General features: G+C 38.9%; 104 protein-coding genes, 1 tRNA gene and 2 pseudogenes (2 of these 107 only partly in view). 47 read left to right on the top strand and 60 right to left on the bottom strand.

The annotated features are described in order from the left end of the window. The 4 genes in view from EHQ16_RS03865 to EHQ16_RS03850 are tightly spaced (at most 35 nt apart) and all read right to left on the bottom strand, a layout consistent with a single transcriptional unit that may run on beyond the window. On the bottom strand, window positions 1-1,744 hold the 5' portion of the coding sequence (locus tag EHQ16_RS03865) for a serine hydrolase domain-containing protein (RefSeq protein WP_135636189.1). It extends 305 nt beyond the left edge of the window; the window shows 1,744 of its 2,049 coding nt (coding positions 1-1,744); the start codon lies at window positions 1,742-1,744; its stop codon lies beyond the left edge, outside the window. A gap of 7 nt (window positions 1,745-1,751) precedes the next feature. Further along, window positions 1,752-3,404, bottom strand: coding sequence for a 2,3-bisphosphoglycerate-independent phosphoglycerate mutase (gene gpmI, locus EHQ16_RS03860; RefSeq protein WP_135636191.1), 1,653 nt, complete (start codon window positions 3,402-3,404; stop codon window positions 1,752-1,754). A gap of 35 nt (window positions 3,405-3,439) precedes the next feature. After that, entirely contained in the window at window positions 3,440-4,720 is a 1,281-nt protein-coding gene (locus EHQ16_RS03855; RefSeq protein ID WP_244241919.1) for a hypothetical protein, read from the bottom strand. Continuing rightward, complete coding sequence (locus tag EHQ16_RS03850; protein WP_135637289.1) at window positions 4,720-6,789, bottom strand: TonB-dependent receptor; 2,070 nt, start codon at window positions 6,787-6,789, stop codon at window positions 4,720-4,722. Before EHQ16_RS03850 ends, EHQ16_RS03855 begins: the two co-directional genes overlap by 1 nt. Window positions 6,790-6,871: 82 nt before the next feature. On the opposite strand from EHQ16_RS03850, the gene EHQ16_RS03845 reads away from it, so the two are divergent. Next, on the top strand, window positions 6,872-7,873 hold the full coding sequence (locus EHQ16_RS03845) for an adenosine kinase (protein WP_167482629.1): 1,002 nt from the start codon (window positions 6,872-6,874) through the stop codon (window positions 7,871-7,873). Between the two features lie 17 nt (window positions 7,874-7,890). Here EHQ16_RS03845 and EHQ16_RS03840 read toward each other — a convergent pair whose 3' ends face one another. Continuing rightward, window positions 7,891-8,286, bottom strand: coding sequence for a response regulator (locus EHQ16_RS03840; protein WP_135636193.1), 396 nt, complete (start codon window positions 8,284-8,286; stop codon window positions 7,891-7,893). Continuing rightward, window positions 8,283-9,797, bottom strand: coding sequence for a PAS domain-containing sensor histidine kinase (locus tag EHQ16_RS03835; protein ID WP_135636195.1), 1,515 nt, complete (start codon window positions 9,795-9,797; stop codon window positions 8,283-8,285). Before EHQ16_RS03835 ends, EHQ16_RS03840 begins: the two co-directional genes overlap by 4 nt. 32 nt (window positions 9,798-9,829) lie before the next feature. On the opposite strand from EHQ16_RS03835, the gene EHQ16_RS03830 reads away from it, so the two are divergent. The 7 genes from EHQ16_RS03830 to pheS are packed head-to-tail and all read left to right on the top strand — an operon-like array spanning window position 9,830 to window position 17,461. Next, a complete protein-coding gene (locus EHQ16_RS03830) occupies window positions 9,830-10,759 on the top strand; it encodes an ABC transporter ATP-binding protein (RefSeq protein WP_135636197.1) in 930 nt (309 codons plus the stop codon). Then, window positions 10,756-11,487, top strand: coding sequence for an ABC transporter permease (locus tag EHQ16_RS03825; RefSeq protein WP_135586232.1), 732 nt, complete (start codon window positions 10,756-10,758; stop codon window positions 11,485-11,487). Before EHQ16_RS03830 ends, EHQ16_RS03825 begins: the two co-directional genes overlap by 4 nt. Window positions 11,488-11,490: 3 nt before the next feature. Further along, complete coding sequence (locus EHQ16_RS03820) at window positions 11,491-13,362, top strand: motility-associated ABC transporter substrate-binding family protein (protein ID WP_135636199.1); 1,872 nt, start codon at window positions 11,491-11,493, stop codon at window positions 13,360-13,362. Further along, window positions 13,359-14,432 (top strand): hypothetical protein, encoded by a 1,074-nt coding sequence (locus tag EHQ16_RS03815; protein ID WP_135636201.1) that lies wholly within the window; start codon window positions 13,359-13,361, stop codon window positions 14,430-14,432. The genes EHQ16_RS03820 and EHQ16_RS03815 overlap by 4 nt, the downstream gene beginning before the upstream one ends. A gap of 1 nt (window position 14,433) precedes the next feature. Then, entirely contained in the window at window positions 14,434-15,048 is a 615-nt protein-coding gene (locus tag EHQ16_RS03810; RefSeq protein WP_135636203.1) for a hypothetical protein, read from the top strand. After that, entirely contained in the window at window positions 15,045-16,439 is a 1,395-nt protein-coding gene (locus EHQ16_RS03805) for a UDP-N-acetylmuramate--L-alanine ligase (protein ID WP_135636205.1), read from the top strand. The genes EHQ16_RS03810 and EHQ16_RS03805 overlap by 4 nt, the downstream gene beginning before the upstream one ends. Then, entirely contained in the window at window positions 16,436-17,461 is a 1,026-nt protein-coding gene (pheS, locus tag EHQ16_RS03800) for a phenylalanine--tRNA ligase subunit alpha (RefSeq protein WP_135636207.1), read from the top strand. The genes EHQ16_RS03805 and pheS overlap by 4 nt, the downstream gene beginning before the upstream one ends. Window positions 17,462-17,527: 66 nt before the next feature. Here pheS and EHQ16_RS03795 read toward each other — a convergent pair whose 3' ends face one another. Genes EHQ16_RS03795 through EHQ16_RS03780 form a run of 4 tightly spaced genes read right to left on the bottom strand, consistent with a single transcriptional unit; the run spans window position 17,528 to window position 21,293 of the window. Then, complete coding sequence (locus EHQ16_RS03795; RefSeq protein ID WP_135636209.1) at window positions 17,528-19,057, bottom strand: thiolase C-terminal domain-containing protein; 1,530 nt, start codon at window positions 19,055-19,057, stop codon at window positions 17,528-17,530. A 15-nt stretch (window positions 19,058-19,072) separates the two neighbouring features. Beyond that, complete coding sequence (locus EHQ16_RS03790) at window positions 19,073-19,867, bottom strand: hypothetical protein (RefSeq protein WP_135636211.1); 795 nt, start codon at window positions 19,865-19,867, stop codon at window positions 19,073-19,075. Then, complete coding sequence (locus EHQ16_RS03785) at window positions 19,864-21,012, bottom strand: LIC_10450 family protein (protein WP_135636213.1); 1,149 nt, start codon at window positions 21,010-21,012, stop codon at window positions 19,864-19,866. Before EHQ16_RS03785 ends, EHQ16_RS03790 begins: the two co-directional genes overlap by 4 nt. Continuing rightward, window positions 21,009-21,293, bottom strand: a complete 285-nt coding sequence (locus EHQ16_RS03780; RefSeq protein ID WP_135636215.1) for a hypothetical protein — start codon at window positions 21,291-21,293, stop codon at window positions 21,009-21,011. The genes EHQ16_RS03785 and EHQ16_RS03780 overlap by 4 nt, the downstream gene beginning before the upstream one ends. Window positions 21,294-21,413: 120 nt before the next feature. Here EHQ16_RS03780 and rpsT point away from each other — a divergent pair, with 120 nt between their 5' ends. The 8 genes from rpsT (at window position 21,414) to EHQ16_RS03740 (ending at window position 29,113) form a co-directional block, all read left to right on the top strand. Further along, window positions 21,414-21,689, top strand: a complete 276-nt coding sequence (gene rpsT, locus EHQ16_RS03775; protein WP_135636217.1) for a 30S ribosomal protein S20 — start codon at window positions 21,414-21,416, stop codon at window positions 21,687-21,689. Between the two features lie 103 nt (window positions 21,690-21,792). Then, window positions 21,793-21,865: transfer RNA gene (locus EHQ16_RS03770), tRNA-Val, on the top strand. Between the two features lie 105 nt (window positions 21,866-21,970). Continuing rightward, on the top strand, window positions 21,971-23,347 hold the full coding sequence (gene glmM / locus EHQ16_RS03765) for a phosphoglucosamine mutase (protein ID WP_167482628.1): 1,377 nt from the start codon (window positions 21,971-21,973) through the stop codon (window positions 23,345-23,347). After that, the gene (gene glmS, locus EHQ16_RS03760) at window positions 23,332-25,167 is read left to right on the top strand and encodes a glutamine--fructose-6-phosphate transaminase (isomerizing) (RefSeq protein ID WP_135636219.1); all 1,836 of its coding nucleotides are present in this window, start codon (window positions 23,332-23,334) and stop codon (window positions 25,165-25,167) included. Before glmM ends, glmS begins: the two co-directional genes overlap by 16 nt. 3 nt (window positions 25,168-25,170) lie before the next feature. Further along, complete coding sequence (locus EHQ16_RS03755; protein ID WP_135636221.1) at window positions 25,171-26,202, top strand: GlmU family protein; 1,032 nt, start codon at window positions 25,171-25,173, stop codon at window positions 26,200-26,202. A 2-nt stretch (window positions 26,203-26,204) separates the two neighbouring features. Next, window positions 26,205-27,110, top strand: a complete 906-nt coding sequence (locus EHQ16_RS03750; RefSeq protein ID WP_135636224.1) for an alpha/beta fold hydrolase — start codon at window positions 26,205-26,207, stop codon at window positions 27,108-27,110. Between the two features lies 1 nt (window position 27,111). Then, complete coding sequence (locus EHQ16_RS03745; protein WP_135636226.1) at window positions 27,112-28,713, top strand: carboxyl transferase domain-containing protein; 1,602 nt, start codon at window positions 27,112-27,114, stop codon at window positions 28,711-28,713. A 43-nt stretch (window positions 28,714-28,756) separates the two neighbouring features. Beyond that, window positions 28,757-29,113 (top strand): STAS domain-containing protein, encoded by a 357-nt coding sequence (locus EHQ16_RS03740; RefSeq protein ID WP_135636228.1) that lies wholly within the window; start codon window positions 28,757-28,759, stop codon window positions 29,111-29,113. A 43-nt stretch (window positions 29,114-29,156) separates the two neighbouring features. Here the strand turns inward: EHQ16_RS03740 and EHQ16_RS03735 are convergent, their stop codons facing one another. Next, complete coding sequence (locus EHQ16_RS03735; protein WP_135636230.1) at window positions 29,157-29,717, bottom strand: DJ-1 family glyoxalase III; 561 nt, start codon at window positions 29,715-29,717, stop codon at window positions 29,157-29,159. 123 nt (window positions 29,718-29,840) lie between these two features. Here EHQ16_RS03735 and EHQ16_RS03730 point away from each other — a divergent pair, with 123 nt between their 5' ends. The 3 genes from EHQ16_RS03730 to EHQ16_RS03720 are packed head-to-tail and all read left to right on the top strand — an operon-like array spanning window position 29,841 to window position 32,935. Beyond that, window positions 29,841-31,010: a trypsin-like peptidase domain-containing protein gene (locus tag EHQ16_RS03730; RefSeq protein WP_208742224.1), complete on the top strand. Its 1,170-nt coding sequence runs from the start codon at window positions 29,841-29,843 to the stop codon at window positions 31,008-31,010. 1 nt (window position 31,011) lies between these two features. After that, the gene (gene ruvB / locus EHQ16_RS03725) at window positions 31,012-32,037 is read left to right on the top strand and encodes a Holliday junction branch migration DNA helicase RuvB (RefSeq protein ID WP_135636233.1); all 1,026 of its coding nucleotides are present in this window, start codon (window positions 31,012-31,014) and stop codon (window positions 32,035-32,037) included. After that, the gene (locus EHQ16_RS03720; protein ID WP_135602168.1) at window positions 32,018-32,935 is read left to right on the top strand and encodes a TonB family protein; all 918 of its coding nucleotides are present in this window, start codon (window positions 32,018-32,020) and stop codon (window positions 32,933-32,935) included. The genes ruvB and EHQ16_RS03720 overlap by 20 nt, the downstream gene beginning before the upstream one ends. A gap of 9 nt (window positions 32,936-32,944) precedes the next feature. Here EHQ16_RS03720 and EHQ16_RS03715 read toward each other — a convergent pair whose 3' ends face one another. The 5 genes from EHQ16_RS03715 to EHQ16_RS03695 form a co-directional block, all read right to left on the bottom strand. Continuing rightward, window positions 32,945-33,256, bottom strand: a complete 312-nt coding sequence (locus EHQ16_RS03715) for a hypothetical protein (protein ID WP_135636235.1) — start codon at window positions 33,254-33,256, stop codon at window positions 32,945-32,947. Window positions 33,257-33,260: 4 nt separating this feature from the next. Next, window positions 33,261-34,442: a serine hydrolase domain-containing protein gene (locus EHQ16_RS03710; protein ID WP_135636237.1), complete on the bottom strand. Its 1,182-nt coding sequence runs from the start codon at window positions 34,440-34,442 to the stop codon at window positions 33,261-33,263. Between the two features lie 74 nt (window positions 34,443-34,516). Then, window positions 34,517-34,930, bottom strand: coding sequence for a SufE family protein (locus EHQ16_RS03705; protein WP_135636240.1), 414 nt, complete (start codon window positions 34,928-34,930; stop codon window positions 34,517-34,519). After that, window positions 34,923-35,282, bottom strand: coding sequence for a hypothetical protein (locus EHQ16_RS03700; RefSeq protein ID WP_135637294.1), 360 nt, complete (start codon window positions 35,280-35,282; stop codon window positions 34,923-34,925). The genes EHQ16_RS03705 and EHQ16_RS03700 overlap by 8 nt, the downstream gene beginning before the upstream one ends. 62 nt (window positions 35,283-35,344) lie before the next feature. Next, entirely contained in the window at window positions 35,345-36,274 is a 930-nt protein-coding gene (locus tag EHQ16_RS03695; protein ID WP_135636242.1) for a hypothetical protein, read from the bottom strand. 157 nt (window positions 36,275-36,431) lie between these two features. Here EHQ16_RS03695 and EHQ16_RS03690 point away from each other — a divergent pair, with 157 nt between their 5' ends. Genes EHQ16_RS03690 through EHQ16_RS03660 form a run of 7 tightly spaced genes read left to right on the top strand, consistent with a single transcriptional unit; the run spans window position 36,432 to window position 42,698 of the window. Beyond that, a complete protein-coding gene (locus EHQ16_RS03690; RefSeq protein WP_004787310.1) occupies window positions 36,432-36,611 on the top strand; it encodes a hypothetical protein in 180 nt (59 codons plus the stop codon). A gap of 1 nt (window position 36,612) precedes the next feature. Next, window positions 36,613-37,140 carry a tetratricopeptide repeat protein gene (locus EHQ16_RS03685; RefSeq protein ID WP_135636244.1) on the top strand — a complete coding sequence of 176 codons (528 nt, stop codon included), beginning with the start codon at window positions 36,613-36,615 and terminating at the stop codon, window positions 37,138-37,140. Continuing rightward, window positions 37,141-37,755, top strand: a complete 615-nt coding sequence (locus tag EHQ16_RS03680; RefSeq protein ID WP_135636246.1) for an RsmD family RNA methyltransferase — start codon at window positions 37,141-37,143, stop codon at window positions 37,753-37,755. Beyond that, window positions 37,733-39,853 carry a penicillin-binding protein 1C gene (gene pbpC / locus EHQ16_RS03675; RefSeq protein ID WP_135637296.1) on the top strand — a complete coding sequence of 707 codons (2,121 nt, stop codon included), beginning with the start codon at window positions 37,733-37,735 and terminating at the stop codon, window positions 39,851-39,853. Before EHQ16_RS03680 ends, pbpC begins: the two co-directional genes overlap by 23 nt. 6 nt (window positions 39,854-39,859) lie before the next feature. Further along, window positions 39,860-40,285 (top strand): acyl-CoA thioesterase, encoded by a 426-nt coding sequence (locus EHQ16_RS03670; protein WP_135636248.1) that lies wholly within the window; start codon window positions 39,860-39,862, stop codon window positions 40,283-40,285. After that, window positions 40,282-41,565 carry a PP2C family protein-serine/threonine phosphatase gene (locus EHQ16_RS03665; protein ID WP_135636250.1) on the top strand — a complete coding sequence of 428 codons (1,284 nt, stop codon included), beginning with the start codon at window positions 40,282-40,284 and terminating at the stop codon, window positions 41,563-41,565. Before EHQ16_RS03670 ends, EHQ16_RS03665 begins: the two co-directional genes overlap by 4 nt. Then, entirely contained in the window at window positions 41,562-42,698 is a 1,137-nt protein-coding gene (locus tag EHQ16_RS03660) for an LptF/LptG family permease (RefSeq protein ID WP_135636252.1), read from the top strand. The genes EHQ16_RS03665 and EHQ16_RS03660 overlap by 4 nt, the downstream gene beginning before the upstream one ends. 114 nt (window positions 42,699-42,812) lie before the next feature. Here the strand turns inward: EHQ16_RS03660 and EHQ16_RS03655 are convergent, their stop codons facing one another. Both EHQ16_RS03655 and EHQ16_RS03650 read right to left on the bottom strand, forming a co-directional pair. Further along, window positions 42,813-44,258 (bottom strand): FAD-binding oxidoreductase, encoded by a 1,446-nt coding sequence (locus EHQ16_RS03655; protein WP_135636254.1) that lies wholly within the window; start codon window positions 44,256-44,258, stop codon window positions 42,813-42,815. A 1-nt stretch (window position 44,259) separates the two neighbouring features. After that, a complete protein-coding gene (locus EHQ16_RS03650; protein ID WP_135636256.1) occupies window positions 44,260-45,012 on the bottom strand; it encodes an SDR family NAD(P)-dependent oxidoreductase in 753 nt (250 codons plus the stop codon). A gap of 51 nt (window positions 45,013-45,063) precedes the next feature. Between EHQ16_RS03650 and EHQ16_RS03645 the strand changes: the two genes are divergently transcribed. From EHQ16_RS03645 to EHQ16_RS03635, 3 genes are read left to right on the top strand one after another with little or no spacing between them, the layout of a single operon-like run. Next, window positions 45,064-45,564 (top strand): NYN domain-containing protein, encoded by a 501-nt coding sequence (locus tag EHQ16_RS03645; protein ID WP_265391193.1) that lies wholly within the window; start codon window positions 45,064-45,066, stop codon window positions 45,562-45,564. A gap of 1 nt (window position 45,565) precedes the next feature. After that, a complete protein-coding gene (locus tag EHQ16_RS03640; protein ID WP_135636260.1) occupies window positions 45,566-47,044 on the top strand; it encodes an MBOAT family O-acyltransferase in 1,479 nt (492 codons plus the stop codon). 8 nt (window positions 47,045-47,052) lie between these two features. Then, on the top strand, window positions 47,053-48,150 hold the full coding sequence (locus EHQ16_RS03635) for a DUF1574 domain-containing protein (RefSeq protein WP_135636262.1): 1,098 nt from the start codon (window positions 47,053-47,055) through the stop codon (window positions 48,148-48,150). Here EHQ16_RS03635 and EHQ16_RS03630 read toward each other — a convergent pair. From EHQ16_RS03630 to EHQ16_RS03595, 8 genes are all read right to left on the bottom strand, one after another. Further along, window positions 48,123-48,719, bottom strand: coding sequence for a hypothetical protein (locus EHQ16_RS03630; protein ID WP_244241911.1), 597 nt, complete (start codon window positions 48,717-48,719; stop codon window positions 48,123-48,125). The genes EHQ16_RS03635 and EHQ16_RS03630 overlap by 28 nt on opposite strands. Before the next feature lie 52 nt (window positions 48,720-48,771). Then, complete coding sequence (locus EHQ16_RS03625; protein ID WP_135636264.1) at window positions 48,772-49,836, bottom strand: hypothetical protein; 1,065 nt, start codon at window positions 49,834-49,836, stop codon at window positions 48,772-48,774. After that, window positions 49,833-51,725 (bottom strand): FecR domain-containing protein, encoded by a 1,893-nt coding sequence (locus tag EHQ16_RS03620; protein WP_135636266.1) that lies wholly within the window; start codon window positions 51,723-51,725, stop codon window positions 49,833-49,835. Before EHQ16_RS03620 ends, EHQ16_RS03625 begins: the two co-directional genes overlap by 4 nt. Beyond that, window positions 51,722-53,572, bottom strand: a complete 1,851-nt coding sequence (locus EHQ16_RS03615; RefSeq protein ID WP_135636268.1) for an adenylate/guanylate cyclase domain-containing protein — start codon at window positions 53,570-53,572, stop codon at window positions 51,722-51,724. The genes EHQ16_RS03620 and EHQ16_RS03615 overlap by 4 nt, the downstream gene beginning before the upstream one ends. A 78-nt stretch (window positions 53,573-53,650) precedes the next feature. After that, window positions 53,651-54,949, bottom strand: coding sequence for an LIC11270 family surface protein (locus tag EHQ16_RS03610; protein ID WP_135636270.1), 1,299 nt, complete (start codon window positions 54,947-54,949; stop codon window positions 53,651-53,653). A 1-nt stretch (window position 54,950) separates the two neighbouring features. Next, window positions 54,951-55,589, bottom strand: a complete 639-nt coding sequence (locus tag EHQ16_RS03605; protein ID WP_135636272.1) for a hypothetical protein — start codon at window positions 55,587-55,589, stop codon at window positions 54,951-54,953. Then, a complete protein-coding gene (truA, locus tag EHQ16_RS03600; protein WP_135636274.1) occupies window positions 55,561-56,355 on the bottom strand; it encodes a tRNA pseudouridine(38-40) synthase TruA in 795 nt (264 codons plus the stop codon). The genes EHQ16_RS03605 and truA overlap by 29 nt, the downstream gene beginning before the upstream one ends. A gap of 4 nt (window positions 56,356-56,359) precedes the next feature. After that, window positions 56,360-57,238: a DUF2225 domain-containing protein gene (locus EHQ16_RS03595; RefSeq protein WP_135636276.1), complete on the bottom strand. Its 879-nt coding sequence runs from the start codon at window positions 57,236-57,238 to the stop codon at window positions 56,360-56,362. A 136-nt stretch (window positions 57,239-57,374) separates the two neighbouring features. Here EHQ16_RS03595 and EHQ16_RS03590 point away from each other — a divergent pair, with 136 nt between their 5' ends. Then, window positions 57,375-58,493, top strand: a complete 1,119-nt coding sequence (locus EHQ16_RS03590; protein ID WP_135636278.1) for an LIC11274 family protein — start codon at window positions 57,375-57,377, stop codon at window positions 58,491-58,493. Window positions 58,494-58,667: 174 nt separating this feature from the next. After that, the gene (locus EHQ16_RS03585; RefSeq protein ID WP_244241981.1) at window positions 58,668-59,393 is read left to right on the top strand and encodes a lysophospholipid acyltransferase family protein; all 726 of its coding nucleotides are present in this window, start codon (window positions 58,668-58,670) and stop codon (window positions 59,391-59,393) included. 8 nt (window positions 59,394-59,401) lie between these two features. On the opposite strand, the gene EHQ16_RS03580 is transcribed toward EHQ16_RS03585, so the two are convergent. Next, entirely contained in the window at window positions 59,402-61,753 is a 2,352-nt protein-coding gene (locus EHQ16_RS03580) for a dual specificity protein phosphatase family protein (protein ID WP_135636282.1), read from the bottom strand. Window positions 61,754-61,817: 64 nt separating this feature from the next. Between EHQ16_RS03580 and EHQ16_RS03575 the strand changes: the two genes are divergently transcribed. After that, window positions 61,818-62,132 (top strand): 7(1) septoil knot domain-containing protein, encoded by a 315-nt coding sequence (locus tag EHQ16_RS03575; protein ID WP_135636284.1) that lies wholly within the window; start codon window positions 61,818-61,820, stop codon window positions 62,130-62,132. Here EHQ16_RS03575 and EHQ16_RS03570 read toward each other — a convergent pair. Beyond that, entirely contained in the window at window positions 62,112-64,112 is a 2,001-nt protein-coding gene (locus EHQ16_RS03570; RefSeq protein ID WP_135636286.1) for an LTA synthase family protein, read from the bottom strand. The two genes, EHQ16_RS03575 and EHQ16_RS03570, sit on opposite strands and share 21 nt — an antisense overlap. A 94-nt stretch (window positions 64,113-64,206) precedes the next feature. On the opposite strand from EHQ16_RS03570, the gene EHQ16_RS03565 reads away from it, so the two are divergent. The 5 genes from EHQ16_RS03565 to EHQ16_RS03545 all read left to right on the top strand — a co-directional run bounded on the left by EHQ16_RS03565 (window position 64,207) and on the right by EHQ16_RS03545 (window position 69,271). After that, window positions 64,207-65,652, top strand: coding sequence for an acetyl-CoA carboxylase biotin carboxylase subunit (locus tag EHQ16_RS03565; RefSeq protein ID WP_135637300.1), 1,446 nt, complete (start codon window positions 64,207-64,209; stop codon window positions 65,650-65,652). Between the two features lies 1 nt (window position 65,653). Continuing rightward, window positions 65,654-66,169, top strand: a complete 516-nt coding sequence (locus EHQ16_RS03560; RefSeq protein WP_135636288.1) for an acyl-CoA carboxylase biotin carboxyl carrier protein subunit — start codon at window positions 65,654-65,656, stop codon at window positions 66,167-66,169. Between the two features lie 72 nt (window positions 66,170-66,241). Next, the gene (gene omp85, locus EHQ16_RS03555; RefSeq protein WP_135636290.1) at window positions 66,242-67,729 is read left to right on the top strand and encodes an Omp85 family outer membrane protein; all 1,488 of its coding nucleotides are present in this window, start codon (window positions 66,242-66,244) and stop codon (window positions 67,727-67,729) included. Window positions 67,730-67,742: 13 nt separating this feature from the next. Then, window positions 67,743-68,426, top strand: a complete 684-nt coding sequence (lsa25, locus tag EHQ16_RS03550) for a surface adhesin Lsa25 (protein ID WP_135636292.1) — start codon at window positions 67,743-67,745, stop codon at window positions 68,424-68,426. A gap of 131 nt (window positions 68,427-68,557) precedes the next feature. Beyond that, complete coding sequence (locus EHQ16_RS03545) at window positions 68,558-69,271, top strand: hypothetical protein (RefSeq protein ID WP_135636294.1); 714 nt, start codon at window positions 68,558-68,560, stop codon at window positions 69,269-69,271. Here EHQ16_RS03545 and yihA read toward each other — a convergent pair. The 4 genes from yihA to EHQ16_RS03525 are packed head-to-tail and all read right to left on the bottom strand — an operon-like array spanning window position 69,250 to window position 73,098. Continuing rightward, entirely contained in the window at window positions 69,250-69,882 is a 633-nt protein-coding gene (gene yihA / locus EHQ16_RS03540) for a ribosome biogenesis GTP-binding protein YihA/YsxC (protein ID WP_135636296.1), read from the bottom strand. The genes EHQ16_RS03545 and yihA overlap by 22 nt on opposite strands. Before the next feature lie 5 nt (window positions 69,883-69,887). Then, window positions 69,888-70,874, bottom strand: a complete 987-nt coding sequence (locus EHQ16_RS03535) for a tRNA lysidine(34) synthetase (protein ID WP_135636298.1) — start codon at window positions 70,872-70,874, stop codon at window positions 69,888-69,890. Continuing rightward, on the bottom strand, window positions 70,871-71,188 hold the full coding sequence (locus EHQ16_RS19630) for a tRNA lysidine(34) synthetase (RefSeq protein ID WP_135636300.1): 318 nt from the start codon (window positions 71,186-71,188) through the stop codon (window positions 70,871-70,873). The genes EHQ16_RS03535 and EHQ16_RS19630 overlap by 4 nt, the downstream gene beginning before the upstream one ends. Continuing rightward, window positions 71,185-73,098 (bottom strand): GAF domain-containing SpoIIE family protein phosphatase, encoded by a 1,914-nt coding sequence (locus tag EHQ16_RS03525; RefSeq protein ID WP_244241908.1) that lies wholly within the window; start codon window positions 73,096-73,098, stop codon window positions 71,185-71,187. The genes EHQ16_RS19630 and EHQ16_RS03525 overlap by 4 nt, the downstream gene beginning before the upstream one ends. A gap of 262 nt (window positions 73,099-73,360) precedes the next feature. Here EHQ16_RS03525 and EHQ16_RS03520 point away from each other — a divergent pair, with 262 nt between their 5' ends. Then, the gene (locus tag EHQ16_RS03520; RefSeq protein WP_409035591.1) at window positions 73,361-75,478 is read left to right on the top strand and encodes a sigma-54-dependent Fis family transcriptional regulator; all 2,118 of its coding nucleotides are present in this window, start codon (window positions 73,361-73,363) and stop codon (window positions 75,476-75,478) included. A gap of 7 nt (window positions 75,479-75,485) precedes the next feature. On the opposite strand, the gene thiD is transcribed toward EHQ16_RS03520, so the two are convergent. Beyond that, window positions 75,486-76,286, bottom strand: a complete 801-nt coding sequence (gene thiD, locus EHQ16_RS03515) for a bifunctional hydroxymethylpyrimidine kinase/phosphomethylpyrimidine kinase (protein ID WP_135636304.1) — start codon at window positions 76,284-76,286, stop codon at window positions 75,486-75,488. 1 nt (window position 76,287) lies between these two features. Further along, the gene (locus EHQ16_RS03510) at window positions 76,288-76,626 is read right to left on the bottom strand and encodes an MGMT family protein (protein ID WP_135636306.1); all 339 of its coding nucleotides are present in this window, start codon (window positions 76,624-76,626) and stop codon (window positions 76,288-76,290) included. Window positions 76,627-76,693: 67 nt separating this feature from the next. On the opposite strand from EHQ16_RS03510, the gene EHQ16_RS03505 reads away from it, so the two are divergent. Genes EHQ16_RS03505 through EHQ16_RS03495 form a run of 3 tightly spaced genes read left to right on the top strand, consistent with a single transcriptional unit; the run spans window position 76,694 to window position 79,262 of the window. Continuing rightward, on the top strand, window positions 76,694-77,572 hold the full coding sequence (locus tag EHQ16_RS03505) for a DUF455 family protein (RefSeq protein WP_135636308.1): 879 nt from the start codon (window positions 76,694-76,696) through the stop codon (window positions 77,570-77,572). A gap of 21 nt (window positions 77,573-77,593) precedes the next feature. After that, entirely contained in the window at window positions 77,594-77,995 is a 402-nt protein-coding gene (locus EHQ16_RS03500) for a hypothetical protein (protein WP_135636310.1), read from the top strand. Between the two features lie 34 nt (window positions 77,996-78,029). Beyond that, entirely contained in the window at window positions 78,030-79,262 is a 1,233-nt protein-coding gene (locus tag EHQ16_RS03495) for a porin (protein ID WP_135636312.1), read from the top strand. Window positions 79,263-79,357: 95 nt separating this feature from the next. Here EHQ16_RS03495 and EHQ16_RS03490 read toward each other — a convergent pair whose 3' ends face one another. The 8 genes and pseudogenes from EHQ16_RS03490 to ppk1 all read right to left on the bottom strand — a co-directional run bounded on the left by EHQ16_RS03490 (window position 79,358) and on the right by ppk1 (window position 90,604). After that, a complete protein-coding gene (locus EHQ16_RS03490; RefSeq protein ID WP_135636314.1) occupies window positions 79,358-82,666 on the bottom strand; it encodes an efflux RND transporter permease subunit in 3,309 nt (1,102 codons plus the stop codon). Further along, a complete protein-coding gene (locus EHQ16_RS03485; RefSeq protein ID WP_135636316.1) occupies window positions 82,659-83,411 on the bottom strand; it encodes a hypothetical protein in 753 nt (250 codons plus the stop codon). The genes EHQ16_RS03490 and EHQ16_RS03485 overlap by 8 nt, the downstream gene beginning before the upstream one ends. 1 nt (window position 83,412) lies before the next feature. After that, complete coding sequence (locus tag EHQ16_RS03480) at window positions 83,413-84,420, bottom strand: efflux RND transporter periplasmic adaptor subunit (RefSeq protein ID WP_135636318.1); 1,008 nt, start codon at window positions 84,418-84,420, stop codon at window positions 83,413-83,415. A 1-nt stretch (window position 84,421) separates the two neighbouring features. After that, window positions 84,422-85,666, bottom strand: a pseudogene (locus EHQ16_RS03475) (TolC family protein); the annotation flags it as partial. A gap of 279 nt (window positions 85,667-85,945) precedes the next feature. Then, the gene (locus EHQ16_RS03470; RefSeq protein ID WP_135636321.1) at window positions 85,946-86,323 is read right to left on the bottom strand and encodes a hypothetical protein; all 378 of its coding nucleotides are present in this window, start codon (window positions 86,321-86,323) and stop codon (window positions 85,946-85,948) included. A gap of 262 nt (window positions 86,324-86,585) precedes the next feature. Beyond that, the gene (locus EHQ16_RS03465) at window positions 86,586-86,915 is read right to left on the bottom strand and encodes a hypothetical protein (protein WP_135636323.1); all 330 of its coding nucleotides are present in this window, start codon (window positions 86,913-86,915) and stop codon (window positions 86,586-86,588) included. Window positions 86,916-87,037: 122 nt separating this feature from the next. Beyond that, complete coding sequence (locus EHQ16_RS03460) at window positions 87,038-88,450, bottom strand: FAD-binding oxidoreductase (protein ID WP_135636325.1); 1,413 nt, start codon at window positions 88,448-88,450, stop codon at window positions 87,038-87,040. Window positions 88,451-88,459: 9 nt separating this feature from the next. Next, window positions 88,460-90,604: a polyphosphate kinase 1 gene (gene ppk1 / locus EHQ16_RS03455; protein WP_135636327.1), complete on the bottom strand. Its 2,145-nt coding sequence runs from the start codon at window positions 90,602-90,604 to the stop codon at window positions 88,460-88,462. 25 nt (window positions 90,605-90,629) lie between these two features. Between ppk1 and fliD the strand changes: the two genes are divergently transcribed. Together fliD and EHQ16_RS03445 are read left to right on the top strand one after the other, a co-directional pair. Beyond that, entirely contained in the window at window positions 90,630-92,552 is a 1,923-nt protein-coding gene (gene fliD / locus EHQ16_RS03450; RefSeq protein ID WP_135636329.1) for a flagellar filament capping protein FliD, read from the top strand. Beyond that, window positions 92,549-93,511, top strand: coding sequence for a hypothetical protein (locus EHQ16_RS03445; RefSeq protein ID WP_135636331.1), 963 nt, complete (start codon window positions 92,549-92,551; stop codon window positions 93,509-93,511). The genes fliD and EHQ16_RS03445 overlap by 4 nt, the downstream gene beginning before the upstream one ends. On the opposite strand, the gene EHQ16_RS03440 is transcribed toward EHQ16_RS03445, so the two are convergent. Next, the gene (locus EHQ16_RS03440) at window positions 93,508-93,723 is read right to left on the bottom strand and encodes a hypothetical protein (protein ID WP_135636334.1); all 216 of its coding nucleotides are present in this window, start codon (window positions 93,721-93,723) and stop codon (window positions 93,508-93,510) included. The genes EHQ16_RS03445 and EHQ16_RS03440 overlap by 4 nt on opposite strands. A gap of 94 nt (window positions 93,724-93,817) precedes the next feature. Here EHQ16_RS03440 and EHQ16_RS03435 point away from each other — a divergent pair, with 94 nt between their 5' ends. Next, on the top strand, window positions 93,818-94,621 hold the full coding sequence (locus EHQ16_RS03435; RefSeq protein ID WP_135637304.1) for an HAD family hydrolase: 804 nt from the start codon (window positions 93,818-93,820) through the stop codon (window positions 94,619-94,621). On the opposite strand, the gene EHQ16_RS03430 is transcribed toward EHQ16_RS03435, so the two are convergent. After that, window positions 94,595-95,446: a class I SAM-dependent methyltransferase gene (locus tag EHQ16_RS03430; protein WP_135636336.1), complete on the bottom strand. Its 852-nt coding sequence runs from the start codon at window positions 95,444-95,446 to the stop codon at window positions 94,595-94,597. The two genes, EHQ16_RS03435 and EHQ16_RS03430, sit on opposite strands and share 27 nt — an antisense overlap. 112 nt (window positions 95,447-95,558) lie before the next feature. Here EHQ16_RS03430 and dapF point away from each other — a divergent pair, with 112 nt between their 5' ends. After that, window positions 95,559-96,401: a diaminopimelate epimerase gene (dapF, locus tag EHQ16_RS03425; protein WP_135636338.1), complete on the top strand. Its 843-nt coding sequence runs from the start codon at window positions 95,559-95,561 to the stop codon at window positions 96,399-96,401. Between the two features lie 58 nt (window positions 96,402-96,459). On the opposite strand, the pseudogene EHQ16_RS19680 reads toward dapF, so the two are convergent. The 4 genes and pseudogenes from EHQ16_RS19680 to EHQ16_RS03410 all read right to left on the bottom strand — a co-directional run. Next, window positions 96,460-96,567, bottom strand: a pseudogene (locus EHQ16_RS19680) (DUF86 domain-containing protein); the annotation flags it as partial. Between the two features lie 33 nt (window positions 96,568-96,600). Beyond that, window positions 96,601-96,915, bottom strand: a complete 315-nt coding sequence (locus EHQ16_RS03420) for a nucleotidyltransferase family protein (RefSeq protein WP_135636340.1) — start codon at window positions 96,913-96,915, stop codon at window positions 96,601-96,603. 176 nt (window positions 96,916-97,091) lie between these two features. Next, window positions 97,092-97,793 carry a lysophospholipid acyltransferase family protein gene (locus EHQ16_RS03415; protein ID WP_208729552.1) on the bottom strand — a complete coding sequence of 234 codons (702 nt, stop codon included), beginning with the start codon at window positions 97,791-97,793 and terminating at the stop codon, window positions 97,092-97,094. Window positions 97,794-97,815: 22 nt separating this feature from the next. Further along, on the bottom strand, window positions 97,816-98,106 hold the full coding sequence (locus tag EHQ16_RS03410) for a hypothetical protein (protein WP_135637306.1): 291 nt from the start codon (window positions 98,104-98,106) through the stop codon (window positions 97,816-97,818). Between the two features lie 261 nt (window positions 98,107-98,367). Between EHQ16_RS03410 and EHQ16_RS03405 the strand changes: the two genes are divergently transcribed. Then, a complete protein-coding gene (locus tag EHQ16_RS03405; RefSeq protein WP_135636342.1) occupies window positions 98,368-98,853 on the top strand; it encodes a DUF4468 domain-containing protein in 486 nt (161 codons plus the stop codon). Between the two features lie 19 nt (window positions 98,854-98,872). Here the strand turns inward: EHQ16_RS03405 and EHQ16_RS03400 are convergent, their stop codons facing one another. The 4 genes from EHQ16_RS03400 to EHQ16_RS03385 form a co-directional block, all read right to left on the bottom strand. Then, window positions 98,873-99,148 (bottom strand): hypothetical protein, encoded by a 276-nt coding sequence (locus EHQ16_RS03400; RefSeq protein ID WP_135636344.1) that lies wholly within the window; start codon window positions 99,146-99,148, stop codon window positions 98,873-98,875. A gap of 42 nt (window positions 99,149-99,190) precedes the next feature. Further along, window positions 99,191-100,759, bottom strand: coding sequence for an adenylate/guanylate cyclase domain-containing protein (locus EHQ16_RS03395; protein WP_135636346.1), 1,569 nt, complete (start codon window positions 100,757-100,759; stop codon window positions 99,191-99,193). A gap of 5 nt (window positions 100,760-100,764) precedes the next feature. After that, on the bottom strand, window positions 100,765-102,159 hold the full coding sequence (locus EHQ16_RS03390; protein WP_135636348.1) for an MFS transporter: 1,395 nt from the start codon (window positions 102,157-102,159) through the stop codon (window positions 100,765-100,767). Between the two features lie 74 nt (window positions 102,160-102,233). Then, a complete protein-coding gene (locus EHQ16_RS03385) occupies window positions 102,234-104,042 on the bottom strand; it encodes a SpoIIE family protein phosphatase (protein WP_135636350.1) in 1,809 nt (602 codons plus the stop codon). Between the two features lie 195 nt (window positions 104,043-104,237). Here EHQ16_RS03385 and EHQ16_RS03380 point away from each other — a divergent pair, with 195 nt between their 5' ends. Then, window positions 104,238-105,926: a methyl-accepting chemotaxis protein gene (locus EHQ16_RS03380; RefSeq protein ID WP_135636352.1), complete on the top strand. Its 1,689-nt coding sequence runs from the start codon at window positions 104,238-104,240 to the stop codon at window positions 105,924-105,926. Window positions 105,927-106,035: 109 nt separating this feature from the next. On the opposite strand, the gene EHQ16_RS03375 is transcribed toward EHQ16_RS03380, so the two are convergent. The 8 genes from EHQ16_RS03375 to EHQ16_RS03330 all read right to left on the bottom strand — a co-directional run. Next, window positions 106,036-106,473: a hypothetical protein gene (locus tag EHQ16_RS03375; RefSeq protein ID WP_135636354.1), complete on the bottom strand. Its 438-nt coding sequence runs from the start codon at window positions 106,471-106,473 to the stop codon at window positions 106,036-106,038. A 3-nt stretch (window positions 106,474-106,476) separates the two neighbouring features. Beyond that, window positions 106,477-107,742: an acetyl-CoA acetyltransferase gene (locus tag EHQ16_RS03370; protein ID WP_135602231.1), complete on the bottom strand. Its 1,266-nt coding sequence runs from the start codon at window positions 107,740-107,742 to the stop codon at window positions 106,477-106,479. 13 nt (window positions 107,743-107,755) lie between these two features. After that, on the bottom strand, window positions 107,756-109,066 hold the full coding sequence (locus EHQ16_RS03365) for a 3-hydroxyacyl-CoA dehydrogenase family protein (RefSeq protein WP_135636356.1): 1,311 nt from the start codon (window positions 109,064-109,066) through the stop codon (window positions 107,756-107,758). Between the two features lie 595 nt (window positions 109,067-109,661). Continuing rightward, window positions 109,662-110,150, bottom strand: coding sequence for a DUF2721 domain-containing protein (locus EHQ16_RS03360; protein ID WP_135636358.1), 489 nt, complete (start codon window positions 110,148-110,150; stop codon window positions 109,662-109,664). Between the two features lie 332 nt (window positions 110,151-110,482). Then, window positions 110,483-111,079 (bottom strand): LBF_2127 family putative lipoprotein, encoded by a 597-nt coding sequence (locus EHQ16_RS03355; protein WP_135636359.1) that lies wholly within the window; start codon window positions 111,077-111,079, stop codon window positions 110,483-110,485. Between the two features lie 673 nt (window positions 111,080-111,752). Next, a complete protein-coding gene (locus tag EHQ16_RS03340) occupies window positions 111,753-112,688 on the bottom strand; it encodes a tRNA dihydrouridine synthase (protein WP_135636363.1) in 936 nt (311 codons plus the stop codon). Between the two features lie 18 nt (window positions 112,689-112,706). Continuing rightward, entirely contained in the window at window positions 112,707-114,476 is a 1,770-nt protein-coding gene (locus EHQ16_RS03335) for a thiamine pyrophosphate-binding protein (protein ID WP_135636365.1), read from the bottom strand. A gap of 22 nt (window positions 114,477-114,498) precedes the next feature. Beyond that, a protein-coding gene (locus EHQ16_RS03330) for an FAD-binding dehydrogenase (RefSeq protein ID WP_135636367.1) crosses the window boundary here: on the bottom strand, window positions 114,499-115,343 show its 3' portion. Its footprint extends 781 nt past the window's final position; 845 of the gene's 1,626 nt are visible here — the last part of the coding sequence; its start codon lies beyond the right edge, outside the window; the stop codon is at window positions 114,499-114,501.

Genomic DNA, 115,343 nt, shown 5'->3' with positions numbered 1-115,343 from the left:
TTGCTTTTGCTACTTCATAGAATAATAATCCCACTTCTTCCGGAGTTGTCCAAAGCCCACCGGAAGAAAGTTCAGGAGTGACAAAGGATTTTTGTGGGAGTAATTTTCCCTGTTCATCGTAACCATCACAACGATCGTCTTCTGCTGTTAGATTCTGTCTAAATGTACTTCTTGTCATTTGTAAAGGTTGAAAAACAACTTCGGACATTAGGTTTTGAAATGATTTTCCGGTTCGTTCGGCTAAGATCTCTTGTACAATGCTATACCCACCACCGGAGTAACGAGATTTACTTCCCGGTTTATAATACAATTTCAAACCATTTCCTTTTGTGGTATTTGTATCCTTTAACTCTCGTAAATGTTTTTTTCCTGAATTGATCGGATCATCCCAGTTTCCTTTTTCAGTGAGTCCACTTGTGTGAGATAATAACAAATCAAGATTTACAAGTGATCGTCTTTTTCCTTTGGGAACGGACACTTTGTACTGTTTTAGTTTCCCAATCCAATTCGAATATAAATCAAGTTGGCCAGATTCAACTAATCGAAGTGTTGCGGTTGCTGTCATCGTTTTGGACAATGAACCAGCCCGAAAAAGTGTATGTTGTGTTTTTGTCCCATACATTTTTTTCCAACTCAATCCCTGGTTTCGAAAAACGGCTATCCCAAGTGAAGGAACTTTTTCCTCTTTCATTAAGTCTTCTATATATATTTCGTTAGGAAGATTGGTTCTTTTTCTAAGATTTAATTTTTTAGCATCAAAAATGATTTCGGTTAAGATTGATTTTATTGAAGATAAATCACCTTTGCTATTTCCATAGGGACTTACAATAGTGATAAAAATTCTACTTTTTAAGTCATGGTAGATAAAGTTTGAAATTCCCTTTTCTTTACCATAAGTCCAATAAAAATAATCTCCAACAAAAACACCTTCACCAAAAGCAATTGGATCTTCAGATATTGAATCCGATAAAACAGTTTTTTTGAGTAAATTGTCTCTGGATGTTTTTGAGATTAATTTTGGTTTTTTTAATTCCAAACTAAATAGAGATAAATCTTCTGGTGTCGAGTATATTCCACTATTTCCTATTAACGCTTCATTGGAATCAACGTTTGTATTTTGGAACTCGAGTGGATCAAAAACTTTTTCTTTTAAAAATTTGGAGTAGGTTGATCCAGAAACCTTTTCGATGATATAAGATAAAAAAAGATAATCAAGACGACTATATTTCCAATACTCACCTGCTGGAAAGGCTGGTTTTAACTTAGATTCTAAAAATATCCTTTTAACATCCTCTCGTTTTAAGTGATTTTTTTCTGAATCAAAATTCGGGAGAAATTCTATAATTTTTGGTAAACCAGATGTGTGATGTAATAAATGCCCAATCGTTATTTTAGGATAAGGAAACCATTTGAGATGTTTAGAGACAGGGTCAGCTAAAGAAATTTTTTTTTCTTCTTCCAACATATGAATGACAAAGGAAGTGAAAGTTTTTGTTGATTCACCTAACGGAAAATTATGTTTTTTGTATAGTTGTGAATTTTTTCTTTTTTTGCCAGGATAAATGGATTCTCTGAACAGGATATTGTCATCTTGGGAAATGAGGACTACACCTTGAAATCCTTCTTGTTTGATTCTCTTTCGAATTTTTTCTTTGGTTTCTTCTGAAAAAGAGCCAATTTCGGATTCTCCACAGTTGGTAAAAAATAAACTGAAAAGAAAAAAGATGAGAATCCGAAAGTGCATCTTTAAATTAGTCTCTGGAAATTAGACTTGGATGGTATCCTTCTGGTGCTTCAAATCCTAAAAGATCCATCATCGTTGCTGCAACATTGGCGAGACCTTTTTCTTTAATGTTTTGGTTGAGTTGGATTTTTCCAGAAGGGTCATAAAGTACAAATTGTACGGGATTGAGTGTGTGGCTCGTTTTCGGAACCGGTTTCCCTTCTTTTGAAATTTCAGCAGTACCTTTTTTGGAAAGTTGATACATTTCATCTGCATTTCCATGGTCAGCGGTGATACATAAAACAGTGTCAGTTTCATCGCAGATTTTTTTGATACGATCCAAACAAAGATCAAGATATTCTAAACTTCGAACAGTCGCATCCATATTCCCGGTATGACCTACCATATCACCGTTTGCATAATTAACTCTTAAAAAAGGAAATTTGTGGGAAGTGAGGGCAAGCACAAGATTATCAGTGATTTCTTTTGCTTTCATTTCTGGTTTCTGGTCAAAAGGAATGATGTCGGATTTTACCTCTTCGTAGGTCTCTAAAGTTTGGTTGAAGTATCCTGATCTATTTCCATTCCAAAAAAATGTGACGTGGCCATACTTTTGAGTTTCCGAGAGAGCATATTGGGCGATCCCAACATTGGCAAAATATTCGCCCATAGTGCGATCAATCGCTGGAGGAGCAACTAAGTATTGTTTGGGGATAAATAAATCTCCATCGTACTGCATCATTCCTGCAAATTCAATTTTTGGAAAACGTTTACGATTGAAGTTTGTTAAAGATTCTTCTGTAAATGCCCTAGAGATTTCAATGGCACGATCACCGCGAAAATTAAAAAACACAACGGAGTCGCCATCTTCTACTTTACCAACAGGTTTTCCATTGGAATCACCAATCACAAATCCTGGAAGGTATTGGTCTATGACAGATGGGTTTTCTGTTCGAAAAGTTTCGATGGCTTCTTTTGCAGTAGAAAAAACGCGACCTTCTCCTTCAACATGATGATTCCAGCCTTTTTCCACCATAGACCAATCAGCATCATAACGATCCATTGTGAGTTCCATTCTACCGCCACCAGAGGCAATCAAAATATCGATTCCTTTTTTTCTATAGGAATCTAAGTATTCTTCAAAAGGGTTTAAATAGTCTAACGCAGATTTTTCGGGAACATCTCTTCCATCTAACAAAATATGGAGACGGATTTTTTTAATATCTTCCTTAATTGCATGATCGATAAGTGCTTTTAAATGGTCGATATGGCTATGAACATTTCCATCGGAAAACAATCCGAGGAAATGAAAAGTGGATTGATTTGATTTACAATTGGAAACAGTTTTTTTCCAAATAGGTCCAGTAAACAAACTTCCATTCTCAATGGATTGAGATACTAATTTGGCACCTTGATCAAAAATTCTTCCCGAACCTAAAACATTATGGCCGACTTCAGAGTTGCCCATATCTTCATCACTGGGCATTCCGACAGCGGTTCCATGTGCTTTTAATAGAACTGTAGGTTGTGTTTTCCAAAGCCCTTTTAATACAGGCATTTCAGCTTTAGCAACGGCGTTTCCGTTTTCGTATCCTTTTTCTGTAAACCCAACTCCATCTAAGATGATGAGTAAAACTTGTTTGGCCAACGGGCCCTTTGGCTGTTTTTTTAGAGTTAACATAGATTAGATTCCCCTGTCTTTTTCCACTTTGAGATTTATTGAAGATTTTGCAACTGGAAGATATCGAAAGGTGTTAGTTCTACGGAACTTGGTACGGGATTCAAAAGTATATTTCCCAAATTGGAGTCGTATACATAGATTCCCGGTCGATTGAAATCGGTAGAGCCAACGAGAAGTTTTCCTTCATTTGTAAGTAATAAACCGGAAAGGCTAATGCCAACATTTCCTGGTATTTGCAAAAGGGTTCCAATTCGTTCGCCGGTTCTTGGTCGAAAGGCCTGGACAGTTTTTGTAAATCCAGAATCAAGAACAGCTGCAAAGCCCAATTCGTCATTTTTAATTTGGAAGGCGAGGATATCACCGCCTGCGGTTTCTTCTGCAAATAGACGATTGGGATGAAATTGGCGAGTGCTCAAACGAAACGCTATGATCCCCGCATCAATTTGAGAAATAAAACCAACACGTCCAACACAAGAAATTACCAAATGAGGTTCACCGAACAAATTAATTTTTTGGATTTTGGAACTTGGATTTCTGTAAGGTAGAGTGTAGACAGCTTTGATCGAATTTAGATCCATATCAATTTCTACAAGATATGAATCCGAGTTAGGTGGCAAATAACCTGATACATCATTACGATCCAATCTTTGTAACAATACGAATAAACTTGGACCATCTTGAAGCATATAGGAAGATTCAACAGAACTATCTGGAATTCCTGAGGTAGAAAAAGTTTCTCGAAGTGAAGTAAAAGAAACACCCCCTATCTTTGTTCCATTAGATCTCGAATAAATAACCAATTCATCAGAATTATACAAACTGATAAAGTATTTGTCGTTCCAAACAGAAATGTCCTGTGGATTTTTACCTTGTCCAACACTAAACTCTTGTTCGGTGATAAATCCGAGCTGAGGGTTCAAAACTTGGATACTATCACGATTCAATCGATTGACTATAAAAACTCTATCGTTTGTATATCGACCAACGGCATCTGAATGGATGGGGATGGATGTGGGAAACGTAGTAAACGAGTTTGGTTCGAATGTTTTAAACCTTCCTCCACTAGCAAAGTCAGATGTAACTACACCCACAGAAGTGGGAGAAGCCGATAAAAAAAGAAACTGAAAGAAATTGGGTTTTTCAATTTCCAATTGAGCACAATGGAAATGAATGAAAAGGATGGGAAATATACGTAATGCGTATATCCCGCGTCGGAGGTTGTATTTGTAGTTCAGATATCGTGCGGTGAATACTCGTAATGCGTATATCTCGCGTCGGAGGTTGTATTTAGCATGAAAGCTATCAGTGATGGCCATTAGAATCGGTAGCTCCCTGTAAAATAGTAACTGCGGCCAGGAAGTGGGTATCCTACCAAGTCCTCAACCCGTTTGTCTGATAGATTACGAACTTCAAACCCTAAAATCAATTCGTTTCCTGTTTCTAAGTTTTTGTAAGGTATATATTGGATGTAGAGGTTCCAAAACTGTCTGGCGGGTAAATACCCCAGATATTCATTGGTTCTGTCTCTAAAATTGGCACCTATGTATTGGTATTCCAGTCCAATTTCTCCATATTCTTTGAAGAATGCAAGCAGGGCGCTGCCTTGACTTTTGGATCGAAGTGGGAGATACTTTCCGTTTAATGCGGGAGATTCAGAATAGTTTTTTGCATCTTGGTAGGTATAATTGAAGTTAAATTTGATCCCTTTGTTCCAAATTAGGTTGTGACTTGTTTCTAAACCCCGAATGAGAGCTTGGTCTACGTTTTCAGGCCTCAAAGTAAATTGTGAATTTGGCAAAAACAAAATCATATCATAAATTCTTTTTTGGAAAATGGAAATATCAGATTGTATTTTCCAATTGTTGTTTGGTTTTGAATGGAGATAAAATCCAAAATCACCGTTTCGGCTTTGTTCTGGTTTTAATTTAGTGTTCCCAACGATACTTCCACGTTCACCAAATAACTCTAAGAAGGTGGGAATTCTGAAGTCTTTACTAATATTTGCCAGTGTTCCAAATTCTAAACTTTCTTTTTTAATCCAAACGATTTTAATTCCAAAACTTGGATTGGTGAATGCTTGTTTGACATAAAAAACATCAGTGAGTGGATCTAAAAGTTGGTTACGGACACTTGTCTCATCTTTTCCAAATCTGTCGGTGAACCGTTCAAAACGTACTTGAGGTACTAAAAAAAGTCGGTTGGAAAAAAGTCTGATTTCGTCTTGAAATGTAGCACTTAAAGTATCTCTACGTTTTTTCGGTTCTTTCCTTTCTGTTTCGTGATTGTATCTTTTTTCGTACCGAGTGAAAAATTCTTGCTCCGTTTGGAAAGAGGTTCGGAGCACTTGGTTGTATTCTAATAAATATAATGTGGGTGTGAGTTGAAATCCATATTGGTTTGTTTTTGTATATGAGTTGGGAGTTCCATAACTAAATTCAGATTTAGGATCGAAAAAATCATCCTTTGAAAAATTGCCGTAAGTCTTTGTTTCAAGAGTTAGGTTTTGTAAAAGAAATTCATTTGTTTCTGTTGTGATTGCCGAAGAGAGTTTACTAAATACTCTTTCTACGGCAACAGTTTGTCTATTTCCTGGCCCAGGTAATCCTTGTTTTCTGTGAATGTAATCATTCAAAAAATTGATTTTTGTTTTTCCATATTCAATGGAAATATTTCCGGTAAATCCTGTTTTTCTAAATTGAGCATTCCTACGTGTGTCAATAATATCATCATAAGTATTAAATAATACAGTTCCTTTGTTATTGAGATAACTAAAGTTTTGGTCTGAAGTTTCTTGGAGGGCCTGCACAAAATAAGAACCACCGGCAAATTGATCCATATGAGTAACACTGGCTTTCGCCGTTTTAAAACTTCCTCCCATCAAATTGATTCGTGTAATCGGTTTATCAATTTTTGATTTTGAAATTAGATTGATAGAACCTCCAATCGCAGAACCTGAAAATCCAGCAGGAGTCCCTGATTTATAAATTTCAATTTTTTCTAAATTATCAAATGGTAGGTCGGCTAAATTGATTTCCCCTCCCATGGAATTATTGATAGGAACACCATTCCAATAGATTTTAGTTTGGTTGGGATTGGTTCCCCGTAAAGAAAGAGTGGAGTAAGAACCAAGTCCACCATATTGCCGAACCCGAACTCCTGCTTCTCGGTTTAATACATCGGGCAAACTCGTATATCGAGTGTTTGTTGATGTTAAGTCGATTTCTTTTTGAAACCCTGTTGGGTTCTTGGAAAAATTGGAATTTTTTGACTGGTTTTCTACATTGGCTCTAATCTCAACTTCTTTTGTTTCTTTGTTTTGAGCAAGTAACGTAAGGGATGAGAAACTTAAAAAAAGTAAAATTGATAATCGGAAATAGGAAACCATGGAGCCGTATTTTCTCGGTACTTGCCAACCTGGAACAGGAAAATTGAGTGTCAATTCCCTAAAGGAAAAAAGCATTGTCCCCATGAAGCATTACGACGTATTCGGCGTGGGGAACGCCCTGGTAGATATCATTGCCTTTATTGATCCCAATTTTTTACAAAAACAAAATATCACCAAAGGTGTGATGACTCTTGTAGACGAATCCAGACAAGGGCAGATTCTTGCAGACCTTCATGATGAAAAAAAAGAACTTCGCTCTGGTGGCAGTGCTGCCAACACCATGATTGCCATTGCAAACTCAGGTGGAACATGTTGTTATACGGGTAAAGTTACCCATGATACTTACGGCGAATTTTATAAAAAAGATATGGAAGATGCAGGTGTACTTTTTGAAACCACTCCTGATAAAAATGGCCATACGGGAACTTGTGTTGTTTTGACAACTCCAGATGCTGAAAGAACCATGTTAACCAATCTTGCCATTTCTACTTCACTTGGCCCGGATGATATAGATGTAGAAAATCTTAAAAAAAGTAAATTTGTATATGTAGAAGGTTATTTGTGGGATGGAGATTCTACAAAAAAAGCAAGCGAACTTTCTATGAAAGTTGCAAAGGAAAACAATGTAAAAGTTTCTTTTACTTATAGTGATCCTTTTTGTGTGAATCGTTCTAGAGATGAATTCATCCATCTAACAAAAGAATATGTTGATGTGGTTTTTTGTAATTCTGAAGAAGGATTAGCCCTGAGTGGAGCAAAAACTGCGGAAGAAGCTGTCGAGTTTATTTCTAAACTTTGTCCTTTAGTATTTATGACTGCGGGAAAAGAGGGAGCTTATGTTTCTGAAAACGGAAAGATCACACTCGTTCCCGGTTTTCCAGTAAAACCAATTGATACAACGGGTGCAGGGGATGCTTTTGCTGCGGGAGTATTATACGGACTGACCCAAGGATATTCCGCACAAAAGTCAGCTCGTTGGGGAAACTATGTAGCTTCTCGTATTGTTTGTGAAGTGGGCCCGCGTTTGTCAGTGCGCCTTATGGGAAGACAAGACGAAATTTTGACTGGGTTTAAAGACGTTTAATAGATAAGATTAAAGTCTTAGTTTTTTTTCCAATCTTCCCAAAGGGTTTGAATTTTATCAGCAATTTCAAGAGGGGCAAAGGGTTTTTCAATCACACCAATGCCCCCTCTTTTTTGGTATTCCAAAATTTCATTTTTTAAAACCCTCGATGTGATAAAAGCAACAGGAATCTCTTTAGTTTCTGGAAAAATTTTTAATTCTTCGATGAGTTCCATTCCATTCATACCTGGCATCAGAACATCTAACAAGATTAAGTCGGGTTGAAGAATGATAGCTTTTTGTAAACCTTCTGGCCCTGTTTTTGCAAAACTCACCTGATAATTCGAATTAAACTCCAGTGCAATGCGAAGGATCTCCACAATATCTTCTTCATCCTCAACAATTAACACGTGATTTAAGGTGGATTCTGTCATTGGTCGTATCCTGAAGGAATCATTCCCGGTTTTATGATTGGAAATTCAATCGTAAAAACAGTCCCTTGGTCATCAGAAGTAAAAAATATTTTTCCTTTCATCGCTTCAACAAAACCCTTGGTGATAGAAAGTCCAAGTCCTGAACCACCAACTAATTTATCTTTCGGTGGTGCTCCTTGTGCAAATCTATGAAATAATCTTGGAGCAAAATTCGGATCAATTCCTGGGCCATTGTCTTTGATTAATATTTGTGCATGAGTGTCTGAAGGAACTACTGTAATGTACACTTCCGAAAACTTGGGAGTGTACTTCACTGCATTGGAAATTAGATTTGTAATACAATGATTTAACCTATCTTCATCTACAAAAACAGAAGTGGATGGAAAATTTTGATCATAATTTAGTAAAACATGGTATTGTTCGGCAAAGGTTCTCATTCCATCGACAGAACTTTGAAGGATTTCTTCTAAACGATAGGTTCGAAATTTGAAATTAATATTTCCTGAATCTAAAGCTTCTATATCCAATAAGTCTGTTACAAAACGTACAAGTCTTTGAGTATTTTTTCGACAGATATTCAGAAGAGATTTGGTTTGGTTGGAGAGTTCCCCCGCAACACCAGCAAGTAATAAATCGATAGATCCTTTAATGGATGTTAGTGGAGTCCGCAATTCATGGCTTACTAAACTTATAAATTCGTTTTTTAATGCTTCAGCTTTTTTTCGTTCAGTTATATTCCGAACTATCGTTAGAACATCATCTTCGCCAGTTTTTGTAAATCGGGCTTCAAAATATTTTTTTCCATCGTAATCTTCAATGGAATATTCATAAGTTTTGGTTCCACCAGTTTCTAATACTTGTTCTAAGATGGATTCAATTTCCATGAGTTTTTTGGTTGGAAATAGATTTTCAATTCTTGTGACCCGAACTTCTTTACCTTCGTGAAGGGAATCCCAACCTTTAAAATCAGGAAACTCCTTGTGATCAATCACAGATCCATCCTTACGAATTCCATATAATTTGTCGGGGAGAGAACTTAAGATTGCTTTGTTTTTGCTGAGAACTTGGCTGTAATTATCCTTGGCGTTTTTTTCGGAGGTGATTTCGGTCGCAATGAGGATGGTAAAATTTTCCTGAGGAAAAACTTGAGTCGCAAACCATCCTTTTGATTCCAAAAAGAATTCATCTGAACGAAATGGTTCTCTATTTTTAATCGCACGCGATAATTGTTTCCCAAAATCGGTTTCGTCCAGGTTCGGAAACAGATCCCAAATGTTTTGCCCTAACATCTGACTGGCGGATTTCTCCACCATACGTTCTGCCGAAGAGTTCACATAGGTATAATTTAGATCCTGATCTAAGACAAAGACGGCATTTGCACGAGTTTCCAGGATTTTGTCGAAGTATTGGGGGACAAATTTGTGCCAATTCTGTTGCAGAAGTTGCTTTGCATCAAAAAAGCTGTCTTCATCCTTGAAAAAGCTTTTGATTTTTTCCAGAAATTCATTCATAGGTGCAGGTATACGAAAACTAAACCAGAGTTATGATTCAAGTCAGCAATTTATCAAAATTTTACGGTGAAAAACGAGCCATCTCAGGGCTTAATTTCAAATTAGAAAAAGGCGAAATTGTGGGTCTTTTGGGCCTCAACGGCGCCGGAAAAACCACTACCATCCGAATCCTGACAGGGTATTTGATTCCTAGTGCGGGTGATGCTTCAATTGATGGAAAGTCTATCTTTGACTTTCCTTTGGAAGCAAAACAGAAAATCGGATACCTTCCTGAAACTCCTCCTCTCTACGAAGATATGACCATTACAGAGTATCTCCAATTTGTAGGTCGGATCAAAAAAATTGAGGGAACTAAACTTGATTCGGAAATAGAAAAGGTTCTTTCTAAAACAAACATTACGGCTGTTAAAGATAAGTTGATTGGAACTTTATCATTGGGATACCGGAAACGTGTGGGAATCGCCCAAGCCATTTTGGGAGATCCTGAAATTGTGATTATGGACGAACCAATTTCAGGACTTGATCCAAAACAAATTGTAGAAATCCGAAATCTGATTAGGAGTCTTGCGGGTGATCATACCGTTTTGATTTCCAGTCATATCTTAACTGAGATTTATAAAACTTGTGATAAGTTTTTATTTTTACACAAAGGAAGTTTGAAACAAGAACTTTCACTGGGTCGTTTGGAAGAAGAAATGAATCGACTTGCAGGATGGGAAGTTGGCCTTTCTGGAAAGGGCGCAGATGAACTTCTTAATTTTATGAAATCGGCGATAGGTGATGGTGATAGTTTGTCTGAACTAGGAACCAATAAAGAGGAAATTCAATTTTTAGTGCGAACAACAAATCCAAAACGATTCAAAGAATCTTTGTTTTCAAAAGCATTGGCTAGTGGAATTCAAATTGAATCTTTGAAAAAACAAGAAGTGTCTTTAGAACAAATTTTTATGGAGAAAATATGAACTGGCAAACGGCTGTTTGGATCTATAAAAAAGAATTACGATTATTTTTTGGAACTTATATGGGGCCTTTGGTTCTCGGGGGAACTGCGTTTCTAAATGCACTTTTCGTAATGATCCTAAACTTTAATGGAACTGCAAACTATGAAATTGCAACGTACATCACTTTCATTTCCTTTATGACAACCATTCTCATTGCTATGGTAATCATCTCTATGGGATCGATTGTAGAGGAAAGAAACAAAGGCACTTTGGAATTACTTTTTACTTCGCCCATTACCGATTTGGAAATTGTATTTGGTAAATTTTTGTTTGGTGTCACAGTTTGTGGGATCATTACGGTTTTTATCAATGGGCTTTTTCCATTGTTGTTATACTCATTTTGGAAAGCTCCGTTTTATATGGTGGCTTCTGGTAGTGTCGGCGTGTTTTTGTTAGGTGTTTTTACCTTCACGATTGGAATGTTTGGATCAAGCCTCGGTAAAAACCAAATGATTTCACTTTTGATTTCGGTTTTGATTATTTTGACACTTTGGGTGGTGGGATATTTTTCACATCTTTTCCAAGCAACAACGAGAAAGGTTCTTTTCCATTTACATATTTTTTCGCACTTTGCAGCTTTTGCTAAAGGTGTGGTTCCTTTAACAGGGATTGTATTTTTCTTAAGTGGAACTTTTTTGTTTTTATATCTTACCGTAAAGGTTCTGGAATCCAGGAGATGGAGGGGGTAGGCCATGTTTTTAACTGCAGATCGAATTTTACCGTTTATTAGTTTACTTTCACTTTTCGCCTATTTCTTGTTCGATGGGATGGTTGTAGATCCTAAAAGAAGAATTATTTTTCTAGGTGTAATTTTTTTATTTTTAGCTTCAGATACCATCCTCCGTGCTTTTTCTAAAGGATTACGTAAAGAAGACCAAAACAGATACATTGCTGCCGGATTTGGAATTGGTGCCTTTTTATTATCTGTTTTACGTGATTTTTTGGATTTAAAACCTGTAGCTGGATTTAATGAGGAAGTCAGTGCCATTCCGAAAGTAAGAGAATTTCTTTTACTTTGTGTGGTTCTTTTATCAATTGTATTCCTTCTTCAAATCATTTTACTTGAAATAGGAAAGTCATCGTTAGAAGCGCAGAGTAACCTTGCAAAATCCAAAAATTCATTATTACAAAATGCGGTTCTTGGATTTTTGTTTGTTCTTCCGATTGTTGTTGCTGTTAACTATTTTGCAATCAAACGAAACTATAATTTTGATTTGAGTAGCCAGGGGAAATTTTCTCTTTCTCAAATTTCAAGAAATCTCATCAAACCAATCACAAAAGATGTTACAATCACTGCATTTTATCCTCGTCCTTTGGAAGCGGATGGGCCAGCCAACGGTGATAAGTTGGCTGCGTTTGCTCTCACTCGAGTTCGTCCCGATATCGAAATCCTTTTAGACCAAATCAAAGCGGAAAATTCACATATCACCGTTCAATTCATTAATGCGGATGTAGAAGTGGATTTATTAAAAGAATTTGGCCAGGTTTCCAACGGAACTATTTTTGTTCGTTCGCAGAAACAATCTTTGTTATCATCGGGGACTCCTTTTGCAGAAGAGCGAGTGATTGCCAAAGAAACAAAAGATTTGGAAGATCTAGAACGTAAGTTAGTTGGGGCACTTCTCAACGTCACTACCGAGCAGAAAAAAGTTTATTTTACTGTTTCGAATGGTGAAAGATACGGAATGTCCTTTAAAGCTCTTCCTAATGAACAAGTAAACCGGTTTGTTTCTTCTTTACAGTTCCTCAACTTTAAAGTGGCGGAACTCGGATTTGCGCAAGGTTGGCCATCAAAATTGCCAGAAGATGCAGAAATGTTAGTCGTTCTTGGACCAACAGTTCCTTTTTCGAAAGAAGCAAAGGAAGAACTAACAAAATTTGTTTTGGAAAAAAATGGAAAACTTCTCATTACAATGGAACCAAAAGGGAGTGAAGATTTTTCTTGGTTACTAACAACGGCTGGTCTTAAGTTTAAATCATCTCCTCTCATTGAAAGAGAAGAAAAACCGGGGTTTGTTGTGGCAAAACGTTTTCCAGACAATAGACTCACTGATTTACTTCAGAAAAAAGATATGGGAATTTTATTCCCTTACAGTGGTTATTTGGAAACGGATGCCACCATTCCATCTCCCTATGTTTTTAAGTCAGAAACTTTATTGGAATCTGGATATGAAGCGTATACGGATGAAAACAAAAACGGGAAATTGGATCCAAACGAAAAACGTGAAAGTAAAATTCTCTCCATCGTTTTAACACCAATGTCTCTCGTAAGTGAAAAATCGGGAAAAATCATTTTACATACGGGTACGTCTTGGGTAACCGATCAGTTCATTCCGTACGCGATGAACTCACAGTTTTCCACAGTGTCCATTACGGGTTTATTCCAAGATACTGCTGTTGCAGAAATTCCACTTAAAAAAGAAGAACTAGATACAATTTCCCTTTCCGACAATCAGAAGTTAGTTGCTTGGGTGATTGGAGTGTTTTTGTTTCCTGGATTCATTCTGGCAGTGGGATCCTACTTTGTCTATGTTCGCCGAAAAAGTTCTATGATTGAAGTATGAAACAGAAAATTAGTTTAGTTGTTGTTGCATTTGTTGGTTTGTTTTTACTTTTCTACTGGATGGAAGACCATCCAGAAAATATTTCTGAAACAAATTTTTGGAAAGAAGATTGGAAATCCATGCGGTACACTCCACCTAAAGAAGATTGGTGTGGGGTTTTGGAACCAAAGTTTGCAGAAGAAACCATGGTGTTTCGTAAAATCCCTCGTGGGTGGAACTTAACTCCTGTTTATACTGTTTCCACTATAAAAGACGGCAAACAAACTTCTTATGAAGCCAACTACAATGTAAAAAATAGTTTTTCCGAACTCAGTGTTCTTAAAACGAAATTGATTGAAAAGGCCACACCTGAGATCCAAAAGTCTTATTGTTTAGGGATGAGTTCACCATCCTTGTCTTTATCAGAAGAGAATGGCTCTGAAATCGAATTTTCAAAAGACAAACAGTTGTTTTTCGGAAAAAAGATTGGAGCCGATGAAGGTCGTGTTTCTGTATTAGTGAATGAAGAGATAATTGCTCCCTACAACTATTTAATTGAAAAGTTTCGTGCGCCGACCACTAACTTTCGTGAAAAAATGTATGTTACATTTAACGAAGGTTATCTGAAGGAACTTTCTTTTTCTGGTCAGGTAGTCAATGTAAAAGCAGAAAACCGCGCCAAAAAAAACCAATACAATGTTTATGTAAATGATTGGAGCCGAACCACCGGAGAAAGGATTGTATTACCTCCAGACGTCGGAAATCAGTGGGAATCGGTGGTCAAAGGACTAAAGGTTGAGTTCTATACGGATGAGACAGGAGCCCCAGAGTTTCCTGAACTTCCCTCGACTCAAGTTCCAGAAGCAGTTTTGGATGTAACCCAATCAGAAGGAATCAAATATCGGCTTTCCTTTTACCCACTTTGGGAATCCGATTTGGGAAAATGGAGGCCGGTTCGTCGGGAATTTGTTCCTTATTTTTCTGAAACGATCACTTGGATGAAAGAGGAATCCTTCCAAAATTTGGTGAATGCTGTCATGAAAGTGAAAAGTGCTTCCCGTTACGAGCGCCCCAACCAGAAAATCCAATAAGGTGCAAAAAGTTTCTACAGTCGCATCTCGGATGGAAATGATCCGAGATTTATTCTACTCCCCTATGTCCGCTTTTGAAGCCTATTATCATAAAACGGATTTAGGTGGTCGTGATTTGTGGTTGGCCCATCTCCAACTCATCCTTCTTGCACCCGCTGCTAAGTTTCTCGGAAATTTGATCCAAATTGTTTTGTTCAAAGTTTCGACGGTAGATGAAGAAACAAAGTTAACTTACACACAAGGGATGGTTACTTTATTCTTTTTTTATTTAGGGTTTTATATTCTCGTTCGTCTTGTTGATAGTTTTCGGATGTATCACCAAATGCGTGATCGCACAAAAGATTGGGAAGGGCCAGAACCACATGTGTTTATGATTTCCTATCTTCCCTTCAGTGCCACCGCAATCTTTTGGATTTTTCCTGCACCAATCCCCTTACTTGCCTTAGGTGTTGGTTTTTTGTATTCATTACATTTAGCTTATTATTATTTATCACACCGAAGAGAATGGACTTCTTTTGATTTTTTATTTTTTCTAATGAAAGTGATTTTGTTTTTTTTGGTTCTTGTTTCAGTTCCTCTATTTATTTACAACTTGGTTAGGACGGTGCTCTTTTGAAAATCTTTATGGTAGGCATTGGTGGAATTGCTATGGGTAACTTGGCCTATATGCTAAAAAATCAAGGTCATGATGTATCAGGTTCAGACCAAAATCTTTACCCACCTATGTCTGATAAGTTGGTGGAATGGGGTTTATCACCTAAATCTGGTTATCGTAAAGAAAACGTAAAAGGTTCTGATTTAGTTATCATTGGAAATGCGATTTCACGTGGGAATCCTGAAGTAGAAGAAGTTCTAAACACGGGAATGGAATATATGAGTATGGCCCAGGCCATCGGAACATTTTTTCTGAAAAATAAAAAACCCATCGTAATTTCAGGAACTCACGGCAAAACAACCACTACATTTTTAACCCATTGGATTTTGGAATCCATTGGACTAAAACCAGGCCTCTTTGTGGGTGGGATTCGCAAAGACGGTTTCCCTGGTTTTGCACTTGGGGAAGGAGATTATTTTGTCATTGAAGGGGACGAATACGATTCTGCTTTCTTTGATAAAAGTTCTAAGTTTTTACATTACAGACCGTATTATTTGGCGATGAATGCTCTCGATTTTGATCATGCGGATATTTTTGCCGATCTAAACGCAATCAAAACCATGTTCAAACGTCTGTTAAATTTGGTTCCGAGTCGAGGAAAGGTATTCTATTGGAAAGGTTCTCGAAACCTAGTAGAGATCACCAAAGATTACAAACATGCACCAGTGGAATCGTTTGATTTGGGAGATAAAAATTCCATTTTTAAATACGAAAAAGGTATTTTGTCTGAAATCCGAACCAAAACAAAACTAAAACCATCTTTAATTGGGTCACATAATTATCGTAATGTGGAAGTTGCCACTCGTATTTGTTTAGAGATTGCTCCGCAAAAAAGAAAAGAAATTTTAGAAGCAGTGGAGTCATTCCCTGGTGTCAAACGACGACAAGAAAACCTTTTTGTTTCTGAAAGAAGTCTTCTTGTGGAAGACTTTGCCCACCATCCCGTGGCCATCCAAGAAACCATAAAGGCTCACAAAGAAGCTTACCCTGGATACAAAATCATTTCACTTTTTGAACCAAGAAGTGCTACCTCACACAGAAATGTATTCCAAGACGATTTTGCTAAATGTTTTAAAGGAAGTGACGTGAGCATTGTTACCGAAGTGTTTCAGGTAGACAAAGTAAACAAATCCCTGCGATTGAATGTCAAAAAACTAGTAAAAGACATCGCAAAGAATACAAAGAAAGAAACTTTGTATGCGAAAGATCCAAAAGAAATTCCTATCCTTCTAAAAAAGATTCTGCCAAAATTCCAAAAGGAAAAAGTAATCATCCTTGCGATGTCTAATGGTGCCTTTGGTGGAATTTATCCTGAATTAAAATCATTAATTGAATCAAGAGAATCTGTATGAGCCTATCCCAAGAAATCGAAGTTTTAGTCAAAGAGGCGGAATCTGTTTTATCTTCTGCCACATCCGAACAAGATCTAGATTCTCTCAAAAACCAATTCATTGGTAAAAAAGGAAAACTCACTTCTGTTTTAAAGGGTCTAGCCTCCCTTTCCGTAGAAGAGAAAAAAACAGTGGGGAAACAAGCAAACGAAGCACAAAGTCGGCTTGAAAGTTTTGTAGAAACAAAACGTTCTTCCTTAAAAGAAAGTTTTTATGAGAACCAATTGGGCCAAGAATTCTTTGATAGTTTGCGTCCAGTCGCTTCTAAAGAAAGAGGGAGTCTCCATCCTATTTCTCAAATCCAATATGAAATCGAAGATATTTTTACTTCCATGGGTTTTTCCGTGATGGATGGGCCCGAAGTAGAAACCGATGAAAACAATTTTGGTGCCCTTAATTTTACCGAAGACCATCCGGCACGTGATATGCAAGATACGTTTTATACGGCAGATGGAAACTTACTCAGAACTCATACTTCCGCCATCCAGGTGCGTGCCCTTCGCAAATTAAAACCGCCGTTTCGGATCATTGCGCCAGGTCGTGTGTTTCGATATGAAGAGGTGGATGCCTCCCACGAAAATACTTTTTACCAAGTAGAGGGTATGGTGGTTGGCGAAAACATTTCTGTGGCTCATTTGATTTATACGATGGAAACACTACTTTCTCGTGTGTTCCGAAAAGAAATCAAAACCAGACTCCGCCCCGGATACTTTCCATTTGTGGAACCCGGTTTTGAACTTGATATCAACTGTTTGGTTTGTAGTGGAGATGGTTGCAGTGTGTGTAAACATTCCGGTTGGTTGGAGTTACTGCCTTGTGGTTTAGTCCATCCCAATGTATTGGAAGCGGCAGGACTTGATTCTAAAAAATGGACAGGGTTTGCCTTTGGTCTCGGCCTTGATCGTCTTGTGATGATGCGTTACGGAATTCATGACATCCGGTATTTCCAATCCGGGAATTTAAGATTTCTGAAACAGTTTTAAGTTTTAGTTAGGCGATAGGTGGCAGGAAAGGCCAAAGATTTATATCCTTGGCCTTTCGCATCAGGATTAGTCCAAAAGAATCCCTTGGATTTTCCCATCCCTCTCTTGGAACTCTATTTTTGATTTTCCAAGATCCAACCCTTCTTTTGATACAATCTCTGATCCATCCTTCCTATAAAGATTCGTGAGAACCATTTCTCCATTTTCTTTTCTAGAACAGACAATCAGGTAGGGAGGTTTTTTTTCTCCACCTGGATTGAAATAGATGGTGCTTGCCGTAAGGATGGTGGCCTGTTCTCCCTCTTTAGGCCTTGGAACATTGACTTCTAGTGGATTTAAGTTCATAGGTTCTCTGGTCAGAGATTCTGGTTTGTCTTTGGCAAAAAGAACTACAGTGTTGATACTATCGATTCCACCGTTTCCTCCCAGTAAACTGACATTAGGTGGTGCATTCAATCTTTCTGGAATGGGGTCTACCGCAAGACCATATTGGCTAACAATGTCCACAAGGCCTGTGGCACCAGAAAGAGCCATGGCGGCTTGGTAATTCAATATTCCCCCACCTAAATTGATAGGAATCTCTTTCGTTCCATTGGAGATTTTACCTTTGCGTAACGATGTGGCTGTATCTTTTGGAGGAACTCCAAAATACAATCCTGCTTCATGGATGATCATTCCCGTAAAACAATCATAAATCCATGCATATTCTATATCGGATCGTTTGAGGCCAGAAGAGGCCACGGCTCTTTCGCAAGCAAGAGCAGCAGGACTTTTTAAGTCTTTCTTTTGAATGAAGTATTCCGCATGGGCACTTTGTCCTGAACCTACTAAATAAACATGCCCAGATTCTTTTTTTATGACTTTGTTATCGATTAACTTTTGTTTCATGAATTCGGAAGTGATAAGAGTTGCAAATCCATGATCGGTAACAATCGCTATCATCGGTGTGCTATACACACCAGAAAGTGGTTTCTTTAATTGTTTTTCATTGATAGGTTTTTGGTATTGGAAAGCACGTGGGTTATCTTCAGCCAACTTTCGAAAATGTTTTGTGATTTCTTCTAAATCTTCGTTGGTCACTCCAGTATCAAACATCATCCGTTCACATAACAAAGAATAGAGGCCAATGAGAGTTGCCCCATAAGGCATTTCCCAATCTTTGTGGCAAACCGTGGCAGTGAGTCTTTTTAAGTCGGATACTTGTTTGAATACTGATTTCGGAACATCAGCGGCCGCAACAAGTACGACTGCATAAGGATTGGCTTTGACTATGGTATGCGCTTCTGCAATGGCCCCACCAACACTTGCCCCACCCAAATCCACAGTGTGGCAAGCAAGACCACCAAAACCTAAATCATTGGAATCTTTGACCGTAAATCCATAACCTTCTCGGCCTAGGGACTGGGCTTCGATAGAAACAAAATCAGTTAAGTATGGTGCAATTTTGGAACGATCCGTTCCCAAAAAACCAAAGAGTTTGTCTACGGAACGGAAAAGTATGGAATGGTATTTTTCTAGAGGAGAGAGATTTTTATAAACTTCCGAATCAAATTCAGATTCGATGGTGTCAGCGACACCGAGTAGAATTGGGTTCATGATGGCACATTAGAATTATCCTTCCATATTCATCAACGCATTCATTCGAAAATCTTGTATGATTTGTTTGCAACGTTCAGTAATCAAAGTCAGACTTTCACCGAATTTTTTGCCATTAAAGGCATTAAAAGCGTTGGGATAATCCTTATCGTTTACCTGCACAATCATATCTGGATTGATTCTGTTTTTACTGACCAAATCTAAAACGGAAACTGTGATATTTTTAAGGGCAATACATCCATCTTTCAAAAGATTTTGGGAAGCTTTTTCGATGACGATATTGTTTCCATTCGCATCAAGTAATGTTTTGATGAACTCTTGCATTTTCATAGAAGGAAGTCCACGTCTTGTCATTCCAATTCGTTCCACTTGTAAAACAGCATCTTGTAAAAAAGAATATTCTGGAGTTCCTTTGAAGATATAAATTAGAACCGGAAGTTCTATTTCTGTAAAGTCTAACATTGCGCCGTAAAAGTATCGTGTTTCAACTTTTGCAAGTGGATGGAAATCCACCTTCTTATAATTAGCTAACTTCTCAATGGATTCATCCATGATCCGATTTAAAGTTTGTGCTTTGGCAGCTTCTTTTTTGGCCGCAAGTTCTTGGAATTTGGATTTTAATTGTTCGAGGAAAGTCACTTCTTCTGTGAGAAACTTTGTGATATTGCCACGGAGTTTGAGTACTTGTAAATATCTTTGTTCGAATCCTGTTTGGTCAAATGCCTTAGGATTTAGTTTTCCGTGTTCTTTGTATTCTGATCTGATTTTTTCTAATATTGCTTTTGTTTCTGCTTCCGACAGTTCTTTCATTTCGATTGTTTCCAGTTCTCAATATCAAGTATGGTTTTATCCAAATCTTGTGCAAAATATAGGGATGCATTTTTTGCATCAACATACATCAACTGATTTGCATATTGTAATTGTTTGACCTGAATTTCATTCTTTAGGTTTAAAATATTCAACAATTGCAAACTAAGTTTTTTGAAATCTTTAACTATAGTATCGGAATGTCTTTGCATTTCAAACAGATGGAGTCTGTTTAATTTTTCTTTATCCGATTCAATAAATTTCATTTCTTCCCTTTTTTCTGCGGGTGCTTTTGAGATATAATACGTAATAGGACGAGGATAAGATGTCATTTCCTTGTGAAGATCGATCATTTTATCAAGGGCTTCAAATACTTGTGATTCCATTTCACGAGCAAAGTTCCCAACAATATTTTTGTTTTCGGAAGGGTCACCGGTGAGTTCAAAAATTCTTGATGATTGTAAGTTGCGAATGATGGCTGTGACTCGTTCCCTATAAGTGGATAATAATTTGATAAAGTCTTCTATACTTTGAAAAGCCGTTTTGTCGCCGTCATCTTCCACTTGTAGGTTAGGTTCTGTATTTGTGGGTCCTTCTGTTTCTTCCCCTTTTGGTAAATCCGGGGTGTTCAGAAGGCCATCATGAGAAAACGGCTCCGTTGTGGGAAGGGGTGGTGGTGTTTCTCCATCAAAGATATCCAAATCCACATCTTCCTGCATCAGGTTTTCTTCTGGGTTTGTTGGAACGGAACCAAGCTTTTCTTTTTGAGTTTCTATAGGTTTTTCTATCGGATTTGATTGTGCCTGTGGTTGGGCTCCCACTAACTTCCCTAATATGGGATTTGATTTTAAACCTTCAGAGATTTGAGTTAAAGGGGGAGGAGTGGTCGGATTTGGCTGAGGATTTGCAGAAGGTTTAGGTATATCCACAGAGTGTGAAGGTGGAGACTGCGGAACCACTTCAAAATGATTTCCAATGAGTTTTAAAATCTCAATTCTACGTGTTTCTTTATTAAATCGAAGCGCGTAACGGTTGTTATCTTTGTCGATATACCTTTGTTGGATTTGGGAAATTGATAACTTAATAGGATCAATTTCTGAAATGGAATCAATTTTTATGTAATGGTATTTTGATTTTTCAGGAGTCACAGTCGTAAAATTTCCAACAAAGCTTCTGTGAAAGCATACGAGAGTAATACGTTCGGGTCAACTTCCTTCTCCCGAGAAATCAAAGTTAAGGTAAAAAAATCGTATCGACTGAGTTCCATACGTTCGTAATGGCCTGATTCGCGTTTCTCAAAGGTTCCCGGCTCCATTCCCTCTATTTTCAGGGATAAAATAGCCATTTTTACGACAAGGGCCAAATCCAAGTGTTTTTGTTTTAGGATCTCATAGAGTTCGGAATCGATCCAGAGCAGAATGGGGAACATGGTTTTCTCCTATGGGAGGAGGTTGGGAAGGCCCACTTTGGTTCCATTTTTTTCTCTTTCGCCTTGACCGGCAGAGTGGTACTCAAAAGATAAGTAAAAATTCCTCGTAGGGGACATTCCTTGGCTAATTTAAAATCATCTAAAAAAGACATTCGTAGAACCGCTCGTAGAAAAGAGCGAAATGGTGAAGATCGCACTGAACTACGTACTTACGCTCGCCTCCTTCTCAAAGCAATCAAAGCTGGAGAGAAAACAGAAGCACTTGCCGTATTCTCTAAACTTGCTTCCAAGTTGGACAGAGCAGCAAAAACGAAATTAATTCATAAGAAAAATGCGGATCGTAAAAAATCACGTATGGCACTTCGAATCAACTCCATCGAGACAAAAGCCGCCTAACATTTGCTTTTAGCTAGAAGGAATGAGGCCACCAATGGTGGCCTTTTTTATTTCTAAATCTGATTTACAAAAAACTTCACTCAGGTTCACTGGTCATATTAACGGGCGATTAGCTCAGCTGGGAGAGCAGCTGCCTTACAAGCAGCGGGTCGGCAGTTCAATCCTGTCATCGCCCAAACCGTTTTTCTTTTTATCTTCACGTTTATTCCACTCCTCTGACACATTCCAAAAAGCAAAAAGATAGACTTGCAGTGTGAATCCACCAGCTTTGATAGTATTGTATGCGATTTACTAAAGAGTATGATCTGTCCTCCCTAATGATTTCTATCTCCGGTGTTCGGGGAAAAATAGGACAGGGGTTTGGCCTGGATGAAGCATTGGCATTTTCAAAATCCTTTGCTTCTATGATGAATGGTGGGTCAGCAGTGATTGGGCGGGACTCAAGACCCAGTGGCCCTTATATGGAATCACTTCTCACCTCAGCTTTGTTAGCTTCCGGAAATTCTGTTTTAACCTTAGGACTTGTTCCTACCCCAACAACCAAAGCTGTTGTGAATCTTTCCAAAGCCAATGGTGGAATCATGATCTCCGCCTCTCACAATCCCATGGATTGGAACGCATTTAAATTCATTTCTAAAAAAGGTTTTTTCTTCTCGGCAGAGGAAAATAAAAAACTTCTTTCCATCATTCAAAACGGATCTTATCCCAAAGAACAAATTTCTCCGAAAGGTTATATTGATTCTGGTGAGGATTATATTGATCTTCATTTGTCTTCTGTTTTGAAACGTGTAAACGTTGCAAAAATCAAAAAGAAAAAGTTTACCGTATTTGTAGATGCCGTCGGTGGTGCCGGTTCCTATGTAGTTCCAAAATTTTTACAAATGTTAGGTTGTAAAGTTGTGGCTCATAACTGCAATCCCGATGGAACGTTTCCAAGACCTCCGGAACCTACGGCCGCTGCTTTAAAATCAGTGGAACCATATTTCAAAAAATCAAAAGCAGACATTGGTTTTGCTTTGGATCCTGATGCCGATAGACTTGTTTTGTTTTCTCCTAAACGAGGAGCTGTATCGGAAGAATACACTTTGCCTTTGGCACTTATGAATGTTTTATCTACGGCTAAGAAAAAAGCAAAGGTTGTTGTCAACTTATCAACTTCCTTTTTAAACGAAGAAGTGGGATCACGATTTGGTGCTGAAGTCATTCGTAGTAAAGTGGGTGAAGCGAACGTCGTAGAAGAAATGCTAAAAACCAAAGCGGTGTTTGGTGGAGAGGGGAATGGGGGAGTGATTGATCCAACCATCCCATCATTTGGAAGGGACACTTTGTCCGGCATTGCCCATATCTTAAACCTGATGGCAGAAACTGGTAAATCCGCTGATGCCCTTCTTGACGAATTACCTTCCCTTTATATGGACAAACAATCTTTCCCTTTGGCAACGGGAATGTCTTTAGAAAGTCTTTATGAAAAATTTAAGTCTGAGTTTTCTCCGAAAGTCATTTCCGAGAAAGACGGACTTTGGATGTATGTATCAGATTCTTGGATCCACATACGCCCTTCCAATACAGAGCCAATCTTTCGTGTCATTACTGAAACTAAATCCAAATCTGATTTGGAAACTACCTTAAAGAGGGTAAAACAATGTGTGGAATCGTAGGTTATTTAGGAAAAAGAGAGGCGCTCCCTCTCATCATTAAAGGTTTAAAACGTCTTGAATACCGTGGATACGATAGCGCCGGTGTTGCGTTGTTAAACGGTGGACTTGATATTGTTAAAAAGAAAGGGAAAGTTGCCGATTTAGAAAATGAAATTGGTAATCGCAAACTAGTGGCTACGCTTGGAATCGGTCACACTCGTTGGGCCACTCATGGAGAACCCAATGATCGTAACGCCCACCCACATACAAGTTCTGATGGAAAATTGGCAATCATTCATAACGGGATCATTGAAAACTATGCATCCATCAAAAAAGAATTAGAGGGGAACGGACATAGTTTTAAATCAGATACAGATTCTGAAGTTCTCATCCATTTAATTGAAGAAATCAAAAAACAAAACAATTGTTCGATTGAAGAAGCAGTTCGTTTGGCTTTGAATGAAGTGGTGGGAGCTTATGCCATTGTTATCTTGTCGAAAGAAAATGAAAGGATGATGATTGCTGCAAGAAAAGGTTCCCCCCTTGTGATTGGAATTGGTGAAGGCGAATACTTTGTTGCCTCTGATGCCACACCTATCATTGAATATACGAACAATGTAACCTATCTCAATGACCAAGAAATGGCCATCATTAAAGATGGAGATTTAGTTGTTAAAAATTTAGAAAACGTCACCAAAACTCCATTCATTCAAAAATTAGAATTGGACCTAGAAGACATAGAAAAGGGTGGATACCCACACTTTATGTTGAAAGAAATTTTTGAACAACCTAAGTCTGTGCGTGATGCCATGCGAGGACGTCTTGTTTCTCGGGAACACCATTTGTTTCTTAGTGGGATAGACCAATACTTAAACCGTTTTTTAAATGCGGATCGTTTGATCCTTGTGGGTTGTGGAACTTCTTGGCATGCCGGGCTTATCGGTGAGTATTTATTTGAAGACCTGGCTCGGATTCCTACAGAAGTAGAATATGCATCTGAGTTCCGTTATCGTAATCCCATCGTGACAGAAAGAGATGTCATCATTGCTGTCTCTCAATCAGGCGAAACTGCGGATACACTTGCTGCCATTGAACTTGCTAAGTCGAAAGGTGCACTCATCTTTGGAGTTTGTAATGTGGTGGGTTCTTCCATTGCCCGTGCTTCTCATGCGGGTGCTTACCTTCATGCGGGCCCTGAGATTGGTGTGGCATCGACAAAAGCATTTACTTCTCAAGTAAGCATTCTGACAATGATGGCTCTCTATTTAGGGCTGAAAAAAGGATCTATCTCCTTGTCTGATTACCAAACTCTCCTTCTCGAGTTGGATTCCATCCCAGATAAGGTAGCGAAAATTCTAACAAAAGATGAAGAGATCTTAAAAATTGCTGAAAACTATTACCGTGCATCTAACTTCCTTTATTTGGGACGTGGGTTTAACTTCCCTGTAGCCCTCGAAGGAGCACTGAAGTTAAAAGAAATTTCTTATATCCATGCAGAAGGATATCCGGCAGCAGAAATGAAACACGGACCGATCGCTCTCATTGATGAAGATATGCCTGTTGTCTTCATCGCTACAAAAGATGGTTCTTATGAAAAAGTAATTTCTAATATCCAGGAAGTCAAAGCTAGGAAAGGTAAGGTCATCGCCATTGTCACAGAAGGGGATACAGACATTAAATCTATGGCAGATTATACCTTTGAAATTCCAAAAACTGCGGATGCACTCGTTCCATTACTTGCCGTCATTCCTTTGCAACTTTTGTCCTACCACATAGCAATCCTTAGGGGATGTAATGTGGACCAACCGAGAAACTTAGCGAAATCTGTAACTGTGGAGTAAACAGTGAACCTTCTACTTGACGATTCCAAAAGAAATCCGTCTCTTGAACCTCTGTCCAGGTTTCATTCTTTTTTTGAATGGAACCTAGGTGGTATCACTCTACTCGAAAAATTAGAACGTAAGTATCCAGGGGCAAAAATTTTTTATAAAGGCCCCAATCTCGAATTTGAAAAACTAATCTTTCATAGATACCCACATGTTTTGCCTGCCAATTTAGATTCTTATGATTCGATTTATAGTTCTGATTCTTATCTGCCTTGGGAGTTACTCGGAACAGTCACATCGATCATTGAAGACACACTGACTTTAGAAAAAGATTGGAAACGGTTTCGTCAAAAGTTCAAAGCAAAACAATCGGGTTTTCATATTGTTGGAAAAGAAAAACATCTTTACATCCATCCGCAAGCGACTGTGTATCCCGGTGTTGTTTTTGATACAACGCATGGACCAATCCTTATCGAAGATGGAGCCAAAATTTCTTCCTTTAGTTTTTTAGAAGGCCCACTTTTTGTGGGGAAAAATACTCAAATCGACAATGCTCGGATCACTGGGGGTTCTCTCATTGGAAACCAGTGCCGGATTGGTGGAGAAGTCGAAAATTCAATCATTCTAGATTATACCAACAAACACCATGAAGGTTTTCTCGGTCATAGTTTTGTATCCACATGGGTAAACTTAGGCGCACTATCCACAACGAGTGACTTAAAAAACAATTATGGGATCGTTAAACTAAAGATCGGTGATTCGGTTGTGAACACAGGAACCATTAAGTTTGGATCTCTGATTGGACCTTTTACAAAACTGGCGATTGGTGTGATGTCGAATACAGGTACAGTATTTGATATAGCAAGTAACATTGTGGAATCCAGAATCCAAGGTTATGTGCCTGCCTTCACTTGGATAAGGCCGGGTGGACGTTACCGATTAGAAGAATTTCTTTTTGATACCAAAAAAATCATGGCTCGTCGCGGAATGAATCTTTTTGAATTTGAAGATGAATATTTAAGAAAGTTATACGGAAGTTTTGCGGAGTGAACATGACACCCAGTTTGTTAGAACATATCAATTCCGGAAAAACAGTAGAAATTGATGACTTACGTTTTTTCTATTTGGATGAAGGGAAGGGTGATGAAATTATTTTACTACTTCCTGGTTTTTTAACTACATCATATAACTACCGTAAATTGGTGAATTTGTTATCCACTCATTACCGAGTGATTGCCCTTGATTTTTTGGGAACTGGATTTAGCACAAGACCGGATGGCCCTCTATCTCACAGACTCCAAGCTCATTACCTGGCTCCTTTTTTAGAAAAGGTAGTCGGAGATAAAAAGGTTCATGTTGTGGCTTTTGACTATGCCCTTCCTATCCTTTGTTTCACTTTTAAAGAACACGCAAACCAATATAAATCCTTATCCATACTGGGTGGATTTATGAAGTTACCAAAATTTCGATTTTATTATCCCTTACATTTCCTTCGTTTGCCTTTGATTGGGGAAGTGTTTTCCTTTTTGTTTCGTCCACCCCTCCTTCGTTTGTTTTATAAACTTTTCCTTGTGAAAAAAACACACCACTTAACCTATGAATGGGAAAAGACCATGTATCATTTGTTATTTGAAGGTAAGGCCCGAAAAAACACATTGGAGTTTGTTCGGAATGTGGATCGTTCCACTCATGCCCTTCGTGAAATTGAAGAAGGTGCTAAAAACTTTGTGGGTCTTCGTCAAATTTATATCGGTGAAGAAGATTTTCGTATTTCTCCAAACCAAACCGAGTATATGAAAGAAACACTTCGGACGAGTAGTCTTGTTTTTCTTCCTTCCAAACACCTTCCTATGGAAGAATGTCCAGAAGTGGTTTTTGAAAAACTCCACTACTTTGTAGATTCCTTCTCGCATAAAAAAACAAAAACCTTTCATTTTAACAAACAAAATAAGGATTAATATGGAAAGAATCATCTCCAAGGCGAACCCCAGTTCTTCCGAATTTGTTGCCAATCGAACGGCATACTTAGAGACCATCGTACCTATCCGCAAAGTTATCGAAAATGTAAAGTTAGGTGGTGGAAAGAAGGCCCTTGAGAAACATAAATCAAGAGGGAAGTTGACTGCAAGAGAACGCATTGCCGAACTCATTGATGTTGGAACCGAGTTTATGGAGATTTGTGGTTTGGCAGGAGAAGGTGTGTATCCTGATCCCGTTCCTTCTGCTGGTATCATTACCGGGATTGGAAAGGTGGAAGGTGTGGATTGTATGATTGTTGCCAATGATGCCACAGTCAAAGGGGGAACCTATTATCCTCTCACAGTCAAAAAACATGTTCGCGCACAGGAGATTGCCGAAAACAATTCTCTTCCTTGTATTTATCTAGTGGATTCTGGTGGGGCATTTTTACCCATGCAGGATGAAGTGTTCCCTGATAAAGACCACTTCGGACGTATTTTTTTCAACCAAGCACGAATGAGTGCCAAGGGAATTTCTCAAATAGCAGTGGTTATGGGGTCTTGTACGGCAGGTGGTGCATACATTCCTGCTATGTCTGATGAATCTGTCATCGTGAAAGGAAATGGAACTATTTTTCTTGGTGGGCCACCACTTGTCAAAGCAGCAACCGGTGAAGTTGTCACTGGGGAAGAGTTAGGTGGCGCCGATGTTCATTGCCGTGTGTCTGGAGTGACAGACCACTATGCAGAAGATGATTTTCATGCTTTGGAGATCACTCGTTCGATTGTTAAAAATTTAAATATTAAATTAGAAACAGCTCCTAAAGAAACCGAAGAACCTTTGTATCCCACAGAAGAGATTTATGGAATCATTGAACGTGATTCCCGTAAATCTTATGATCCAAGAGAAATCATTGCAAGGATTGTGGATGGATCGAGGTTTCATGAGTTTAAAAAACTTTATGCCACAACCATTGTCACTGGGTTTGCCGAAGTGTACGGGTATCCTGTAGGCATCATTGCCAATCATGGAGTTTTGTTTTCTGAGTCGGCCCTCAAAGCTTCTCATTTTATTGAGCTTTGTGACCAAAGGAGAATCCCTCTTTTGTTCCTCCAAAACATCACTGGGTTTATGGTAGGAAAAAAATACGAAAACAATGGGATTGCTCGGGATGGTGCCAAGATGGTGAATGCAGTTTCTACTACAACTGTTCCTAAGCTAACTATCGTTACTGGTGGATCTTACGGTGCCGGAAACTATGGAATGTGTGGTCGTGCCTTTGCTCCGGAATTTTTATGGATGTGGCCCAATGCTCGGATTTCTGTGATGGGAGGAGAACAAGCGGCCAATGTCCTTTGGACAGTCAAAAAAGACCAGAAGGAAGCAGCAGGAGAATCCATCCAAGCGGACGAAGAAGTTACTTTTAAAAAACCAATTTTAGAAGACTATGAAAAGAAGTCTTCCGCTGTCTACAGTTCGGCTCGCCTTTGGGATGATGGGATCATTGATCCAGCGGAGACTCGGAAAGTTTTAGGAAGAGCGTTGTCTGTTCTTAGCCGAAGGAAAGAAGAAAGAAAACCATTTGGTGTCTTTCGAATGTAATTTTTGACTTTTCATTCTCCTTTGAAATGCAAACTCATTACAAATGATCATCCACGAGAAGTCATCCAACCAAGTTGCCATTATCACCATTGAGGGTGAGGTTGATTTGTACAATGCAAAAGAATTGAAAGACATTCTGGATGATAAAATGCGTAAAAACCAATACGAAATTGTGGTGAACTTGGAAAAAGTTCCTTTTATGGATAGTTCTGGAATTGGAACACTTGTGACCGCCATGTACAAACTAAAAAAATACCATGGAAATTTGAAGGTCTGTAGTGTACATGGATCGGTGGCTAAGGTATTCAAACTCACAGGAATGGAAAGCCATTTGGAAGTATTTGATACCGAGGAAAATGCCGTCCTTTCCCTTGTGGAAGAAAGGGAATCAACCGAATAATCAAAGTTTTGTGTTCTTTTTTTGTAAAACTTTTTAGTTAATGTTATGACGGAAGTTGTAAACTAACCTTAACCGTTTCCATCACATCCTTTCCTTCCAATTTTTCTAAAATATACAAAGCAAATTCAAAGGCAGAACCAGGGCCAATGCTCGTATGGATATGGTTATGTGAGACAATCCTTTCTCCTGTATATTTTCCACCTTTTCCTTTGGCCAAATCATTTGAGGAAGGAAAGGCTGTATAAGGATCATCTCCGGAGATGATATCTAAGTTACGAAGGACATTCGGAGCCGCACAAATGGCACCGATCATTTTTGTTTCTGTTTGGAATGATTTTAAAATTTTACTAATTTCAGGTTCATTCATCAGTTGTTTGGTTCCTTCGAGCCCACCCGGAAGAAGGATGGCATCAAATTCACTTGGGACAATTTCTGAAAAAGTTTTATCAGCTAAGTGCAGAGTTTTTCTTGCAGCAACGATGGGATCTTTTGATTTTCCGAGAGAGACCACTTCCACATTTCCTCTTCTCAAAACATCGATGAGGATGATGGCTTCCATTTCTTCAAAGCCAGGACAGAGGGGGATCAAAACACGTTTTGCCATACTAAGACTAGTTTGGTTTGAAACAAAATGTTCAAGTTTTTTTGTAAAAAAACGATCCCAAGAAATGAGAACTTTCCTGGAACTCTGGGGGTCTTATATAGTAGGAGAGAGTGTTTATTGTCTATGATTAATAAAAAAACGAATCCATTACGTTACCTTGCGATCGCTTTTAGTTTTTTACTGTTGGGAACATTTTTGTCACCCATCCTCACTTGCGGAAATTCATCCGAAAATCCTCTGCAATTAAAAGCAGATGGGACTGATAAATTGTCCCCAGCCCAAACACAAGCTGTGGCTTTGGAAGATGCCTTCCAAGAAGTATTTGATAAAGTATCACCAAGTGTGGTATCGATTGCCACAGAAAGGACAGTGAATGTCCAACAACATCCTTTTTCAGGTGATCCGTATTTTGACCATTTTTTTGGACGTCCAGGTGGTGGATCCGGTCGTGTGATGAAACAAAAACAAACGGGTCTTGGTTCTGGGATTGTCCTTAACGAAGAAGGTTATATAATGACCAACCACCATGTGATCAAAGACATGGACAAACTCACGGTGAAGTTTAAAAATCAAAAAACCTTTGAAGCAAAACTCATTGGTTCTGACGAAACCATGGACATCGCCTTACTCAAGATAGATGCTCCAAAAGGTACACTTCGTCCGATTGTCCTTGCCGATTCCGGTAAAGTCAAAGTAGGAAACTGGGCCATCGCGATTGGTGCTCCCCTTGGATTTGAACATTCCTTTACTGTCGGTGTTGTGTCTGCTGTCCAACGCGGGGGAATCGATTCTTCTGGATTATCATACATCCAAACGGATGCTGCCATCAACCAAGGAAATAGTGGAGGCCCACTTCTTAACATCCGTGGGGAAGTGATCGGGATCAATCGTATGATTGCTTCTCAATCTGGTGGATCTGTAGGGATTGGATTTACCATTCCGATCAATGAAGCACGCCGAGTTGCCGAAGAAATCAAAACCAATGGGAAAGTCACTCGTCCTTGGATTGGTGTTGGTCTTGACGCAATCAATGAAGAAGATGTGGAACAACTCAAACTCAAAGACACAAAAGGTGCCATTGTTCGCCAGATCATGAAAGGATCTCCTGCTGACAAAGCCGGATTAAAATTATTTGACGTGATTGTGGAAATGGGCGGAAAACAAATCCAAACACCGGAAGAACTCATCGGTTTTGTGCGATCTTCCAAAATTGGGAAACGAATTGAGATAAAAATCATTCGAAATAAAAATGAAATCTTGACTTCCATCACTCCGGAGCAGAAACCAAATTGAGGTGAGTTTAAGAGAAGATTGGATCCAACCGGGCGAAGATGAACCTAGCCTTCGCCCCACAAAATTATCCGAATTTATCGGACAAAAAGAGGTTTTGGCCAATCTCTCGGTATACGTGGAGGCGGCTCGCAAACGAAAGAGCCCCCTCGACCATGTTCTGATTTCCGGCCCTCCGGGCCTTGGCAAAACCACACTTGCCAATATCATTGCCAATGAACTGGCAGTTGCTTTTACTCCCACATCGGCTCCTGCCATCTCCAAAGGTGCAGATCTTGTTCGGTTCTTAACTTTACTCAAAACCAACGAAGTCCTCTTTATCGACGAAATCCACGGTTTTATCAAAAAACAAGAAGAGTTACTCTATCCTGCGATGGAGAACTTCTTTGTGGATCTTGTGGTGGGTGAAGGTGTCACTGCCAACGCCCTCCAGATCCAACTCCAACCCTTTACCCTTGTCGGTGCCACCACTCGCTCTGGGCTTGTGAGTGAGCCTTTAAAGTCCCGGTTTGGAATCCATCTCAAACTTGATTTTTATACCGATGGGGAAATGCAGATCATCGTGGATCGTTCGGCCAAACTTCTCGGAGTATCCCTCGGCGAAGGAGTCGCTTTGGAGATTGGAAAACGAAGCCGTAAAACTCCAAGGATTGCCAACCACCTTTTAAAACGAGTTCGGGATTTTGCGGAAGTTCGTAACGAAAGTTCTGTGAATTTAGAAACCTGCCGGTTTGCTTTTGAAAGGATGGGAGTGGACCATTTGGGCCTTGATGCCGTGGATCGCCAAATTTTGGACATCCTCATCCATCGTTATGGTGGTGGGCCTGTGGGAATCAAACCTATCGCTGTGGTGCTCGGCGAAGAAGAACGCACTTTAGAAGACACATACGAGCCGTTTCTTGTCCGAGTTGGCCTCATTGACCGCACACCACAAGGCCGAGTGGCTACGAAAAAAGCTTACGAACATTTGGGAATTGTGTATACTGGAAATATCGGGGAAAATCGCGAAAATGGCCCAACTCTCTTTTGATTTCCGGTTACCTGAAAAGGAAGAAGGGGAACGTAGACTTTTCTTCGCTTTCACCTTTGTCATCCTCATCGCTTCCTTTGTACTCGCGCACCTCATCACTAGGAATATGCTTTGGAAGATGTTGGCAGAAGAACAAGCTGCCGAAATGTTAGGGCCGAAAGAACAGGAAAAAATTTACGAAGTTCTTGTTGAACAACAGTTCATCAACCCAGACAAAAAAGACGAATACAAAGCACTCTCTAACAAAGATTCGTCGGGTGGCGGTGGTCTTACCGAAAAACAAGGGTTTCATACTCTCACACAATTTCGTGAATTCATTATGGGAAGTTCTGCTTCCACTCCAAGCAAAGCCCAACCCAAATCAGAACAATCCAAAGAAGAAGAACTATTTGAAGTAGGAATTTTCAAGGCAGATCCAAAAACCAATTCCAATGCTGAAGAAAGTCCGAACCAGTCCGCAAGTTCCGGACAAATGACAAAAATTCCTTTTAACTACAGGTTCCAACAAGACTTTTTGTTTCGATGGGACGGGGCCAAAGCCCTCACAATTCCCACCAAACAATTAGCAGGTTATTATTACTTTAAAAATATGTTAAAACGAATTGAGGAATCTTTTGCACCACCAGGTGGTGGAAACTATGCTTACCGAGACGTGGCAGGGATTGTGGCACGAGAAGGAATCAAAGAAGGGGAAACAAAAGTTTTATTTATGTTAAGCGAACAAGGCCAAGTGCTTGATGTTCGTTTGGTTTCTTCGCAAGGCCAAGTGGTGGTAGACCAAGCATGTTTGGATTCCATCCGAGGCCAAAACTTTGGCCCGGTTCCAGAAGAAGTGAAATCCAAAGGTCTTATTTTTGGAATCAACTTCATCTTTCCCGGAATCAGATATTATCGTTAGTGGGTATCCTTATTCTGTCACAAGGGTACAACCATATTCTTTAGAAAGATATTTTGCCGTATTGGTTCGTCCCAGTCCTTTTACAGTCACGGATGTGTTTTCTTTATCCAACTTGAATTCGCTAATGGGAACCCACTGGCGAGCAAAGTCATGGCACTGTTCTTCCGAAAGTTGCATCACAAAGTAACAACTACAATATTCTTTCGAATAAAAACTAGAGATGATGGATGGAAAACTTGATAAATGTTTCCAGTTCCATTGTGCCCAAAACAAAATAAATAAAAACAACAAAGAAAGGATCACAGAAATTTTTCTTTTCATAAGGTTACCGAATTACAGACTCTTTCACTAATTTTAAAAAATCATTTTTGATAAACGCTTTTTCGCGATCATCGCCAAACCGAACAATGATTAAATCAAGACTTGGAATTACATACAACATTTGTCCCCAGTGGCCAAGGCCAGCAAAGGTATCTTTTGGTGCATCCGGCCAAGGTTCGTGGATTCCTCTTTCGGGAACACCAGTGTTGGCATACCAGTGGGCAGTGTAATTGTCCTCTGCCAAATCTTCCGAATAAGGTGTGGTTTTATACCCAGGGGCTGGAGTTCTTGTAAACTGCACCCAACCTTCAGGTAACAAACGTTCGCCGTTCCAAACTCCGTCATTTAAATACAAATATCCGATTTTTGCTAAGTCTTTGGCTGTCATATAAAGATAGGAAGAACCAATATACGTTCCCGATCCATCTCTTTCAAAAGTTACATTTGTGATTCCTAGAGGTTTGAAGATTTTTTCAAAGGGAAGTTTGTCGTATTCTTCGACTCCATATACTTTTTTGAGAATGGCAGAAAGGATATTGGTATCGCAACTAGAATAATACACTTGAGTTCCTGGTTCTGCACGAAGGGGAAGACCTGCACAAAAGGAACCCATATCTTTACGTCCTCTTGTATATAACATCGCGATCACGGAAGATTTTAAGGGACCACTTTCATATCCTTCTTCGGCGGCAAGTCCTGAAGACATATTGAGAAGGTGTCGGATGGTAATTTTTTTATGAGCTTCGTCACGGCTTAGTGGTTCATAATGATAATAACCAGGATCATCTAATTTCACAAGTCCCGCTTTGACAGCAATCCCATACATGGTTTGTAAAATACTTTTAGAAACAGACCATGTTAAATGAACTTTATCTTCTGAAAAGTTTCTCGCATATTTTTCATAAATTAGTTTTCCGTTTCTTAAAATAACGAGAGCGTCGGTTCGTCTTCCTTTTCTATCTGTTTCATCCCCAGTTCTTGTGAAAGCATATTCTTCTGCTAACTTTAGTTTGTTTGTGGAAACTCCAACGGATTCCGGGGGAACTACTTTCCAGTTGGGATTTGGCCATTCTGGTTTTAACCGAGGGTTTAGTGTTGTGACTTCAGGTTCACCACCAAATGGGGAAAGGTCTTTGCTACATTGTAAAAATGTAAGTAAAAGAAGAAAGATAAGACTTCGTTTCATAGAATTCCTTAATCAGATTCGATTCAAAATTCTAAGCGAGGTTGTTTTAGATTGCAAAGGAAAAAAGAAAGGGATTAAACTTTTTCTGCGTATCCCTTTAGTTTTTGTACCATAGAGAAAAGTCCGTTTCTTCTTGAAATGGAAAGAAACTTTGCAAGTCCTACTTCTTCGATAAAACCGAGTGAGGCATCCGCTATATCTTTCGGAGATTGTCCTGAAAATACGCGTATTAAAATTGCGATGAGGCCTTTGGTAAGGGCAGTGTCGCTATCTGCATCGAACTCTAATTTTCCCGCTTCGAGTTTCGGTGCAACCCAAACTCGGGATTGGCAACCGGGGACTATATATTCTTCTGTTCGTTTTTCATCGGGATAGGGGGGAAGTTCTTCACCTAACTCAATGAGGTATTGAAACTTTTCTTCCCAATCAGTTAGATCAGCAAACTCAGCTATAATTTCTTTTTGGATTTCCTCAATGGATTTACTCATGTTTGGCATCCGGAGTTTGGATCTCGATAAACTTATCTTTTTTTCTCATATAGAATTGATTAAAGTTTGCAGTGGTTAGATTTTTTAGTTCCACTCGGTTAACAGTGGAGACAGTAAGTTCATACAACTCATCATTGGACTTAAAAAAATAATCCATTCGGAGTTTTTCTTCCAATACATACTCTACATTGTTCCAAATTAATTTTTTGGATTCGAAGTCTACGTACAAACATTCCGGAGGTTTTGCGAGTACATAACAAAACTCACCGGCCTTAGGTACGCCCTTATAAAACAATCCGCAGTCGAAAAAACAAATAGAAAAGAATATAACAAATAGAAGGCTCTTACTCATTCTAACCAAACTTTTTCGTAAGTTGATTTCGCGAAGAGAGGAAAGTATGTAAACAAATCCAATCATTCTTTTTTTTCCGGTGTTAGATCTAGTTTAGTTTTGGCTCCCGGTTTTTCTGCAATCATCTTGGCTACGAGGAGAGGAATCTCCGGATTTTTTTTACCCGAAGAAAGATAAAATTCTTCTAAGAGATCAATTCCTTTTTGCGAAAGATTTTGTAAGTGAAAGATGGTAGCTTCGGTAATGATAGAAGTTTCGGTGATCCGATCTGGATTATTGGACTTGGCTTGTCTAAGAAGAGACAAAGCTCCTACATAATCTTTTTTATAATACTTTCCTAATCCACGTAAAAAATTCTCTTCCCTTGGTGTGAACTGGATTCCCGCTTTGTAAGTTGGATCTTTTGTAATTGTGATGAGTTTATCAAGGCCACTTGCATCACCAGCTAACATCGTATTGAAGGTGAGTAACCAAATATAAACGGTTTGGAATTCTGGGGAAAGTTTAGAACGATCCAAATTTCCATATTCGTCAATCAACACTTGCGGTCGTTTGACATGACGGTGTGTTTCACCGAGGAACAATAGAACCTTGTTGTTCTCCCAATCAGAAAATGGTGAAGAAGAAAAAGATTCGGCAGTCCTTGCGTTCCAAAATATAGAATCCAAAGTAGAATCTGCCAAAATAGAAGATCCAATGAAGTCTTGGAATTCAGACCCCAAGTGCAAAATCAAACTATCATGGTCAAAATTGATCCCGATTCTAAATAAATTCCAAAACAAACTCCGAGCGATCAAATGAAAGGCCACAGGATCTGTTGGATCTTTTTCGGAATAGGTAGTTGCAATCGATTGGAAGTCTTCGATATCTTTTTCTTTCAGATTTCCTGATTTCCAGAGTTCGATTGTTTTTTCTTTGGTTTTTTCCGCTCTGACACTTTGGTCTTTCGCAAAAAGAAAATAAATTTCTTTTCTATAGGTAAACCCTAACACGGACAGACCAAGCGCTAAAACCAATAGAAATAGCGGTGTCTTTGATTTCTTCTTTCTGTGCGGTTCGTACCGGGAGTAAATCGCCATCGTTGGTTCCCATTTTTTTTTGCCCTGCCCACTTGACACGGCTTTTTCTTTGTGATTTAGTGGGAAGGGTATGGAAGATGACTTTTTAGATGATGACGAATTCGATGCAGACAGCCTCAACGAAGACGTCGTAACGTATGCTTGTGAGGATTGTGACCACCGTTGGGAAGCCGAAGGGGAGGACGAATACCTCGATTCTTGGGAATTGATCTGCCCTATGTGCGGATCTTCGAATATCACCGAACTGTAATTTGTCTTATTTTCAGTATATTTTTGGTTTTTTGATTCTACCTTCGCTCCTTTGGGGCGAAGCCTCTGGTTTTTCAACCCTCTATACAGAATTTAAAAAAGGAAATTACGCCACTGTCTCCAAACAGTCCTTACAATATTTAAATGGAACGGATGGTGAGAAGGATCCCCGGATTTTTTTCCTCTATGTTTCCACGGAAGAAAATTGGGCACAACTGAAAACTAAGGTGGTGAGAGAAGTTCCACCTAACTTTAAATCATCGGTTCATTATTGGAACGCAATTTATTTATTTATGGAGCGGGCTCTTGTTTTTGGAGAGTCAGATCTCCTCATTGAATGGGGAAAGGATTTCCAGAAATCGGGAAAACAAAGTCCCAAATACAATGATGCCCTACTTCTATATGGACTTGGCCTTATGGATTTAAAAAATGAATCAGAAGCCAAAAAGGTTTTTTCAGAAATTGAGTCCAACTCTCCCTCCAAACATGTGTTATCTCAATTAGAAGAGATCAAGTCTTCGGGTAAATGAATGAAAGGATTACGAGTAACACAAGGAAAGTGGAAGGGGAAAGAAATTCCATCTCCACCGGATGTCTCAGGGCATTTGAATTTTACCAATAGCCTTGTAAAAAAAGCCATTTTTTCTCTTATGGACTCCCGCCTACTTTCTTGGGGACTAAGTTTTGATTCCGTTTTGTTTTGTGATTACTTTGCAGGCAGTGGACAAATTTCTGCCGAAGCTTATAGCCTTTCGGTTCATAGACTTCTGACTTATGAATTAGACCAAACCAGATTCAGGCAACTCCATTCTCTTTTTCGAGGACTAGCGCAAGTCCAATTGTTTCGAAAAGATGCAACCAAACATGCGTTAAAATGGGAGCTGGGCGAAGAATCTGCTTATATCTTTTATTTAGATCCACCTTACACCTATTGGTCGGAAACACCTACCAGAATGAAAGAGATGTTGGAAGGATTACATAGTTTTTGTCTATCTTTACAAAAACCTTTTCTCATTTTATGCCAAATCCCAGAACACCAACCAACAGAAAAAATTTGGGCGGAAGTTCCTCATAAAATAAGAGAGTATGGTAGTCATTTGATCATTGAAACAGGTTATGAAAATGCCGAGACTTCTCTTCGGTAAAAGAAAATCTTTTTTTTTCGAATTCACTCGAAATAAACTCATTTCACTTTTTTTTATTTTTGGGATTTTCCTTTTTACTTCTTCCCTTTGGTCTTTGCCAACGTATAAGGAAGTCAAATCACAATACATTCCTTCTGACATACAAGTGTTTGATCGGAGTGGAGAACTCATTCAAAGATACCGAATTCGAAATGATTATAGGTCGGAAGAATGGACAGAATACAACCAACTACCAAAGTACTTAATCGATTCGATCATTCATGCGGAAGACAAACGTTTTTTTGAACATACAGGTATCGATTCGAATGCTCTCGTTTCTTCTTTTTTAGGAAATCTTATGGGATCATCACTTCGTGGTGGATCTACAATTACGATGCAACTTGTTTCTCTTTTGGATCCAGAATTAAAATCTTCTGTATCGAAACGAAAAACTTTCTTTCAAAAATTCAAACAAATTCAAAGAGCCACGGACTTAGAAGAATCTTGGACAAAGGAAGAAATTTTCACTGCATATATTAATTTGATTTATTTTAGAGGAGAACTCAAAGGGATTAGTTCTGCGAGTAAAGGACTCTTTCGGAAATCTCCTGAAGCTCTTACACCTAATGAAACTTATTTGCTCGCGGCACTCATTCGATCCCCTCAAAGTCCGATTGAAAAAGTAATCAAACGTGTATGTTTGCTGAAAAAAGAAAGAGATGGTATCTCTGATTGTGATTCCATTTCGCAGCTTGTGAGAGAAAGTTTATTTCGAAATTTAGATTATCCCCAATATCCATCCTTTGTTCCACTTTATACAAAATCAGTTTTGGATTTTTCCAAAGAAAAAGAAAAAAATAATCTGCAACTTGACACTTCCTTATCTTTAAACTTCCAGAGAAAAGTAGAAGAGATCTTAAAACGTAATGTCAAAACTCTGGCAAATAAAAATGTAAAAGATGGGGCTGTGATTGTGATCGAAAATCGCACCGGACAAGTTTTGGTTTATGTTCCCAATATTGGGGAAGAAAGTTCGGTATCCAAACTGGATCTCATCCGAAGCAAAAGACAAGTGGGTTCTACCTTAAAACCATTTGTGTATGCAGAAAATTTCCAAGAAAATAAACTCACTCCCGATTCCATCCTTTCCGATTCTCCCGTGGGGATTCCTGTATACCAGGGAATCTATCGGCCTTTAAACTATGATAAGTCTTACAAAGGAAATGTAACGGTTCGTGAAAGTCTTGCTTCTTCCTTAAACATTCCTGCCATTCGTGCTTTGTCATTTTTGGACATCAATGAATTTGTTTTGGTATTGGAAAAACTTGGAATTACAGGACTCAGGTACCCTGAATTTTATGGACCATCATTGGCATTAGGAACAGCGGATATTACTCTTCTGGAATTGACCAATGCTTACCGAACTCTGGCCAACGGTGGTATGTATTCTGAAATTAAATTTAACCGTTCGGAAGAAGTTACCAATTCAAAAAGAGTATTTTCACCTAAGACTAGTTACCTTGTCTCGGAAATCCTTGCGGATCGAGAAGCCAGATCCTTGGGATTTGGATGGGATAATTTTTTATCCACTTCGTATTATACCTCTGTCAAAACGGGAACTAGCCAAGATATGAGAGACAATTGGTGTATTGGTTATTCAGAATTTTTTACCGTTGGAGTTTGGGTAGGAAATCCCACGGGAAGCCCTATGTTGGATGTATCTGGGATCACCGGTGCCGCTCCTGTTTGGCGAGAGACTATGGATTTATTTCATGAATCACTTAGTTCAAAATTAAATCCTCCTGAAGAGGAGAATCCATCGGATTTAGATTTCATTTCGTCTAAAGGAAATAGAATCGAGAAAAGAGCAGCGACAAGAATTTTGACTCCTGTGAATGGAAGTATCTTTGCTTTAGATCCTGACATTCCCTTGGGTCACCAAAAAATCCTCTTTACTTTCAGTTCTTACGATGTTTCGTATTCTTATTATTTAAACGATGAAAAGATTGGGTCTGCCGGAGGGCCTCACCTCTGGGAACCAAAGAAGGGAGAATATCGTTTGCAAGTAAAAGATAGAGATGGTAAAGTTTTATCTCTTTCTTTATTTGAAGTTCGGTAACAACACATGCCAAAACCAATCAAATACAAACATAAATTCACACAACAAGTGGTTTGGGGTGAGATGGATGCTTTCGGTCACGTAAACAATGTAACCTACGTCAGGTATTTTGAGTCTGCAAGAGCGGATTATTTTACAAAAGAAGGTTTGTGGGATTCTCCACACAAACCCGTGAAATCAGGGCCAGTGTTAACACATCTTGATATGGACTACCGCAAACAAGTGGTTTTCCCGGCCACACTCGAAATCACCTTGGAAGTGGATTCCATTTCCTCCAGAGCTTTCACTGTGATTTGTTCCATGTGGAATGAACACGAAGAATGTGTATTAACAGGAAACGCTGCCTTTGTTTGGTTTGATTTCGAATTACAAAAACCATCTGCACTTCCCGAACATTTTAAAACAAAATTTGGATCTAACCATTTGGTATGATGAAAGCTTCCTTCCAAGAACGATTCAAACTAGATGATGAGGTGATGAAGATATCACGAATTTGCCTCATTGTATTTTTTAGTTTTATTGGTTTTGGAATTTTTGCCCCCATTGATGAGTTAGGATTGTATGATCCCAAATGGATTCGCATTTTACATGCATCTGTCACTTTAGGTTTTTTCATTGCAACATATTTTTCGGATTGGGTTCGGAAACAAATTCAACCTATCATGCTTTTTTTCTTTTATACGATGAGTGCACATTCTCTCATTCTATTATACTGGAATTCGCTTTACATTGGTTATCTGGTGGGAATGATTTTGGTTTTGTCTTGTATTGGAGTCAGTTTTGTCGATCGACGTTCACTCGTTTCTTATTTAGGAACAGTGACTTCTGCGGGAATTCTCATTGGTCTTTATACAAAAGAACCTCAAGTGGATTTACCTCTTTATCTTTCCTCTATCATTACACCAACACTTGTTTCTTATCTCACTCTCAATATCCGACTGAGCTCTGTTGAAAAACTACGAATTTCAGAATCCAAACTCAAAGGATTCCAGGATCGGATGTTGAATGAACTTGACCTGGCCAATGAAACCCAATCAAACTTAGTGACTACCCAGTGGCCAAAAACAAAAGGAATTCGTCTCCATTCGTTTTTCCAGTCCTTTGGGCAAGTGGGTGGAGATGCCATTAGTTATTTGGAAAGGAACGATGGAAAGTTAGCTCTATTTTTTGCAGATGTTTCTGGGCATGGAATTGCTTCTGCTATGGTTTCTGCCATGGCAGTTCTCGCCTTTAAAATCCATGGAAATCAAACAGAACCTTCTCTTTGTTTGAAGTCAATTCATACCGACTTGCAAGAGTTAGTCCCAAATAATCATATCAGTGCTTGTGTTTTATTTGTAGATACAGAAACAAAAGAAATTAAGTATTCGATTGCAGGCCATCCACCTCTCATCCTAATGGAAAAAAAGTCTGATCCAAAATTTATGGAAGGGATGGGGACTCTCATTGTTTCCTATTTAAAACCCAATTTAAAAGATTTTACGATCATTCCGAACTCGGGAGATCGAATTTTACTCTATTCGGATGGAATTTTAGAAGTTTTTGATGAAGCGGGAGAGATTTATGGAGATGAACATTTGTTTACATCCATAAAAAATCATTCTGACAAAAAAGGTGAAGAATTTTTAACTGCATTATATGAGGACTCCATGTCATTCTCGGCAAAACGAATTTCCGACGATATGAGTATGTTATTACTGGAAATTTTATGAATTTGTTGTTAACACCATTTTTATGGTTCAAAAGAGAGTTCATTCCTTTTCGAACATTAGATCGTTATTTATTTTTAGATTTTTTCAAAACCTTTCTTGGTACTCTCATCATGTTAACATCCATGATTGTGATTTATAAATTCACGGATGTGATGAAGTATCTGGTTTCTTCTAAGGTAAACCAGTCACATGTTTACTTACATGTTTTATATTCTTTACCGTCCATGGTGGATCAAGTTGTTGCACCTGCTTTGATGTTTTCTGTTTGTTTTGTGATCGGTCAGTTTAGTGTGAACAAGGAACTTGTGGCCATGATGGTGGCGGGTGTTTCTTTTATCCGGATCATCACACCTATTTTGTTTTTTGGAATTTCTATGTGGCTCATTATGACTTTGTTTGGACAAACCGTGGTGATCCCCGCCAACAAAAAAGCCCAAATCGAATATAGCATTATGGCAAAGGGTTCCAATCGATTGATTGATTTTGTCTACCAATTGCATATCAAAGGAAAAAAAGGATTTTATTACGTCTATTGGATCGATGAAAAAGAAAATACAGTCAAAGGTGGATTCAATTATATCGAAATCAAACCTGACGGTCATCCCACGTACACTGTGTCCTCTCAAAAAGCAAAATTTATCCCTTCCCCTCATAGTTGGGTTTTGTATGATGCAGAAGAAGTTCGGTTCAATGAAAATTTAGAACTTGTTTCTAGAACAAAATACGCTGAAAAAACTTATGACTTCCCTGAGGATTTAGCTTACTTCTCCAAACCCATTCGAAACCCAGAAGAGATGAACTTTTTTGAATTGGCTGATGAAATTGAGTCTAGGATCACAAAAGGAATCCCTTTCCGAAATGTCATCATCCAACAACATATGGCTTTTGCAATGCCACTTATGTCTTTTGTAGTTGTGACACTGGGTGCCCTTGCTGGGGCCATCACCAAACGATCAGCAGGTGTGGCAAGTCTTGGTCTTACGATTGCAGTTGTTTTGTTGTATTATATTTTGAATTCGACTGCCAAAACTTTGGCTGAGAATGGTGCTTTGCCCATTTGGATTGGTATGTGGATGACACCAGTGATTTTTACCTCGGCGGCATATTACTTGTATAGAAAAATGAATATTTAATTCGTTTGTATACTGTTGTGGGTTTGTTTACTAGATTGCGATATTTTATCTTTTGAGTATAAAAAACCCAAACAAGAATGTTTCAACATTTTTGTTTGGGTCATGGTTAAAAACTTAGTTTTCTGTTAAAAAAACTCGTTTGTAAAGATCTGTTTGTAAGATTCCTTTTGGATCATATTTTTTCTTCAAAGAGTAAAACCTTTTGAGATTGTCTTTTGGAAAATAAGATTCCATCACTCGTTTGCGAAGTGTGGAGTCTTTTGCAAAATAAAATCTTCCTTTGTGTTTTAAAACAATTTCATCCATTTCTTTACAAAGTGCCCAAAGTTTTTCTCTGTTCCCTTTGGTAACCGGAAAATCCATTGCCATAGAAAATCCATCCACAGCGTGAGTGAGTAAAAACGGATCTGGTTTGTGTTTTTTGAAAACAGATAGGTAGTTTACAATTCCACGTTCTTGGCAAATTGTGAAAATTTCACGGAACGCTTGTTTGGCGTTTTCCTTCGGTATGAACACTTGGTATTGGATCATCGCACCAGGTTTGTAAACAAACTTCCAATTAGGAACATAGTCCAAAAGGAATGCATATTCCGCGTGGCCTTGGTAATAGGCTTTATTGTTTACGAGTATGCTTGCGATACATTTTGCCAAATTGATGAGTCGCATTCCCAAATTAAAACTAAAGGGACGCATGAGGATCCACATCCACTTTTTAGGAATTACATAGAATAGACGAGAGGGAAGGTGTTGTCTTTCGAGTAAACAGTTACCAGGAAAGTCTGGATCTTCTCCTTCTTTTAGGTTGGTGGCTTTGTGAATTTGACCTCTACCCATAGATTTTCCGGAAGCAAAAGCATCAATCCAACCAACTAAATAATCAGAAGTTTTATAATGTTCTTCGAAATAAGCGAACAATTCATCGAAGTTTCTTACATACACTGGATCAATTTTCATTTTTCCAGCGTAGATTGGTTTCATTTTGATTTGAACTGTTAAAAAACAACCTAACATCCCGAAGCCGGAAATAGCAGAGTAAAACAGGTCTGTATTTTTTTTAGGAGAACAAACTAAAATATCGCCTTTAGCAGTAAGGAAAGTAAACTCTTTGATATGTTCTCCAATGGTTCCTACTTTGAAGTTGTTTTTTCCATGAATGTTCATGGAAAGAGCTCCGCCAAGTGTAGGCATCATAGTCCCAGAAACAACCGGTGGCCAAAAACCATTTTCGATTCCCGTTTCCCAAAGGTCTTTGATACGAGCACCAGATTGCACTGTCATCACACCGGTTTTTAAATTAAAATCTAAAACTTTGTTAAAATGAGTTAGATCCAAAACGATTCCATCTGTGTTAGTCGAAGCATCACCATAACTGCAACCACCGCCACGTAACGCAACTTTGGTGCCAGTTTGGTTGGCCCAAACAAATAGTTCTTTGATTTCTTCTTCTGATTCGGGGCGAAATATTGGCGATAGAGAAAACGAACTCATACCCCATGCTTCTACTTTTTCCTTTTTAGGGATTTTAATCTCAGAGATGGATTTTGTTTTTTTAGCGACCATATTATATACTCAGTTTTTTAAAAATGAAATTGGGAATGTTACGAATGATGAGACCAACAAGTGCCCAGATTCCCGGAACAAATGCTTCGTCTTTTCCCTGAGCAACGACTTTGCGAATACTCTCTGCGGCTTCTTCAGCAGTGATGGCTTTCATTAGTCCTTTTTCTGGAAGGTTGAGACCTTTTGTCATTTCAGTAATCACAAACCCAGGTTTAATCGTTGTTACTTGGACATTGGACTCGGAGAGTCGATTGCGTAGTGCTTCCAGGTAAGTGTTGAATCCTGCTTTGGATGTATTGTAAACAGGATTTCCTTTGCGACCGCGTTCACCCGCAATAGAGGAGATTCCGATAATTTTCCCAGACATTTGATTTGTAAAATAAGTAGCCACTGGATTTAAAAAGGCAACTGCTCCGAGAAGATTGACATTTAACATTTCCAAGTCTTTTGTCGTATTGTACTCATTAGGAGAAATTTGAGGCATCACACCTGATGCAAAGTACACTTCGTCCAAACCACCAAGTAGTGAGACTGCTTTCCCGAAGATTTTTTCTGCTGTGGAAAATTTTGTCACATCAAAGGTTAAAGGAAAGGCCCTTTTTTCTTTGGTTGTGTTTGCTTTTTTGGCAATGGATTCAAGTGACTTTTCCCTTCTTGCCAAAAGAACCACAGAATTTCCTGCGTTCAATTCAGCTTCTGCAATGGCTTTTCCGATCCCGCTCGAGGCACCGACGATGATTATTTTTTTCCCCATGTTTACGTTTTTTTGGTTTAATCGAATCTGGCAAGTGGTTTCAATAGAGTTGTGCCCGTAATTGAGAGAATCCTGATCGACGGGATGAATCTAATGTATAAATTTCCCGATTTGGCTTTTTGTTTGGGTGAATACCGCCTACAAGATGCCCGGGATGGGTTACTGGTTCATCTAGATCGATTCTATATTAAGGACCAACATTCCAAAATTTTGGTGTTTTTTGACGGCAAAAAGGATCTTACCTCTGATTGTTATTCGGAAGATTGGGGGAAATTTTCTATCCATTACAGCCATGAAAAAAAAGCGGATGAACTCATCATTGGATATCTGAACTTATGTCCGGTACCTTCGCAGTGTTTGGTGATCACAACCGATAAAGAGATCATCAGTTTTGCAAGAAGGCTTCGGGCCAAACGAATGACCTCCGAAGAGTTTTATGCCGAATGGGTCAAACGGGAAACAGAAGAGGATGAAACGGAATTTAAACACCTGAAAGAAGGATTGACACCAAGTTCGGAAACCGATTACTGGGAGAGACAATTCCTTCCTTGATATGTTGTTCAACTCAATCCCATTTTTAATCTTTTTTTCCATTGTGTATTTGCTCTATTGGGCCATTCCCAAAGAGATTCGAAAATACTTCCTACTCATAGCAGGGATCAGTTTTTATGCTTATTTTTCGCCTGCACTGACCGTTCATTTCCTCATCGTCATTGGCATCAATTATCTTCTTTATCGCAAAATCAAATCCACTCCTACAAAGTTTTGGATTGGTCTTACCGTATCACTCAACCTCATCAATTTAGGTTTTTTTAAATATATTTATTTTTTTAGTAAGGTTCTTGCTGATCTAACAAACTATCCGTTCTTCAAACAAGTTCCCGATCTCATCCATATTGCTTTACCACTCGCAATTAGTTTTTATACCTTCCAAGTCATTGCTGCTGCTATAGATACCTACCGCGATTCCTTCAAACCATTGGTTAAGGTAGAAGATTATTTTCTCTTTGTTGCTTTTTTCCCGGTGCTCATTGCAGGTCCCATCATGAGGATGTCTGATTTTTTTCCAAACTTAGACAAACTAGTTCCCAACAAGGAAAAGATGTATCGTGCATCTTATTTACTCATGTCGGGCCTTGTGAAAAAGGTTCTAGTGGCAGATCCTATGTCACTCACCATCTCGCCGGTGTTTGGTTCTCCTGCTGAATACGATTCCTTTTCTTTATTCATCGCTGGGATTTGTTATGCGATCCAAGTATATAGTGATTTTTCTGGCCTCACCGACATGGCACGTTCTATCGCATTGTTTTTAGGATTTGAAACACCTGAAAACTTCAAAGCTCCCTTTTTCTCTACATCGGGAAGGGAACTATGGAAACGTTGGCACATCACTTTATCTTTTTGGTTAAGGGATTATATTTATTTCCCACTCGGTGGATCTCGTAAGGGCGAAGGTCGCACTTACCTAAACCTCATCATCATTATGACACTCGGTGGTTTTTGGCACGGTGCTGATTATACATTTATCTGTTGGGGATTTTATTGGGGTGTGCTTCTTGCTGCGGAACGTTATTTCGAAGACAAACTTGGTTGGAAGTTAACTCCAGAAAAAAATAAGTTTTTAATCGTATGTAAGGCTCTCATTGTATTTGTTTTATTTTCCATTTCGGGACTTATGTTTCGTTCGAATAATGCTACCAACATGATCGATCATTTTCATGGAATTTTTACTCATTTTACTAACAGTTTGGAAATTATGTTTATGGGTGATTCCAATCAGTGGTTGGTGCCAGCTACTTCTTTATTTGGGAATGGATCTTCTTTTCGCTTCCAACATATCGAAAATTTGGAACGAATTTTTTATACTTCGATTGCGCTTTTGTTTTTTCATCATATCCAATATGTGCCTGAGTTTTGGGAACGTATCCGTAAACATGATGTATGGCTTGTGCCCATACTTGGTGTTGTTACTATTTTTCTTCTCGCCACTTTATCGCAAGATGGTGGGGAATTTATCTATTATAAGTTTTAGGAGACATTGTGGATTTAATTCGTAACAGATATTTACTTGTCCCGTTTTTGGTTGTATTTCTAACCTTTTGTCTAGATAAATTATTACTTCTTGAAAACGTACATACTTATTTTTCAAAATCTCTTTCTGATATTAATTACATTCAGAAAGATCAATTATATGAAGACTTAAAAGTTTATCTATCCAACAAAGACCGAGATAAGGTTTTGGTTTATTTTGGAAACTCAAGAGCTTTATTATTTGATAATGAATACATTCACAAAAAGTATCCTGGTTGGGTGATGTTTAATTTCTCCGTTCCTGGAGGGAAACCTGATTATGTATTACAATGGATGGAAAAGTTTCATAAAGATCAGGTGAAACCTGAGTTCTTTTTGTTTGATCATTCTGTGGAAATGTACAATTCTGCGGCAACATTAAAAGTGGATGAAACACTCACAAATGGCCTAAATGTATCTTTTGTTTTAAAACATTTTTCCTTATTTTCCACTGACGATATTTCTACGTTAATCGCCAAGCGGATGTTTCGTGCTTATCAGTATCGTCCCAAATTAGAAGTCATTCTTACCAGAGCCAAAAACAAAGAATCCTTTCTCATCCCTTATCGGGAACTTCGTAATAACTTGATGGAAAACTTAAATAGAGGAAAGGGTTCTGCGATGACTCCCGGCACACATAAGTCTGTCCTTCCGCAGGAATTGTTAAAAAAATCTGCCTTCGGAGACTTTCATTCTTATTTAGTTCCCTTTCATTTTTCAGATCAGGTACTTAGTTTTACAGACCAGTCTTTGGATTTGGCAAAAGAACTTGGTGTGCCATCCGCTGTGATTTGGGTAAGGCTTTCTTTGCCTTATATGGATCACATCCGGAATTTTAAAGTTTCTGTAGGGAATGGAAAGGAAGATACGGTGTATCATGATTGGTATCCAAGAATGATTGAATACCATAAAAAAAATGGGGTGCCGTTTTGGAATATGAATGATGACCCGAACTATACCTGCAACAATTTCAGTGATGCAGGCCATATGTCACCGACTTGTTACGATGAGTATACTGACTTTATTTTTAAAAACTTAATTCAGTCTTTTGTAAAAGGCGCTCGGTAAAACTCAGTTCGGTTTTGTAAATCATTCGGAGAAAGTTTTTCCGGATCAGCTGGGTTCGGTTTGGTAGGATTTTGTGGTTGGGGTTTGTTATTATTTTCCTTATCCACTGAGTATCCATAATAATAACCATGAACAATCTCTACGACAGAAACCGGTGTGTCGGAATGTAAGTTTTGAATTTCTACTGTAATTTCTTCTGGTGGAGCTAACAATTCAAAGACCCATTGTACTTCGCCTTCGATTTTTTCCTTTCTTAGGATGGTCGGATTTTCATTTTGTCCGTTACCAGAATACACGGTAAGAACCCATTCTTTTAATTTTCCATCGGTTGCTACGCCAATCCCAATAGATTGAGGAGAAGCCTCTCCTGCTTTTAAATCAAATCGAATGGCACCACCTTTAGAAACGGCTCCATAAAGTCTTTTTTTAGAAAGAGTAGGATAAAGAGCCAAATCTTGGATTCTAGTTGTGACTTCTTTCACATTTTGGCTCAGAACGGATGGTTCGGAATGGAGGGTATGTACGGTCGCAAGTACAATTCCAACCGAGGCTATCAAAGAGTATCTCATTCTCTTAATAGGACTAAAAAAAGGAATTCATTACAAGCAAAAGAAAAAGAAATTACCTCGAACAATTTCGAAATTTAGTCAATTCTTGGAGTAGTGATTGCCGTTCATCAGGGTCGAGATTACTTCGATTTTTCGATTGAAGATCCATTCTTTCCAAAGCGGGTCGAAATTTAGGGGAACAATTGGTACTAAAAAATTGGTAAGCACTGATTCTGTCAGATTGATTCTCGCTGATCAATTTATAGAACTCAAATACTGAGTGATTGTCCTCACCTGAAAAATTTAAGATAACGTATGTTTTGTGGCATTCGCTAAGAGTTAATGCTGGAACTTTTGTATGTTTACAATTTACCGCTACATCTGATTCTAAAAATGCTAACATCTCTTCGTAAGTATAATCGTGAAAACCTTTGCCTTTGGGAACGTTTACTTTTGGTTTTTTTGTCTCTGGATTTTCTTTTGGATTCGATTTTTGAGAAACAGAAGTCTCTTGTTTCGAATCTGTAGTAGTTGTATGTTTTGGTTCTTCTACCTGAAGGAAGTTAGAAACCACTTTCGGTTTTTGGTAAGGATTGGTGACAGTTAAGTCATAGGGCCCAGTTTTTGCTTCCGTTGTATCTACTTTTAAATCAATCCGTTCTGATGATTTTACTTCTTTACTCAAAATAGGAAGTGATTCATTTTTTTTAGTTAGATCCACTTTTGTAGCTTCTAAAAAATGTTCCCCTTCAATGGTTAGATTCGAAATGGTTTTTTCTGACTTAGTTTCTGATTTAGGAAGAATGATGGGTTTTTCTTCCTCGGTCACTACTAGTGGTGGTTCAGAGATGATGACTTCTAAATCTTTCCAAATAGACCAAACTGCGGGTTTTTTAAATAAGTTTAAGGGTGCTGTCCTTACTAAATAAACTCCAGAAGGAAGGTCTTCGATGGAATGATAAGGTGTATCAATTTTTTTATCGATAACGATTTTTCCCGATTTTTCTTTGATTTGGATTTGATACCCACTGGCATCGGCAATTGGTTTCCAAGCAATGAGTTTGGTTCCATCTTGTGCCCCAATCGAGAAAGAAATAAAACAGAATGCTAATAAAAATCTTTTTGTTTTAAGTTTCATCGTTTCTCTTTATATAACCGTTTTGGTGAAATGAATTCGATATCAGTTGGTTTTAAGGATTTAAATTGATCTAATGCTAATATAAAACTTCCCTTTCTCGAAAGTAGTAAGTTGGAATCCTTATACACACTGAGATCCCAAGAGAAAGCTCCCTCATCCAAAATTCCCAAATCTTTTAAGTTGTGTTTGGATTCTTTTGTTGTGATTTTATAAATCGCAGTTTTTTTATCAGCTGTATGTTGGTATAAAACTAAATCATATCGATCTGGTGTGGTACCTGTGACCTTCCATTGAAAGTCCAAACTTGATTTACCCTTCATCTGGACAATGGTTCCATTCGGGGACATCATTTCCAGTTTTGGTTCCTGTTTGTTTTCTGTTGGTTCTTCTTCCGGTTCCGGTTTTTTCTTTTTGTCTACCACTGTAAAACTTAGAATCGAAGAAGTTTCTGTTTCTTTCCCTTCTTTTGATTTACCAATGAGAGTAACATAAAAATTACCTTTTCCTATCTGATTCCAGTTAGGTACAAGAAAGTTAGAAACTGTTTCTTCAGAGAAAACAATATTTTTCATTTTGGGATCATTGGCAATTTTTAGTTGGTAGGATTTTAATTCTGCATTTCCATCCCAAATCAAAATGGCTTGGTTTTGTTTGATTTCATCAGAAGAAATTTCGGATCCATTGGCGGGTCGTAACCATTTCGGTGTTGGGATTGTGTTTTGTTTTTTGATGGTAAAGGATAGAACTTGGCTCTCCCGATCTTTGGTGTCGGGAAAAGAAGATTTGGCAACCACCTTCCAATAATACGTTCCTTCCTTTAAATCATCATAAGAAATTTGATTGGCAGATGTTTCCAATTGTTTGATTGGATTTGTGAGTTTAGGCGAATTAGATAAAACTAGCTGATAAGAATTCGCAGTTGTGAGTTTTGTCCAAGTGAGAGTGACTAGTGGAAAGGTTTGGACAAAAGGAAAAACAGTTCCTGGTTCAGGAGATTCTCCTTGGAAGGATTCAAGTTTTGTAACAAAGAACTTATTTGTTTCGCTAAACTCAAAATCGGTTCCTTGTTTGTTTTTAACTTTGATTCTCCAATAAAAAGTTCCTTCTTTCAATCGAAAAGAACTTCCAGTTCCCTCCACTTTTTCATTAATAAACGTCATTTGAAAGTTAGGTGATCTGGAAATTTCTATATTAGGATCTCCGTATCCAGGTTCTTGTTTCCATTTGAAATTTACAGATACATCGTCCGGATCTGTAAAAAATAATTTTTGCGAAGTAGGAGCCAAAAGAACCACGGGAATTTTTTTGATTTCAATTCCTGTTTTTTTGAATTCCGCTTTTTTCCCTTCTTCCACGGCCACAGACTTTCCGTCTTGGTGTTTGACTGTGGTTTTTCCTTTTTCTACAAATAAACTAAGTTCTCTTTCTTTGGATTTTTCTATTTTAACGTTTCCAGAGTCTACGTTGATTTCACTTCCAGAACTTGTGATTTTGAGTTGGTTGGGTTTGGAATCATCCTTTTTAACTTCCAAAGAACCTTGGGTAAATTCAAGATTTGGTTCTTCTCCCGTTAAGTCTAAGTTAAACATTGAGTTTTCATCAATATTGATTTCTGTTCCATCTTTCAGGCGAATGAGTGCATCAGAAAATGCTTCCGAACGAATTGTATCTTTGTTTGTGAGTGGGCTATTGTTCTCTAGTTTTTCCCAAATCACCTCATCTTCAAATTTTCTTTGGACAATATTGTTTTTAAAAAAAATGGTTCCGACAACTTCGCGGTCTCCAATTCCAATTTTACGATTCAAATCCAAATAAAACAAAATGGAAAATAAAATAGCAACACCGAGTAGGGTAAATAAGACGAGACGGTCTCGTTTGTCTAAATTCATTTTTTCCCCTTTTTCACAACAGTGATTCCAACTAACTTTTGCAGTTCGCTCAAACTTTTTGGAGAATCGGGGTCTGATTTTCTTCCGAGAACTGCATAAACTTTTTGAGCTTTGGATTTTCCTTTGAGTTCAATTTCTCCCATACTGATCACGTGATAATCGGATTTAATTTCTTGGTAGGTGGATTCTGAGATGAGGATATCTGTATGGGTTTCTTTATTGAGTGATTCCACACGGGATGCAAGGTTTACAGAATCACCGATGACAGTGTATTCCATTTTATCGGAACTTCCAATTTGTCCTGCAATCACATAGCCAGTGTTAATTCCACATCCAATCTGGATGATTGGTTTTTTGACCGTTCCTCTACCTTTGTTGAATTCTATGAGTTTGTCTCGCATACGAAGTGCTGCTTCCACAGACGACTTTGCATGTTGTTTGGAATCGCGCAAGGCTCCCCAGGTTGCCATAATGGCATCACCAATAAATTTATCTACGGTTCCACCGGTGTCTTGTACACATTTCACCATCTCGGTCATGTATTGGTTTAAAAATTCAACAACTTCTTCCGGTTGGAGTTTTTCTGAAATGGCCGTAAAACTTCTGATATCCGAGAAAAAGATGGTACAATATTTTCTTTGTCCACCGATGGATAGTTTTCCCTTGGCTGCAAGTTCTGCAATATCTTGGTTGACGAACCTTCCAAAAGAATCTTTTAATTTTTCCCTTTCTTCTAAACCTCGTCCCATACTTACGAACGATTTGGTTAAGGTTCCAATTTCATCATGTGTTGTGGCATGAAGTTCGATATGGTAATTCCCACGTCTGATTTCTTCAGAAGCATCCACTAATTTCAAAATGGGTGTGGATAACGATTTAGCAAAAATATAAACAACAATAAAGGAAAGTGCAAGTGATACAATGAGTATATAAACGTTTCGTTTTTGGATGTTATTTACTTCTTCGAAAATTTTTGCTTCCCTAACTTGGGAAATCACACCCACACCACCGAGTCCCAGTTTTTTGAATGATCCAAGATAGGAGACTCCCTCCTTGGATTCATAACGAAACTGGCCGTTGTCAACTGTGGATTTTTTCATTCGTTCTACGATGGGTAAGTCGTTTAGATTGATTCCAGACAAAACAACTTTGGCATCGGGATGTGCGAGTACACTTCCATCTTCACTGACAAGAAAGGTTTCAACGGGTCCTGAGGTTTGAAAGGCATCGAGCAAACTATCGAGTTTAATTAAAGTAACAAGGATTGTATGTGTGTCTTTAGATTCAGAAAGTGGAAAACTGAGACAAAGTATAGGGTGGCGGAAATATGGACTTGCATTCCATATAACAGTTGTACCACTAAAAGATTTTTTTAACTTTGGTTGGATGTTTCGAAGTAATGTTCTAACTTCCGATTTTTGATAATCGTATTTTTGTAAAAATTCATCATTAAATGATTCGAATTTTGGATTCAAACTGACATCATAGGCTCCAATCAAAAGAAAGTTTTGGTCTTCCTCAAATAATTCTCCTGCGATTGCATTGGCAGAACCTGGACTTCTTAAAATGGCTGATGCTGTGATATGAACATCTTGTTTCATCGAATGTAAATCCGATTTCACCTTTAAAGAAAGGATTTCATTGATCTTAATGTTGTTTTCTTTAACTCGAACCTCACTATCTTTTCTAAAAAAATAAGAAGCTAGGAAGATGATCCCCGACATAGAAACAAGTAAAACGATCGAGGTAATGAGGAGGAGTTTATAGCGAATTGGAAACTGCAATTCCCCATGTAAATGGGAATCTTTGGAGAATAGGGAGCTTAGTTTTAGCAGGATCGTTTTCATATGATTGGTACTTTTACCAAGTTCACAAAAAACGGTGCTAGAAAAAAAGTAAAATTGAAAGCGTAAACTATTTTTTTACTAAGGGCATGTCAAATCAATGTTATATGTTTCACGGAAAGGATATTCAGGGATCGTAAATGTAGTCTCTCGTACTACAGTGTCGGGGTAACCGTCCTGTTTTGTTAGGTCTCCCAAACAAACTGCTCTATAGGTACCAGGATTCAGGTATTTGATTTTGGCACCTTGTTTTGCTGGTGTCGCAGCAAGAGGCAAAACGTTGATAAATTCATTTTCATGGAATCGAAAAATGCCATAATAATGTAAAAATGAATTCCCACCACCGGAGATTGTGAGGCTTGAAGCCGTTTCTGGATAGATGACACGAGCCCTAGTCAATATATTTCCACCCGCATCACCTTCCCCTTTGTGGTCAAAGAAGATATCACTCACTCCTACATAGGTAACAGTGGTTCCTCGGCTGGTTAGGTAAGAATGTAACATTAGATTTTCTTTTAGATTGATCCTTACTTCTAAAATATAAGGATCAAAACCATCCCGAATCATCATATCAGACCGGATGGCTTGTGTGGGAAGTTGGGAATATAAGGCAGGAAACATTTTTGGGACAATACTACTTTTTTGTGAGGAAGTAGTCCCCGCAGCATAGTTGTTACGCGGAACAATATTGAGAGCATTGATGATGGGTCTGTTATCAAATCGACCAGAAACAGGAACCCCTGCATCCAATGCATACCCTGTGACTAGAGAACGAAAGTAAATTCCAGCATAATAATACTCGCGGCCCATCCAAGGTTGCCCTGTGGAAAAAGTCCAACTAACTGTTTCTGAGGAAGGGTCATTCGAAGGAAATTGGGCTCCGATTCCATTGAAAAAATCATAAGCCTTCATCACTCCATTACTTTCTGTGCAAGTATTGTTATCAAAAGAATATGTAACTGTACAAAACACTTGTCTGTTTGGTGCAATGTAATCCCAAAATTTATTGGAATCCACGGTATCGCGAATTTGAGTGAGTTCATTATAACCCTTTTCAAATTTACTCGAAATCCTTACTTCTCCAATATCTAAGAAGATAGGCATGTTACCCACTTTAGGTTGGTTGACCAAAGTCATAGTTGGATCAACACCTTCCCCTTGTGCATCTACATACAAATCTCCAGTTCCATTACCAAGTTCGCTCCAATCCAATGGATTGTCAGTGGCGTAAGTCCCCTTTAGAAGTAACAACATACGATTGTTGAAGAGAGTAGAGATAACAGGAAGTTTTGATTCGTCACCTAAATCGAGTTTGGTTTTGCAATCAATAAAGAAGGTTAGATTTATAAAAATAATAACAGAAAATAAGAGGGACTTCATATCAAAACAACACTCCAACAGTTAGACCGAAATAGAAAAAATCTACGTTCTGCAAAGTATAATTGGCTGGGTTTTGTAACCTGGGATCATCGTACGGACTTGCCAGTGGGTATCTATATTGATTCGGAACATCCATATGAGTTTCAAAGATCTTGTAATAATCCAATCGTACCCCGATTCGAATCCTGCGACCAGCAATAAAACTTGCTTCTAACCCACCAAAGGCGGTCGGGTTCCACCGAGCCGTATCGGCCGGACGAGCAACTACATAAGAATATCCTCCGCCCCCTTTTAGAAAGAATTGGATGGGAAGTTCCACCGGAATTTTGTAAGCTAAGGCAGCATAAAGAGGCATGGCCGTGAGTGCTCTCTCTGACCTGGATAAAAATACAGCATAGGAACCACCGACTTCGGTATAAAATATCCAAGGCCAAGGCATCCGTGCATAAAATCCCCCACCAAGGGTTGTGTCCAGAATTCGAACCGTAGGAGTTCCAGGCATCGGGTTTGCCGCTCCGACCCATCCCCCAATTTCATACCTTCGTTTGTTGTATTCTTCTAGGGTTTGTGCAGAAAGAAGTCCGGAAAATAGAGTGAGAGCGAGAATTAGGCTAAGGAAGAGTGATTTTATACAATTCATGAATTTCCGGATAATCTTCGTAATATGCGCGGACAAAATAGAGTCCATCCGGCGGGAGGGTCATCCCAGCTGTCGAACGGTTCTTCTCTTCCAAAATGGAGCCGATGGATCTAGAATTCCAACGTCCCTTCCCGATGTCCAGTAAAGTTCCTACAGTAATACGAACCATATTGTGCATAAATCCATTGGCGCGAATTCGGATCTGGATCCAATCTGGTGTCAATCGTTCCAAACGGATGTCAAAGATTTCGCGAACTGCTCGTTTGCCAGCCATTGATTTTGCTTTGGTTAGGGAACGAAAATCCTTTTCTCCAATTAGGCCTTGCAGTTGCATCTCTACAAAATCCCAATCTACATGATGTTTGACCCAGAAAGCACGCCCTTCGGTAAAACTACTTTCATATTTATTATAATAAATTTTATAAATATACTCTCTGCCAGTACAACTAAATCGTGAATGAAACTCTGCAGGAACCTCAACTACATTTTTGACTGACACACCTCTTGGTGTGAGTGCATTGATGGAAACAAGAAGTTTGTGGAAGTTGGGAATGGGGAATTCTGTTTTGAAATTACACACCATGCCCAAACCATGGACACCGGTATCTGTTCTTCCTGCAACTGACAGACGTGATGCGGGGTTTTTGTTTAAAATAATACTTAGAGCCGATTCAATCGCCGATTGGACTGTCGGTAGGTTTTTTTGTTTTTGCCATCCGTAAAAATGAGTGCCGTCGTATTCGACGAGAAGAGCGTAGTTGGGCAAACCCTTACTTCTCGCCGCCCATCGCTTCTAAAATGGCATTGTACTCATCATACAACTCACGTGTCATTTCTACAATTGGTCCTGGTTTTCCTTTGGAGGCCTTTCCGGAACCATATAACCTTGCGAGTGTTCGTTTGGCACGAGACAAAAGTAAAACTTGATCTTCTGGTTTGGGGGCCATTTGGTCTTTGAATTTTTTTGTAAGGAAAGCATTCAAATAGATAACACCATCAAATCCCCAGTTGTTGTCGGTGTCGGGGCCGAGCATTCCTGCCGCTTGGTCCACAGGTTCGTTTCCATTTTGCATGAGTTCTAATGTATAACCGTAGATGACTGCTGCTTTTTGATAGAGTAAATCTCTGATTTTATCATAACCAATATGTGGGAATTCATCATGAAGGTCAGAAAAATACCAAGCAGCACGGATGGCACAAACAGCTTTTTTAGGAGTAGGGGCAACACTCGCACCACGAAGTTGGTAACAGTCCATCCCGAGCAAATAAGAAGCAGCACCTAACGCAATTTGGCGGTCTCCAGTAAAATCAAGTGGCCCAAGAATTTTTTCAATATAACTTCTGCGGCTATCGGTAGCCATTCGAATGGCTTCGTTGTCTGCCGGATTGAGTGAATTCCAATCTTTCGGAAAGGAGGAATAAAGGCAACGAGGGCAAACAGACATGACATAATCAAGTGGGCTAACACGTCCAAATTTTCTGTTTTTTTCATACAAACGTCGTAAATCTTGAGCCAACTTCCCAGCGATGAGTCGGCCACCACCTTGGAACATTTGTTCTTTTTGGTGATTTTCATCACAAATCGGGCAGGCTGTGGACTCTTTGGCGCGAAAAGATACTTTTTTGGACTGGGCAGCGGCTTGGGACATAGGAAAAATCTAGGAAAAGGCTCAATTTTAAAATACAATCTGTCAATCCAATATCAGAAATCTCCGATAATACTCACAGGGAACCCCCCGAAATTACTTGTAAGATTCTTCGAAGGAAGGAAAGTACGGAAACGGAATGAATGGCAGAGCAATGAAACAATCCCTTCTTATTCTCATGACGAGTCTCGTTGTGCAGGCACCTATGTTTGCAGAATCGGTCTCTAGTAAATCCTACCACAAACGAATTGAGCTTTTGACATACTTACGTGAGTTAGAACCAGTCGTTAAAAATTTCCGTGGTGAAGATCCGGAAGGAAAACCAACGGAAATAAATGCACCGGAAGGGAAAGAAGGCTTTCGTATGAAAAAATACAACGAAGCCAAACGAATTTACCAAGAAGGTTTACAATACCACTTCGAAGGTAATTATTCTTCCGCATACCAACGATTTCTCGAATGCCAATTGGGAATCGAAAAGATGACAGAAGAACTTTCTCAACTCTACATTTTACGTGCAGAAGAGATGATGAAAACGGCCATGGAAAGAAAAAATCCAAACAATCATATGGATAAGGCCCTTCTTGATATCTCCATTGAATATGGAAAAGGTTCTTATTTCCGCCAGGATGTGATGGACATTCCAAGAGAAGCGCCATTCTCACGTCGTATGTATGATCCAAAAGAAGCTCACTATAGTTATAATAAATATGACATTGAGAAAAATTTGGAGTTGGGATACAGACATTTAGGTCTTGCGAAAGAAGCAAGAGCCAATGCTTTGAAAGTAGAAAAGAATTTGGAAAAACACCAAAAACTCCAACCAAGTCATAGAAAATATCGTATTGATCTATATTTTGGTGCGATCAACTTAGCTCGTGATTCCAAAGCAAATGCAATTAACATCTATAAGTTGAAGTATCCTTATGATAACTACTACCTGAACAATTCCCAAGCAAAATCAGAAACATTGAAAGATGAAAATGGTGCGCCAGTGGAAGGACAACCTGTGAAGGTAGATGGAGTGACTTACGATTTTACTAAAAACCCTTACATCAAATATGACAACCGTATGCAAGCTATGTTTGATGTTCGAGTTCCAGAAGACTATCGTGTGGATCATGCTGACGTAAGAGGTCGAGTGTATGATTTGGATTCCAACAATATGGTATTCATGAAATACGACCAAGAACGTAAAAAAGCTTTGAATGTCCCAGTAAAACCTGCCGCTGGATCCACATCCACTCCGCAACAATAAGAAACGTTAGTTAACACCGTTTCCAAATGATGGGCCCAAGATTTTTCTTGGGCTTTTTTATTTCCACAGAATGACCCGTTTTGTCTAATTGTTGCTATGGCGAAAATACCGGTCGTTGACGATCTCATTAAGAAAAATTTACACGGACTCAGCGTCCACTACGGGCGTTTGGTGATGAAGGTTTACTTAAGAATCACCCTCCTTGTTTTTGGAAAAGCAAGCCCCTATCTGATCAGAGGGATTTATCGTTCACTCACTGGTAACAAAGAAGCTCGGATCCGCGAGTTTTTAGAAGGAACAAAAATTTGGGCAGAAGATGTCCTAAAAATTACCAAAACTAAACTCATCACATTTAATGAAATTAATGTTCCTGAAAAAGGACATATGATATTTTTAAACCATGTCAACGAGATGGATTTTCCTTATGATTGTTATGTGATTCGTAAACCATTTTTAGCAAATCAGGTCATCAAAAAAGCATGGTTTGCCTATTGGTGGATGGTGGCTATGGGTTCTCAAGTGTTTGATAATTCAAAAGCCATGTCTGTTGCCGTTTCTGTAAAAAACCTAATTGAAGGTTTGAAAACCACATCGTACATCGTGTATCCAGAAGGAAAAAATACTTATTCAGAAGAAATCATTCCTCTCAAAAAAGGTATGGTGAAAATTGCTTTTGATCAAAAAATTCCTGTTTTTGTTGCTTTGAAGTCGGGACTTACAACTTATCAAGAATACCAAAAAGGCAATGTAGTAGGTTATTTGGGTTTAGGTTCTCACGATCCTACTGATTTTTCTTCTTGGGAAGAATTTCAAACGTATCTTCAAAACTTAATGCAATCCAAAAAACAAGAGTTAGATGCGCTAACAGAAGCTGAAAGAAACAAGGTTTCTACCGTTTAGATTTTCTGTTAAATTTCCTTTTCCCATTGTTCTAAGAATCGAATTTGTTCAAGTGATTCCACTGCTCGTTCACTTCTCGATTCTCTGACTTTTTGGATGGCGGACTCCGAATCCAATCCATGTTTCCAAATCAAATAGGCTGCGGCAACGGTTCCGGACCTTCCAAGTCCTCCTACACAATGAATCAGAACCCGATGTTGGTTCACTAGAGCTTTGTCCATCCATTCTAAAGTTTCTTTCATCTGAGTGAGGCTCGGAACACGTTGGTCTAAAATGGGAACTTGTTTTTGTTCAATACCATTTAGTTGTAATTCTGATTTTAGATCGGTCACTCCATACTGAGAGTATTCTTGTTCTGTGATAAGACTGAGGACATGAGTGATTCCTTCTTTTTGTATGGTGTTTAAATCGTCAGCTAACACGCGGGCCCTATCTTTTCTACCAGGAAGGATGGTGAGCCCAATCCGAGTGATGTTTTCAGATCCTGCACTCGAGATAGGTTTTAAATAATCAATTCGTAATACTTTGGAACGTTGGATAAAGTCTTTGATTTTAATGATGAGTTTGGAACCGACATAGAGGGCCCATTTCCTTTGCCATTCGTTACTTTCGTCAAAGGATAGAGTGTGCATCGCATATCGCAAAGCACCCACAAACATTTGATAGGGATCTCTGTCTAGTTTCACCAAACGAGGGTAATAAGATCGTAGTTTTGCAATTACACGATAAGCTTTTTTTAATTTTTCATTTTTAATGAAATCCGGAGGTTCGAAGCTAAGTTCGATTCCTAAATCTTCCAAGCCATGTAAGTAGTTTGTAAGTTCGATTCCTTCCTTCCACTCAAGTTCTGATTCAATTTTGCAAAAAATAAATAGGATATCGTTTTCTAGTTTTAATAAATCTCGAATGATATGACCTCTATGGGTGTGGAAAAAATCAATCATCCAAACATTTTCTTGCCCATCTATGATGATATTGGCACCATTTAAATCTCCGTGCACATAAGAAGTATTATGTGTAATGGCATTGTATTCTTTAAGTTCTAATAAATCTTTTTCATAAAAAATACAAGGGTTGGGAACCGAATGCCCAGGAACAATTTCAATTTCAGGGTTGGTTTGTGGCCCTCCGAGTAGGGATTCTACTCTGGATCGAACCGATTTTGCATATTTCGGTTGGAAGTCGTAGTATTCTAAAAGGTTCAGTTTTTCCGTGGAAGCTGCTTCAAACAAACGACCCAGTTGTTCTCCAAACACAGTGTCGATGATTCGATCAAGGCCCGTTCCATCGGGCATAGAACCGTATACCTTTTGGAAAGTTCTTACATTTCCATCCAACATCGCCGCATAACGATATTTAATGGCTCCTCTGTTTTCTAATTCGCAAAAATCGACAATAGAAGGGGCGTTATTTCCAAGAACTTCTTGGATTCTTTCGAAAGCAGTTCTTTCTTTGGCGATTAAGTCCCTTTCACCAATTTTCACAACACAAGGAACTTGTAAATGACCCAAATGATCGGTTGATTTGGATTTTAAAACTACGTTGCCTGAAAATCCGCCATCTAAGGTTTTGAATTCTACTTCTTTACAATCACGAAAAAGATAGAGTAAAATTTGATTGTCGGTTTTGGAGATTGGGTATTTAGGATCTAACTTGAGTTTGTCTGTAGAAATTCGTGAATTTGTTGAAATCTTTTTTTCTAAATTGGGTTGGCTTCCTGTTAAAAATTCTGTAAACGCTCCTATCGATGAAAACACCTGAATGCCTAAAATTTGTTTCAATTGGTCAAGAGCAATGAAATGCATAGACAGGGATGAACTGGCAGTAAGAGCTGAACAAACTCCAATTTCAAATTCTGGATATCTTGTTTTTAAATCATAAGCAAGGAAGGTTACTTTTGCTTCAGTCCAAACGCCAGTGATTCCTACTTTTATCTTTTTTCCTTTGTATGGTTCGAGTATCGATTCTAGGTCTGTGTCTACAAAGTCATTGAGTCCAGATGCGTTCACAATCACACCGCGTTTTGGTTCTTCTTCAATCCATTTTTGAAAAACAAATTCAGCCCCTGGTGTGTCTTTTAAACAGTGGTTTCCAAACTGTGTTAGGTGGTCTTCTTGTGCCTTTGCATTGGGATCGTGCCAGTCTCGGATATGAACTAACTTTAATTTTTCAGGGTCAGTTTCATAAGCCCAATCAAGTAATGAAAACACCGGCCCTTCTTCCATCATTTCTCCGAGTAACCGGTTTGCTTCTTGGTACCCAATGTGAAGTGAATTGGGGAGTGGATCATACTTATCTAAAAGAGCAGTAAAATCATTTTGAAGGCATTGGGTGAAGAGAATTGCTGATTCCGAATTCATGGACAAAAGGATTGACAGGTTCTAAAATAAATCTAGAATTTATTTCTTAAAAATAGGAGAATGTATGAAGAAGTTGCTAAGTTTTTGTTTGGGAATTCTGTTCACCTCCACTCTAGTTGCAGGAGAAGTTGGATCTGACTGTACTTTCAAAGGAAAAAAATTATCGGGTAAGGTTCAGTTTGTTACAAGTTTCCCTGATTTCAAAGTTCAAATTGTCGATAGTTTTCCCGACTTAAAAGTGCAAAAGGTAAATAGTTTTCCTTCTGACTGTGGAAAGTGGCAAGAAGTTACCTCCTTTCCCGATTTTAAAGTTCAGATTGTCACTAGTTTTCCTGACATCAAAGTCAAGTATGTGGATTCATTTCCGGGTGTACCGTAAGGAACCTTCTAAAGGGAAAACCGAATTTCGATTCATTAGTTCCAAAGACAAATTAAAGAATGCCCTTGCCTTTAAAGTTTGTTGGAAACATTGTTTTGGATCCGCTAAACAAAGCGGATCTTCACCATACGGCGGTTTCATTTGGAAAATAAATTGAGTGTCCCCATCCACACTTTGGTAGAGAATTTTTTCTTCATCAATCCAACCACAGGCACTTCCATAAGCAAAATAAGTGCTACCAGAAGTAACAAATTTAGCCCGTAAGTCTTTTCCAAATCCTGAAAAGTAAGTTTCTTTTCCTACCACTCCCAAAATCGTCGGAAGAACATCCAGTTGAGAACCAATTTTTTCATCTAACTTGGGTTTAATGTATTTAGGAGAATACAACAAAAACGGTACCATCCTGTCTTCGTAATAGGAAAGATATCTGTGGTGGGTATGATCTCCAACAAATACAAATAAAGTATCTTCAAAATATTTTCTTTTTTGGATTTCTTTCATAAACCCTTCTAAAGCAGAATCGGAATAGTGGTAGGTATTCAGATAATCAAAGTCTGTTACAGAAGAGTCATAAATTTCAAATTTTGAGTTTGGTACTTTGTATGGGTAATGTGTGGTCATGGTGAGGATGGTCATAAGAAAAGGTTTGTTTTCTTTTTGATAAGAATCCATTTCTTCCATTGCCTTAGAGTAAAGATGTTCATCATCATAACCCCAAGCACCGATAGCGTATTTTCCTGATTTACGAAAGTCTTCTTTTCCAATCAAAGTTTGGAATCCAAAATGAGGAAGGATGGTTGCCAAACTATCAAATTTTAAATCATCTCCTGTAATGAAACTGGTTTGGTATCCAAATCCAGAAAATAGATTTCCGATCGCAGAAAAGTTACTGAGAATTTGGGGTGTTCGAATGGCGGTAAGACCTGGTCTGTCGGGAACACTGGTAAGAACAGAAAGGAGTGCGTTACTTGTCCTTCCTCCATTCGCGTAAAATTTTCTAAAACTATGTCCTTTTTTCGCCAAAGAATTGTAATACGGTGTTACTTCTTTTCCCAACCAAATTCCATTGGATACTGGCCATACATACTTTCCTGTCCAAGATTCTTGGATGACAAGAACCACATTGATGGGTTTTTTTCCAGGTATTCCTTTGATTTTTCTTACTAATGGGAATTCAGGATCCTCGACAAACTCCGCTCCTTCGTAACCAATCTCTCCTTTCACAACTGCCAACATATCTTTATCTGTCATTTTCAGATGTTTAGGAATGGATTGGCTTTTGAAATCATTGATGGTTGTATAAATTCCATTTAACGCTAGTTGGTTGATGAGTGCATTATCTGAAATGATGGCTTCACTCGCTCTTAAGGGTGATTCTTGCGGCCCACCACGAAGTCCTATAAAGAAAAAAAGAATCCAAATTGTGGTTTTTAGAGTTTTTTTCCGAAAGGATTCTTCTTCGTTCGTTTGGTTTGTGATTTGTTTTTTACGAAACCAATACCGGACTCCTAAAATATACAAAACAATAATCAGGATAAAACTTAGAATTTTAAAAGGAGCTTCTTTAAAGGCCGAAGAAACTAACACATCCAAATCACCCAAAAAAACAATGGCCTCGTAACCAATGTGTTTGTTTGCATTTTCGAAATATAATAAATCCGCAAAAAGATGTACCAAACAAAAGGGATAAAGAACGAGAGGAGTGATCATCCAAAAATATCGATAGGTTCTAAATTTGGATGCGGTGTTCCAAAGAGAAAGGATATAAAAACCAACTAACAAAATAGAAACGGTAACCCAATCAAATCGAAACCCCAAAAAAAATGTTCTGAGCAAAATAAAAACTGGGAATTCTTCCAAACGATAGGAATAAACCAAAAGAAACAAAACTCGACTTAAAAATAAGGTTAAAAATCCAAAGGTTATATAGGTTAGAAAGATTCGATCTGAAAATTTAAGATTGGGAAACAACTTCGCCATAAAAAAAGAATTTGCGAATGATGAGTGTGGTCAATCGACTTCCGATCTTTCAGTTGATTTATTTTCTAGCCCCTTTAGTTTTGATCCTACTCACATGAAGCCGATCCAAAAAATACTCATCGCCAACCGTGGTGAAATTGCCGTTCGTGTCATTCGCACCGCAAAAAAAATGGGAATCAAAACGGTAGCAGTTTATTCCGATCCTGATGCCCAAAGTTTATTTGTCAGGTCAGCAGACGAAGCGTTCTCACTCGGGGGAACAGATGCTCGTTCTTCCTATTTGAATGTAGAAAAGGTCATCCAGGCATGTATAGAAACGGGAGCAGATGCCGTTCACCCAGGGTATGGATTTTTATCGGAAAACACTGACTTTGCAAAAAAATTAGAAAAACAAGGGATTCGATTCATAGGGCCGAAACCCCATTCGATTGAAGCAATGGGTGATAAAATCGGATCACGCCTGTTAGTTGCAAAAAATGGAGTGCCAGTGGTTCCTGGTTATGAGGGTGCCTCTCAAGAAATGTCTGTATTCAAAAAAGAAGCGGAAAAAATTGGGTATCCCATTATGGCAAAAGCAAGTGCCGGCGGCGGTGGAAAAGGAATGCGTAGGATCAATTCCCCCGAAGAATTAGAACCAGGAATTCTTTCGGCAAAACGGGAATCACTTTCTGCTTTTGGTGATGATCGTATTCTTTTGGAAAAATATATCACAAACCCACGCCATGTCGAGTTTCAAATTTTTGGAGACTCACAAGGAAACATCATTCACTTACATGAAAGGGATTGTTCCTTACAAAGAAGACACCAAAAGGTAGTCGAAGAAACTCCGGCACCCACTTACAGTTCTGACCTAAAATCACAAATGTCTCAAGCTGCAGTGATGGCTGCAAAAGCTGTCCAATATGAAGGGGCTGGAACCGTAGAATTCATCTTAGGTGAAAGTGGTGAGTTTTATTTTCTCGAGATGAACACTCGTTTGCAAGTGGAACATCCTGTCACGGAAATGACCACGGGCCTTGATTTAGTAGAATGGCAAATTCGTGTTTGTCAGGGAGAACCATTACCTGAGTTACAAACCCCACCACAAAAAGGACATGCCTTAGAAGTGCGAATTTATGCGGAAGATCCAAAAGAAGGATTCCTACCTTCTACGGGAAAAATTCACCATTTATCCTTTCCCAATCGAGATTATTTACGAATTGATTCGGGAGTGGTTTCCGGTTCAGAGATCACTATGTTTTATGATCCCATGATTGCCAAAATGATTGTATGGGGGGAAAATCGAATCACTGCCATCCACCGCCTCATTGAGTGTTTGTCAGAAACAATTGTGTTTGGCCCTAAAACCAATTTACAATTTTTACAAAAACTTGTTTCTGCAAAAGAATTTGCAGATGGAAAAGTTTCCACTCATTACATTGCAGATCATGAACCTGCACTTCTGGCAAACAATACAAAAGAAGAACTAAAACTTGCCTTAGCTGGAACATTTTTTTCTTCCAAAGAACCATCTAACCCTTGGTTTAAGGAGAAAAACTAACATGGATTATCTTTTTGAAACTAAATCCGCCGCCGCTTCTGTTTATGTGAGTGGTTCCCAAACACGCGTTCGATTGGGAAAGGACTCCTTTTCTTTTCAATTAGAAGATTGGGTGAAAGAGGAAACTTTACCATCTGATACAAATTCCCTCCGGTCAGTCATCATGAAAGATGGATCTGTATTACAATATCTTAAAGTAAGAAATGAGATTTTTCTACATTGGAAGGGCGAAATTTGGAGTGCGAAACTCGCCGAACGTCAGTATGAAGGCGGAGGCCAGACCTCTCCCGAAATCAAAAGCCCTATGCCCGGAAAAGTAGTGCAAATTTCTACTGAGGTGGGACGGGAACATAAAGGGGGAGAGACCCTACTCATTTTGGAAGCAATGAAAATGGAGAACGCTGTTAAGGCCCCTTATCCATGCCGCGTGGAAGAAATTCGAAAATCACAAGGGGATCTGGTCCAACAGGACGAAGTGCTCATCATTTTACACAGAATCGAACCGGAAAAAACATAAATTTCCGAATCTATTTGACATATTTTTCAAACTTCCCAGCATAAGGCAGTTTCTTTGGCTGATAGGTAGAGAATGTACAATCATATTTTGAGAAGTTTCATACTTCTTTTGTTTTTTTCGTTTTTCCACGGGGTTCTCGGTCAGGAACGTCAACCCCGTACCGACCTTCCGTTCGAGATCTCTGAAAAAAAGAGGCTGAGCGAGCGGGATTTTAAGAATAAAAAAGAGGGAGGATACTTCACTGGTCTCCCTCTCATCAACTCCGATCCCAATGTGGGCGTAGGGTATGGGGCACGTGTGCTTTATTTTTACAATGGGGAAAAGAAATCTCCCATGTTTGAATACACTCCGTATCGTGTTCGGATATTTGCTCAGTATTTTAATACAACAAAAAGAGCACCTTACCACCAGTTGAGTGTGGATGCACCTTACATTTTTGATACCAAATGGAGGCTCCGTGCGGATTTAGTTTATGAACGAAATCCCAACTCTCTATTTTTTGGAATTGGATCGGATACCCTCCAACCACTTTCTTATTTAGAACGAAACAACCCCAATGGCCAAATCCGACGAAATGCTCCTTTTGCAGACTATGAAGACAATTTGAACTACCGCCGCCCTGGGGATGCAGGCCAAGGGGAAGCACCCATCGTCAGTGACCATAGATACAATCGTTATGACATTGAAAATCCTAACTTTAGTACTTCTGGGGAGTATTCCTTCTTTGGTGGAACACTTCGTACGGTGACTGGGGTTCGTCTCTCCAAACAAATCATCCGTACTTATGATGGAAAGTATAACGATGCACAATTAGGACCTGCTGACGGGGTTTTAGGACTTCTCGGGGTTGATCGTACTTTTGGAACTCCACAAGGGGAAACAAAATTAACACGTGAAGATAAAGATGGAAAGATCAGAGGACTTAATGGTGGTTATACGAATACTGTCCGCGCAGGGATTGTCTTCGATACTCGTGATTTTGAACCAGACCCTAACCGTGGAGTATTCCTAGAATACACACACGAACGTTCTGCTAAAGCAATTGGATCTACCTACGATTTTAACAAAAACTTAGTATCAGGTCGTATTTTTCTAAGCCCAGTGCAGTGGTTCACTAGCAAACCTCCAGAAATTTTGGAAAAGTTTGTATTAGCAGCTCGCGGAACAATGATCCAAACCAATGGAGATGCACCTTTTTATGAATACCGCAACATGTGGGGAACGGAAACCAACCAATCAGGTTTAGGTGGACGAACTACCATTCGTGGTTATAAACAGGATCGTTTTGTGGGCCAAACTATGGCTTTTGCTAACTTCGAAATTCGTTGGAAGTTTGCAGAGACTGAGTTTTGGGGACAACATTTTGACTTCCAATTGGTTCCGTTTTATGATGTAGGACGAGTTTGGGATCGCACAGAAGATGCCAATCTTAAAAACTACAAACATTCAAGAGGGATTGGACTTCGTATCCCGTGGAACCAAGCAACTGTTATCTATTTTGATCATGCGATTTCAAATGAAGATAGACAAACATTCATTAACTTTAATCATATTTTTTAGGAGAGCAGAGATTATGAAAAAAATTCAATATTGTTTCGCTCTTTTGGTCTTATCTTTTTTCATGAATTGTGAAATGAAACCTGTAGAAGATTTCTACGGTTTAAGCCCTGAAGAAACCAACCAACTCCTTGCTGGAATCCTTGCCAACCAAAGTCTCAGAGACAATGGGAATGGAACTATTTCAGACCCTGTTTCCAACTTAGTATGGCAAAAATGTACGCATGGCCAAGTTTACCGCGCCGGTTTTAACGATTGTTTGGGATCCCCACAAGGTTCTATTTTCAATCCTAATGACGTCGCTCGTGCAGGTGCAGTGCAAGTTGCCTATTGTGATTCCAAAACACATGCTTGTAATTCCATTGCTTTTCCACAAGTGGTACAAGGGACTTCGTCCATTGCCATTGCGGGGGCCAGTGAACTTTATGGAGCCTGCCAAAACAGTAACTACTTAGGGGCCACTTGGCGAGTTCCTACTGTTGTTGAATACCAAAGATTAGTGGTTCCTGGCCGTGCCGCCACCCTCCAATTTTTTCCTTCCACCCAAGAAGATGATTATTGGACAGCTTGGTCAAACAGCGAAGACATCCCGGGAGAAACGGCCCACGCCATTTCTTTCGACAGACAGTCTTATGGGGTAGAGAAGGCAATTGTAAAAACACAAAGGAACTTTGTCCGTTGTGTTCGCACTGGCCCGTAAACTCCGCAAATTCGCATCAATTTCACCACTCTCCTGACCTTTTCAGGAGAGTTTTCGCTTTCCAAAAATCCAATTTCCTACTAATATTTTCTAAGAATTAACCGAAGTACCCATTAGTTGGTTAGGTTTTCATGAGAATAGACGAGTCCTCATTCAATCGTATGAATGTAGATCTTTTGAAAGATCGCCGGGTGAGTTATGTTGGTCATGGACAATTGGAATCGGCCCCCGAATCTTTATCCGCGCTTCATGTCATTTCGCATGAACTGGGCCATGCCGCTGAATTCAAAAACCAAGCCTTCCGAGAAGGAAGAGATGTCCAAGAAGTTCAAGTCAAAATCAATTATGAATTAAGAGATGGTCGTATGGTGGCGGTGAGCGGAGAGACTCATGCTGTCACTCGTGCAAAATCAAATTCGGAAGAAGATCCTGCTCTTACTCCTTATTCGGATGGAAAATCCATCAAAGACCTTTTTCAATTAAAAGAGGAAGAAGACAAAAAACCAAATTCGAAAGAGAAAACCAAATTAAATCCAAAAGAGATCATGCAGAAATCTCATGAAAAAGATTTGGAATCTAAAATCAAAGAATTGGAAACAAGGTTAGAGTCAGAGAAAACTAAAAAATCTGCAACCGATGTTCATTCTGCGGAACGTTTGAAAGAAATTGAATCTGAAAAAAAACGTTTGGAAGAGGAAGTAAGACTACTCCGTGTAAAAGAACAACTAAAAGAAACTTTTGCCCTGCTTACTGATTTTCGTAAGATGATGACTTCCAATTTGTTTGGGATGATGAGTCTTCAAACTGGATCAAACACCGGTAACTATTTAGACACCTTTGTTTGATCGATCATATTTTCTACGATAAACTCACGTAACTCTCCCACACCTCTTCCCGTTGTCGCCGAAAGATAAAATACTCGGAATGGTACTCCAATTTCATTCATGGCAGCTTCCATGTCCGTACGTACGCGATGTTGTTCGCTTTGGTTGAGTTTGTCGATTTTTGTACGAATCACCACTGGTTTGATTTTTTTTTCCATAGCCACTTCAATGGTGGAAAGTTCCTCTTCGGGAAATTCTCTTTGTGAATCACAAAGAATGAATAGAATTTTTAAATTTTGCCAACTATTTAGAAATCCTTCTAAAAGTTTCATCATATCTTTGTGTTCTTTGTGAGAGGCTTTTGAATAACCAAACCCTGGTAAGTCGATAAGGTTAAATCCTTCTTTGGTTCTAAATATATTGATGAGTTTTGTTTTCCCAGGGGTTTTTGAAACTTTGGCAAGTCCTCTGTGGTTGGACAGTGCATTGAGTAAACTTGACTTCCCCGAATTGGATCTTCCCATAAAAGCTATGGAAGGTACAGAATCCAATTCTTCCTTTTCACTTAAGTGCGCGATGGATGTAAAAAATTTAGTTTCAGGAAAGGGAATTTCTTTGGAATACTTATGCATCTAGTTCACCTTTCCAAATAGATTCGTTTGGGATAATTCTTTTCACTTTTTGAAAACAGAGAAAACAAAATTTGGATGGGTTCTCCTTCAAAATAAAGTATAGGAATGAAAGTTCTTAGGAAAAAAGGGATTCCGTTTTCCCTCATACATTCGGAAATTTCCTTATTTCCTGAGCGAATTTGAATTTTTTGGCCATGGTGCCAAGATCCCAAATTGTATTTCTCTTCTGGATCGGAGAGTTTGAATCTGTTTTGATTCCATTCAATATAAAGAAAATTTCCTTCCCGGTGAGAGACTGCTTTTTTAAAGGCTGGAGATTTTTTATCAATAATGAAAAGATCACCAAACTTCGATTTGTATAAAAAACAGTTTTTATTTTCTAAAAATGCCCTTTCTCCTTCCGATTGGAGATGGAAATTATCAAAACCTGATTTGTACAGAGGGTAGTGTCCTAGGAGTTTTAAATGGAAGTCAATCAGTTCTTTTTTGGATGATAAATTGAGGCTCGTCCAAGTTTCATGAGGGATTCGAAACAAATGTGGAGTTGGTTTTTGAGTGTTTTCTCTTTTTAAATCAAACTGCAAATTGAGTTGGGATCTATCATGAAAATTCCAATAGGTTTTATGAAAGTTCCAACTCTCTTTTTCTAAGACCGGTAATAATTCCATACGAAGCCGGTTACGTTTATAGACGGGATCTTTGTTAGATTCATCTTCAAAGATTCGCATGGTTTCAGAAACAAATAAATAAAGTTGGTCTAACTCTTTATCTTCAAAAAAAACTAAAGGTAAAAATCGTTCCCCGTCATATGGAGGTAGTGTATAAAATGCCTTTTTTCCGCCACCTCTTGTTAGGTGTAAAAAAATAGATTCCGTATAATCTTTGCAGTGATGGCCGGTAAGGATGATTGCCGGATTTTTATCGGTAATTTTTTTTAATTCGTGGTAACGAACAAGTCTTCCCGTTTCTTCTAATCCCTTTTTTAGTTTCAGAGAAAGATTTGGGATTTTTTTTTTACAAAACGAAAAGGAAAGTTGGTAGATTCTAAAAATTGGAATAATTCTTTTTCTTCGGTTTCAATCGAACGAATGCCGTGAGACAAATAAAACAAAGTCGGAGTTTGGATCCTGAATTTTTCCACGAGATATTTCCAAAACAAAACTAAAATAGAGGAATCCTTTCCTCCGGAATAGGAGATGAGAAACTGAGTTTTGTTTTCTGCCCAAAGTTCAGGGAGTTTGTTCCCCATTCGGGCGAGCGCCAAATCAAATAGTTTTGTGATTGGAGCGGGAAATTCCGAATTCATATCTTCCTTACTGCCACCATAGTGATATCATCGTGTTGTTCCTGTTCTTTGACAAATTCTTTTAATTCTGAATAGATCTTCTCGAGAATGTTTTTTGGCTCTAAACTGATCCAAGAAAGAAAACTAGATTTGAGTTTTGGTTCGCTAAACTCAGTTTCTTCTGCATTTCGTGCCTCTGTGACTCCATCAGTGTAAAGTAATATAGTGTCACCGGAATCAAATCGCAACTTGGACTCATTCCGAAATCTGGAAATATCGGGTTGGATTCCTAAAATGACACCTTCTGTTTCGATCACAGAGAGAGATTTGGAATCTGCATGGTAATGGTAAAAATTTCCATGACCGGCACCTGAGAATTGTACCTCCCCTGTAATCAGGTTCCATCTTAGTAAAATCATACTCATATACCTTGGGGTGATGGCTTCTTTATAACTGGCATAAAGATAATTATTGATGTCATTTAAAATTTCCCAAGGAGAATCTTTAACTCGGACAAGCGAATGTAAAATGGTTCTGACAGTTGCCATTACAAGGCCTGCCGCCACTCCCTTCCCACTGACATCTCCAATACAAATAAAAAGTTCGTTTCTGTTAGGTGATAGGATGAAATCGTAATAATCCCCTCCAATGCCACGAGCAGGCACCATAAAACCACCGAAAGAAAAACCCTCTGCTTCAGGAGCTTTTCTAGGAAGAAGTGTACTTTGAATTTCTTTTGCGATTTCAATTTCTTTTTCCAATCTTTCTTTATTGGAAAGGTTTTGGTATAAGTTGGAATTTTCCATCGTGATTCTGGCTAAGGAAACAAAGGCATTCAACGCCTCAATTTCATCATGTGGGAATCTACTATTTTGTTTGGTTAGAATGAATACACAACGAGTTCCATTTTCCAAAGTCAAAGGAAACACCATGGATTCTTTTCCTTCGATTCCTATTACTTCAAAGTTGAGGTCAGTGATGGGATCAACGGTAATGGTTTCTTTTGTTTGTAAGAGTGAGTTAATTTTTTGTATGTCTATGGTTTCAGTTTTTGTTTGGATTTGTTGGTTTTCTAAATCGCGATGGAGTTTGAATATTTTTGCCTTTGAAGAACCCGTTTGATTTTCCACCAAACAAGTTAGTGAAGATTCTACAATTCCGGACAAAGTCAAAAGGATCATCCGAACCATTTCGTCATGGTTGTTTAAATACAATTGGCTTAAAGTGAGAGCCGCTGTATGTAAACTTTGAAAGTTTTTAGATTGGTTTTCGGATTTAGAAAATAAAAGAGAATTTCGAAGTGATACTGCAAATTGACCTACTACAATCTGTAAAATTTCCTGATGCTCTTCAAAGTAGGAATCATCTTCTTCTTCATAATCAATGGTTACCATTCCTACAGCAGTTCCCGCATAAAGTATTGGAATCACAAGTTGGGATTTGGTTCCTGTGAGTTTAGAATAAAATTCATAAAATGGATGGGTTTGTTCAGAGAATTTATAAAAACAAGGTTCTCCCTTAGCCAAGGATTCAATCAAAATCCCATAACTTAAATCATAATCTAAGGTAATTCTTTTGATCGCACGTTGTAAGTTTTTTTGTTTGGTGGAATAATATGCTAATTTAATTTCACCTAACTCTAGGTTGGTGATGAATACGGCAACCTTATCTCGTTTCAAACGAACAGAGATAAGTTCGGTAAATCTTTGCATCAAATCTTCCAAATCTATACTTGAGTTGAATAGAGAAAGATTATCTAAGAGGAATTCCGTTTTCTCTTGGGAGGAGAGGATGTTTTTCCCAATACGAGGAATTTTACGTTTTTCGAGAATCCATTCACGGTTACAGGTCTGGCAAAAAAAACGTCCATTTTTTGTGAGCCCATTCGGGAGTTGCGGCTCCGCGCAGAGCAAACAGATTCGGTCTTCCATGGCTTCCTGATCCATCCTAGACCAGATGATTCGATTTCTTTTTTCATAAGCTACAAGAATTTCCTTCGGATCTGAGAAACCTGGTACGATTCATGCTTAATCTATAAGCAAAAGTTGTTTTTTCTGCAGAAATCGAAAGGATGTCGGTAAATATGATTAAAAAATGGTTTATTTGTTTAATAAATAAGCATACTGTTTTGGTCACCAGCAACGTCTTTCTGTATTCTTTCGAGGCAGAGCGTAATACTAAAGAGCAAGAAATATGAGCGTGAAAAAATTCAATCCGATCCAATCCATCCACGAAGTCGCAACTGCTATGAACTCTACCCAAGATCCAGATGGGCTCCTGGAACTCATTTTGGATCGTTGTATCCAAATTTGTGGAGTGGAATCTGGGTCTCTGATGCTCATCGATGAAAAAAACGGTGTTTTGGATGCCGTTACCTCTCGGGGGATGAACCAACAGCTTCTCCGTGAAACGAAACTAAAAATTGGCCAAGGGATTACCGGTGTGGCTGCCTCTACCGGAAAAGCGAAGTTAGTCAATGATGTTTCGAAAGATCCTGACTACATTCAGGTCAAAGAAGAAATTAAATCAGAGTTAGTTGCTCCGATGATTGTAGAAGATGATATCATTGGTGTCATCTCACTCGACTCCAACAGATTGAATGCATTCACAGCTGAGATGTTGGAAATTGTGAGTGTCCTAGCTCACCAGGCTGGACAGATCTTTAAAAACTTACAAACCATTCGTAGTTTGGAACAAAGAACTAAAATCCAAGCAACCCTGATTGAAATTTCCAAGGTAGTGAGTTCCACACTCGATCAAAATGAAGTTTTTGATTCCATTATGGTCACTATGGAAAAATCACTCCGATTGGAAAAAGGTAGCATTGTCTTATTTAATAAAGAAGAAGGATTACTTCGTATTGTTGCGGCTTCCGGTTTGTCTCCGGAAGAAATCGATAAAGGTACTTACCAACCTGGGGAAGGGATCACAGGAAAAGTCTTCGAATCGGGCGAACCGATTATCATTGAATCGGTGGCAAGCCATCCCGATTTTTTAAATCGAGTCGGATATCTTTCTCACTTTAAACATGACCCACATAACGTAAGTTTACTTTGTGCACCAATTCTTAGTGAACAAACGATGCTTGGTGTTGTGAATGCATTTATTGTTCAAAACAAACATACCGATCTAAAATCTTTTTTAGATTTTTTACAAGTAGTTGCTTCGATTATTTCTCAATCGATTAAAATTCAAAACTTGGTAGAAGAGGCTAAAAAAGAAATCTCTCGTGAAAATATCCAACTCAAACGAGAACTAAAGAATAAATATAAGTTTGGTTCTCTCATTGGCAAAGCAGCCAGTATGGAAAAGATGTTTGAAAAAATCCAACTGGTTGCCGATTCCAGAGCTTCTGTTTTGATTACGGGTGAATCAGGAACTGGTAAAGAGATGATTGCCAATGCCATTCATTACAATAGTTCTCGTTCCGAAAATCCATTCATCAAAATCAACTGTGCTGCCATTCCAGAAAACTTACTTGAGAGTGAACTTTTTGGGCATAAAAAAGGTTCTTTTACCGGTGCGGTAACTGATAAAAAAGGAAAGTTTGAGTTAGCAGATACAGGAACCATTTTCCTAGATGAAATTGGAGAAATGGATTTAAACTTACAATCTAAATTGTTGCGTGTGCTGCAAGAACGTGAAATTGAAGCGATTGGTTCTACTAAGGCAAAAAAAGTAGATGTAAGGATCATTGCGGCAACGAATGCGGAATTGGAACAATTGGTTGCAGAGAAAAAGTTTAGAGCCGATCTTTTTTATAGGTTGAATGTAGTAAAAATAAATACACCTGCTTTACGGGATCGTGTTGAAGACATTCCACTCCTTATGAATCACTTTTTAGAAAAATATACAAAAGATAATAACAAAGTGGTGAAAGGAATTTCAAGAGAAGCATCCAAACTACTTTTGAAATATCGTTGGCCAGGTAACGTTCGTGAGTTGGAAAATGTCATCGAAAGAGCGGTTGTACTTGCCCAAGATGAAATTTTAAGTGAAGAAGATTTTTCTGATATCCTTTCCAGTTTGGAAGATATGCCAGAACATGCAACAGAAGTGACCCAATTGAACCATGTAGAATCCGTATCTGGGGCTGAACCTCTAGATTTAGGATCTGGTCGATTGACACCGGGACAACTAGATGGTCTGGATGGTCGTGCTATGGAAATTGTTGTCAGCGAAGTGGAATCAAGACTCATCCAATATGCAATGAAAAAGTTCCGTTATACAAAAACTCGCGTCGCAAAGTTTTTGGGAATCAATCGAAACACTTTGGATAAAAAAATCAAAGAACTTAATATTGAATATTAAGTTCTGATTAATTAGTTGGTTCTGGAAAATGATTCAAATGGGAAATTGAACCCGTTTGGATTTCATCTTCTAATGTTAAGTGGAGGTATTCTTTTGCCGAACCAACGGCTTCTGGCAGATTTTTTCCGTGCGCTAAAAAGGATGTGATGGCTGCGGAATAAGTACAACCCGTTCCATGTGTGTTTTTACCTTTCAAAAATGGTTTTGAATATAGATAGGAGGATTCTCCATCAAACAAAACATCTGTGGCTTCCGTAGCATTTGGAAGATGCCCCCCTTTTAAAAGAATCGGCACTTGATACTTTTGGAATAATTTTTCTGCCATAGGAACCAGTTGGTCATATTGGTGGATTTTTTCACCCAGGAGTAGTGACGCCTCATCTAAGTTAGGTGTGATGAGTTTTGCAAGTGGCAACAAATCTTTGATTAAAGAATCAATTGCGTCGTCTTTGAGTAATTTTGCTCCACTGGTTGCTACCATCACAGGATCCACTACCAGTTGGATGTCTGGGTTCTCATAAAAAAATTCAGCAACTACTTCGATGATTTTGGCAGAGTATAACATTCCGGTTTTTGCTGCTTTGACGGGGAAGTAACTTGAAACTGCTTTTAGTTGTGCGGATACAAAGTCTGGTGAAATTTCGGAGATACCAGTGACCCCATCAGGATTTTGAGCTGTCAAACAAGTGAAGGTTGTGGTTCCAAAAGTTGCGAGTGAGGAGAATGTTTTGAGATCGGCTTGCACCCCGGCCCCACCTCCGGAATCGGATCCAGCAACTGTTAAAGTAATGGGAAAATTTTTGATCATTTTATGGGAACCACCCGTACTTGTCAAAATTCAATGTATCATCGTTTAGATCAAAGGAAACACCTTCTGATTGTAGGATTTTTTTTTGAAGGTCGGCTCGTAAAATATCTCCGCGAAAGGAAATTTTCCCTTGGGCGTTGATGACTCTTTGCCAAGGGATCTTTTGTTCCATTTCTTTTTTCAGAGCGTTGAGAGCATAACCAACGGCCCTTGCTGCTCTTGGATTTCCTAGAAGTAAAGCGATATGTCCATAGGTGGTAACTTTACCTTTGGGGATTTTTTTTACGACCGCATACACGGAATCGTAAAAATTCGTACTTTTAGTTTTAGGACTCTTCATTGAATTTGGATTTATATTCTAATTTTTAATTTTTTTTTGTAAATCCCTTTTCAAAACCATCACCAGAATGAAAATTTCCCAATACGCAAAACATTTGTTACTCGCTCCTAATTTGGAAGATAAACTAATGCCTCCCAGTAGGCGTTGGGATGAGGAAACGGATTTTACACCCATACGGATTGAATCTCCCGGCCGTTCTTCTAATCTCTTGTTTTCGGATAAAAAAGTAAAAATCCCTCGTTTGGAACACCTAAATTTAATATCCAATCGTGGACTTAGCCTTCATCATTTTGCAAATCATGAACTTATGGCCATTGAGTTGTTTGCTTGGGCATTACTCGCTTTTCCATCTGCACCCAAATCAGTTCGAAACGGATTTCTAAAGACAATCGAAGAAGAACAAACACATTTAAAGTTATACTTAGATCGTATGAGAGAGTTCGGAGTTAATTTCGGCGACCTTCCATTGAATTATATTTTTTGGAAACAACTTGGACAGTTTGGTACTTTGGAATCTTTTGCTGCAGTGATGTCTGTTTCTTTTGAGGGTGCAAATTTAGATTATGCGCAAGTTTATGCACAAGTTTTTTCATACTTTGGTGACAACGTAACATCTGAAATCATGCTCACCATTTTTGAAGATGAAATCAAACATGTGAAAAGAGGTCTTCGTGCCTTCGAACATTCTGTCCCTGAGAATAAAAATCATTGGGAACATTACCTTTCTCTCATTCAATTTCCATTTACTCCTAGAAGAGCGAAGGGTTATTTATATTTACCAGAAACGAGAGCACTAGCGGGTATGAATCCTGAGTTCATTCGTTCTCTTGGAAGTTATGAAGATGAGTATACTGGTAGAGTCAACCTAGAATCTGTGAAAAAATTCGGACTGGGAGAGACCATCCTTCGTAAAAACAGACTTGATTCTCATTTGCCTAAGGTTTAGAGTTCCTAGCGGATGGTGATTATGAAATTGAGAATGGCATTGAGTTTGTTACTGTTTTTTTCTGCACTCGGAGTTGTACTGAATGCGGAAAAAAAAGCCAAAGCTAATACGGAAATGAATCTTCATGATTTTATGGAGGACTTTACCAAACCAGCAACGAAGTTGTATGATAAAAAAGACAATGCTGACTATCTCAATAAAATCTTAGAAAAGGTTCCCGACATGGCACCTGAAGATCAAAAAGCAGAGTGGAAAGAGATTGTAGATGCTAAGCTTTCTGTGGGAAAACCTGATGAAACTTGTAAGTCATGCCATACAAAATTTAAAAAAGAATACAAAGCTAAGTATAGAAAAAAGCTAATTGTGATCCCTGAAGAACTTCTTGGTTTTCCAAAAGAAATCAAAGAGTTACTAAAAAAATAAATGATTTATTCCGCTCTTTAGGGAGCGGAACTCCATGAAACAATTTTTGTATTTAAAACTTCTTTTTTGTATTTGTTCGTTGTTATTTTGTTTCTCGGTTTTATATGCTGAGGATACAAAACCTGTAACTACAGAAACTCCGACACCAACGGTACAACCACAACCACCGCATCCAAATCCACTTCCCGCCAGTTTAAAGTTTGGTGCTTTTGTTGATACTTACTACTCACACAATCGCAACCATCCAATTACGAAGGAACGTCAATTTACAACGCAAGCAGTTCGTAACGATGAATTTAACATCAACATGGGATTTGTAGATGCCAAGTGGCAAGAAGAGAAGGTGAGGGGTCGGATTGCTTTACAATTTGGAACTTCGGTAAACACAAATTATGCTCCTGAGGCGAACAAAGATATAAGTTCTAATCAAAATTCAGTGAAACATATCCAAGAAGCCTATGTTGGTATCAAAATCGCAAAAGATACTTGGATTGATGCTGGAATTTATTTTGGTCATATCGGACATGAATCTTGGATATCTTCAGACAATTGGAATTATACGAGAGCACTCGCACTTGATTACGTACCTTATTATTCTTCAGGAGCGAGGTTAACCACAAAAATAACAGATAAGTTCCAATTCCAATTCCATGTAATGAATGGTTGGCAAAACATCACCGACCAAAACAAAGATAAATCGCTAGGAACTCAGTTCAAATATTCGTTCACTCAAAATTTTACATTAATCGCAAATCAGTTTGCCGGAAATGAAGCTCCTGACTTTGAACGTAAACAAACAAGGTTTTATAATAATACAATTTTAGAATGGAAGGCATTGGACTGGTTGTCCTTTGCTGTGTCTGGAGATGTGGGAGCACAAAAAGCAAAAGAATCTTTTCAGTATGAACCTTGGTGGAAAGAAATAAATCCTGTTTTAGGAATTTATACAAATAGAGAATCCAATGTTTATAACCAATGGTATCATGGAACTTTTTGGACTAGCTTTCGTTATGAGGATTTGTATCGACTCAGTTTTCGTGTAGAAAGATTTTATGATCCAAAACAAGTGATGGCTACTACTTACACACGAAATGGATTTATGACTAACGGTTATACAATGACTTTTGATTTTTTAGAATGGAATCCTGGCCTCGTTCGTTTTGAGGTGGTGCAAAGAGAATCGATGGATCCAGTATTTGCCACGGATAATAATAAACAAACTCGTGTAGAAAGGTTGTTTATCGCAGCAGCATCGGTCAGGTATTAAAAAAAACTCCAAACCTTGTATTGGTTTGGAGTATAAGATAGGAGATATGTAAAATAAAGACTCTGATGAGTTTATTTTTTCTTCTTTGGGACCTTTTAAGTTTTCCTTTTTTTCTTTACCGGTTTCTTTTTATTCTTCGGTGATTTCTCTTCCTCATCATCTTCTTCCAGAGGTTCTTCGCTGAGTTCACTTACGAAGTCTAGAAATGGGATGTGTTTTTTGTGGCTCATCTCTTCGCGTTCAGCAGCATTAGGTTTTCTTTCGCCTACGACTACCAAGTAGAGAGATGGAAGGATGGTTAATACAAGGCACATAGCTGAAAAAAGTCCACCTACAATCACAGTTGCCAGCGGCCTTTGAACGTCAGATCCAACTCCTGTTCCCAAAGTGGCAGGGATGAGACCTAACAACGCAAGTAACATGGTCATTAACATTGGTCGCAACTGAATCACCGCTGCTTTTTTTACGGCAGCTTTCGTTGTGATGTCCGGTTCTTCAATCAATAGGTGGTTTGTTCTCGAAACGAATAACACTCCGGCCATTGTTGCAATTCCAAATAAAGAGATAAATCCAACACCACCAGAAACGTTGAAGTAATAACCTCTGAAAAGAAGTGCATAAATTCCTCCGAGTAATGAAAGAGGAATACACGCAAGTGCAACGTATACATACTTGAGGTTCCTATACAACATATAGAGAACACCGAAGATAATAAGAATCGTGATTGGGATAACAATAGCTAACTTTTTACCTACGCGAGCTAAGTTTTCGTATTGTCCACCAAATCGAATTTCATAACCATCTGGAAGTTTGATTTTTTTCTTCACACGTTTCTGAAGTTCCGATACAAACCCTCCTTGGTCACGGCCACGGATATTGGTTCTAACTGTCACTACACGACGACCTTCTTGCCTGAAAATCATAGTTGGTCCATCGATTACTTCTATATCAGCTAATTGTGATAATGGAATCCTTTCCCCTTTAGGTGAAATGATCGGCATATTTTCGATCGCTTGTTTGGATGCTCGGTAGTCTTTTGAAAATCGTACTACAATTCCAAACCTTGCTGGTGTTTTTGGTGGGATGTCAGAAGGTCCTTCATACAAAGTACTAACTCTTTGCATTCCAATGGCAGCTTCGATCATCTGTTGGATGTCAATGACATTGATTCCAAATCGAGCAGCTGCTTCTCTGTTGATGTTAATAGTGAGCTGTGGACTTTCTGCTTCTTGTTCAATCCCAAATTCACTGGCACCTTTCATTTCCTTAATTTCTTCTAGAACTTCATTTCCGATTCCACGCATAATTTTTAAATCGTTACCGGAAACAAAAACTGCTAAGTCAGCAATTGTACCCATAATGGCTTCTGATAAGTTGTCCATAATAGGTTGAGAAAAACTGACCCTTGCGCCAGGAAGTGTTGCTTCTAAATCATTTCTCATTCGAAAGAGTAGTTCTTGTTTGGTGATTTTTTCCTTCCATTGGTTATAATCTTTTAAACTAATTAGAACCTCTAGTCGGTTTGGTGGAAGTGGATCTGTTCCATCATCATTTCTACCTAATTGAGAAAGGACAACACTCACCTGTTCATTTTTATAAATGGTCTGCCTTATCTTTGGCATAAACTTCCTAGCTTCAGGAAGGGAAATACCCACTGGAAAAAAGATACGAATGTTAAATCCACCTTCATCCATTTCTGGAAGAAATTCGGTTCCTAGTGAAAACATACCGATAGCAAGAAAAACTGTTACAACACTGAATGTATATTTTACTGCTTTGCGTGATCTATCTACAATGAACTCTATGATTCGTTTGTAACGAACTTCAATCCAATCATAAAAGGGATTATGCCATTCGATAGGCCCTGGATTTTTTGACTCAAAATAAGTTTTGTAAATGATGGACATGAGTACAGGAATCACGGCCATCGCAAAAATTAAAGCTCCAAGGATTGCAAAGGAAATTGTAAAAGCCATTGGTTTAAACAACCGACCTTCAATCCTTTCAAAAGAGAAAATTGGGAGGTAAGCCAAGATAATGATTAAAATCGAAAATAGAATTTCTGTTCCTACTTCCGATGCAGCGTCTCTAGTAAAAGCGAGAATCCCATGTGCTTTTTCTTCTGGGCTTGCATCTCTGTAACGTCTCATGATATTTTCAACCATGATGACCGCACCATCCACAATGATTCCAAAGTCAATGGCACCTAGTGAAAGCAAACTTGCGGGAATTCCTGTAATGTTCATTAGTAGAAATGCAAACAACATCGCAAATGGAATTGTCGCAACCACTACGAGTGAAGCTCTAACACTTCCAATAAAGAAAATTAAAACTAAACTGACTACTACAACACCTTCGACTAACGTTTTACCAATCGTTCGGAGGGTGTAATTGACTAAGTCTGTTCTATCGTAAGTATTTCTAAGTTGGACGCCGTCTGGTAAGTAGTTTTCATTGATTTCTTTTACTTTTGCCCGAATTCGTTCACCCATTTCATTGGGATCACCCCATCGGCGCATCGCCACCAAACCTTGCACAGACGAATCTACATCGATGAGTCCCTCATCTTCGTTCTGAATGGTATAACCGAGAACACCGCTGGGAATTGGATGAGAAATTTCTACCGAACCTAAATCTCGAATAAAAACTGGAACTCCGTTAACTGTTTTTACTACGATATTTTCAATATGTTTCGGATCTCTGATGGCACCAAGAGAACGGATTGGAAAACCTTGTTCACCTTGTAGGAGTAAATTTCCACCGGTGTTTAAGTTGTTTTCTTGGATGGCTCTAATGACATCGCCAATGGTCAATTTATAACGAATTAACTTATCGGGTGAGGTAACCACATGGTATTGTTTTGGTAGTCCACCAAAGGTGACTACGTCTGCAATACCGGGAATCTGTAACATCTTCGGCATCACAATCCAATCTTGGATGGTTCGAAGTTCCATCGGTGTGTGGTTTTCAGTAGATTCCACTACATAACGATAAATTTCACCAACGGGTGAACTCATTGGTCCAAGTGCAGGATGAACATCTTCTGGAATGTCTGCATCAGCAACTCGTTCCATAAGTCGCATACGAGCAAAATAATCATCAGTCCCATCTTCGAATACGAATTGAAATACGACGAGACCGTTAATGGTTCTTGATCGTCTTACAGCTACCTTTGGAATTGCATTTAATACCCGTTCTATGGGAAGTGTAACACGTTCTTCCACTTCCACCGCTGCTTTACCAGGAAATTTTGCGATGAGACGAACTTGTGTGTCTGCAATGTCAGAATAGGCTTCTTTTCGTATATCGATCCATGCCCAAAGTCCAAAAAGTACGGCAACCGCTGCAGCTACTAGTGTTGTAATTCGATTTTTAAGTGCTTGTTCAATGAAATCTTTAATCATGATATTCCCTCGTATTGAAGAGGTAACCCATTTGTAATAACAACTGTGGGTTTTTGTAGTCGCCTTGTCCAACTCCACCGCCTACTTGCAAAAAGAAATTTCCAAGTAGAAAGTCGTATGTTAAACCGATGTAACGTTGGGAAAGATGGACTCTTTGTCTTTCCCTACTTTCGTATTCTAAGTAAGTACCTACATTGCTATCAATGGAGTTTACATATGACCTGATGAGAAGGTCTTCTTGTGAAGGATCTCTTCGGTTGTAACCAGGGATATTTAGGCCAGTAGGATAAGATGATTGACCGCCCCGACCCACTTCTGGTGCAAATGGATTTACCTCGAAATAACCACCAACAACGGAAATGCTGTGAGCAATGACTGGAGTTTTCCAAAAAGTGTATCCTAAATCCACTTGCCCGCCATACCAATGAGGACCCCAAGCACCACCTGATCCTCGTATAACGACGTCTTTAAAGTAATAACCTAAGTTAAAATTGATACTAGCCGGAGATCCAATGGAAGCGCCATAAACCCAGAAATTCGTTGATTTCGGAAGTTTTTTGGCATCTAAACTATCCGCTTTTAATTTTTCATCTTCACCAAACGCCGACTGATCGGACTTAGTTGGAGTCCATTCTGGTTTGATTTCATTTCCTTCCTTATCTTTCGGATAAGGAGAAGAAGGTTCTGCCTTGAGTCCAGATCCTAATATAGAAACTGTTATAAAAAATAGGATAAGTTTTTTCATATTAAAAACCAAAACTTAATCCTTTCAATAGAATGGAACCTTGGACGACTACTTTTTCTCCTGGTTCCAATCCTTGAATGATATTCACTCTTTCTTTAGTGGAAATACCTAATACGACTTCTCGCCTTTTGAAAGTTAAAGGTTTCTCTTCAACAAATACATAGTTTTTTCCTTCTACTGTGACAATGGCAGTGTAAGGGAGAACCACACTATCTCCACCAGTTTGTTCTGGGAATTTGACAACTCCAAACATCCCTGGTTTCAATCTATACTTTTCATTCACTACGATGATTCTCATTTTTGCAGTTCTTGTCAGTGGGTCTACGTTATCACCGATTGCTTCAGCAGTTCCTATAAACTCTTCGTCTGGGAAGGAAGCAAAAACTACTTTTACTTTTTTCCCTTTGCGTAAGGTAGAAATTTGTGATTCAGGAACATCTGTGATGATCCATGCTTTTAAGCTACCTGCGGTGCTAAGTTCGCTTGGATTTAAACCTTGGGCTCTGAGTTTTCCTTCAAATTCTGCAAGTTCTGCCGCATCGTTACCTGAATCTGTTTCTGATTCGACTAAGTCTTTCTCCGTTGCCACTCGGTGCACAAACATATCTTTGATTCGGTTTAAGTTCTTATTGGATCTATGAAGTTTGTTTTTTGCATGAACATATCCAACATAAAGATCGTTTAACTCTGCTGATTCGAAAAGAATGATACGAGCACCATTACTTACCGAAGGAGAAGTGGATGCAATGAGCCTTGCCGGTGCTTCTAAACTTACAAATTCTCCGCCACCGCCAATTGCAGTTGATTTTACGATGTCTAAACCAGGACTATTCGGTTTAAATTCGATACGAAGACCATTATCAAAAACTTCTGCTTTTTCAGGATGTTTATGAGCTGGTTTTGCCGGTTTGGAAAAAATCATAAATAGAACAGCGATGACTACAAGAGCCACTCCTGAAATTAGGAGGATTTTTGCCTTTTGGTTTAAAGATTTTAAGGTAATTAACATTTTATTCCTCAGTTTTAGGATTGGTTTGGTTTTCAGATTTTGGGATAAAGATACCTTTACCCACAGCGTAATTTACATTTTCAATGGCTTCCATTCGATCTGTTTGGAGTTTTAACATTTCAACAATACTTGAACGGTATGTTTCAAAGAAGTCTGCGAATTCTAAGATGGTTATGTATTTCTTTTCGTAGCTCATAATCATATCTAAAGATAAACTTCCATAATCTTTAATATAAGCATTACTAAATCTTTTATAAAGTGCATCTTTGATCCGTGCTGATTGGTAAGCTACGGCAACTTCGTTTTCAACTTCGAGGATGTTATTCTTTAACTCTTGTTTGCGGACAAGGATTGCTTTTTCCGCAGCTTGGATATTTCCTTGGTTTCTGTCAAAGAGTGGAACACTAAGTTGTGCAGTGACTCCCCAATAGTTTTGGAAAGCTGTTCCACCACGGTTATAAACTGGTCCAAAGGACAAATCAGGAATCGCATTTGCATATTGAAGTTCTAAATTGGCTTCTTCAAATCGTAATGATTGGAGTGCTTTTTTTAGGTCAGGTCGGTTTTCACGAGCAATCTCAACCAAATCTTCTAACTTGGCTTGATTAGGAACAATGGAATCTAAATGAGTTTCGTTCACCGTAGGATTAAATTCGACTCTTGCATCGCGATACAAATCATCATTCAAAAGAATCTTTAGATCTGCTTCTTTTTCATAAACTTTTATAGCAAGATCCTCTCTTTCCTTTTTTAAGAAAAACAAAAGGGCCTTTAATCTTAAATGTTCTGCTTGGAGGAGGGCTCGTCTTTTGTATGCAAGTTCAGACGAATCTACTGTTTTTTCAATTGAGGCAATACTTTGGTCATAAAATACAACTGCCTTTTTGTAAAAATATATAGTATAAAAGGTTCTTCTTAGTTTGGTAATGACCGCTCGAGTTAGATCATAGAACTCTTGTTCGGAGATCTTTGCATTGAGTTCTGCTACTTTGACACGTTTGTCAATTTTTCCCCCAAGCAAAAATACTTGTTGGATTTGGACTACCGATTGGCCTGATCTAGTTGTATCAAAATACCTTTGTGTTGGTTCTGCAAAAATACTTTGGTCAATGGCGATGTTCGGATTCGCATAGAGCCCTGCTTGTAAGATTCCGGCTTTTTTTACATCAATTTGAAAGCGAGCAGCAATGAGTAAAAGGTTGTTTTTCCATAACAAGGTTTCAGCAGATTCTAAGTCTATTTCCTTTGTATACCTTTGGTCGTCAGGATAAAGACTGGAGCCTAAGGAAGACCTTGGATTTTCATCCGATAGTTGCCTTTTGAGTGCTTCACTTGCTTGTGCAATTCTAGTTTCCCCCCATAGGTAGGAAGTCGAAAACACAAGAAAGAGGTAGATACCGATTCTGTTATAAAAACTCATAAATTACCAAACATACTAAAATTGAAAAAAGAAAACGTAGGTACAACTTGATCCTTACTAACGATAAGGACATACCTGTGTTACATCAGCTAACGCTGAAATAGATTAAACGAAGGAAATAGGAGGGGGAATATTTAAGAGAAGATAAGAAAGTAAATTCGGAACAAATTTTCCATCTGAAATTAAATCAACATAAGATATTAAAAGTGATTCCGAAAGAATGTCGGACTTACTTTCATTAAAAAAATCTAAAAAATCAGCTCTAGAACGACTTAAAGTAGCGGAATCATCAATCGCAGAAATGCGTGGATCATTGATTTCCGTGTTTTCAGGAGTTTCTAGCGAATCAGAATATGATTTTTTTATCTGGTGGAGATTTGATTCTAGATAATCGGAAACTGTGTCTGACGTACCATCCAACGGAAACCCAATGGTCACCGTTAAAAGGAATGCTATCAGCTTTGCAGACCAGTTTGCCTTCATATTGTCCACTCATTCATTTTGATCTAGGTACTCAATTCTAAAATACTTCTAATGCCTAGTGATTCTCACACATTGTTCATGTTGATGAATATATTCGAATGAGACGGAAGTTTTCTCAAAAAAAAGACTGCCCAGAGTCAGGAATTCCCTGGAGCAGTCGCTAAGAGTCTTTGGCAAATGAGAAACAAATTGTATAAAATGTTTAGAATATAAAAACATCCTGTGTCCCTCACGGGACACAGGTTTAAGAGATAGAGAGGAGTTAAACGGGTGGAGGTAAACTCAGGTAACGGGAGGCAAGAAGCCCAGAAATAAAAGAAGAATGGAGATTTTTGTTATGTGTTAGAGGAGAAGTCAGCAGTGATGCCTGACCTTTTCCACTCCATGTAAGTACATCTTCTAGATCTTTTGTACCAGAGGATTCTTCAGAAGAAGATTTGTTGATCGCAACAGTAAGGGAGCCAGTGAGTTGGCTCTTCCCTCCGACTCGGGTGGATTTTGCCCCGCGAGTGCGAATGAGTACGTTTTCTTCTGAAAGAAAGGCACTGCCCAAGGAGAGTGTGAGAAGAGATATCCCAAATATTTTGATCACTTTCCTGAACATAGTTACAGTATAGACGGACTCTGATTAAAATCTAGCATTTTTTTTCAACCCGTGCTTAGAAAATAGGCAAATCGACCAGATTGTTCCGGAAGATCTGCCTTTGCCCGGAATTAGAGCACTTTGCCAGGGTTGAGAATCCCTTTGGGGTCAAATGCCAATTTAATGGCCCGCATGGTGTCGATTTCTGACTCGGATCTGGAAAAACTCAAGTAATCCTTTTTCAAAAGCCCAATCCCGTGTTCTGCAGAGATGGATCCTTTGAACTTTTGGATGAGGGTGAACATTTCTGGATCTACTTGTTTGCACCTCGAAAAAAACTCAGCATCGGAAAGATCCTTTGGTTTAACAATATTTAGGTGGAGGTTCCCATCGCCGATATGGCCAAAAAGGGCAATATGAAATCCTTGGTATTTGTTTGTGAGTAGGGCCGTCATCTCATCTAGGAATGCTTCCATATTGCGAAGTGGAAGAGAGATATCATTTTTATGAACTGTATAGGCAAGAGACAGTGATTCAGAAATCCCTTCTCTATATTTCCAAAATGTTTCGTTTTGGCGTGAGTTCTGCGCAATGGAACCATCGGTGATGAGTTCTTTTTCTGTGATGGATTCTAAAATGGAATAAAGTTTTTCTTCGTCTGTTTCGCCACCCACTTCAAATTCCATAAGAACATAATATTTGCTAGGTGATTGGAATGGATCAGGAACTCCTAAGTGTTCTTTGACTTTGTCCAAACAATAATCTGTTAAAAACTCGAAAGCGAGTAGTGGTAAATCAAAGTTATGTGTTTCTCTGAAGATTTCTAAAATGTTTTTGTATTCGGGCACAGCGAGGAAAATAACACGGATGTCTTTAGGAGGTTTTGTAAGTTTGACAACTGCTTCTGTAATGATTCCGAGTGTCCCTTCCGAACCGATAAACAGGTGTTTGAGGTCATATCCAGTATTATTCTTTAAAATTTCTCCGTTAAATCGGTAAACTTCCCCTTTGCCGTTGACAACGGTGAGACCGAGAACCCAATCACGAACGAGTCCATAATGGACAACACGCACACCGCCGGCATTGGTAGCTATGTTTCCGCCGATATGGCTTGAGCCTGTGGCTGCAAAATCTACCGGAAAATAAAAACCACGTTCTTCGGCTTCTTTGTGCAGGTTTTTTGTGATCATGCCAGCTTGTACGTGTAAGGTGCCGAGAAAAGGATCAAAGTCAACTACTTGGTTCATTTTAGATAGAGAAATGACGATTTCCCCATTTTTAGCAACAGCGCCACCAGCATAACCGGTTCGTCCCCCAGAAGGAACTATGGCAATTTCGTTTTTATAAGCATAAGTAACAATGTTTGCGACATCTTCTGTGTTTTCTGGAAAAACTAAAACTTGGTAATTGGGTGGATAAACTTTGGTTCTGTCTGTTCCGTAAGAATTAAATAAGGCTTCGTCCATAGTTCCGTCATTTTTTAAAATGACTTTTTTATCACCAATGAGTTGGCTTAAATCAGTTTTTGTTTTTGTAAAATCCATTATTGTCCTTTAAATATCTACCATATCAATTTGAGAGTTTACCGCCGGATCATCATCCCCCGGTGCCAAACGTGTATAAGATCCATCTGATTCTAAAACACGAGCTTGTGTATTGTCGCGGAGTAGGAGTTCGAGAATTTTCCCGATCCTTTTTTTATGTTTGTCTTGTAAAATTGGAAACATAACTTCGATTCGGCGAAGGAAGTTTCTTGGCATACAATCCGCCGATGCCAAATATACTTCTGGTTTTCCACCGTTTTCAAAACTATAGATCCTTGAGTGTTCTAGGTATCTTCCCACAATGGAACGCACATTGATTCGATCAGAAACCCCCGGAATTCCGGGCCGCAGGCAACATATCCCACGAATGATTAAATCAATTTTAACCCCGGCTTGTGAGGCTTCATACAGTTTCAAAATGATATCTGGATCCACAAGTGAGTTCATTTTGAAAATGACACGAGCTTGTTTTCCATTTTTTGCGTTGTCTGTTTCTCTTTGGATGAGATGAAGAAACTCTTCTTTTAAAAAGGTAGGAGCTGCATAGATTTTCGAAAGCCTTGGCATCTTTCCTGAACTTGTGATGGTATTAAAAAGAATCGCCACATCTTCAGTGATTTCAGGATTTGCAGTGAATAAACTTAAATCTGTATAAAACCTAGCAGTGGTCGAGTTATAATTTCCTGTTCCTAAGTGGACATAGCGATTGAGTTTGTCATCTTCTCTGCGTACGATGAGTAACATCTTACAATGGATTTTGAGTCCTACGACACCGTAGACAACATGCACACCACTATCTTCTAATTTTTTTGCCCAACGAATGTTTCTTTCTTCATCAAACCTTGCTTTGAGTTCTACAAGTACGGTAACCTGTTTTCCGTTTTCGGCAGCTTCGCCTAAATATTGGATGATGGGAGAATCTCCGGAAGTCCTATACAAAGTCATTTTGATCGCCAAAACTTTAGGGTCTTGGCTTGCGATCTTTAACATATCTTCGATTGATTTAAAACTTTCGTAAGGATGATGGAGGAGGTGATCGTTTTTACGAATTTCAGAAAAGATAGATTCACTTTTTTTGGCAGCAAATCCAGATTTGGGAACAGGGTAAGAATATTTTAAGTGACTTGTTTTTTCTAATCCTTGGAAAAACATCAAATCGTTTAAGCTAAGTAAGGTGGGAATTTCCATTACTTGGTATTCTTCTAGTTCTAAAAGCCCTTGTAATAGTTCTTTGATATGTCCAGCACCGGAATGAACATCCAAACGAACGGCATCACCCCACATCCGGTTTTTTAATTCGTTTTTCATTGTGGCGAGTAAATCGCCTATATTTTGTTCTTCGTTGATGGAAATGTCAGCATCACGTACAATTTTAAATGTATGGATTTGTTTTACATGCATTCCATAAAAAAGGTCACCTAAATGGAGTTTGATGATCTCTTCTAATGGAAAATACCTTCTGACATCGGATTCTTTGTTTGGAGGTAGTTGTAAAAATCGAGGGAGAACACTTGGCACTTGGACAATCGCAAATAATTCTTTTGCTTTGTTTTTGTCATCATCCGAATACAGAGTGATCCCCAAATTCAAAGTCCGATTGAGAATGTGGGGAAAAGGATGGGATGGATCAATTGCCAGTGGTGTGAGGATGGAAGACACTTCTCGTTTATAATAATTTTTTACAAACTGAATGTCATCACCAGCAAGTTCACTGGGATCTTGCACTACAACAATCTTGTTTTCTTTTAATTCAACAAGGATCTCTCCTAAGGCTTCGTATTGTCTTTTGACAAATAAACCCACTTTGGAATAAAGTTCCGCCAAAGTTTCGGAGGTGCGTTTGCCATTGAGGCTTCGTTCTTCGATTCCTGCTGATTTTAAATTGAGTAGGCCCGCAACCCGAACCATAAAAAACTCATCCAAATTGGATTCAGTGATACAAAGAAATTTAAGGCGTTCTAGAAGGGGGTTTTCCTTATCGAAGGATTCTTCCAAAACGCGGTGGTTGAAGTCGACCCAGGAAAGTTCGCGGTCGAAGAAGATATTTTGGTTCCCCAGTTCTATTTTTTCTGTAGGGCTAGCAGTCATAATTCTAGGATTTGGGAAGGAAAAAATTCTGTAAATTCCTAATCCTTTTGTAGAAATCGACGACATTAGATTCAGAGGGATTTAGGACGATATGCCAGCATACACTATGCCGGGTCTGATGACTGGGCAAAATACAAACGATATCGTTAAAAAACTGGTCGAACTCGAACGTCGGCCCATCAAACGGTGGGAAACCGAAAACGAATATTCCAAAGCGCAGGTGCAAATTTGGGGTGAGGTGAAAAACCTAACCACAAATCTCCAAACCAAAAGCCGTGCCCTCGTTTCCTTTACCGCACCTTTTGCGACAAAATCGGTATCTTCTTCGGAAGAAGGGGTGATTACAGGGGAAGCCTCTCGCGCTGCCAAGTCCGGAAACCGAGCTTTGGAAATTACAGAAATGGCAAGCAAACACCAGTTATCTGGTGTTGCCGTTGATACAGACATTCGTCTTCCTGAAGGTAGTTTTACAATTTATTCAGGGAAATCAAAAGAAACAGTTACCTTTCCTGGTGGGGGACTGAGTGAACTCACAAATTCCATCAAAAATATGGCAGGTGGCCTAGCTGACACTTCCATCATTAAAATTGATAAAGACTCATCCATTCTCACCGTAACTTCTGTAAAAACTGGCAAAAAAAATGAACTCCAGTTTGCCGATCCCAATGGGATTTTGAAACTTGCAGGTCTTGTTGGTGAAAACAAAGCCAGTGCAGAAGACACAAAACAATTATTATCTTTAGATGTACTCAAATCCAAGGTTTGGGACCAAACCAAGTTTAAAAAGTCTGAAACAGAAACTGAGAAACTTGTCCAATCCGAAGAAGGAATCAGCATCAAACCGGACACTGCCTTTTCCATTCCTGTCGCAGTAACAGAAATCAAAGAAAGAGCTTTTCTGGAAGTGGAAATCGTGGGAGAAGCTCCTGCTGTGATGGAGATGGGAATTGGATTTGAAAAGGAAGGAAGTGTTCGAAACAAATTCCTGCCCATTACTAAAACAGAATCCAAATATATTTTTTTAGCTGGTGACAACGCTAGTGATAAAAATTTAACAGCGATTATACTGTCAAATGCAGCTACTACACCAGTTTTAATTAAATCAGTGACTCTTGTGACACCTCCGGCTCCAGGCACTGCGGAACCACTCAAAGTTTTACAAGAAGGGAAAGATCTTAAAATCAAAATTGATGGGGTGGAGATCACTCGTGAAACAAATGATGCCATCGCTGATGTTTTGGAAGGGATTTCTTTTAATGTTCACAAAGTTACAGAAAAACCTGTCACTTTAAAAATTCATGTGGATCATGCGAAAGGTTCAGCCCTCATCAAAGAATGGGTGGATGCTTATAACGAACTCATGAAGTTTTCTAAAGAGGTCACATCCGTTGAAAAAAACGGAAAGATCTCTGATAAAAAAGAAAGTGATGATTCTAAATCGGCAGACATCTCGCGCGATTTTTGGGACAACAAATCCAAATCGGGAATCCTTGCCGGTGAAAACGCAATCCTAAGACTCATTGCTTCTCTAAAAACAACAGCAAACTCATATTATCCGGCAACGAAAGAAAATGGATTCCGAGTGTTAACAGACATTGGAATTTCCACCGGGGCTGTGGGATCCAACTGGGAAAAAATCCAAGACGGACTTTTACAAATTGACCAAGAACGTCTCATCTCAGTCCTTTCGGAAAATCCGGATGGGGTTCGTGATTTATTTGCCTCTGACCCGAATAACGATGCGAAGATGGAAGAAGGTGTTGGGATTCGTTTACTTGAAATCCTAAAACCATATAACCAATACGCTTCTGGAATTGTCACAAGTAAGGTGAAACTTTTAGAAGAAAGTGTCGCAGGGAATAATAAAAAAATCAAAGAACATGAGTCTCATCTCATTAGTTTTGAGGCCAAACTGAAACAACGATTCCTCTACATGGAACAAGGTGTAGGTAAAAACAAATCAGTTGGAAACTATTTACAGAATAATATGTTTAGAGGGAACGGTGGGGAATGATGAATATTTATATCAACGAACAACAATTAGATACTAAATTAGATGGCGAAACAAACCTCGGCCAAGTGTTGGATGAAATTCAAAAGTGGATTGAATCCAATGGAAAGTATCTTCGCCATTTCACAGTTAATGGGAAAGAATTAAATCGTTCCGATCTAAATGCAGTGGGTGTGGATGAAACCGAACGCCTAGATTTGTTTGTGGGTGAAGAATTGGATGTGATCGAAGATGGCCTTTGGGAAGTAGACAACTATGTAGACAAAGTTGGTAGCACCCTTGTTGGTCGTGATTCTCTGACAGAAAAAGAAACAGAGGATTTAAAAGAAGGAATTCCCTGGATCATATCTATGATCCGTACCACAACTAAAATTCTGAATTTAAACTTAAACCTCATCCAACCTATGGGGAAAGGTAAAAACGTAGAAGAAATTTTGGAGTCCTTACAAAACGGATCAGAAGTTTTAGATTCTACAAAAGCCATTGAAACTTTTTTAGAAGACCTTCGGGATGTAAAACTTTTTCTTATGGATCTTAGCACTCGCCTTGCTGTGATGCGTATGGACGAAAGTGAACTGATTGAAATCATTTCTCGTTTTGTAGAAGATAAAGAAAAAGTCATCAAAGACTTTATGTTGGTAAATGAAAATTTCCAATCTGGAAAAGACCATTTGGCTTCTGAAATTTTAAATGATGCTGTGGGTCGTTTAACGGGCCTTATGTCGGCACTCGTATCTGTGCAAACTCGTCACGCGGAACTAGATTGGCAATCCCTTGCCATTGAAGATAAAAAACTTTCTGATGTGATCACAAGTTTGAACGAAACACTTTCGAACATTGCTTCGGCCATGGAAAAAAATGACATAGTGTATGCAGGTGATATTTTGGAGTATGAACTCCCTGAGTTACTTGGTGATTTTATTCCTTTTCTCTCACTTGTTTTAGAAAGAGTTACTGTTTAAAGATTTGGTTCTTTCGGGAATCGGGTAGAAATCCGGTTCCCAAGCCCAAATAGAATCCCCACAAAAAACACCACCCCTCCCCAAACCAAATTTAGATTCCAACCTAGGGATTTTTCATACATAGGATCAGACCAAGTCCAAACTCCATAGAGAGATAAGATGAGCCCAAGGACGAGGAATAAAACTGCCAAAATGGATGATAGAGAAATCATGGCGAAACTCTAGAGGGAGTTTGTAAGAGATACAAGTAATTATTTATCAACCAAACCGTTGACAGAATGTTTGTCCCAAGTTTTCTTTTCGGATATGGCTTTGTTTTTGGATCTGGACAATACTCTTTTACCTTCGAAACCTGCGTACGATTTTGCCATTGGTGAATGTGCCAAGGATTGGAAGGAGCGAAAGTTAGGTGGAGATTTTTTTTCTTTGTATGAATCGGCTAGGAAAAAAGTAAAAAACCAACTCGAAGGTCATAGTTCGAATCGGCTTCGCCTATTATGTTTTAAATTGATGATGGATGTTGTCAAACATTCAGCCATTGGAACCAATCATACAAATGATCCTGAATCATTGGCAATCAGCGGTTTTCAAACAAAAGACATCGTTGATGTTTTATGGATGGAGGAAAGATACCACTTCCATTTTTTATCTTATTTGAAAACAGAATCAAAAAAAGAAATCTACCAAACCAAACTATTTCCGAAACTTGTGGACTTATCGAAAAAAGTTCCTGTATTTTTGACAACGAATGAAACTTTAAGAACCCAGTTATTAAAAGTTTCTTCTTTTTTACCAGATTCATTTCGTTTCACACTCATCACTTCGGAAGAGGTGGGGTTTGAAAAACCATCTACAGAATTTTTTTCATATGTATTAGAAGCGACCAAAGAAAATCCAGAGGATTCTATCTTACTTGGTGACAATTGGGAAGATGATGTATTGGGAGCAAACCGTCATGGGATCGCAAGCATTCACATTCCGGAGATGTGGGGGCAAGGTGCGGATTTAGCCGAGTATGTTTCTGAAACTCCGGCACCGATTTGGACGGCACCGAGTACGGTCACTGCTTTAAACTTTGCGGAATTATGGCTTCACAAGCGTCAAAAATAGAGTATTGTTCCAGTTGATGGTTCCAAAACTAAGAGTAAAGATTAGTTTGGTGAAATAATAATAACCTAACTTAAAATAAACGGCAAGTTTACTTTTACTCCCCGATACGGAAAGGATGGGCATAAGTACTTTGTATTTAGGATTTATGAACCCACATTGTTTTCCGAGTTCTGCCAAAGTGTGCATCTTGTAATTGTTTACATGGTCTTTGGCTTCTAAGTAATGAACACCTTCTTGCATTCCTTTTAGTTTCACCTTCAGATTGGCTTTGGCAAGTTGGATGGGAAAATTCGGCGTTTGTAAAAATAAAATCCCACCAGGTTTCAATAGTCCGTGTAAGTAAGTGAGTAAAGAGTGCGGTTTGGGAATGTGTTCGATCACGTCCCACAAAGTGATGATATCAAAACTTTCTTTAGGTAACTTCGAGTCCTGAACAAGACCTGCATAAACAGTTTTCATTCCGTTTTGTTCGTTGGCAAATTTGACAGCTTGTTTGGATATTTCATACCCCACGGCCGACCAACCTGTTTTTTTCGTAAGTACAGCCTTTACAAAAAAGCCAAGTCCACAACCCACATCGAGAAGGTTTCCTTTCTCCGATTTTAAGTAGGTGGAAATAAAATCAGAATACACGGCTCGGTGAGCATTATCCCACCATTTTAAATCGTAAGTTTGTTCTGCCCCGTCCCAATAACCTTCGTAATGTTCTTCTTGTTCGTAAGAGGAATATACATGTCCACAGCTTTTACATTCTAAAATTGGGGTTCCGTTTTCATTGAATACGGTTTTTGACTCGGGAGATTGGCAAAGAATACAAGATTTCATGGTCTATTCAGTCAGTCTAACTAGTGAGAACAAGGGTCAAACTAAAAAACCTTGATCCGGCTTGCCAACATCCAAGGCCAAAAAAACATGGGGTGAGATAAGAGAGGATCAAATGAAAATCAACTTCACCAAAATGGAAGGAATTGGAAATGACTATGTGTATATCGATGCAACGAAAAACGATATCCGTCTGAGTCCCGAACAAATCCAAAAACTTTCTGACCGCAATTTTGGAATTGGTGGAGATGGGGTGATTTTTATCCGTAATTCGAATACCGGTGAATTCCAAATGGATATGTACAACTCGGATGGAAGTTCTTCTGAGATGTGCGGGAATGGCGTTCGTTGTGTGGGAAAATTTGTTTTTGACCATGGCCTTACTAAAAACCAAAAACCAACCATTGAAACAGGAAAGGGAGTCCTCACCCTCGACTTAAAAACAGGGAACTCGGGCAAAGTAGAAATGGTCACCGTGGATATGGGAGAGCCCATTCTCAAACCATCCCTTGTTCCTATCGTATGGAAAGGGGACGAACCTGTGATCAACCAAGTGATTGAAGTCCAAGGGAAAGAATATCACTTTACGGCTGTTAGCATGGGAAATCCTCATTGTGTGATTTATGTGGATGATGCCGATGCCTTCCCGGTTCGGGAAATTGGACCCCTCATTGAAAACCATCCTTTGTTTCCACGAAGAGTGAATGTGGAATTTGTATCCGTTCGTGGCAAAGACCATCTCTACCAAAGGACTTGGGAGAGGGGAACGGGAGAAACCTTAGCTTGCGGGACAGGGGCCTGTGCTGTGACTGTCGCTTCTATCTTAAATGGAAAGACGGGTCGTGCTGTGAAGATTGATCTACGCGGCGGAACCCTTCATGTCGAATGGAAAGAAAATGGATCTGTCATGATGACAGGCCCTGCTACGGAAGTGTTTTCTGGAGAAGTGGAAGTTTAGGTAAATCAAAATTAGGCTACTCGATATTTGGGTAGTCTTTGTTTTGCGTAATCGTATATCAGTCAAAAAGTGTTTTTTCTTTTTGCAAAATTTCTTTAATTTGAATTTCAAGAACTGGAATTTTGTTTTTAACAAGATCCCAAACAATATCGTAATCTACGATAAAATTTCATTATAAATATGTTTAATGTAATCTATGTCAGACTTCAATTAGAACTGACTCACTTTCTAAAGAATTTTTAAGAGAACCCGAGATAGAATCAGTAGTCAGGAGATCAACTTTTACGTTAAAGAGGTCTTCCAATAAAAAAGTTAGATCAATGTAATTATCAAAACTTTTCATTCCAGGTTTGAATTTAACTAGGAAATCAATATCGCTATTTTGATTTGCTTCATTTCTTGCGACAGATCCAAAAAGATGAATCGTCTCAACTCCTAATGAATCCAGCTCCTTTTTGTAATTTTTTAAGGAATTTTGAATAGAGTCTGAATCTAAAATTTCAACTGCCGCCATATCTCAAAATCTATCGATTTTTTGCAAAAGTCAAGCGATTGAATGTGTGGGGTTTCGCTCTTTCTTTGGTATTTTCTCAAAATTAAATAAGAGTGTAACCAATGAACCGATGCCCAGAGATAAACCTTTATAGGATTACGCGTAGAAATACTTTATACGAACCAATTGGGATTCGATTACTTTTTTAAATAATCTACTTTTTGTAATTCACCCATTCTACGTTTGGTTTCGTTCGAAACCTCCACCATACCCTTGTCAAGTGGTAGGTGAGCATAGTTTTCGTATTTGATCACTTCACCAAAAACCACATTGATTTTTTTGTAAACCACGCGGCGTTTGATATCACAAACTTCTTTGGGCATCCCCATAAAAGCACGTACCAATGGTGGGATGGGATAATCAGTAACCGTTTCTTCGTCTGGAATGATGACAGTAGGAAGGATATCCACTTTGTTTCGAAGGCTAAAGGCAGCGAATCCAGAATGGAAGTTGGCAAGTGGGGCAGAAAAATCATTTTGCACCATATAGTCATGGCCTTCTGGAAAGATTCCAAGTACATCCCCATTTTTAAAGACCTGTTGTACCTTTTTGATACTGGCCATAGAGATATTGCCATCGATGGCCATAGGAATGGTTCCCGTTTTTTCTACTAAGTCTTTGAAAAGAGGAATGCGAGTGGTATACTCTGCTGCAATCCAAGAAATGAATCTAGGAAACACAGAACCAATGACAAAGGGATCCATATCACTTCTATGGTTACAAGTGAGGATGAGTTTGCCATTGGGTACAATGTTGTGGTAACCGTAGACAGTTGTGTTTACCGCCAAATTAAAGAACGGAGTGACAAACTTTTTGATGTTCTCAACATTCTTTTTGATTTGGTCTACGGTGTTTTCCATTTCATTCTCCTAAGATTTTTTGCCACCAAGACTTGGCCTGTGGGTCTGTGGACGGAATACGAGGTTCTCTTTCCACTCCGCCTCCATTGGACTCTCTGGGATCACTGGGGTTTACGTTTTCTCTACGTTTTTTTCCTATATGTGGGCTGGGAACAGTTCTCTTAATCTCTTCCAACTCTTTTTGAGCAGATACATTCGTTTTTAAAAATGCACGGATCTCATCCCATTGGGGATCAAAGTCGTTTCCGTACATGGCATAATTCATAAGATCAATACGATCAAAATCGGGCATGATCAAGATTGAAAGTGATGCCCCGACAAATTCAATCCAATTTTTATTCGGGCACTCTAGAATGGGGGAGGGCAGTTCCGAAAATAATAAAGTGAGAGATAGAATCGAGTCCAAGAGACATAAGATCAAAAAAACAAACCAGAACACATCCTTGTTGCCGCCGAATGTCGTACCATTTCCCGTACTACCAAATAAAGAGAAAATTTTCCATCTTTGTGAAGATTTGTTTTGCGAGTCCGGTGATGAGAGGGAAGCATAGAAATGATGGCAAAACGAATTTTCTTTTTATCTGTATTTTTCCTTTTCTTTCAAAACTCCATGTGTTTGAAACTTTGGGTTGTTTCTTCCAAATTCCGAACCACAGAAGACTCGAGAGACCATAAAACCTACCAAAAAACTCGAAGTTTTCTAAAAGCGAAACAATGGTTGGAATACAAATTGGATCCAGAACTTTCCAAAATCGAATTGGAGAACCAGGAAACGGGAGAGTTTCGAGGCATTGGACTCATTAAATGTTACGTTCCCTATGGAATTGGAGAAGTGGATGCCAATGAACATGAATTTGAATATGTAATTAAAATTCGAGATGGTCATGCGGACTTCCAAGTGAATAAAATCTTTTCCTTCATCCGAGACCCTAACGATATCGTTTTGAATTATGGGCCGAAAAATGAAAAGGTGGCAAAAATTACCATCCGGTCTTGTTTCAGACCTCTCATGGACGATTTTTTTGAATTTATCAAATAAGGAAATTTAGGCGGAAAAATTAATAACCGAGCGGGTTACCAACTGTGGAACCCGTGGAACCGTAAGTATTGGTTCCAGTTGGCCTATCGGTAAGTCCATAGTGGTTGAGATTGTTCGAATTGCCGTTGTTAGTGGATGATCTGGAAGATGAATCGGTAGAATCTGAAGAAGAATATCCACCTTGCGTTCCATCCCCTTCCAAAAGATCGAGGATGTCTTGGCGGCTGACAAGTTTGATATCGTTACACGAAACAAAAAAGGAACCTAAGAGCAAAATACCAAGGGTAAACTTCATTCCATCCCATTCTGAACTTTTTTCAAATCTGGTTCAACCATTTTATTCCCCTAAAGAATAAGAATAAATCTTCTCTTTGGTTTCCCTTCCTTTCAATTCATATTCACCCTCCGATTGGAGTTTTGAGCGAATATCTTCTGGTAAAAGGATCGATGTATTTTCTGTAAGAAGGAGGTTTTTCTTTAAACCCTTACAAAGTCCTTCCACTCTTGAAGCTGTATTGACAGTATCACCAATCACGGTAAATTCCATGCGGTTCGTTGAACCAATATTTCCTACAAGTAAACTTCCTGTGTGGATTCCGATTCCCATCTTTAGTTCGGTGAGCCCTTCGCTTAAAAACTGTGCATTGAGGGAATCTAGATTTTTTTGCATTTGTAGGGCAGTGGCAAACGCTCGTTCGGCGTGATCCGTCATCGGCATGGGTGTTCCAAAAACTGCTAAAATGGCATCACCGATAAATTTGTTGATAAACCCACCGTGTATTTCAATGGCATTACTCATTTCTTGGAAATAACGATTGAGGATGTATAAAACTTCTTCGGGTTTTCTTTTTTCCGAAAGTTTAGTAAAGTCTCTGAGATCCGAAAATAGGATAGAAGCCTCTACAACCTTTCCACCTAAACTATGTTCATTGGAAAGAAGATAATCTCTGACTCTTGGATCTACAATCCGACCAAAGGTATCTTTGATCCTTTCCCTTTCGGCAAGACCCTCTGCCATTTCATTCACCGCATCTCCGAGTAAACCGAGTTCATCAGAGCTGAAAATTTTAACCCGAGTATCAAACTTTTGTTCTTTGATGAGTTCTGTTGCTTTTTCAATTTGGTTGAGTGGGTGTTGCAAACTAGAGGCAAAAGACATCGCAAATGCAAAGGAAAAAACAAGCATAATGGCAATGACTTCAAAGAGAACATCATTGTGAACTAGTTCATGAAGGTTAAAAATATTTTGGCCAGTTCGGAGTAAAATTCCAAAAATGAGAAGGACTATGGGGAAGAGAGTTGATGCGGCCCAAAAGATAAATTGTTTTGTGACAATGGAAAATTGTTTTCCGTGAGCATATTTGCCGAGGCCACCTTCAGGAAACACACATGGGATGATGAGGAGTTTATTTAAATACGTGGTTGTGGCGTAAGAAAAAGCAAAAGCGAATAAACCCCAAAAACCAAATAAAATAGAAACTGTAACAATACTTTGGTGGGGAGCGTCTGGAAATAGTGCATCGATGCGACAAACACTTAAAAAATTAGAGATTTCCCATCCGATAAATCCAAGTAAACTGATGGTAAGGGGGGAATGAACTATTCGGTGACGAGCCCTTTCTTCAGAGATAAAGTTACAACCTTTAGTGGAAAAAAGAAATTTAGCAATGGGTAGACTGTAAACAAACAAAATAAGGGTGATGATAGGAAAGGGAGCCCAAGTAAAAACAGCTAATGTTATATCTTTAGTGACTTGTGTGGCTTCAAAGAGCGCGAGGAACTTACTTGGCAAAAAAGCCGAGGCAGTATAGTTCGCAAAAATCAGTGTGAACAAACAAGCACAGAATGGAACAATGAAGTAGATTAATAAAAAAGCAATGAACTGAACTCTGCGACCTGGTTTCATATAAATCAATTTTCCTTTGAGAGTGTATCTCTTTGTTTTCGTTTCAATAAGATTCTTTGGACTTGGATGTGTTTTTGGTCGCTTAGGGGAAAAAATAAAAAGAGGAGAGAACCTAAGATAAAAAAGAATCCAACCCCAGGGCCAAAAATCATAGCAAGTCGAAATCCCACATCTTGTGATTGAGTGGCCGCACCATTTTGAAATCCAATGAAATCGAGTAAAAAACCGGTGATGGCAATCCCGAAGGCCTGCGAAAACTTTACACCCATCTTCCAAATCCCAAAATACAATCCTTCTCGTTTTTCACCAGTTTTGAATTCATCATAGTCTACAACATCTGTTAGGATGGAATCCATGATGAGGATGGAGCCAGCACAGATTCCACCGATAAAAGCAGCGATGAGAGGAGGTCTTAGTTCCCCATAAGGGAAAAGTGGATAAACAATCACAGTAAGAACTCCAAGCCCAAAAACTCCGAGAAACGCCGGTATTTTTTTCCCAATTCTTTTAGCGATCCAAACCCAAAACCCAATCGAAAGGAGAAGGACTAAAAAAAATGGTAAGAGGATGTTGATGACCACAAGTGACTCTTTGAGACCTAACCTGTGTTCGTAGTAGTAAAGCGCTATACTTGAATTGAAAGTTCTTCCTATCGTCGCAATGATAAATGCAAAAAGTAGGATGAGAAACATTTTATTTTTTAATACTGATGTAAATGAAGTAACAAAAGAGATTTTATTTTCTGGTTTGGGACTTGATATATCTTTGCCTTTGGTCACTAAAAAGGTGATGATGGATGATCCTAAAATGACCAAAGAAACAATTTCACCTGCCACTGTGCGAGAGGTGATGATATTGTTTTTTGCGGATTCATCACCTAAAGATTGTAATATGGCAGCAGGTACAATCATCCCAACGAGCATTCCTATATTACTAAAAAATAACCTCCATCCAAAAATGGACGTCCTTTCGTTTCGTTCAAAACTAAGTTCCCCTCCGAGAGCAATATGGGGAACAGAGATGATGGTCATGGCTGTATTTACAAAAAGATAAACAGATAAAAGATAAGAAAATTTTCCGATTTGGGTAGTGAGGTGTGGGGGTGAAAAAAGAAGAAGAACGGCCAACGAAAGTAAAATCCCACCAAGTAAAATATAGGGTCTTCTTCTCCCCCATTTTGTATGGGTGTGGTCAGAGATACGTCCCATCAGTGGGTCACTCACAGCGTCCCAAATGACGGAAATGGAAAGAGCGATCCCGGCCAAACTCGAGTTTAATCCAACAATTTCAGTATAATATTTGAGTAAATAAATTTGAGTGAAGAGTTGAACGGCCGTTATACCGGTTTCGGCCAATCCATATCCCATTTTTATGGGGAGTTTTAATTTTGTTTGGTTCATTTTGGATTTAAGTATTGGACTGTTTGTAATCTGTATCTGGAATCAGAAATTTCCGGTCTTTCGATGAATTCAGCTTATGATGATGACAAAGTTTTGGGTAAATAACAGATTCGTATCAAAGAAATATCGTCTATGACTTGTCCCAAGGATTCAATTTGGTTGGAGATGGCAAGTAAGTTCCCTTGAGTGGATTCAACAAGTTTTAGGAACATTTGTTCATCTGAATTGATCTCCCATTTCCCAGTTTCATCTAAATGGAGTAAGTCGTCTTTTCCATCAGACCCGATGATCAACACATCTCCGGGTGTTAGTTGAAACTCTTTTATGTTTTGTATGGGTGTGGCACCTAAGGTTCCTAGTTTTCTGTAGGATACATCTGCTAGAAGGTATTCTGCTTTTTCTTTTCTATACAAAACAATAGGAGGGTGTTCTGCATTTAGGAAGTATAACTTTCCGGTATCTTCTTCTAACAAACCCATGGTGAGAGAAACTAACATGGTTCCATCAAAGGCTTCGAAAATCATATGCATTTCTTGTAGGTTTGATTTTAACCAGTCCTCTGGGCCTATTTGTTCGTATCCGGGGTCTGATTTTGTTCTTTGGACTATGGATTGGAAAACAGCACCAAAAACGAGGGCACCACCGGCACCTTGCATAGACTTACCCATAGCATCTGCATTGACAAAAAGTAAAAACTTTCTTTTTTGCAAAATTATCGAATGGGATATATTGATATCGCCGCCTATGTCATACCTTCTATCTTTGTATTCGAAAACTTTTTTTTGTCTTACAAGATGATCCACTTCCAAATGTTTTGAAACTACATCTTTAATCGCGAGAGGACTTAAAAGTTGGTAGGTGAGATAATAATCTCCATCTTGTTGTATTTTCAGTTTACTAATATCTTGTAAGGACTGATTGAGTTCGTTGGTTCTTAAAGTGACTTTTTCTTCCAAACCTTCGTTGAGGTTTTTGATTTCCTCATACATACCTTTTAGTTTGCTTATCACCGAGTTTAGATAAAATGCTTGTTTGGCGAAATCATCACTGGATTTAGGAGTGACGAGCACATCAAAGTTTCCCTTGGAAAGTTCTCCCAAGGATCTACTAGTTTCGTTTAAGCCTTCATTCACTGACTTGGCAACCACATAAGAGCAGACAACCAGAGGAATGATAAAAATAAAAGAAACTGTAACAATGGGGATCATTGGATCTTCTACCGCTATTTCACCCATTGCGAGAGAATAAAGAATGTATGAAAAAATAACAAAGGGAAGGGCAGCCAAACTAAAAAAGGCAATAAGAATCCTCGCAAAATAATTGAACTTAGGAATGTCCTTTTCTTGGAGTTCGATGTTTTTAATTTGTGGGAGGTCAAAAAGCCGCCGGATACAACTTTCAGAAATAAAATAATACGTTACAAAGGAAATGGGTGCAATCATCACAAAGGTAAAAATAGCAGAACGGGCAACAGAAGGCATATAAGCCACTAAGTGAAAAAACAAAAGGCTGATGGGAATAACACCAGATAACCAGCGTATCACGATGATGATGGCTTCTAATAATGGATATCGAAAAAGGAGAATTTTAACCGACTTTGCATAATTGATTTCTTCTTTCGATAAAGACGAAATTCCGGCTTTTGGAATGGGTATTCTTTCTATTTTAGCGAAGACATACTTGAGAAGGAGGTGGCGGACAAAGGTTCCAAGGAGCCCAATCCCAGTTGCAAAAACCACACAGAGTGCGATAAAAATCCGCCAGTGGTCTGGTTCCATTTTTTGGGTGATGATGGCATAATACACCGCAAAAGGAACAGGGACGGTATGGGTAAACGCTTCGAGTTTTAGGGTTAGATCCCAGAAGAGAGTTTCTCGTTTCACGTTTCCACCTGATCCATCCTATCGGCCCTTCCGTTGTCTGGTTCTTCGTCCCGAGAGAAGATATGACAAAAAAGTCTAAATGTCAAGCTAAGTCCCTATCTGGATTTCAGAAACCTTTGTTTCTTACTACAGTTAGGTTTGGAAATATTCTAATTTGTTCTTGGATGATTCTAGATCCTTTGTTATAACGAATTTATGCGCAAGAATCTGCCAATTACCGACAAAGAAATCGAGTTCCCTGAAGGGACAAAGATCACTTCCAAAACAGATTTGAAGGGAATCATCACCTATGTGAATGCAGATTTTTTACGCATCAGCGGGTATTCAGAAGAGGAACTTGTGGGTGAACCACACAATCTCATCCGCCACCCTGATATGCCGAAACTCGCCTTCCAAGATTTATGGGATACCGTAAAGGCCGAAAACTCTTGGGTGGGGGTCGTCAAAAATCGTGCAAAGTCTGGTGATTTTTATTGGGTCGATGCCAATGTTTCTCCCATTTACGAAGATGGAAAACATGTAGGTTATATGTCGGTGCGAACCAAGGCTACGATAGACCAAATTCGGGAAGCTGAGGAACTATATACCAAAATCAATTCTGGAAAATGGAAACCAAAAAAGATGGGGTTTTTGGCGAGTGTTTCCATCCGATCTACTTTTCTATTGCAAACGTTTGTTAGTGGAATGCTACTCGTTTTGTTTTTTCTAAAATCAAATCTAAGTTTTCCATTTTTAAGTAGTCCTTTGTATTTCGGAATTGGTTTTGTTCTCTTTTTTCTTGTGACGGCATTTGGGTATGTGAAGGTCACAAGAAATTCCCAATCGTATTTAAAAGCAAAAAAATATCTAGAGAATTTGAATCGGGGAAAACTTAAGTTTGATGTCGATTTAGAAAATGCCGGTGAGAATTCGGAACTTCTTAATTTGATTCGAAAAACGCAGGTAGAATTTCGGGGGATGATTTCCCAACTGATTGGGAACGCAGAAATTGTGAAGTCGCAGATTGCTGGGCTTACCCATGCAGTGGAACATATCCACATTGCCTTCCAAGAACTTTCGAATGCTATGTTTACTCTTGCCGATTCTAGTAATATCACTCGCGAAAGTTCAGAAAGTATTTTCCATCAAATGGATTCATTAAACCACCTAATTAGTAGCATACGATCTGAGTCAAATACAGTTCAAGTCGAATCAACCGAGGCTTACCAGTTTTCTATTTCAGGAAAGGAACGTTCTGATAAAGCCATTGCCCAGTTCAATAAAGCAAAAAAACAAATTATCAAAACTTCGGAAACCATCAAAGATTTGGGTGAAAAAACAAAGGTCATCCGAAAAATTACAGAAACCATTGCTGCCATTTCTGAAAAAACCAACTTACTTTCTTTAAACGCATCGATCGAATCGGCAAGGGCAGGAGAGGCAGGTAAAGGCTTTGCTGTGGTTGCTGGTGAAGTGGGAAAATTGGCAGACCAGTCCAATAAATCGGTCAAAGAAATCTCAGCTTTTATAGCCGAGTTGACATCCAAAATTTTACAAACTGTTACGGATATCCAAGAAGGACTCAGTGAAGTGGAAGTAGGATCATTGGAGTTTGAAACTGTTCAAGTTGAAATGGATAAAATTTTAAAGAACGCAGAAGAAACCAAGGTCAGTGCAGAAAAAATTCACGGTTCCACAGAAGGAACAGAGTCCATGTCAGGTAGTGTTTTAGGGAATATAGAAAAAATCCAAACCCAACTTGTCCATACTTCTTCAATCGTTGAAGAGTTGTCAGCTGCCGCCAACGAACAAAAACAAACCATTGCTGCCATTGAAGGGTCCATTTCTAATTTGGCCCAGGTGGCAGACCGATTGGATTCGGTAGCATTCCGATTTCAGTTTTAGAAATAAAAAAACCCAAAGGAAACTTTGGGTTCACCGATGCAAAATGCGGTTTGTTTTGAATCAGAATAGGAGTTAGTCAAAACCTTTCCTTTCTGATCCTTTGAAATATTTAATCTTCTGAATTCCAACCTACCGAATAAATGACAGCAGTCGATATAGTAAATATGGAGTAGTAAGCGACCCAAACCCAAACAAGAACTGTTGGTGCAACGTTTGTTAGGGACAATGTCCAAAGCATTGGTGATACAAATCCAATGATGGAAACTAAGATTCCCACTAAAAATCCACCCACAAGTCCTTGGGGTAAAGATTCTTTCATCAGTGCATAAAGAAATCCAAAGGAAAGTGTGAATGACAAATCGCTGAACACAGGTCCAAGCCAAAAAACATCGGTTATGGGAACAAACATCGATTTCAATGTTGGATCAAAGTAGAACTTTGAAAAAAACACCATCCGAACGGGAATGGATACCGCTTCCCAAAATGAAAAGGCAAGGAGGAACCGGACGAGTATCCGATTCCATTTTTCTGTATTCAGCGAACTCAAAATCTACTTACCTAAGATGAACACGAAGTTCGTAGTCGCAGATCCACCGATGTTGAGCATAAGGCCATTTTTAGCACCTTTTACTTGATAATCGCCAGCAGTGTTTGTGACTTGTTTGTAGAGGTCGAGCATCATACGTACGCCGGATGCACCAACGGGGTGACCCACACCAATGAGTCCACCAGATGGATTGATTGGTTTTTTACCACCAAAGTCAATGGTTCCTTCTTCGATCGCGATGTGTTCTTTTCCTGGTTCTGAGATTCCAAATGCAGAAATCGCAGCGTATTCAGAAGAAGTGAAACAGTCATGTGTTTCGAACACATCAATGTTTTTTACATCTAAGTCAGCACGTTTGTAAGCATCTTTTACAGTTTGGCGAGTCCATGGAAGGATGTATTTGTCCCCAACGGATTCTTGTTTTTTTGCTTCAAATGTAATTGGTGCTACGCGGTGACCCCAACCTTTTACACGAGGGATGTCATCTACTTTGCGGCCAGTTTTTTTAGCGTATTCTTTTGTATAATCTTTGGATGCAAGGATGGTCACAGCAGCACCATCTGTTACTTGGGAACAGTCAGTGATACAAAGTCTACCCCCCACAGCCATATTGTTGTCTCCACCGCGAGCCATCGCATGTTCTTTGTTCATGAACCATGTACGAGTTTGTGCTTTCGGGTTACGTTTTGCGTTAGCGTAGTTGATACGAGAAATTTCTGCAAGAGCATCCATAAAACGTTCTTCTTTTAGTTCATAACGTTCAAGGATCACGTCTGCTAGTTTTCCGAAAAGTTTAGGGAAAGGGAATTGAACTCCCTTCGCTTCTTTATCGTAGTAAGCAGCAGTTCCAAGAAAGTCACCACCTACAGAAGAAGATACAGTTTTCATCACTTCCACACCAAGAACAATCGCTAGATCGTAATCTTCCGCACGGATATGTGTGATAGCAGCATCAAGGGCAACAGAACCAGAAGCACAAGCTGCTTCGTAACGAGCACCAGGAACGCCGTAAAGAGCTGGGTTTACTTCTGTAAGAAAAGCACCCAAGTGTCCTTGGTTGGCATACTGTTCTGCATCGAAGTTACCAACAAACACAGCCACACGGTTTTCTTTGTTCAATCGTTTGATTTCATCATAACTGATGCCTACTTTTTCAAGAGCATCATCTAATACTTCACGCATCATGGACATGAAGGTTTTTCCTTCTTTTGTCCAGTTTCTTTGGAAGTCGGTTTGTTCTCCGCCTAATACGAATACTTTTTCACTCATATGATACTCCTAATTAACCTTTGAAGAGAGACCTTGCGTCAAGTTTGTCGCCAAGTTCGTAGAACTTTTTGCCTTCTTTTGCATCTTTTAAAAGTTTTGGAACTGGTATTTTAGACTGCTCCATCAACTTAATTGTTTCTTTTGGTCCACCAAGGAAATCAACGAAAGCAGAAGCAGGAACCCAGTTAAAACCGAAACCCATAGCGCCATCAGTGTTTTCTTTTGTATCCACTACTTCTCCCACGAGAGAGAGCGAGTAACTGATATAACGTGAAATGAAGTAACGAGCGATGTCAGCTTCAACGCCACTTGCTTTTTTTACAACTTCCATCGCACCTTTGTAGTCCGAATCTTTGATTTTTTGGCGAGCTTCTTTGATAAAAGGAATATCAAATTTTGGATACGGATCGTACTCACCAGTTTTGATATTGTAAACAAACTTCTCACGTTTTCCGTCAGCGTGTTTCACAACTTTTGTGAGACCACCACCAGATTTCATACCGAGTTTACCAGCATCGATTAACTTTTGGAAGTAACCAGGAAGTTTGAATGTTTCGTGAGCTTCGTCTTTTGTATTGTCGTAGATATTGTCTACGATGGCTTTGTGAACATCAAGTCCTACGAAGTCAGCAGTAGCAAGTGGGCCCATGGCACGACCAGTGTAACCGGACATGATTTCGTCGAGGAGAGCGATTCCACCTTTGTCAGCATACTTCTCTGCAAAGTGAGCCACTTCGTTCATCAACTGAAATCCAATGCGGTTTCCAGCGAAAGCAGGAGTGTCATTTGTGTAAACAACGGCACGACCTAAAACTTTATCTAGGTATTCACCTAACGCTTGTGTGACTTTTTTGTCATTTCCTGAGTGAGTTACGAGTTCACAAAGGATCATTTTATAAGGAGGGTTAAAAAAATGTGTTCCGTAGTAATGTTTTTGACCATCTTCATCGTAAGCTTTTGCCAAACGACCGATGGAAAGTCCAGAGGACACAGTGGAAACGATGGTTCCCGGACGGCGAGCCTTAGCAATACGAGTATTGATCGGTTCTTTGACTTCGTAACTTTCCGCCACGAGTTCGAATACCCAATCTGACTCTGCGACAGCTTTTTCCAGATCCGCATCGTAGGAACCAGGGATCATTCTTGCGCGGATTGTATCCGTTTTGACGGATGCGACAGCGGCTTCGATACCCTGTTTTGCTTTTTCAACATCTCTAGCGAGCATATGGACTTTAGCACCACCGAAGGCAGCAATGACGCCCGCACTTCCAGAACCCATGGCTCCGTTGGCACCTAAAATCGTGACAGTTTTGATTTCTCTCATGAAGGAATTTCCGAATCTAATTTTTACTTACCGTTCTAGAAAGCCAAGGTGACAGGAAAATCGTTTTTTTTTGTCAGATTTGTTACAAAATGGGGGCGCCTGGGGTGGGTGCGTGGGTACAATTTCCCCGCCCGATTTGAGGGTGGGGAACTAGACCCGCCACCCAATGCCTCTCCTATATCACGCCCCGCCGTTTTCCGCATGTCCTTTCCTAAAATCCCCGTTTTTCTTTTTAAAAAGTTCATAGTTGGCGCTTTAGGGCACCCGGGCGGGCTCTCTCCGGAGTGCGCGTTCGCTCCCGTCCTCGTAAGGCTTAGCGCCTTCTCGGACCAAGCCCTTCGGATCCCTGGTGCGGAAACCGAGAATTCACAAAAAATCAGAAATGATCTTAGTTTGTGATCATTGATTACAGATTCAAAATAATATCCCTGCGCCAGCGGTAGTAGCGGAAATCCTTTCGCTCTGCGAAAGATTGGAGCGGATGACGCGGTCGGTGTTAGAATGAGTGTTTGTCAACTAACGAATTCGAGGCGCTAAAAAAGGAAAATCAAAAATTCCGTTTGGGCATTGTTTACGGGTAATGATTTTCTAGCTTTTATTTCTCTCGCACTTCCATTTCTAAAAACTCTGTAAATTCAATTTGACGATTAATGAATGTTAGGTTGTATCTGCTTTCGTAAAATAAAAGGGCACTTGCTAAAAACAAACAAACTCCACCGGTGATTGCTACAACTGTGGGGATCCAGGCAAAACCTTTGGCGAAGGCAAGAGTGATGGCAAGTGTCAGACTTGAAATCACAAAGAGAGAAGTTGCCAAATATAAAAAAGCCATGGAACGTTGGATGAGGACTGCGCGTTTTTTCTGAACCGATAATTGTTGGCGCATGTAAACCATTCGTTCCTTTTGAAAACCTCGTTTGCCTTCGAGTAGTAATTCCACTTCCGATTTTAAAAGATTCACTCGGTCAAAAATTCGTCCAAGCCTGTTGGCTGTGGAAAAAATCAAACTGGCACAGGCAGAAACAAGGACAGCTGGGGTGATCATCCCAGAAAGAATTTCGGAGTTGGAAAACGATTCGAACATAAAGTTAACTTAGAAAAGTTTGTTTGTTTTGAAAGGAAAAAAAGTGATCGGTCGGGTAAGAGCGCAAGCTAAATCCCAACGGGATGTTAGGGACTGGAACGACGCTTGCGTATGCAAACGAGTGACAGAAAGCCTATGTGTTACAGGCCAAAGGAGGCCGTAAGTGCCGAAGAGAAGCGTTTCCCCGATGTTATGCGAAGTTTTTTATTAAGTGCTGAAATAGATATTTAAAAACTTGTTTTTCTTTTATCTATAATGAATTTAAAAAAAATCTGATACTGTGAATTTTTCACTGATTGAACAATTTAAAGCAAATATGAATCGTGCTAAAGTTATTGAACTTTTAATGAAATTTCTTTTGAACATTTATCTAATGCCTTTAGATTTACAATTTCGATCATTTTTTCGATCTCGGAAGTCCTGTAGAAACCATACATGGTGATCGTTTTCTCTTCCGTTTCTTTTATTTCGCTTTCATGTATAATGGATTGATTTTTAATAATTTTGTATTTAATGATGGTTTCATAATTGTAGGTTCTCATTTGAACAGGCCAGTAACCTGGCATTGGATAAATAGCAGGCCAAGTCCACCAATAGTTAAATTTATCATTCAGTACTGGATAGATTTCAATGTCTAGAATATAGTCATCTTTATTAATTTGTTTTTCTCCATTTAAATCTTTTACATTTTTGCTGATTCGATTGTTTAATAGAAAAGATTTGAAGATATGCCTCCATGCAGTTGTATATTCGATTGAGTCAGAAGTATAAACTTCCAATTTACCAACGTATAAGTTGTTTTGTGTCAAAAAAAATGGGGAATAGATAACAGTTCTTGGCTCAGGAACTTGTCTGATATCAACTGTGCAGTTACTAGTTAGTAAAAGGACAAAAAATATTTTAAGAATGTTTTTGGATTTATTTTTCATGGTCTTGAACTTCATATACCGCTGTTAGAAATATTTTTAAAGGGTTTCGGAACTAATGTCATCTTTTTTTATTCTTTTGTGAAGATTTTTCGGCAATTACGTATAATTCTTGATATGCGAAAAATCTCATTGACTTTCTTTTTTGAATTCATAAAATAACCGGCGTCATACTCTTTGATGATGAAATTTTATTCGAACAACTATCTGCCTTGCAATTGTCTCATTTGCGTGGTAATTCTTTCCTTGGAGTTTTTGCCTATTCGTATTTGAAGGACTATTTTGTGGGTTTACCAGAATCGGAAAAACAAATCATCGAGACAAATTTGCAATGGTTGGTTTCCCTTCGCAAAGCGGCCATTGATGAAGCAATCAGAAGGGGTAAGTAATAGGAAACAATGGATGATATTACTGCTGTTTGTTTTAAGTTTTGTATCGTGTGTAGACCCTGAGAAAAAAAGCCGGAGCAATGCCGAAGGTTTTTTTGTGATTTGGTTTGAGACACTGTTTCGGAGTTCAGGGTATGATTCTGCTTGTGATAAGCCGAATTCAACATCTTACCCAACGACTAAATGTTCCACGATCACCTTTGAGGCATTACCATAAATAAATTGGAATATTTGGAGTTAATCTTCATACCTGTTGTTGTTTGAGCGAATAGGAAACTTTACGCAGGTTATACAGAAGATTCCAAATACTTTTCAAAATCGATTCTGTTTGTAAATCGTTTTACCATCTCAAAGTCTTTTTCGGCTTCTGGATACTGGCGAGAAAGATAGTGTAACCATTGTTTGATCCTGCCGGCACGACTTTTTACTTCCATGTCTGATTCTAAACTTTGCCAATACCGATATAAAATTCTTTTGATTTCATCCCAAGAAAGATTTTCTTTTCTTTCGCCTCGGATCATTAAAGCGAGGGTAGGGTTGGCTACGGCTCCCCGACCAATCATAATGTCTTTGCAGCCAGAGATTTCTTTACACCGGCTTGCGTCTTCTGCAGTCCAAATCTCACCATTGGCGACTAAGGGAACCTTTACTGTAGATCCAATTTTATGGATCCAGTCCCAATAGGCAGGAGGTTTGTATCCATCGGTTTTTGTCCGAGCATGGACAACAATTTCTTCCGCCCCACCTTCTTCTAAAGCTTTTGCACAAACAATCGCCTGTTCGGTGGAATCGTAACCTAGTCTCATTTTTGCTGTCACTGGAATCTCTAAAGGAACTGCTTTTCTGATGGCCTTTACGATGGCAAACATCTGGTCCGGTTCTTTGAGAAGTGCGGCCCCACCTCGGTTTCGATTCACAGTGGGAGCAGGGCATCCAAAATTAATATCAATTCCGTAGGCGCCGAGAGAAGCTACCTTACTTGCATTCTCTGCCATACAATTGATGTCAGAACCTAACAATTGTACTTTGACAGGAACTCCCGATTTAGTCCTAGAATTTTCATATAGTTCTGGAACATAACGATAGAACCTATGTGATGGAAGGAGAGTGTCATTCACTCGAATGAATTCACTAACACATTCATCAAAACCACCAACTTGTGTGAGAGTGTCACGCAGTCGGTAGTCAAGAAGTCCTTCCATGGGAGCAAGTAAGATACGCAAAATAAAATAACCCCGAATCTATCCAGTGACTCTTCGTACTAAAGCACGACCAATCATTCTGACTTTGGCTGCGAATGGCAAACGTTTCAAATTGGTTCCAACAATCCCTTGGGTGAAACGGGTTTTTTTACTGTAGTCGATATGGACATCCAAAATAACAGGACGGCCTTCTTTTGTTAGACTCCAAGCTTCATCTAACTTTTGTTTAATATCATCGTTGGTTTGAATTTTAAGATATTCTGCTCCGGTAGCCAGAGCAATTCCTTCAAACCTTGTGGTTCCGAGTACAGTACAAGTTTTACGATTGTAGGGAACTTGTTGGGCCTGTGAAATTTGAGATAGTTCACCATCATTAAAAACAGCAAAAACTGCACCAATCTGGTTTCTACTAGCGGTAACCAACTCCATACAAGTCATCAGAAATGCCCCGTCACCAATGATCCCAACAACGGCTTTATCGGGATTTGCAAGTTTAGTGGCAATGGTAGCAGGAACTGCATAACCCATACAATTAAAATCAGTGGGGGAGATCATATGTCTTGGTTTGTGGATCGGCATTAGCTCCGCAGTGAGAAATGTATGATTGCCATCATCTACCACAACAAAACCATCATCAGGTAAAGTGGAACGTAAAGCACTAAAGAATTTTGCCGGATTCACTCTATCGTTACTATTATGTTGGAACCATTCCTCCATATAGTTTTGTTTGTTTTTCTGAATTTCTGCTGTGAGCACCTGGATTCGATCTTCCCGACTTTCTTTTGTTAGTTGTAACTTATTTTGTAGTCTTTTTACCAGTTCAGGCAAAATGATTTTGGCGTCGCCTTGAATGTTTACTTTTGCCGGGTAATTTGTGTGAAAGACATCCGGATTGATGTCGATATGAATTAGATTTTTTGGCACAGTCACTCCAAAACTACCAGTGGCAATTTCTGCAAAACGAGTTCCTACTGCGAGTAAACAATCACATTCAGAAAATGCTTTGGTTGCTGCGGGAACTGCTGCCGGCCCAAAACTCATTCCGCAATGCAAAGGATGGTTACCTGGAAATGAACTGAGTCCTTGTAAAGTTGTGGCCACTGGTGCACCAAGTAGTTCCGCAATGGCAACGCTTGAATCTGCTGCATCAACGGCACCCCATCCTAAAAACAAACCTGGTGACTTTGCTTTTGATAATAACTCGACAGCTTCATCAAGACTATCATCAGAGAATGATAAAGTTATATTTGAGATTGTTTGTTTTTTACAATAGTCAAGATAACTGGGAAGGTTTTCAACTGTTCCCGTATAAAGTTGGATGTTCACAGGAATTTCTACAAATACTGGCCCAGGTTCTCCACTCACAGCTGTTTGGTACGCTTCGTAAAGAGTTTCTACGACTTCCTCTTGTGATTTTACTTTGAATGTTTTTTTAGTAATGGGTTTTACTAATGTATGTTGATCCATATCATGTAATTGGTATTTGAATTGTGAATCACTTCTTACTCCACCGGCAATCACTAACATTGGAATCCCATCCAAAAACGCTTCCCCAATTCCGCTAGCAGCATGAGTCACTCCCGCGGCAGGTACAATCACTACTGTTCCAATAGAATCACTTGTGCGGCTAATGGCATCGGCCATAAACGCACCACAACCTTCATGGGTTACGAGCATTGGATGTATCAAATCGGAATTGTTTAATTCATCATAAATTTCTGTATTGTGTACTCCAGGAATTCCAAAGGTATAACGAACTCCAATTTGTTCCAAAGCATATCTTACTAACCAAGCACCTGTTTTTTTCATACGATCATTCTCCTTTGTTTGATTATCCTTTAAATGAAACACCGTTGTTGACCGACTTTGCAGCTGCTCTTGCTGTCAGTATACAACCAGATAAAAAAGTTCCTTCTAGAGACTTAAATCCACTAGCACCACCTCCGCCAAATCCCGCCGCCTCACCTATGGCATACAAACCTTCTATTGGAACACCTAACTTGTCTAATACTCTGCTTTCTAAGTCTGTTTGGATTCCTCCGAGACTTTTTCGTGTGATCAGTCTAAGTTTGATCGCAATGAGGGGACCTGCACTTGGATCCAAAATGGGTTTGGGTGCACAAGTACGAACACGATCGGATCGCCATGACCTTGCATGTTGGATTCGCCTCAATTGGTCTTCATTCCACTGCCCTTTGCCGCGTTTAATCACATCGTCATACTGAGTGACTTCTTGTTTTAATACTTCGTAATCAATCGAATGATCCCCATTCAAATGATTCATTTTATCGGCTAATTCTCGTAAGTTGTTTGCAACGAGAAAATGATCACTTTCTTTTTGTAACTGTCGCACAAGGCGGTGGTTACCAAGCAAAATTTCTTTTAGGAACATAAATAGTTTGCGATCACGGATCATCGGATTGTGTTCTGAACCAGAAACGGCAAGTTCTTTGGCCGCAATCCTCCAATTCAGAAGTTGCCAAGTATAAGGTTTTTCTAATCCAGAAATCCTGCGGCAGAGTTCGTTGGTATCAAAACCGGTCATCATTGGCTCGGGTCCAATCCGACGACCCAAATGGTCGAGCCATAAGGCCGACTTACAAGGGATTAGGCTGAGTCCGTGAGCATCAAATTGTGGTTTTGGATTAGGAATGCCCGCAGCGTAATTCCACATTT

It is taken from the genome of Leptospira kanakyensis, from assembly GCF_004769235.1.
In the GTDB taxonomy this organism is placed as follows: Bacteria; Spirochaetota; Leptospiria; order Leptospirales; family Leptospiraceae; genus Leptospira_A; species Leptospira_A kanakyensis.
The sequence above is the reverse complement of the archived record's forward strand: the minus strand, read 5'-3'. Positions and strand labels throughout refer to the sequence as shown.

Coding starts and splice junctions, on each gene's coding strand:
- EHQ16_RS03580 (WP_135636282.1), bottom strand. CDS start 61,753: ATGAATTCGGAATCAGCAATTCTCTTCACCCAATGCCTTCAAAATGAT.
- EHQ16_RS03620 (WP_135636266.1), bottom strand. CDS start 51,725: ATGAATTTAGACAAACGAGACCGTCTCGTCTTATTTACCCTACTCGGT.
- EHQ16_RS03485 (WP_135636316.1), bottom strand. CDS start 83,411: ATGAAAAAACTTATCCTATTTTTTATAACAGTTTCTATATTAGGATCT.
- EHQ16_RS03360 (WP_135636358.1), bottom strand. CDS start 110,150: ATGTTCGAATCGTTTTCCAACTCCGAAATTCTTTCTGGGATGATCACC.
- pheS (WP_135636207.1), top strand. CDS start 16,436: ATGAGCCTATCCCAAGAAATCGAAGTTTTAGTCAAAGAGGCGGAATCT.
- EHQ16_RS03740 (WP_135636228.1), top strand. CDS start 28,757: ATGATCATCCACGAGAAGTCATCCAACCAAGTTGCCATTATCACCATT.
- EHQ16_RS03680 (WP_135636246.1), top strand. CDS start 37,141: ATGAAAGGATTACGAGTAACACAAGGAAAGTGGAAGGGGAAAGAAATT.
- EHQ16_RS19630 (WP_135636300.1), bottom strand. CDS start 71,188: ATGAATTCGGAATTTCCCGCTCCAATCACAAAACTATTTGATTTGGCG.
- EHQ16_RS03435 (WP_135637304.1), top strand. CDS start 93,818: ATGGCTTTGTTTTTGGATCTGGACAATACTCTTTTACCTTCGAAACCT.
- yihA (WP_135636296.1), bottom strand. CDS start 69,882: ATGCATAAGTATTCCAAAGAAATTCCCTTTCCTGAAACTAAATTTTTT.
- EHQ16_RS03790 (WP_135636211.1), bottom strand. CDS start 19,867: ATGAAAGAACTGTCGGAAGCAGAAACAAAAGCAATATTAGAAAAAATC.
- EHQ16_RS03815 (WP_135636201.1), top strand. CDS start 13,359: ATGAAACAGAAAATTAGTTTAGTTGTTGTTGCATTTGTTGGTTTGTTT.
- EHQ16_RS03445 (WP_135636331.1), top strand. CDS start 92,549: ATGATGAATATTTATATCAACGAACAACAATTAGATACTAAATTAGAT.
- EHQ16_RS03590 (WP_135636278.1), top strand. CDS start 57,375: ATGAATGGCAGAGCAATGAAACAATCCCTTCTTATTCTCATGACGAGT.
- EHQ16_RS03410 (WP_135637306.1), bottom strand. CDS start 98,106: ATGCCCGATTTTGATCGTATTGATCTTATGAATTATGCCATGTACGGA.
- EHQ16_RS03630 (WP_244241911.1), bottom strand. CDS start 48,719: ATGAGATACTCTTTGATAGCCTCGGTTGGAATTGTACTTGCGACCGTA.
- EHQ16_RS03850 (WP_135637289.1), bottom strand. CDS start 6,789: ATGGTTTCCTATTTCCGATTATCAATTTTACTTTTTTTAAGTTTCTCA.
- fliD (WP_135636329.1), top strand. CDS start 90,630: ATGCCAGCATACACTATGCCGGGTCTGATGACTGGGCAAAATACAAAC.
- EHQ16_RS03845 (WP_167482629.1), top strand. CDS start 6,872: ATGAAGCATTACGACGTATTCGGCGTGGGGAACGCCCTGGTAGATATC.
- EHQ16_RS03440 (WP_135636334.1), bottom strand. CDS start 93,723: ATGATTTCTCTATCATCCATTTTGGCAGTTTTATTCCTCGTCCTTGGG.
- EHQ16_RS03710 (WP_135636237.1), bottom strand. CDS start 34,442: ATGAAACGAAGTCTTATCTTTCTTCTTTTACTTACATTTTTACAATGT.
- EHQ16_RS03480 (WP_135636318.1), bottom strand. CDS start 84,420: ATGTTAATTACCTTAAAATCTTTAAACCAAAAGGCAAAAATCCTCCTA.
- EHQ16_RS03460 (WP_135636325.1), bottom strand. CDS start 88,450: ATGGATTTTACAAAAACAAAAACTGATTTAAGCCAACTCATTGGTGAT.
- EHQ16_RS03655 (WP_135636254.1), bottom strand. CDS start 44,258: ATGGTCGCTAAAAAAACAAAATCCATCTCTGAGATTAAAATCCCTAAA.
- EHQ16_RS03335 (WP_135636365.1), bottom strand. CDS start 114,476: ATGAAAAAAACAGGTGCTTGGTTAGTAAGATATGCTTTGGAACAAATT.
- EHQ16_RS03370 (WP_135602231.1), bottom strand. CDS start 107,742: ATGAGTGAAAAAGTATTCGTATTAGGCGGAGAACAAACCGACTTCCAA.
- EHQ16_RS03625 (WP_135636264.1), bottom strand. CDS start 49,836: ATGAAACTTAAAACAAAAAGATTTTTATTAGCATTCTGTTTTATTTCT.
- EHQ16_RS03835 (WP_135636195.1), bottom strand. CDS start 9,797: ATGAATGAATTTCTGGAAAAAATCAAAAGCTTTTTCAAGGATGAAGAC.
- EHQ16_RS03390 (WP_135636348.1), bottom strand. CDS start 102,159: ATGAACCAAACAAAATTAAAACTCCCCATAAAAATGGGATATGGATTG.
- EHQ16_RS03500 (WP_135636310.1), top strand. CDS start 77,594: ATGAAATTGAGAATGGCATTGAGTTTGTTACTGTTTTTTTCTGCACTC.
- EHQ16_RS03395 (WP_135636346.1), bottom strand. CDS start 100,759: ATGAAACCAGGTCGCAGAGTTCAGTTCATTGCTTTTTTATTAATCTAC.
- EHQ16_RS03640 (WP_135636260.1), top strand. CDS start 45,566: ATGTTGTTCAACTCAATCCCATTTTTAATCTTTTTTTCCATTGTGTAT.
- EHQ16_RS03720 (WP_135602168.1), top strand. CDS start 32,018: ATGGCCCAACTCTCTTTTGATTTCCGGTTACCTGAAAAGGAAGAAGGG.
- pbpC (WP_135637296.1), top strand. CDS start 37,733: ATGCCGAGACTTCTCTTCGGTAAAAGAAAATCTTTTTTTTTCGAATTC.
- EHQ16_RS03490 (WP_135636314.1), bottom strand. CDS start 82,666: ATGATTAAAGATTTCATTGAACAAGCACTTAAAAATCGAATTACAACA.
- EHQ16_RS03585 (WP_244241981.1), top strand. CDS start 58,668: ATGAAGGTTTACTTAAGAATCACCCTCCTTGTTTTTGGAAAAGCAAGC.
- EHQ16_RS03825 (WP_135586232.1), top strand. CDS start 10,756: ATGAACTGGCAAACGGCTGTTTGGATCTATAAAAAAGAATTACGATTA.
- EHQ16_RS03665 (WP_135636250.1), top strand. CDS start 40,282: ATGATGAAAGCTTCCTTCCAAGAACGATTCAAACTAGATGATGAGGTG.
- EHQ16_RS03575 (WP_135636284.1), top strand. CDS start 61,818: ATGAAGAAGTTGCTAAGTTTTTGTTTGGGAATTCTGTTCACCTCCACT.
- gpmI (WP_135636191.1), bottom strand. CDS start 3,404: ATGTTAACTCTAAAAAAACAGCCAAAGGGCCCGTTGGCCAAACAAGTT.
- EHQ16_RS03565 (WP_135637300.1), top strand. CDS start 64,207: ATGAAGCCGATCCAAAAAATACTCATCGCCAACCGTGGTGAAATTGCC.
- EHQ16_RS03840 (WP_135636193.1), bottom strand. CDS start 8,286: ATGACAGAATCCACCTTAAATCACGTGTTAATTGTTGAGGATGAAGAA.
- dapF (WP_135636338.1), top strand. CDS start 95,559: ATGAAAATCAACTTCACCAAAATGGAAGGAATTGGAAATGACTATGTG.
- EHQ16_RS03730 (WP_208742224.1), top strand. CDS start 29,841: ATGATTAATAAAAAAACGAATCCATTACGTTACCTTGCGATCGCTTTT.
- EHQ16_RS03365 (WP_135636356.1), bottom strand. CDS start 109,066: ATGAGAGAAATCAAAACTGTCACGATTTTAGGTGCCAACGGAGCCATG.
- EHQ16_RS03405 (WP_135636342.1), top strand. CDS start 98,368: ATGATGGCAAAACGAATTTTCTTTTTATCTGTATTTTTCCTTTTCTTT.
- EHQ16_RS03705 (WP_135636240.1), bottom strand. CDS start 34,930: ATGAGTAAATCCATTGAGGAAATCCAAAAAGAAATTATAGCTGAGTTT.
- EHQ16_RS03615 (WP_135636268.1), bottom strand. CDS start 53,572: ATGAAAACGATCCTGCTAAAACTAAGCTCCCTATTCTCCAAAGATTCC.
- EHQ16_RS03660 (WP_135636252.1), top strand. CDS start 41,562: ATGAATTTGTTGTTAACACCATTTTTATGGTTCAAAAGAGAGTTCATT.
- glmM (WP_167482628.1), top strand. CDS start 21,971: ATGCGATTTACTAAAGAGTATGATCTGTCCTCCCTAATGATTTCTATC.
- EHQ16_RS03735 (WP_135636230.1), bottom strand. CDS start 29,717: ATGGCAAAACGTGTTTTGATCCCCCTCTGTCCTGGCTTTGAAGAAATG.
- EHQ16_RS03715 (WP_135636235.1), bottom strand. CDS start 33,256: ATGAAAAGAAAAATTTCTGTGATCCTTTCTTTGTTGTTTTTATTTATT.
- EHQ16_RS03780 (WP_135636215.1), bottom strand. CDS start 21,293: ATGTTCCCCATTCTGCTCTGGATCGATTCCGAACTCTATGAGATCCTA.
- EHQ16_RS03650 (WP_135636256.1), bottom strand. CDS start 45,012: ATGGGGAAAAAAATAATCATCGTCGGTGCCTCGAGCGGGATCGGAAAA.
- EHQ16_RS03470 (WP_135636321.1), bottom strand. CDS start 86,323: ATGAAGGCAAACTGGTCTGCAAAGCTGATAGCATTCCTTTTAACGGTG.
- EHQ16_RS03355 (WP_135636359.1), bottom strand. CDS start 111,079: ATGAAAAATAAATCCAAAAACATTCTTAAAATATTTTTTGTCCTTTTA.
- EHQ16_RS03690 (WP_004787310.1), top strand. CDS start 36,432: ATGGAAGATGACTTTTTAGATGATGACGAATTCGATGCAGACAGCCTC.
- omp85 (WP_135636290.1), top strand. CDS start 66,242: ATGTACAATCATATTTTGAGAAGTTTCATACTTCTTTTGTTTTTTTCG.
- EHQ16_RS03380 (WP_135636352.1), top strand. CDS start 104,238: ATGCGCAAGAATCTGCCAATTACCGACAAAGAAATCGAGTTCCCTGAA.
- EHQ16_RS03700 (WP_135637294.1), bottom strand. CDS start 35,282: ATGAGTAAGAGCCTTCTATTTGTTATATTCTTTTCTATTTGTTTTTTC.
- EHQ16_RS03750 (WP_135636224.1), top strand. CDS start 26,205: ATGACACCCAGTTTGTTAGAACATATCAATTCCGGAAAAACAGTAGAA.
- EHQ16_RS03545 (WP_135636294.1), top strand. CDS start 68,558: ATGAGAATAGACGAGTCCTCATTCAATCGTATGAATGTAGATCTTTTG.
- EHQ16_RS03745 (WP_135636226.1), top strand. CDS start 27,112: ATGGAAAGAATCATCTCCAAGGCGAACCCCAGTTCTTCCGAATTTGTT.
- EHQ16_RS03830 (WP_135636197.1), top strand. CDS start 9,830: ATGATTCAAGTCAGCAATTTATCAAAATTTTACGGTGAAAAACGAGCC.
- EHQ16_RS03400 (WP_135636344.1), bottom strand. CDS start 99,148: ATGAAGTTTACCCTTGGTATTTTGCTCTTAGGTTCCTTTTTTGTTTCG.
- EHQ16_RS03430 (WP_135636336.1), bottom strand. CDS start 95,446: ATGAAATCTTGTATTCTTTGCCAATCTCCCGAGTCAAAAACCGTATTC.
- EHQ16_RS03595 (WP_135636276.1), bottom strand. CDS start 57,238: ATGTCCCAAGCCGCTGCCCAGTCCAAAAAAGTATCTTTTCGCGCCAAA.
- thiD (WP_135636304.1), bottom strand. CDS start 76,286: ATGATCAAAAATTTTCCCATTACTTTAACAGTTGCTGGATCCGATTCC.
- EHQ16_RS03820 (WP_135636199.1), top strand. CDS start 11,491: ATGTTTTTAACTGCAGATCGAATTTTACCGTTTATTAGTTTACTTTCA.
- glmS (WP_135636219.1), top strand. CDS start 23,332: ATGTGTGGAATCGTAGGTTATTTAGGAAAAAGAGAGGCGCTCCCTCTC.
- EHQ16_RS03505 (WP_135636308.1), top strand. CDS start 76,694: ATGAAAATTTCCCAATACGCAAAACATTTGTTACTCGCTCCTAATTTG.
- EHQ16_RS03560 (WP_135636288.1), top strand. CDS start 65,654: ATGGATTATCTTTTTGAAACTAAATCCGCCGCCGCTTCTGTTTATGTG.
- EHQ16_RS03570 (WP_135636286.1), bottom strand. CDS start 64,112: ATGGCGAAGTTGTTTCCCAATCTTAAATTTTCAGATCGAATCTTTCTA.
- EHQ16_RS03520 (WP_409035591.1), top strand. CDS start 73,361: ATGAGCGTGAAAAAATTCAATCCGATCCAATCCATCCACGAAGTCGCA.
- lsa25 (WP_135636292.1), top strand. CDS start 67,743: ATGAAAAAAATTCAATATTGTTTCGCTCTTTTGGTCTTATCTTTTTTC.
- EHQ16_RS03855 (WP_244241919.1), bottom strand. CDS start 4,720: ATGGCCATCACTGATAGCTTTCATGCTAAATACAACCTCCGACGCGAG.
- EHQ16_RS03525 (WP_244241908.1), bottom strand. CDS start 73,098: ATGGAAGACCGAATCTGTTTGCTCTGCGCGGAGCCGCAACTCCCGAAT.
- EHQ16_RS03605 (WP_135636272.1), bottom strand. CDS start 55,589: ATGAATTGTATAAAATCACTCTTCCTTAGCCTAATTCTCGCTCTCACT.
- EHQ16_RS03495 (WP_135636312.1), top strand. CDS start 78,030: ATGAAACAATTTTTGTATTTAAAACTTCTTTTTTGTATTTGTTCGTTG.
- EHQ16_RS03420 (WP_135636340.1), bottom strand. CDS start 96,915: ATGGCGGCAGTTGAAATTTTAGATTCAGACTCTATTCAAAATTCCTTA.
- EHQ16_RS03510 (WP_135636306.1), bottom strand. CDS start 76,626: ATGAAGAGTCCTAAAACTAAAAGTACGAATTTTTACGATTCCGTGTAT.
- EHQ16_RS03795 (WP_135636209.1), bottom strand. CDS start 19,057: ATGAACCCAATTCTACTCGGTGTCGCTGACACCATCGAATCTGAATTT.
- EHQ16_RS03670 (WP_135636248.1), top strand. CDS start 39,860: ATGCCAAAACCAATCAAATACAAACATAAATTCACACAACAAGTGGTT.
- EHQ16_RS03610 (WP_135636270.1), bottom strand. CDS start 54,949: ATGAAGTCCCTCTTATTTTCTGTTATTATTTTTATAAATCTAACCTTC.
- ppk1 (WP_135636327.1), bottom strand. CDS start 90,604: ATGTCGTCGATTTCTACAAAAGGATTAGGAATTTACAGAATTTTTTCC.